The sequence below is a fragment of the Paenibacillus sp. yr247 genome, assembly GCF_900103825.1.
In the GTDB taxonomy this organism is placed as follows: Bacteria; Bacillota; Bacilli; order Paenibacillales; family NBRC-103111; genus Paenibacillus_E.
Genome location: NZ_FNIF01000003.1, coordinates 268,618 through 371,858 on the forward strand (window position 1 = coordinate 268,618; position 103,241 = coordinate 371,858).

Here is a 103,241-nt window from a genome sequence, read left to right on the forward strand (position 1 = left end):
TCATACCAGCTGCAATCCCCTTCGCCCGAACAATGATAAATGCCGTATTCGATCACATTTCCGTCGAGGAACGCTTGAACAGCTTGCGCCACATCCAGCGAGTAGGTTGGCGACATCCTCATATCATTGACAACGGAAACCGGCTTGCCTTGTTTAATCAAACGGATCATGGTTTCAATGAAGTTCCCACCCTTTCCGCTTGATCCCGCAATGCCATACAACGAGGAAATGCGGAAAATAAAATAGTGATCCAGATAGGCGGCCATAACCTTCTCCCCTGCTACCTTGGTGCTGCCGTACACATTCAGAGGGTGCGTTTCATCTTCCTCGGTGTAGGGCGAATTTTTGATCCCGTCAAACACATAATCCGTGCTGAAATGTATCATGGTGGCATTATGCTCTTTGCAATATAACGCCATTCGCAGCACGGCAATGGTGTTAACCATTAGTGCCTTTAAGGGGTCTCTCTCGCATTGCTCCGTATTGTGGAAGGCTGTACAGTTGATCAATACGTGGATATAACCAAGACCCTCCAAGAAGGGAATGATCGATTCGGTATTCTCCACGTTCAATTGTTCACGAGTAATAGGAATGATCTCATAACCGTTGTTCCCAGCAAAGACGCTGCGGATATCCGAACCTAATTGTCCATTGGCGCCTAATAGCGCGATCCTTTTCATCATTCATTCAATCCTTTGAGATCGATGATGCCACCGTATAATTTGACATCCTCAATAATCCGATGCCATTTCACGAGCTCACTATACCAATCTAACGTAATCGATTGATCCATACCGGATACTTCGCCTGCTTCCAGCGCGTTGTAGATTTCAAGTGCACCTTGGGCAGCTGTCCACTTGCCCTTCCATTGCAAAGCCTTCTCAATCTTGTCAAAGCTGACGCGATAAGAACGATGATCGGGGGCTCCGTACCAATCAATGCTCACTTTTTTGGGCATCACTTGGGTAATCTCTTCGGCCAATTTGCCAAGCTGATAGTTATTGCTATCGGTGCCTACATTAAAAATTTGCCCATTGATCACATCAGGGACTGCTTCCAAGAGGAGACACATGACGTCCGTCGTATCCTGCACATGGACGAAGGGCCTCCACTGAGAACCGTCTCTCATCAGCGGAATTACACCATGCTTCCATGCGCCTAACGTCATGCCGTTAATTGCCAGATCGAAACGAATACGAGGAGAATGGCCGTAAACCGTAGCCTGACGAATGACGACAACCGTAAATGTATCGTCTGCCAGAGGCAGAACGCCGTGCTCAGCCATTTCATTCGCTTTGGCATAGGTCGTGAGCGGATTCGTAGGGGAGGTTTCATCAATGATGACCTCCGGCAGCTGAAAACCGTAAAGGCTGCAAGAAGAGGGAAGGATGTAACGTTTCACACCCAGCTTCTTGGCCTTATGGGCCGTACTTACACGGGAGATATGATTGATTTGGTAAGTTGCTTCCTGAAACAATTCGCCGCTAGGGTCGTTGGAGATGGCAACCAAATCAATGACCGCATCAACACCTGCGAACACCTCTTCTTTAAGACGACGAGAATCTTCCTTGATTACTACGAGGTTCGGATGCCCCGGAAGTTTATCTATGCCAAAGAAGAAACGGTCAACCGCTTTTACTTTATAGCCTTTATCCAGCAGCTTCGGTACCAATACACTGCCGATATAACCTCCAGCTCCCGTTACCAGGATTGTTTTCATGACCGTCCCTCCTAATATAGGGATCTTTGAGCGTAGCTCAAAGTCTCTCTGCTCAGGGATCTTTGAGCGTAGCTCAAAGTCTCTCTGCTCAGGGATCTTTGAGCGTAGCTCAAAGTCTCTCCATTTAAATAAAATTAATCTCCGCTTGCTGCAAATGCGGATGCTGACGATCTTTATCCGATAAAATCGGATCGGACACAGGCCAATCGATGCCAAGCTGTGGATCGTTCCATAGAATTCCTCTGTCATGCTGCGGTGAATAGTATTGATCAACTTTGTAAAGAAGCTGTGTATTCGGGACAAGGGTGCATACACCGTGTGCAAATCCTTGCGGCACTAGGATTTGCCGTTTATTCTCGGCGCTCAGTATGACACCTACCCACTCTCCAAACGTCGGCGAGCCTTTGCGAATATCAACGACCACGTCATATACGGCCCCCGACAAGACACGAACGAGCTTGGACTGAGCTTTGGGCGCCAACTGATAGTGGAGACCACGTAGAATGCCCGCTTGAACGGATAAGGAATGGTTATCCTGAATGAATTCTTGGTGAATACCGAGATTAGCCAGTATTTGACGGTTGTAGCTTTCCATGAAGAAGCCACGATGATCACCATGTGCGGTCGGTTCGAACACGCGCACATCCGGCAGCTTAGTAGAAATCTCTTTCATGAAATAGCTCCTCCTCGTAGTTCCATCATTTGATCGACCACATAAACGGCAAAAGGCATCGAACAGGTAAAGGCTGGTGACACTGCGTTCAACACATGCATGGAGTATTGATCACCTTCGATGACGAAGTCCTGCACGAGCTCGAGCGTCTCCTTATGGAGCAGCTGTGCCCGGATGCCTGCCCGTAAAAATGGGCCGAAGCCTTGCGGATCGATATGCTGAACCAAACTCATTCCAAGTCCGATAAAAGAGGATTTGATATATTTGCGCATTTCCTCCAGCGCGAGGCGCCTGAAGTTAAACGAATTGGTGGCGAACAGCTTCGCCTCATAGCCGACGATTTGTATAAATTCTTTTAATCTGAATCCATGCAACCCCGAATAATTTTCGCGCCAAAATGCCGGTATCGCCGTAGGTCCGATCTTAATGCTGCCATCTACTGTCTTCGTATAGTGCACACCAAGGAACGGATTCCCAAGATTCGGAACGGGGTATATGTTCGTTGCGACATCGGTCTTGTTTTTCGTATATTTCAAATACATGCCTTTGAACGGAATGATTGTATATGAAACCCCAAAGCCGAAATCATGCGCAATGCTGTCTGCATAAAGACCAGCCGCATTGATCAAGTATTTAAATTGATATGTGCCTGCGCTTGTGAAAATAAGGTCGTCTCGATGTTTACGGTATCGGGTGTGAAAACGAAAATCCACGCCATTCGCCATATTTTCATGCTTCAGCATCTGACATACCTCGATGGGATCGACGGATGCTGTAGTTGGCGAATAGAGTGCTTTGCGAAACGTCCGGGCATTCGGATCGATGACCTCGATGTCTCCCTCATCCAACCAGATGAGTTCAACACCATTGTTATCTGCTCTGCGTTTCAATTCTTCGAGTCCCGCAAGTTCCGATTCATCCCTGGCCACAACCAGCTTTCCGCATTCATTGATGCGTAAGCCGTGCTGCTGGCAGTAAGCTCGCATCGCTTGGTTGCCCTCTTTGGTAAATTTGGCTTTTAAGCTGTTCGCTGTATAGTAAAAGCCGGCATGCAGCACACCGCTATTGCGCCCGCTCGCGTGAGCAGCGACATCGGCCTCTTTTTCCAGTACACACACTGTACTTCGAGGCTCCCTTTTCTTTAACTCGCGAGCAATCGTAAGACCGATGATTCCCCCTCCGATGATGATGTAATCGAACTTGTTCAATTGCCATCACCCCGTAATTTATTGGTTGCTTCATACCAGGAGGGGAACGTGCCGGCGTCAATCCACCAGCCTGCCAATATGTGATGGGTCAATGCCCCTTTGTCCGCATACAAGTTGTTTACATCGGTAATTTCCAGCTCACCGCGCTTTGATGGTCCAATTACCTTAATCTTGTCAAACACCGAGGAATCGTACATGTAAATGCCCGTTACGCAATAAGAAGATTGCGGATGCTCAGGCTTCTCTTCGATTCGCTTAATTACAGCACCATCCATAACAGGAACTCCATAGCGCCCAGGATCATCGACTTCTTTTAAGAAAACTTTCGCCCCCTCTGGCTGCAGCTCGAACTCCTTCACATTGACAACTAAAGAATCTTCAAACAAATTATCACCCAGCAGCACAAGCAACTTTTCACCCGGATGCACGAAACTTTCCGCAAGCTCCAGCGCTTCGGCAATACCGCCGGCTTCTTCCTGGATCTTGTAGGTAAGCTTTACGCCCCATTCCTTACCGCTGCCCAAAAATCCGGTAAACAGGGAAGCCGATTGCTTACTCATCACCAACAAAATATCGACGATTCCCGCTGCTCGCAGCTTCTCAATGGCATAATAAATCATAGGATATTTGCCGACCGGAAGAAGATGCTTATTGATCAACTTCGTCAAAGGCCAAAGGCGCGTTCCCGTTCCCCCAGCAAGAATGACTCCCTTCATAACAACGCATCCTTTCTCCCTTTCTTCAAGGTCCCTTATATAAATGTTTGGGGATCCACGCCCCATTTATCTATAAATGACTGCCGAGAACGTGCGACAATCTGCTGAAATTGCTCTTTACCCTTTTTATCAAAGCTGGCACTGCCATAATGAAATATAAAGGTGTCTTCCGCTAACATAAGCCGATAGCCCGCTTGTCTTGCGCGATAACAGTAATCGTCATCTTCGTAATGGCCTGGACTGAAGCGCTCGTCGAGCAGTCCGATTCTCTGCATCACTATACGTTTGAACAAGAAACAGAAGCCGACCAGACGTTGAACTTCTTGGTATGCTCCTTTTTTTTCAACATTGTATTTGCGGGTCATCTCTTCCAAGCTCGTATAAGCTTCCTGAATTTTTTGCCTTCCGCTGACATAATTGCTCATGGGTCCAACGATACCGATATCCTCCTGATGATAAAGAGCATCCAGCATATTTCTCAGCCATTTCGGGGTAAGGAGCACGTCATTATTTAATAGGAGAATGGTGCTGCCCTTCGCTAACTTCATACCTGCGTTACAGGCTGCTGGAAACCCCTTATTTTCATAAAAGGATACAAACGGGACCTTTTCCCGAAGCAAAAAATCGATCGTTCCGTCGGTCGACCCGTTATCAATTACAATGATTTCATAAGGTGTATCGCTGTTTTTTGTGTTCTTGCGCAACGAATAAAGACAATCCTGCAGCAGTTTATTTTCGTTATAAGTCGGGATGATAATACTGGTTATATCCATGTTAATCCCTCCGCAAGTGCGGACCGTTTTCGGATAGGATCCTCAAAGCCCAACCGGCTGCTATGGCTTTTTATTAGCATATGCATAGCCTCCAGATGATCGCCTAGGATCAGGTTCGCTACTGGATTAGAAGTCCCCGTGTTCAGCTGAGTGACCTTGTTCACCGTAATAACATCGACGCTAGCTGGGGCGCAAATATTTAAACCTAGCTTAATGGCTAGTGATTGGGCTTTGGGTGGCACAGCCAAATGAGCTACCCCTATTTGCTCGATTGCTTTTCGGGAAAGCATGTGGGGAATGGCCGTCATGGAGTTTGATTTCAAGTCCGGCCTGTCTTGGATGGTATTCAAAAATTCTTTCATCATCGTCACGCCATCTCGACGTGCGAATTGGCCGATGAATGGCGTCATGTCGTTTAGCGCTACATCTACCCCTCGATCCATCGCTCGAATAAACGGAACTAGTTGTTCCGCTTTAATCGGAATATCACCGTCGAGAAACAGCACCATGTCTGCAGTCGTCAGTTTAGCGCCGATCGAGCGCCCCACATCATGCCCGACAGAGCCTGGATAGTGCACGATGGTCGCTAGTGTGTTTTGTCTTGCGATAGCAAAGCTGTTATCGGTAGTGCCATTGACAACAACGATGATTTCCTTCATGGGAAAACGCCGCAGTTCTGCTAGTACGTTTCCAATCGTACCTTCTTCATTGAAAACTGTAATGACAGCTGCCAAACTCTTTAGCGTCGGAATCAGCACCCCTTCCGGCTTCTCCATACCCAATTGCGTGCAGTAACCTTCGAGAAAAGCGTTCGCACAGGCGGCATATCGCTCATTCGGAATTTGTTGCACCTTGCCGATGTAGTAGTAATACCACAGTGACTGGATAAAAGTGAGGGGCTGTTCGTCTCCTGGAATCGGATGATCGACAGCATATCGCCTTCCATCCCGCTGAGTGGCCTGCTTCCAGATTGCGAAAGGTGTAATCCGTTTTCGTCTTTTCATGAACATTCTTTTTCTTCTTAATGGCAATTTCTTGCGTAATTTTCGAACGATAGCTTTTCGTTTCATATCATCACCCCACAAAAGATCGATCCCGGGATAGATCTGTCTGCTGACCTCGCTCGTTCGTATCATTCAGTAACCATTCGATGGCTTCCAAGTGATCTCCGACAATAAGATGCCGCAGCGGATCTACCTTGAATGCCCTCCTTCTTATTGGATTCATTTTACCGACGTTCACGTTATGCACATTGTGAAGATCAAGACCTTTTCGAATCGCAATCGTTTGAGCTAGAGGAGGCACCGATAAGTGTTTGGCTTCGATCAATTCCAGTGCTCTTCTGTTTATCGCATGGGGAATGGTCGTCATGGAAGCTCCTCGCAGATCTGGGCGGGACAGAGCAAGATTCAAAGCATGCTTAGCTAACACCACAGGATGTACTTCGTCTGTCAGAATTTTACCAGAATAACTGTTTAGAGCCACATCAACGCCACTTTCGACCGCCAATATAAAAGGTCTCAGCTCGCGCGCAGAAATCACGATATCGGCATCGATAAAGAGTAGAATGCTTCCTTTCGCATGCATCGCGCCGATTCCACGCCCTACATCATGCCCTAATGCTTCCTTAAATGAAATCACCCGTGCGCCCATTTTGCGAGCTATGCGCTCTGTTCCATCACGGGAACCGTTAACAACAACAATGACTTCTGTCGATGGATGCACCAATCGTGCTTGACGAATGACAGCAGCGATCGTTTTCCTTTCATTCATCGCCGGGATCACGACAGATACTTTAGGAGTTTCATGAGCAGGAATAGGTTTGGAAACAGGGCGAGATCTCCTTCTAGGTTTCAACAGCTTTCGTTTCCTTCGCTGCAACATGACCTCACTCTCCCCTACTAACTTTCATTCGATTTGTCCCATTCTATGTTTATCCATCTCGAAGGGCACGGCATTCGTTTAAGCCCTCTGCATGATTTTGTGAAAATGGGACATCTAGCTAAAACTAACTCTATAGTAACTTCAGCTCCGTAAGCCGTTGCTTCACTTTTTGTCCTACAGCCAGAGGCGAGTACTCGGCGTGTATGGTTTTTTGACCATGATCTGCTATCAACTTTCTCCACTTCGAATCCTGCACCAGTCTGCGCATGTAGTAGGCAGCATGTTCAATATCCGGGTCTGCCCAGATTTGATGTGCTTTGTAAGGTCCAATGTCCCTACCCACGGAAACAAGACTGTAGTTCACTGGACAAGAATTGTCGGTGTTCATAAAATCGGTATTACCTGACCAATTCGTTCCAATGACAGGTTTGCCCAAGTACATCGCTTCAGCCAAGACGAGTCCGAAGCCTTCAGAACGATGAAGGGAAACAAAGCAATCTGTGGAGTTGATTAACGTATCTACCTTGTCACGGCTTAATATATCATCAATCAAATATATGTTGGCATATCCTTCGATTTGCTGCTTAATCTCTTCGAGATCTCTTGGATTGGAATTCGGGTTGTTTACTTTAATGACCAATCCGACAGATAAGTCATTTATCAGGAATGCCTTCTTGAATGCTTTAATCACGGCCTGGGGATTTTTTCTCTCCATTATGCTGTGCGTGTCATACATGGATAAGAATAGGAATTGCCCGCCCGGGAGCCCAAATGCTGCCCGATCAAACGAATCCGCATGTTTGACTTGAATTGCATGAGGAATTCTGATAACCGGCAAAGGGGATTTCTTCTGCACCGCATCTACTATAAATTGCGATGGCACCCAAACTTCATTGACCAACTCAAAGCTGCTGCACCATTCATCCGGAAATTCAGGCAGCTCCCACGCCCAGTAACCGATGTTGAACCTGTTGCGGAATACTTCCTTACCTAATGGATGGAACGGATAGTCGTAAGCAATACGCAAGTTATTTGCATTCATATGGAAAAAGTTAATCTTATAAGGGGCATGATTCATCTCCTTGTGAACCCAAGAACTATCTTCGTTTCTTGCGCTTTTGGCTCCACCGTCGGCGAAATCAATCATTCCGAAAGGCAGCTCTGCTGCTTCGAACGCCTTCGCCATTAAACGGCTTGCTTCCCCCAATCCGATTTCCGTACGAATGTACCCGATCAAATTCACACCTTCCTGTAAGTCTAAAGGGTTCGGGTTCGGGTTCGGGTTCGGGTTCGGGTTCGGCTCGACAAGCACTTCTTCCTTTTGAACAGCTAGCTCTGTGGAGGCTGTTTCGGGTTGCCTCTTTTTCATAGGTTTCGATTCCTTCTTCTTATAGTTTACCTTTAAGATTCCTTTCCGGTTGGCTGCCTTAGATCTACTGGTCTTTGGTGTGGAAGATTTCAGAGGCTGCCCAGGCTTTACGGAGTTTCCCCCTTTCCTCATACCACTTTCACTCCTTTCGTTTTTGGCTAGATGATGGATGTTCAAGCTGCTTCCTACCATACTATGAATGCCCATATGCAGATTCATATGCATTTACCCAGCTTGGCTAGAAATTGGCGAATGACTAGTATGAGTTTGATGAATTCGTTTATGGTAAAAAAGGGGACATGGACAAAGTCACAAGGAATGGGTTTGAGATGGCCTGTCCCAACAAAAAAAACCTCCTCATCTAATCCTTAGAATTAGGAAGGGGGCATGCGAACTGCCTTATAGGCTCCTGTATGTGGATTCAACCACGGATCAGCCGGAGTCCCTTTTTGTTTTTCACGGATTGAAATACCCGTTATCTTCCTCGTAAGAATCTGCTGATAGCGCACAATCGATTCCAGATTCTCGGCCACTTGCTTGGCCAGCGGGGGGGTTTCTTCCACGGATTGAGCCACGCTCTCAATAATTCGGGCCAAAGCACGTTGACTGCGTGCCAAAGAGTTTAATACATCTAACTTGATCCACTGCTCTCTTTCCCCGATCCTCATTTTTCTAACCCGCCGCCTAAACCGAACATATTACCAAGTCCTCCGCCAGCTCCAGCACCTGAAGTGTCTTCTTTCTCTCCAATAAGAATCTCCAAATTTTTGGCAAATGCTTCCTCCATCTTGGTTATTCCGTGAATGACAGCAATGAGCTGCTCATGGATATCGTGCGACTTTTTGACTTGCTCTGCATGATTTTCATAGGCGTCTGTAGATAAATGATGGCAGATCCAATTGCGGGATTTTTCAGCATGGATGGCTTTGGCTTCCAGGATTAACGCCACGTTATACTGAATTTTCGCCGCAGCCTTCAGAATGGACAAGCAACTATCTTCTCTGCTCACGATATTCGCCCCCAGTCTCGCCTTTACTCTTCACTTGATTCCTCATCCTCTTTCAATATCTTCATAATTGGAGCCAGATTATCGGCCAGCGCTTCCGTCAAATCAGCAAGACTAGTTAAATAACCGGTTACCCCTTTCGTTATCCCTAGGGAGTGTTCCATCAACGATTCAATATCTCCTAAAGAATGATCCTTATCCGGAATCTGTTCAACCATCGTAGCCATGTGAACAATCACGAAGCGTTTGGCTTCCAGGAGACGGGCCAGCTCATGCTGTGATCTCGCCATGTGCTTGAGTATCGAATCTATTTTTTCCTCCATGGTTGTTCCTCCTAAGGTCGGAGATCAAAGGCTCTCCTTCCGGAACTTTCTCATTTAGCATATGCGGATTTGCGCAAAGTGGGACTGCGATTTCGTCTTTACGACTCATTTTCATCATAAAGTGTGCCAATAAGATAGACCGGATTGGGGGTTCGAAGACTTATTGTACTTGTACCATCCGCAGCACCATTTTGAATTACAGTTGCAATCAGCGTGTAAGTAATCTTACCCTGATTGCCCGTTTCTGCGAAAACAAAGGAGGTTGTTGTGCCTTTCGGACTAACCAATCCAGCTTCAGCAGGCGTTAAATCAACACTACGGTCTCCTCCATCAACAGTCGAGTAGACCAGTTTCTTTGCTCGGCTCCCTACAGCTCGGTAAAGTTGGAATAGGATTTGGTAATCCCCGCCCCTTGAACCTTTGTTGATTGTCAATTGATGACTGATCGTCGCCATCACAACCTCACGGTCTTTGCTCTTGGCCCCTTTTAGCGTTACTGAACCCAGGTTATACGGTGTATCTACTACCATTGTCGTTGGAAGAGGGGGGAATTAATCCTGTACCATTTTCAAAACCTAAATATTTCACTCTTGCACTTCTCGCCATTTTCTTCCTCCTCAAATCATTATTATTGTAATAGATGCAAATGAAGAGCCCCTGTTGCTTGGACATTCCAGAAATAATATGTAAACCGCCCTCAGCGAAGAATGCGCTGAGGGCGGCTGACAAATTCAATATTAGCTTTCGTTTTCGTCGACGACAAAACCATTAAGTTCAAGAGAACCAACAGAAACAACTGGAGTTGTAATAGCAACCGCAGCGCCAGCAGCATTTAGTGCAGAGAAACCGGTTACTTCAGCTGTTAAAAAGTACGTGTGATTTCCTTTTGGTGCAAGGGTATCCGTAACCTTGAATGATGTTGTTCCTATAGCGGTAAATGTAGTGGCAGCAGCAGCTATTTGAGTTGCAAGGGTGTCACGAAATTGAGCAACCAGGGTTCCTGTATTAACAGCATCACGCCAAATTCGGTACGTAACAGTCAGGGTTGCAACAGTAAGAGCACCAGTTTGTGCTGGAATCGTCCCAGTGAAAGTAAGGTCGATAGATGCGGACAATACCTGTCTGTCGTCAGGTCTAATGTGCTTCAATTTTAGAGTAGCAAGCGTTGTTTGTGTGGCAGCCGTAGTTGCAACCGTTAATGGAGTGAGCGGAGTTACTCCTGGAATCGGCGGGAACTTGGAAAAATCATAATACTTGATCCGTGCTTCATCACTCATTATTTGTTCCTCCTAAAATATGATTATTTTTTGTACTACAGTGTAGTAGATGCAATTTAAGAGCAAATTGCTTGGACAAATGCAGGAAGCAATTGGTCTATTTTATAAAAAATAGGATGTTTCCCGCATTCCTTTACACCCAAGCATTCCCCTTCCACGTTCCATAAACTAGTAGGAAAAGCTTCCATTTATGAAGAAACGACGAATTGCACAGCATTTCATAGAAAAGGAGATGGATGCCATGTTTGATTTTAGAAAGATCATCGGAAGCTTCAATGAAGATAAGAAAGCAGTCATGGAAGATTTCAGAAATATAACCGTAACCGAAGGATCTCCTTTAATCATCCATAATCCAACCACATACAAACTGCTCGGTCAGGGTGCGCAAGGAGCTGTATTTCAACTTTCGTCCGACCGATGCGTGAAAATCTATGCCAGAGAAAAGGACGTATTAAGAGAAAAGAAAGTGCTTGCGGCAGCCAAAGCATCCAACTCCCCCTTTTTCCCTGAGCTGTACGAAACCGGGCGGAATTACGTGGTTATGGAGTTCCTGAAGGGGCCAACCCTTCCTGAATATTTGAAGGAAAAGAAGGCTTTTCCAAAATGGGTCGCGAACCAGCTCATTGAAATGCTGCAGGACATGGAGCGTTTAAAGCTCACTCGGCTCGATGCGAGACCCCGACATATTTATGTAGTGAAAAGCAAACGTCTTAAAGTCATCGATCACGTCTATTCTTACAAAAAAAAACATCCCTATCCCCGTAAACTCCTGGAAGAGCTGGGGCTCTTGGGATATAGAGATGATTTCATGAAACAGGTTTTAGAAGTGGATGCATTCCTTTATAACAAATGGATAGAGCTTCAAAATCAGAAATAAAGTTACCACAAAAGTCCCTTATAATAGCTGGAATCGGGAATCGTATCTGATATACGTACCAGATCAATTACCGGTTTAAATGGCAAGATGTCCGTCACCAAGGAATAGTACTCCTTGGTTTTTTGTGTGACGACAATCAAATCGGCGAATTCCTTGACTTCCTGCAAATCAGACGCAAGCAATCTGGCCAGATGAGGAACTGTAGATTCAATATACTGTTTATTAGTACCCATTAGCTGGGAGGCAAGCACATTTTGATCATAAATCTTGATCTCATAGCCTTTGCCAATGAGTCGTTCCAATAGCTTCACTACCGGACTCTCCCTCAAATCATCCGTTCCTGATTTGAATGCCAGACCGAGCACACCCACCCGAACCTTGCCCTCCGCCAAAATCAGTTCGAGCGCCCGTTCGATCAACAGGGCATTGCTGCGTTCAACCGAGGAAAGCACCGACATTTCCACATTCCGTGACCGGGCCATGGCATTAAGTGCTTTAAGGTCCTTCGGCAAGCAGGAGCCCCCAAAGGCAAAGCCAGGCTTCAGGTACGCCGGCGAGATATTCAAATGTCGGTCTTGACAGAACAAATCCATGAGTGTGTGAGGATCAACCCCCATCGAATGACAAAGCGCGCCAATCTCATTAGCAAATACGACTTTTAAAGCGTGGAACGAGTTATTGACGTATTTGATCATCTCCGCCACTTCTCTATCCGTCTCCAGTATCGGGGCGTTAATAGGGCCGTAGATTCGTCTCAGCATATCTAAGGCTTGCTCGTTATGCGTACCGATTAATGTGTAAGGCGGATGAAAGTAATCCTCAATACTCGTTCCTTCGCGTAAAAACTCCGGATTGCTGACGACGGTAAAATCCTGATCTATTCGCTTGCCGGATCGTGCTATGATGTGCTCGATTTCCCGGCATGTTCCAGGAGGAACGGTAGATCGTATGATGATCGTCTGGAAAGCCTCTCTTCCCTTAATGGCTTCACTGATTTGTTCAGCCACATGCCATATAAATGAAAGATCCGGGTATCCGTTTTTGTCGGAAGGCGTTCCTACACAGATCAGACAAATATCCGCCTGTCTGACTGCTGCCTGAATATCACTCGTTGCCGATAATCTGCCTTGCTTATGCTGCTCTTCAACCAATTCAGCTATGCCTTTCTCGATAATGGTCGGCTTTCCCTGATTGAACAGATCCACCTTATGCAGATTCACATCTACACCGATGACCTGGTTGCCGAGCTCGGCCAGACATGCTGCCGATACGCACCCTACATAGCCAAGACCAAAGACAGAAATTGTATACGAATGAATCGTCATTTGTTTTCATCCCCTGTACTTTTCTATTTCACGAATGACCTTCATGGAGGTTTCTCTCCGATTGTAAGTTTGAAGAAGCTCCTGTTTAGCCGCCATGGCTCTCATTTTTGCTTCTGCCTTTCTTTCCAGTACACGCCTCATTTTGATTTGCAAATCCTCCACGGAAGGTTCAGCCCAATAATGTCCGATAAACAGAGGGTTTTCATATTCTGAAATCTGGGTTAGTCCTTTGATGTCGATAAGGTAGGAATTGCGTTCATGCATAAAATCTGTATGGCCGCTCCAATTCGTCCCGATAACCGGCATTTCCATCAGCATCGCCTCAAAAAAAGGCCTTCCCCAGCCTTCTCCTCTAGTAGGAAGAACAAACGCATCGCACGCCCGGTATAGGCTCACGATGTCTGCAGGTTCTAACATATGATCGATGATATAGACATTCGGTCGTTTCTTTTTCGGTTTTGGATGGGCTTTAATGCACTGTTCAATGATATGGGTTCTACTGCTATCACGTATTTTGATGACCAATGCAGCTTGATCTTCAGGGGTAAATTCATTCAGAAAAGCACGGAGCAAAATATCATAGCCTTTGCGCTCCTTTACATCGAAAACGGATAGAAATTTGAAAGATTCAGGTACAGGCAGTGATAGATCAGGTCCTGCTGGAGAGAATTGACCGAAATCAAAAAAATTGGGAATCAGACGCATTGGAACCTTTACTCCGGATGAGGTAAATGTCGTCATATTGAACTTACTTTGCACCCAGACTTCGTTGAACTTGTTCAATGCGGGCACCCAACTGCTTGGGATCCGGTCTGTCTCGAACGTGGTTCGGGCAATGTTAATTCGAAATTCGGGATTGTATCTTGCATGGGATCCAATCCAGTTATAGATATACATATCGTTAGAAGTTAAACGGTTGTTCTCAAACGAGGAAATATATTTGATCTCTTTCGGATGCAGCGCCATTTGTTTGTCGGATGAGTCCCTTACGTAAATTCGCACACGATATCCTGCCTTATCCAGTATCCTGAGCAGGCTACGGTTCCCTTCCGCGAGCCCGTGTCCGTTATAAAAGATACCGTCGAGCAAAATATTCACCTGCTTCCTCACCTTTCGATTCCATTCGTTTTCATTTGATTGCATGTGTCCTCTTCATTTAAACAAGTATTGATACTTGTCAATTTCCCGAACCACGCTTCTAGCAACTTTGCTCATATTGTATCTGTTTAAAAGATCTCTGCGCGCTTTTTGACCGATCGCTTTCGCCTCTTCAGGATGCTCGTATACGTATCTCATTTTTTTCTGCAGGTCCTTGACCGATGGTTCCGCCCAGAAGTGTCCGTTAAACATGGGATTTTCTTCTTCAATTTGAGTCAAACGTTTTACACGAATTAGGTACGAATTTTCCTCATTCATGAATTCCGTATGGCCGCTCCAATTCGTGCCGATTACAGGCATTTCCATCAGCATGGCTTCAAAAAAGGGCCTTCCCCATCCCTCTCCCCTTGTCGGAAGCACGAAGGCATCGCATAAGCGATATAATTTGAGAATATCCTCCATGGGCAGCATATGATCGATGATATATACGCGAGGCCATTCCTTCTTTGGCTTGGGGTGGCACGCCATAAACTGCTCGATCGCGTCGCTTTTACTGTTGTCCCGTATTTTAATTAACAATGCAACGTTATCGTTTCTTGAAAATTCATTGAGAAAAGCTTGAAGCAGAACATCATAGCCTTTGCGCTTCTTTAAATCAAATACAGACAGAAATAAGAACGATTCAGGAAATGAATAACTTAATTGAGGGCCTTGAGGGGTAAACTCGCTCAAATCGAAAAAGTTAGGAATCAATCGTAATGGAGCGGTCAAACCGGAAGAGGTAAAGGTTTGTTGGTTAAACTTGCTTTGCACCCACACCTCATTAAACTTGTTCAACACAGGCACCCATGAATCGGGAATCCGGTCGGTTTCGAATGTCGTTCGAGCAATGTTGACGCGATAATCTGGATTATAACAAACATTGGAGCCTACCCAGTTGTACATATAAATGTCGTTCGAAGTTAATTTTGTATGCTCGAACTTGGAGATAAATTTCACTTCTTCCGGAGGCAGCAGCTTGTGTTTCTCTGCCTTATCTCTGGCTGAAATGCGTACACGATATCCGGCTTTGTCGAGTATCCGTAACAGAATACGGTTTCCTTCGGCAAGTCCGTGCCCGTTATAGAATTTACCATCCAATAAGATGTTCATTATTTCCACCTTCCTTTAGGTGAAACTTATTGATCTCTTTCATCACCCTCTTAGCAACTTCGTTCATATTGTAGCTAACAAGCAGATCGATTCGCGCCTTTTTACCGATTTCCTTGGCTTCATCAGGATGTTCGAACACAACCCTCATTTTTTTCTGTAAATCATGAATCGAAGGCTGTGCCCAAAGATGTCCATTGAACAGCGGAAACTCATTATTCTCAATCCGAATCAACCTTTCGACCTTAATTAGGAATGAATTCCCTTCGTTCATAAAATCCGTTTGCCCGCTCCAATCCGTACCTATCACAGGCATTTCCATCAGCATGGCTTCAAAAAACGGCCTCCCCCAACCCTCCCCCCGCGTAGGAAGCACAAACGCATGACACGTTTTATAAAGCCCCAGGAGCTCTCGGGTAGATAACATTTGATCGATGATATAAATGATGGGCCTTTCATTTTTCAATTTCGGGTGTTCGTCGATAATGCTTTCCAAATTGTGAATGCCGGCACTATTACGAACTTTGATGACCAGGGCAGTGTTGTCGGTATGCGAAAATTCATTTAGAAATGCTTGAAGCAAAATGTCGTATCCTTTGCGGTGCTGCAAATCAAAGACGGCCAGAAATAAAAAGGACCTGGAAACAGGCAGTGATAAGGGCTTCACATTTAAATCATAGGCATGTAGATCAAAAAAATTGGGAATTAGCCTAAGCGGGACACTTACGCCGGATCTTGTAAACGTGCGCACATTAAAGGAACTCTGCACCCACACCTCATCGAACTTATTTAACTCCGGAACCCAACTGCTGGGGATCCTGTCAGTTTCAAACGTCGTTCGCGCAATATTAATACGAAAATCCGGATTATATTTAATGGAGGATCCTACAAAGTTACAAATGTAAATATCGTTGGAAGTCAATTTTTTTTTCTCAAATGAAGAGATGTAAGCAATTTCTTTAGGATCCAATACAAGGTTCTTTTCATGCGAATCTCTGGCAAGTATTCGGACACGATAACCGGCACGATCCAAGATACGCAGCAAAATGCGATTTCCTTCAGCGAAGCCGTGCCCATTGTAGAATATACCTTCCAACAGAATGTTCATGAACATCCACCTTCCTTATAGAGGATGCTTACATCCGGAATTTCTCAATTTCCTTGGCAACCTTTTTGGCGACTTCCTGCATGCTGTATTTCTGTAAAAGCTCACGCCGTGCCCTTTGACCGGTGGCCTTCGCTTCTTCCCGATGTTCAAAGACAAGCCTCATTTTCCTCTGCGTATCTTTTGTTGAAGGCTCCGCCCAATAATGTCCGCTGTACTTGGCTGGATCCGGATGATCTTTCAAGCGAACAGGCACTAACTTTTTCACGCGAATCAGAAACGAATTCCCCTCATGCATATACTCTGTCTGACCGCTCCAATTCGTTCCAATGACGGGCATATCCATCAGCATCGCTTCAAAAAAAGGCCTTCCCCAGCCCTCGCCACGAGTAGGAAGTACAAAAGCATCGCACGCTCTGTATAAACTAAGCAGCTCTGGTGTCAGCAGCATCTGGTCAATGATATGGATCGCCGGCCGCTCCTGTTTCGGTTTAGGATGGGCTTCAATGAGGCTCTGCAGTTTCTCAACTCCTTCGTGATTGCGAACCTTGATGACAAGAGCCACATCTTCATTCAGCGAAAATTCGTTCAGATACGCACGAAGCAGCACATCATACCCCTTGCGCTCAATCAAATCGAATACTGACAGAAATTTGTACGAGTGAGTCAAAGGTAGAGGTAACTTGTCACCTTGCGGAATATACAAGGAATCATTGAAGAAATAAGGGATGAACCGTAACGGGACCTTCACGCCCGAAAACTCAAACGTTTTTTTATTAAAATCGCATTGGACCCAGACCTCGTTAAATTGATTTAACGTTGGAACCCACGAGACTGGCAATCGATCAGTTTCGAAAGTTGTGTGGGCGATATTGATACGAAAGTCCGGATGTGAATGAAGCGCTGAGCCAGACCCCCGAAATAGAAATATATCGTTGGACGGTAATTTCGTATGTTCAAAAGAGGATAGATACTTAATCTCCTCCGGTGTCAGTGCTATGCTTTTGTCGGATTCCCTGTCCCTGGGCACAATACGAACACGGTATCCACAATGATGTAAGATGCGCAGGAGTGCCCGGTTGCCCTCCGCATATCCGCTGCCGGTATAGAAAAAGCCTTTAAATAAGATATTCAATCACGGGTCACCGTCCTTACATTCAAGTTTAGCTCTAGACCTCTATCTCCAATATATTTGCACCATAGAGTGCCCGTGTTGGGCAAAAACCCTGGTATATATATTCAATTTGTTAATTTTGTAAAATCTATTTTAACGGACTAGTGAATAAGCCCCTCTCTATACAGAAGTAATTGCATAACATACTACTATACACACAGCAGATGCTTATTAAGTAAGTTTTGCTGCGCAAAAACGTAAGCTTACGATGCCAGTTTTTTTGGCAAAAAACTCCAAGCGTAAGCTTACGATGCCAGTTTTTCTGGCGAAAAACTCTAAGCGTAAGCTTACGATGCCAGTTTTTCTGGCGAAAAACTCTAAGGAGGTTTATGCCATGTTCCAAGACGTATCTGTGCTTATACCTTATAAGTCGGACAATGGTCCAAGAGATGCGGCCTTCAAATGGATTAAGAAGTTTTATAAGAGAGCGCTGCCCGAAGCCGAAATATGTATCGGAGAAGATAACAGCGAGCTCTTCAACAGATCTAAAGCGATTAATAATGCCTTCAAAAAATCAACAAGAAACATCATTGTCATAGCCGATAACGATACGATTTTCGATCCGGAATTGATTCTCAAATCTATCAAACTGCTCGATGAGCATGCGTGGGTCGTACCGTTCCATAACGTGCTCAACATCTCCGAGGAAAATTCCAAAAAAATTTACGAAAGCAAAGCAAAATGGCCTTTAAAAGTGAAAGTGAAAGACTATCGCTTCAAAGACTTCTCGCGCTGGGCTGGTAAATTAAATGTGCTGCCTCGCAAGGCGTTCAAAAAGGTAGGCGGATTCGATGAACGATTTGTAGGCTGGGGCTGCGAGGATACTGCATTTTCTTTATCTGTGAATGCCATCTGCGGAAAATTTAAGAGGCTTGATACCGATGTCTATCATCTTTGGCATCCCTATGTAGGAACGAAAGGCAACCCAAATCATGATGCCAATAATGAGATCCTTAAGAAATATCAAAAAGCCAAAAATAAAGAAGATATGAAGAAACTTATTCAAGAGCGAGGAAACTACGTATGACACTATCCGATCGCGATATCCCCCCCAAAAAAGATTATCTAATTATAAAAAAATGGTTCAAGATAAGCGAATCCTCTAAAAACAAATTGATGCAGTTTGATTTTCAACAATCTGTCCCTTTTTTGGAACCGAAAACGATCGAAAAAAAGCTCCATTGGTATTTTCGCAGATGCTCCGAGCGTTGGAAAGAGAACACTTATTACCCTAAAATCAATGTCGCCGTAATTGAGAACGGCCGAATATATGGAGCCAGGGGAGTCGTTTTGACGCCTGAGAATAAAGTAATCAGACACGTTTCTTACCCGGATATTCTCAAAGGAAAGGAACAATTGCCCGAGCCTCACTATACGAAAAAAACAGTCGCCGTCCTGTCTTTCAGATATCCCAACAACTATTTCCATTGGATGTTCGATGTTCTTCCGCGAATCGCATTGCTCCGCAAAAGCAAGATACTCATTGATAAATACGTCATTAGCCCTCCAGGTAATTTCCCTTATATGGAGATGCTGAACGCTCTAGGAATCCCGAAAGAGAAAGTGCTCATATCTAGTGAAAATTTCCATCTAAAAGCAAAAAGGCTGGTTGTTTTCGATAAATTTTCCAAGTGGATGCCTTATGCGCACATATATCCGGAATGGACCAGCCAATTTCTGAGAGAGGCATTGTCCAGCTGCAGCACGAAGAGTGCTTCCAAAAATTTCGAACGCATCTATATTAGCCGTGCTCATGCCGGAGGTCGCAAAATCAGGAACGAAGAAGAAGTGCTGGCACTTCTTAAAGCATATGGGTTTCGATGCATTCATCCGGACGCCATGACGTTTGCTGAACAAGTTTTTATGTTTAAATCGGCCAAAGTAATCATCTCTGCACATGGAGCCTCGCTGGCAAATCTCGTTTTCGTTAACCCTGGAACTAAGCTAATCGAAATCTTTTCCCCGAACTATGTAAGGGATTACTACCTGGGCATCAGCAGTCATATGAAGCTGGACTACTATTATTTGATCGGTGAAGGCAAGCGTCCCCCTAGAGATCATAAGTATACGAAAGCCTTGTATGAGGATATTACAGTAAACCTCGAGTCATTAACGAAGATATTGGAAAAAGCAGACGTTCACAAAAAATAATGAGGTGAGAGCATGGGAGAAATGATCAAAATGACTGCTCCCACCGGCTATTACGAGGTTGTCAAAGATTGGATCTCCGCAACAAAATTAAGCAAAAAAAAGCATATCAAAAAGCTTCACTTTGACAATCCGGTTATACTAACGGAACCTATTGGTCTGGAAGAACCGAACTTCTGGACGGTACGCTTCTCAGAAGCTGCCGCCCCTTTCAGACAGCGCAATGGAATCGTAGACATTATACCGGGAGGAAGAATTTTTGGTGCAAAACCGGACATCCTGACACCCGATCATAAGTTAATTTGGAAACATTCTCGGGAAAAATATAAACTTCCTGAAGAGCATTCCATCTTTCAACTAAACAGCTTGCCTTTAATAAACCAAAACTATGACACCGTTGCCTTGCTGAGCATTATGGACAGCGGTGTGTATTATCACTGGATGTTGGATGTCCTTCCGCGTCTTCATATGCTGAAGTTATGCGGTATTACACCAAGTCGTTATGTCATTAACGGTAAAAAGCTGGCTCCCTTTCAATACGAAACGTTGGAAGCACTTGGCGTTTCCAGAGAAAAGGTAATCGAGAGTCACGATGGACTGCATCTGCAGGCTAAGAAGCTCGTTATTCCTCATTTTACGAGAGGCATCCGGCCAAGATGGGTATGCGACTACCTTAGACAAGAACTAATGATTAACAAAAATATGAAGCCAATCCGCGGTTTCGAAAAATTATTTATCAGCCGTACAAGAGCATCAAAAAGGAAACTGCTGAACGAAGCTGAAGTATATGAATATCTTAGGCAATTCGGGTTTCAAAGGATTGTTCTGGAAGATTTGTCTGTCTCCAGTCAAATACAACTATTCGCCTCAGCCAAAGTTATCGCAGCGCCTCATGGCGCCGGTTTGACAAACGCGCTGTTCAGCAATCCAGGTGCGACAGTCATTGAGTTCTTTGCGCCAAGCCTTGTTCATAATTGCTATCCGATTTTGAGCAGTCTGGTCGGACATAAACACTACTACATCATCGGCGAAGGTGAAAGACCTCCCGAATATGTCGATCCACACGATAGAAGTGCGGATATCACAGTGAACATGAAAGACCTCAAAAAGATTTTGAAACGATCTGGTATTGTGTGATAAAATCACCCTGCTCAGTTTAGGATATGGACTGGCAATGTGCATACATTTACCTTATAATCAGATGCAAGAGACGAAGAACGTCCCGTTCCATTTAGACAAGTGGAAACGGGGCGTTTTCTATTTTTATAAGTATATCCATTATCATCTCAAAAGAAGAACGGGGGAGCGCCGGGGTCGGCTGGAGAGGGGGCATCGTCACGGTGAATCGCTGTTTCTAAGCAACGTCTGGTGGCCGCTCTGGGGAAGTTTCGAAGCTCTCCATCCGGAGTATGAAGTACTTGATTGGCGAGGTAGATTGAACCGCGAAACGTTCCTTCATGCGATGGGATACCACGTCATCTCATTCGCTTACGACGACGTCAATCAGCGACCGATTTAGATGGAGGAATTCCAGTTAGGTTCATGCCTCAAAATGTCTCAGTCAAATTAAGTGGAGGGTTTCCAGATAATGTTCAGCTCGGAGGGGGCAATGGAGTGTTCTTACGCGATATGTACTCGGGGCATACAATCTCACCTTAATTCCCCAATTCATGACAAATATCCGTATGCGAGCACCCGATCTGGGACCACATACGGGATATTTGTTTTTTACAGCTATTTCTTTCCTTTTACATACCATTTGATATAATCATCAATTGTTTCGGGCAAAGCTTTTTTTGCATATTTGATATGTTTGTAAAGAATTTCTTTATCCTCGTCCGTAACGAGCCAATCGCCGGACATGGAATGAATGAGTTCATAAATCTCGTCGTTTTTGATTTCCATGATTCTGTCTACAAACGAACTTAACTGTTTCTTGTTGTCCAGAAGCGTATTGCACCAACGATAAACTTCTTTCTTTCTTACCTTGAGCGGCAAAAATTTTCTCTCCGGATTCGTCGTAGATATATTGAAACAATTGGCATGATCGATCATCCGGAAGTCGTATTGCTTGCTGCCGTCGTCAGCGGGCAGAAAAAGCAGGTTTTTCGGATTTCGGTCAGAATTGCCTACCCAATGGTCAAATACAATGAGTCCGGCAATCTGATCCACATTTCTGATTTGTTCTTTGGTTATGTTGCTGGATAAATCGGTAAACATCATCGTATCCTCAATAAATCTGCTGGCAAACTGGTTGCCTGATTTAAAGCCAACTTTGGCTAACTTCTCATTGTGCTTAATAAAGCTTCCTGAAACACGCACTATTTTGTGATGCGGGATAGGTAATTGGAGACGGTTTGCCAACGTATTCACGATGTATTCATAAGTCACTACCCAGTTCCCTTGAGGATTATTCTTGAACTTAACTACGTACTTATGATTATCGCTAAATAATATCAGATGTGGTGAGGATCTCCCGCCGCTCATAGGTCGTATATAGGAAACAGGCTTTATTCTGCCCATGCTCTACTCCCCTCTTCAACTTACTGTATTCCTAATCCTTCATACATAAATCCCAACTCGGCAAGATTCAGTTTCTTTAAATAGTTTCTCGTATCGAGAATATAACGATTTCTCATCTGCCAGTAGATCGTCTCCCAGTTCAACAGACGGTACTCATCCCAGTGTGTCAACAGCACAAGAGCATCCGCACCAGCTGCCGTATCTGTCGGCCGTTCGCAGTATCGAATGGGCAGGTGACTGTTCATCTGTTGGAACATCTCCATTCCTTTGGGATCATGCACCGCCACATTCGCCCCCAGGTCTACAAGCTTGCCGATAATGTAAGAGGCTTGCGTATGGCGGGCATCGTCTGTATTCGGTTTGAAAGTCAATCCAAGAATGCCGATGTTTTTGCTGTTTAAGGACGTTAAACTCCTTTGTATTTTTTGTATACAATAATCGTGCATACTCACATTCGATTCGATTGCCGCTTTTACAAGGGAAAGTTCAGAGCCATACTTTTGGCTTTCAAACAATATTTCCGCCGTATCCTTGGGGAAGCAGCTGCCGCTCCACCCGCTGGACACCTGCAAAAATTTATTCCCGATCCGCGAGTCAAGCCCCATTCCGTGGGCGACATCCAACACATTGGCGCCAAGCGAATCACAAAGCCTCGCTACCTCGTTAATATAACTGATCTTCACGGAGAGAAAGGCGTTCGATACATATTTAATCATCTCCGCACTCTTAGTATCCGTTTCGAAGTAAACAGCTTTCGGAGAATTAATGTTATACGGAAAAGCGAAATGTTCGAATAGGCCGGAATAATCGGTCCGTTCCACCAAAGGGGCATAAAGTTTCTGCATCACTTTCATAGCTTTGTGAGAAGCAGTGCCGATGACGATCCGATCCGGGAAGAACACGTCTTCAAGCGCATAACCCTCCCTAAGAAATTCAGGATTGCTGACCACCGCAAAATGCCGATTGTTATGCAGTCCCGAAGCTTCCTCGATGATCGATGCAACCAAATCCGACGTGCCGACAGGAACCGTTGATTTATTCACGATAACGGTGAATTTGCCAGCATTAAGATGCTCCCCTATGCTTCGCGCTGCAGACCTGACGTACTTCAGATCAACGGTACCGTCTGATTTCGAGGGTGTGCCGACCGCGATAAATACCACATCGGCATGATACACACAATCATAAGTTTGTGTTGCAGACAGCAGTGAAGTGCTTACCATTTGCGAAACACATGATGCCAGTCCTGGCTCATAAATGGGGCTGTTGCCCCTATTAATCTCCTTTACCTTACGTAAATCCGTATCGATAATGGTTGTAGGATACCCTAGAACGGCAAAAGCTGTTCCCGTCACGCTGCCTACGTAACCAGAACCTACACATACAACCTCCACGACGTTCCCCTCCACCCTGGTGCGACTATTACATGCTCGGTTAAGTGAGTCGTCACCTCGGCGCGACTTCTTACATGCTCGGCTATGTTAGTCGTCAACCTTTACTTTGACTGTTGTTCTCGGTATGCCTCAATCGTACGACGCAATCCTTCCGGAAAATCAATGCTCGGCTCCCAGCCTAATAGGGTTCTCGCTTTGTCGATCACAGGACGTCTTACTTTCGGATCGTCCTTAGGAAGAGGGTTAAACGTAAGGCGGCTGCCCGATTGTGTCATGCTTTTGACCAGGTGCGCCACCTCAAGAATGGAGATCTCAACAGGGCTTCCAATATTGATCACCTGTCCGTTCGCTTGCTCACATGCCATCATAAGCTGTAATCCTTTAACCGTATCGTCCACATAACAGAAGGAACGGGTTTGCGTTCCATCGCCATACACCGTTATCTCTTGATCAGTTAGAGCTTGGGTGACAAAATTGGAAATCACTCGACCGTCATCATTCCGAAGGCCTGCTGAATACGTGTTAAAAATACGGGCAACCTTTACCTTCAATTCATACCGATGCGCATATTCATAACAGAGTACTTCGCCGAGCCGTTTCGCTTCATCATAGCAGGCTCTGGGTCCCCACGTGTTGACATTGCCCCGATACTCTTCATGCTGGGGGTGAACTTCCGGATCTCCGTAGGCTTCACTTGTGCTCGTAAAGACCATTTTGGCCTTGTTGCGCAATGCCAATTCGAGCATATGTTTCGTGCCGAGGGTATTGACTGCGATCGTAGCAAACGGCTCCGCCTGATAAAACTTGGGCGATGCCGGCGACGCCAAATGATAGATTTCTTCAACCCCATTCAGTACAGGCATCAACAGCGTGGCTTCCTCAGAGACGTCACACGCGATGCAAGTAAAAAGACCAGAATCCGATAACTCCTGCACATTTCCCTTTTTCCCTGTGGAGTAATTATCCAGTCCGATGACTTGGACGCCTTGTGAGATTAACTGTTTTGCTAAATGGGATCCCAGAAACCCCGCCGCACCCGTAATCAATACCTTTTTCAATTCCAATCACCCCCTTCTGCTAACAAATGGCGGAGATATTTTTTAAACTCCTCTTGCAATGATTCATTCTTACAAGCCAGCTCCACCGTAGCTTTCAAAAATCCCAATTTATCTCCGACGTCGTAAAGCTTACCCGTAAATTTGTATGCATACAGCGGGCGGAATTGAATCAGCTCTTGCAAAGCATCCGTCAGTTGAATTTCTCCCCCGACTCCCATTGGGATATTTTCTAATATTTGAAATATTTCAGGTTCCAAAATGTATCTTCCAACGATAGCCGCATTGGACGGAGGGTTCGTAAGCGGTTTTTCAACTAGTTTGTGTACCTGATAAAGCCGATCCCCAATGAGCTTCCCATCCACGACACCGTACTTGCTAACCTCCGACCATTCCACCTCATCCACGGCGATAACGGAGGCTTGCTTCTCTTCGTAGATTTGCATGAGCTGCTTGAGACAGGGGATATCACTATCTATGATCATGTCCCCAAGCAGTACGGCGAAAGGCTCGTTACCGATAAATTTACGTGCGCACCAAATGGCATGGCCGAGTCCAAGCGCTTGCTTTTGCCTCACATAATGAATTTCTACAAGATTGGTAATGTCATCAACGATTTTCAGCAGACTCTGTTTGTTTTTTTCACGCAAATTGAATTCGAGCTCAAAATTGATATCAAAATGATCCTCAATCGACCTTTTACTGCGACCGGTTACGATCATAATATCTTCAATCCCTGATTCAACCGCTTCTTCTACAATATATTGAATGGTAGGTTTATCAACAATCGGCAGCATTTCCTTAGGCATCGCTTTCGTTGCGGGAAGAAACCTGGTTCCTAAGCCAGCGGCAGGGATAATCGCTTTTTTAATCTTTTTCATCACATTCCCTCTTTCTTTCCGGCTGTAACGTAATAACTTAAAACTTGCCTCGCACAACCAAGTGAAGTCCAGGTTTCTTTCGCGCTGATATTCTGGGTACGTATACACCATGATTTCTCAGCTGATCCTGCATCCAGGTTTGGGCAAGCTGTGTGCATTCCCAGGTAAAAAGAATGCTTTGGCTTAATTTCGTTTTACTCTCAACCATGTGTTTGAAAATCGGGTATTTACGAACAGGCGGTTTACGTCGTGACACACTTTGACTGGACCACGACGATTTAATTCGGTGAACGCGAAGTACCCTGGTAACAGCCGGGATTTGCATGACGGCGCTTTGAATGACGCAGCCCTTTGGAAGTTCGTTCAGATTAAACGAGAAATAGGATACCGGATTCATCCCTTGTTGAATGCGCCGGTAACGGTTAGGCTGAAGATATATGGTGCGGGTGGTTTCGACAGAAGCATGTGAAGTATTTGTGGCATCTGTAAGCGTGCCGATAGCAGCTGTACGCCATTCTGTCCATCCTTCTTGCCATTCGTCATAAATACCGTTTTCCACGATACGTTTAAACCTTTCCACATACCGTGTAACAGGATGATGATCAGCAACAAAGCTTCTCGACCGTTGTCTCAACTGTTTGCGCAGATTTTTATCTGTGTAAAGCCGATGCATGGTAAGAAATAACTCATCTTCCACATTGTCATCATGATGAATTTTACAAACCACGTCGCCCGGCAGCTCTGAATAAGCATCGATATCCGATACGATAGCCGCTTTGCCATGCGACAAAACGTCAAGCAGCGTCAACGATGATTCTCCATCCGTAGGATTGTGCAATTGGATGCAAACATCCGAATGGCTTAGCATTGTTTGGTATTCAGCTTGCTCCACATACCCCATAAATTGAACAATGTGATCTAGTCCTAGCGCGCTTACAAAAGACTTCAGCTTTTTCAGATAACGAGACGCTCCATTGCTGGCGATGGTATAACGAATATCTGTAAATCCTTCTTCATACAGCCTTTTCACGCAGCGAATGGCGAGCTCAATGTGCTTGTTTTCTTCCATACGGCCAAAGCTGGAAAACACAAAATCACGATCCATCAAGAGCGAGATCATAACAGGAAGTTTTTGCGGCAATCGGCATAATCCTACATTACGATAACCTTTGTTTAATAAAAATCTTTGCGCATATTGATTATGAACAATAATAGATTTGGCCGACTTCAAATAATCATCAATGTCATCATCTGAACATTTATTCAAATAAAGATCGTGTAAAATGACAACTCCCGGGTATTTTTTCACATATGGAACCATGTAGGCGTGATTTTTGCTATTACCTAGTTGAAACATCACCTCATCGTATTGATGGGCTTTCTGCTCGAATACATGGTGTTTAAATATGCGCTTTATTTGATCATCCTCAATCTCGGGAGGCAATAAAGGTTCATACCCTTCATTAATGAACAAGTCGCATTCATAATTTTCTTGAAAAGAAGGTAAGATGACATTCAGATAATGGGCTATTCCGCTTTTGAGCGGTGTGAGTGGCGAGAATATGGCAAGTTTTTTACGCAAAGCATACTGATAAGCTTCCAGAACCTTAGCACCTGCCGAATACCAATCAAATTGATCGGTTCGATCAAAGCCTTTGCTCCGCAAATTGCTCCTTACTTCCTCATCTAATAAGCATGCAGTCAACCCTTGTCTAATAGCTGCTCCATTGCTTGGATGGACCTGGTAGGCTGCATCGCCAGAAATGGTAAGGAAAGGAGAATGTGCGAAAGTAAGCACAGGTGTACCGCATGCCATCGCCTCCAACACAGTTACTCCGGAACCCTCATCTTGTGATGGATACACGAATAGCTGGGCACCGTTATACAGCTTTATGAGCCTGCGATCGGACATCCCATTCAGCCACAGTACATCTTGATTCGTTCCAGTTCGCCCTGCTTCTGCCAATAGCGATTTCTTATCAACATTATTCAAGTCGCCTGTGATCACCAATTGATAGTGTCGGTTCATCTGGTCATTCACCTGTCCAAAAGCTTTGATCAGTTTAGACACATGCTGCCTGTCAGTCACATCTGCCGTACTCATAACAAATGGTTTGAGAATGCCAAACTTACTCAAGGCTTCGTCATCGTTTGGCACCCGTTTAAATCGCCTGCCCGCTCCGCCGTATATCAATTTAATTTTCTCCGGGGCAATCCCAGCAGTACGTATGGCTTCCTGCTTGATCGATTCGCAGTTAGCCAGAATCAAATCACACGATTGGATAAAATCGATTTTGTCCAGTTCTTCGGGTATCATCCTTTCTTGCAGAAGCACAGCCACCTTCGTCTTACCAAACCATGCTTTTCTTAGGGGAGGTAACCTCTTTTCAAACGGACTGAAGATTTGAAAAAGGTCAATCGCACGATTATTCAAAAATCGCTCCAGCTGAGCCTGAATGGGCAGGGCGTTAGAACCCGTATCCGGGTAAAAAGAATGGTAGGTGTGACTTGGATTTTCCTTTCGAATCGAACGGATCAATCTTCTGGCAAATTTACCCACTGATCGATGTTTGGATTCCGTCAGTGTAAATGACATATCAAATGCGATATTCATGTGTTCACCACCTAATATAGGGATCTTTGAGCGCAGCTCAAAGTCTCTCCTTTTTAGGGATCTTTGAGCGCAGCTCAAAGTCTCTCCTTATTTGGACTTGGACTCTTTTATTTTTCATATAGTATGCATACATATGAAAGCCCATATAGACCGTTAACCAGATGCCTTGGAAATTTGGCGTTTGTCCTACATGGATTTAAACATTGATGATTCCATCATGTTTATGGCGATTTTGATATTCTGCTCCTCCGATTTCCGGCAAACGAGCAATCCGTCTTTCGTGGAAACGATGATCAGATCATCCACGCCAATCGCAATCACTTTCTGATTTTCCGCATAGATAATCGAGTTGTTTGCACGAAGTGGATAAACCTCGCCAAACATCAGATTTCCCTGATCATCTTTAGGGAATACCCTTTCCAATGCCACCCAGGAGCCAACGTCGTCCCAAACAAAATGGACCGGTATCATGTACACCGTCTCCGCTTTTTCCAGAATGGCGTAATCAACGGATAGTTTGGGTAGAGTTGCGTAAACCGTTTCTAAGGGCTCACCCGATAACCAAAGCTTATTCCACATGTCTCTTTGATACAGCTTCATATAATAATCAATCGTGGATGGTTTCCAAACAAAAATACCGCTGTTCCAATACGTGTCAGGCTCAAGAATCAATTCGCGAGCTTGCTGCTCACCCGGTTTCTCAACGAAATTCAATACACGTTTGACTTGGCCTACTATAGTCTCAGAAGCTGCGCGTATATACCCGTAGCCTGTCTCGGGACGTGTGGGTACAATACCTAAAGTAATAATCGATTCTTTCTTCTTCGCTAGCCATTCCGCTTCCAACAATGCCTTCATTAAAGCTTTATCATCTGGAATATACTGATCCGAAGGTGCCGTTACTAACACATCATCCATATTTTGCTGTAAAAAAAAACGTGCAGTTAATGCCATGCACGGTCCTGTGTCCCTCTGTTCAGGCTCCACTATCAAACGGCTCGGATCTAAGTGCGGCAACTGCTCACGGATCAAAGGTATATAAGATGATCCTGCAACAACGTATATATCCGCCATGTCTACATGCTTAAGAAATCTATGGTAAGTTTGTTGGAGCATGCTCTCGTGGGAGGTCAGCTCCAAGAATTGCTTAGGTTTCGATTCTACGCTTCGTGGCCAAAACCGCAATCCTTTACCTCCAGCCATAATCACAACTTTCATCAGAGACTCACTCCTTCAAAGCATCAAGGATTCCTGTTTCATACTATGCATATAACTAGCGCGAAACATGGACGAATAGCAGTGAAGGTGAAAAATAGTCTCTTGTCCTCAAATGCGGACCATATACCGAATTTTATTGTTAATTGGAATTGAACTCATCAACCCCTATCTCGAATGAAACGGTAGAAGAGGTAATACCAAGTGCAAGGCAAAAGCCGTGACCGAATATCGGACTGCGCGGGATATTCCAACTTACGGCGACTGAAACCGGACGAACCCAGGCAAATATACGGTCTGTACGAAATCCCCGTTTATCCCCGTCCTCGAAGGGAACGATTGCTTGCCGGCCCTCGCGCAGCAGACGCAAGTAGTCAGGGGAAAGCCCAATATCAAGGCAAAGGGGAAGCTGGGTAAGCGGAATTTGTTCATAACGGATGCCGATACTGCTTCTGCCCTTTGCAAGCGTAAATCGTTTTATCAAGCCGTAGGCCGGGCTGTTTGGCTCTCGATTGACAATGACCAATTCCACCTCACCATCCGGTTTTGTTTGCAGTGAAATCGTCTCGTAACGATCATGTTCGAAGCCATAATCGGCTAAAGCACCGGGGTGATTCCGTGGAACATCCATAAAATCGTTGAGTTGCTCCAACCAGTTCCAGTCGTCCGAAGGATTACCTACGACAAGAACACCGTCATTATCTTTGAAGTGAAATACATAGACGATGCGTCCGCCAAAGCGGGGAGTAATGATTGCTGCGAATACCTCGTTGCGCAGGATAACTTCCTCATTCCCGTCAACGTCCAAATCTTTTATGGAAACGAGAGCTTTCCCTTTCGTATCCGGATCCGCCCCCCATTTTGCCGCTTCCATTAATATATAGCTCGTACGGGCGTGACTTGCAAGGGTACGAGCCCAAGGGGCGGGAGAGCCTATCGAGTCTTCTCGTGTCATATCTTGATTGGGGTCAGTGTGAATACTGTTTGGGGCATCGTGCCAGCCTGTTTCATAAGTGCTGGCCAACAAGTGTTTACGGGCCAAATCAAGTAATGTAGGTGCTATATCGCATTGAGATGAAAGCAGCTTTAGTCTGTCCCAAGCTTGCTTAATCATGTTCTGGTACGGCATCCAAATCGGTGATCCCGCCCATCCCATATAATCTTCACCGGCTCCGAATTGCACGGCCAGTTCCCGGTAAGTACCCGGCTCAAGGGAGCGAGGGGGGCGGATTGTATGGCGGCTCAACCACTGATTTAGCAAGACAGGTTGAATACCCTGACTGCTTACGAGCCATTGAAGAAATCGCCGATAATGGTTGACTGCTTGTGGATTCCATGGGGGCACACCTGCTGCCTTTTCCATGTCGTCACCGTAAATAGCGATGACATCCCTGCCACTGCGTATCTCCTTACCCAATTGGGACATGAGAAAATCAAGCTTATACTGCTGCTGATCCGTCTCCAAAGGGATATTTAGGCGAATTTCTCCTGACAACGGCAGGGCAATAAGGCCGTTTCCGCGTCGGATATAATGGGCCTCAAAAAGCTCAGGCCTAAAACCGCAGCTTTGGTCGAATTGGTGTCGTCTCCATTTTGCAACAAATAATCGGTCGTCTCCCAAAATGTAGTGAAAACCCTTGTTTGCTAGAGTTGTGTCAGTAAGTACGGGACTAAGCCGTTCCGTATTCCAAACACGTTCGGGTACCCAGAAGCCGGTCACCTCAGAAGGATGTACACCCAGCCAATCTTCAATTAGGCTGAGCTCCTCCTGTATTTGGTATCGGTTATGTTCACGGTCAAACAGCGGCATAATGTTTTGCGAATAAGAAGATCCGATTACTTCTAATAGTCCAGACTCCCGCATTTCAGCGATTTCTTCAAGAAAACGGGGCTCGAACCAAGCACAGGCTTCTATCAATGTACCGCTGATGTGGAGGTGAAGAGGGATGTCATTTACGGAGTGAAGCTCAAGCACCGCACGTAAGCCGGCAGAAGCATCTGGGGGACCGACAATCTCGGCAAGTCCCGCCCGGTTGGGGTAACCGTTTGTAATTAAGTACTGATTCGCATGATGGACGATAGCAAAAGGGACTCGGGAATCTTTCAACCGAATCCCTTCCCTTGCAGGGCTTGCTCACATTCGCCCAGAAATACGTCAACGATGTCGAGGGTGCCATCTTTTAATACACATAAATGATAGTGCAGGCTCTCAAACAACGAATTGGCTCGGTACAGGAACAGCCGATCAAGAAACGATTGGCGGTCATAAAAAGGATGAAAGTCAAGATAACTATCTATGAGATGCCTTACTACGGGATCGAAATAATGAAAATCCCTTTGCTTAAAAAAACCGCTTAACTGAATTTGACAAGCGAGATAAGCCACATCCCAAGCGGGATCTCCCGCGAAATGATGGTCGAAGTCAATCGCGTAGACACGATGTCCATCGAGAAATACGTTATTTGGATGAAAATCACCGTGAAGTAATACTGGGTGGCCCGTCCACTTCATTGCAGATTTTGTAAGTAAGCCGTTATAAATGGATTGAATATCTGATAATTTGTTCGGAACCGCGATTTCAAGATCTTTTACAAAACGGTTGATATTGGCGTTCGCCCTCGTTCGTTCGTTTTTTTGAATATTGGCAGGGGGGATCGAATGCAGGCGAGAGAGCCAATTGGCTGCAAGAAAAGCTGCTTGCTTGACATCTGTGCCTGCATGGATACACTCATGCAATGTTCTCCCCGGTGCTTGTGACATCAGGAGCAATTGCCAGGTCTCTAAATAAGCAATGGGTCGAATGATTCTATAATACGGGTCCGTTCCCATTCCGCGATCCCATACATATTGCATCAATTGATAGCTGGCGAGCCCCTTCTCTCCATTTGAATAGAGCTTTCCAACTACGATTTCCAGGGCTTCTTCACCTTGTTGATTAGTATAAGCCATGCTATATTCCAAAATAAACTTACGCATTTTTGCAGTAGATGAAACGAGTGTGGACGTTAATATACGCCTGCAGTCGCCTGTAGGACTTGCTTCATAGGCAGATGTGATCTGTTCTAAAGGGGGAATCGGCAGTTGTTCATCGTTAACCATTCGTATATGCTCCATTCCTCATTTATTTCTCAATACCTCTTGATATAGGGATTGAGTATGAAGAGCGACGCGTTTCCATGTCCAACGGAGCGCTTCCTGGGCTCCGTTTTGTCCAAAAGTTCGTCTAAGGTGATGATTATTGAGCAGGACTAGGATGGTTTGCGCCAGCTCCTTCGGATTGTTCGGTTCAACCTTCAAAGTATTCTTGACTATTTCCCCAGCACCGGTAGCAGTAGAAATGATTGTCGGTAAACCGGCGGCCATGGCTTCTAAAACAGTAATTCCAAACGGTTCAGATACGGCCGGCAAAACAAACATGATGGCATTTCTATAGCAGTTCAGCCATTGATCCCCAAGCACATTTCCCGTAAATTCGATGCGATCGTCAATCCGCCATCTTCGCGCCCGGCGACGCAGAATGCTCAGCAAATCCCCATCGCCTGCAATCATAAATCGGACATTGGTTTCAGCGAGAACCATTCGGGCAGCCTCCAAGAAATTTCCCGGTCCCTTTTGGTCGGTTACCCTGCCGAGAAAAAGGATATGCCCGGCATTTTGCTGATAATCCCGATTGGACATCTGTTTAAAAGGAGCCGCATCAAGACCGTTATAGATTACCGTTGTTTTTGCTGGATCGGCATGATAATAGTCGACGAGATATTGTTTCGTACGCTTGGAAACTGTGATTGTGTGATTTACATTGCGAAATGCTTCTTGTTCGATCGCTAATATTCCGGCATGAGGCAACATACCTGCCGCCCGGTCGGATTCGGTAGAGTGCACCGTCCAGATCAGTGGAATGTTATGGATCCTAGAAATACGTGTTGCTGCGAAAACTCCCATCCAATCATGTGCGTGAATGATATCGATCCCATCCGGTATGAAAGATTCTTCAAGCAGTGAGCGGAATTGTTGTACCGCTTCCCACGTGACGCCAGTGTTATAAGCAGAAGAAGAATGCGGTAATTCCACTCTATACAACGCCATCCGCTCAGGTATATCGAATTTTGTTTGTCCATCTGAGGGAAGATAAAAATCAATATGAATCCCCAAGCCTGTCAACTCACGGACAATCGCCTGGCAGTGAACACCGAGTCCCCCTGAAAACAGCGGAGGATATTCCCAGCCGATCATAGCAACTTTCATATAAATCAACCTGCTTTCTCACTCGTCATCATTTGTTGCGGAAACTGCGGAAAGGCTTTTACATGTTCTCAATAAATTTGACTATGATATAAAATATGAAACTTATATTAGAAGAGAAACGGCGGTCATCTACTAACTAGTTTTATTTTGCCATTATGGTAATAATAGGGAATACACTCATATAAAACCCTCCGATAAACAGTTTTTATTCCATCCTGACGGATGGCCTCTTTTTCACTGTTAACCTAGAGGGCCCAAATGATTTGGTCATATACCCATGCGCTTTCACCGGTCCTGCTCAAGATAGCCTTTTCCCTGTAAATAACATAGGATTTTTCCCACCGCTTCACTTACCGAAAGATTATCGCTTTCGATCATAATTTCCGGACTTAAAGGAGCTTCATAGGGGGCGGTTATGCCTGTAAAGTTTTGAATTTCTCCCGTTTTGGACTTCTTATATAATCCCTTCGGATCTCTTCGCTCACACTCTTCTATCGTGCACTTTACGTAGATCTCGATAAATTCTCCTTCTGTAAAAAGGGAGCGGACGATGGCACGGTCTGCCCGATAAGGAGAAATAGTGGCCACGAGCGTGATCAGGCCCGCTTCTACAAATAACTTGGATACTTCTCCAATCCGTCGGATATTTTCTGTCCGATCCTCCGGACTGAAAGACAAATTTATATTTAATCCATGACGGAGATTGTCTCCATCTAATATAAAGCACCTGATCTGTCGGTTAAACAGTTCCATCTCCATCTGAGCCGCCAGCGTCGATTTGCCCGCCCCGGACAAACCGGTAAACCACAGGACGCAGCTTTTATGTCCATTTATTTTATGACGGTCTTCTTTTTCTACTTTTGTATGCTGCCAAACAATATGTTCCGATTTTGCTTCCACTATGCTTCCTCCTTCCATTCCAAACCGAATTCTCCCAATTGATGATCATCGTTATGAAAATCTGAACCACCTGTCATGATAAGATGAAACTCATGTGCGATATGTTGATAACGGGTATTATCGTCTTTGTTATGTTTCCGGTGCCAAACTTCTATTCCGTCGAAAGGGAACTGCATTAATTCACGTATGATTTCATCGTTGCTGAGTAACAATGGATGAGCTAATACAGCTATGCCGCCCGTCCGGTGAATGAGATCAATCCCCTCCTGAGGGGAAATAATCAGTTTATCCATGGCACAGGGTTTTCCGTCCGCCAGATATTCGTCAAACACGGTTTGGTAATCCGATACATATCCCTTCTTAACGACAGTCATGGCAATATGAGGCCTGGCAATGACACTTCCCTTGCTGAATTCTTTCACATCATCCATAGTGATGGGCATTCCCAATTCCACGAATTTTTGGACAATACGCCATGCCCGCTGCTCTCTGCCCTCTCGCATACGGGCCAAGGTCTCGTTGAATTCGGAACAGGCGATCACATTGTAACCGAGTATATCGACACTCATGCCTTTATATTTCGTACTTAATTCGACTCCAGCGATCACGTTGACTCCGAATTCCAGTCCTGCTTGCTGAGCTTCCTTGATTCCTTCAATCGTATCGTGGTCTGTTATCGCAATGGTCCTTAACTCGGCGGCATGAGCCTTTTGCACGAGCTCTCTAGGAGAGTAAATACCGTCGGACGCAGTAGTATGCATATGAAGATCATAATAACCTGACTCTAAAACTTTGGTTAAATCCACTAACATCACCTGTTTTCTGATCACATAATCCACCTTCATTTTAAATTTCTATTCTACTATTTAATGCGCATAGAAAAGCTATGGTGTTAAACTAGCATCTAGTTTAATAGAAAATCAACGATTGTCACGCTGTATAAGGCCCTAATCTATGAAACATTAAAATTTTGTTATTCTACCATTACACATGTCCGTATCCATTTCATGTTCTTTTGAATTAAATAAATTATCTTTAACGAATGGAGGGAGAAACATGGCTAAAGAAAAAGTATTGAAATTTGAAATGAAAGAACAAAAATTAAATGCAAAAACAGCCAAAAAAGCAGCATTGAAAGAATGGAAACTTCAAAAGCAAACTGCAAAGGCAACTTTTAGGCAGGAAAAAGATGCACTAAGAGCAAGACAGAAAGCTGACATGTTAGCAAGAAAAGCGGAAAAGCCAAAATAACAAGGACGCCTAAATTTAAATACTCCTAGCCAGATAGCCTGAAATCATGTAGATTTCAGGCTATCTAGCGTTTCATCAAAGGGAACGCTTGGACACCTGAGGAGTCCGCATAAAACAAAGGCTCCAGAAAAAAACTCATTGATCCGAGCTTTTTCCTGGAGCTACAATGTTCTTTACACGCCATTTTGCTGAATTCGAATATAATCATGTAGTTCTTGTTTGGATGGATGATCCAGAGCTTGAATTTTCAGCTCCAAAAGATTTTTCGCGTAGTGATATAATTCAATGTCTATTTCGTTATGTTTCACTATTAAATCGATGAAAACTTTGGATATCTGCTCTTTTGCAGGACGACTAGCCGTTACGTTTTTCTTTGCGTAATTTATATGTTCCCAACCAAATTGTTTCTTCATCAAAAATAAAGATTCATCGAACATTTCTGTTATGCCTACAATTGAAAAATGGTTATGGATATTTTCTTTGGCTAGTTGCAAATCAGGTATATTTCCTCCGGATAAATAACGGGTCTGGAAATTAAAAAACTTTGGTTTGGTAATAAATTCTTCAAAACTTGTGTCTGTTTTAAAATGATTTTTTCCAAGAAAATAATAATAATGTGAAATCACTCGATCAATGGGTTCACGAAGCATTGTCATATAGGTATACGGTTTTGACAAATAGCGATGCATACCAAAGTACATGTGACCGTAAATACAATTTATATGTTCGTCTCCCTTGGGAACTTGTTGAAAATAGGTTTCCAGATGTTCCACATAACAACCGATTTTGGTTACTTTCTCATTTGGTATTTCGTTTAATAATGTTTCTACCGTTTGTGGATCTTTCACCTTAATAATTTCACTTATATGATATTGTTCATCAATGATTCTACCTAAGGTTTGTCCACCTGTTTTAGGTACATGTAAAAAAATAAGCAATTCCTTTTCACTCTCATTTTCATTATGATTAACAAAAAAAATTCTCATGTTTATCCCCTTTCCATCTCTTAATGACACTAAAAGTTATTCTTTTTCCCAACCAAAATCTCTCCCCAAATATTTATATAATCTCTGGTTATGCGGTCTAAAAAAATCCGTTAAACGTTTTCTTAGATGATCTTCCATCTTTGAGTAGCTGCCGACATTCCATTGTTTATGATCTGTTAATTCCCAGTTTGGCAAGTTCAGAAAGTCGGTTACCTGTTTGAAGCCTGTTAGCGGGTCAGCAAAGAAATCCTCGCTTTTTACGATCAAAAACTGTTCTTTAGGGAAATAATTCATCCAACGTTTTAATTGATCCGCATAAATCCCCCTAGTCAAATAGGAGGTGCTAAGCGTTTTATAATTTTCAAGCGTTTTCTTCCTCTTTTTGTTAAATTCTTCCTCTTCTTTTGCTATAGCGTCTATAAAAGAAAGAGTTTCCTTCCCTTTCCTCGCCATATGGTGGTAGTGGGAATAAGCCCTGTCTACGGGATTTCTTAATAACGCGATTAGTTTCACCTGAGGCATTGTCTCGAAAACTCTCTTTGGAACATCGGGGTGGATGATATAACGAGGACTCGCCTCACCTGTTACATAATTCTCCTTATAGTCCGATAACAATGGAAAATGATCTCGATACCAATCAGGACCCAGCTCATATTTTTTATCAAAGTAATGTACTTCTTTTTTTATAGCAGGAGTGATATATGGAAGCTCTACTAAATTTCTATACAGTGTAGATGTCCCGCATTTCATAGCTCCAATGATAATAAAATGCGGCATTAGCTTTTCATTCATATTTACAGCCCTCCTAGTAAACCCAATAATTTATATTATTCAAAATAAAGAATGAGGGTACGGTAATGCGACTATAAAAAAAAAAAATAGGTAAGTGTTATCAATGCGTCTGATTTTGTTGATTTTGAATAAAAAAATGAAGTTCTTGTTTGGATTGATCGTCTAAAGTATGAATTTTCTGCTCCAGCATATTTCTGGCATAATCATATAACTCGATATCCAGTTCATTATGTCTCTTAACTAAATCAATGATTTCTTTGGACAGCTGATCTCTTGAAGGACGATTTACCGTTACGTTTTTTTTGGAGTAGTTAATATCTTGCCAGCCAAATTGTTTTTTCATTAAAAATAAAGATTCGTCAAACATTTCCGTTATGCCGACAATGGAAAAATATTTATCTATATTTTCTTTAGCCTTTTGGATATCAGGTGTATCTTTGGGTGTAAATTGTCCAGAGATATATTGAGTCTGCACGTTTCTGTTTAAATTATCGCTAATAAAATCTTCAAAGCTGGTATTTGTTTTAAAATGATTTTTGCCTTGCAAATAATAATAGTGTGAAATCACCCGGTCAATTGGTTCCCGAAGCATTGTTATATAGGTGTACGGTTTATTTAAAAAACGATGAGCCCCAAAGTAGATGTGTCCGTAAATACAATTAATATTTGTATCCCCCTTCGGAACTTGGTTTAAATAGGCTTCCAAATGTTCAAAATAACAACCGATTTTTGATGCTTTTGCTTTTGAAATTTCGTTTAATAATGTTTCTAACGTGAATGGTTTTTTCAGCTTATAAACTTCACTTATATGATATTGATCCTCAATTATTTTAGTTAATGTTTGTCCGGCTGTTTTGTCTATGTGTATAAACAGGATTACTTCTTTTTGCCTTTCATGACCATGAATAAAATAAAGCCTCATACGGATCCCCCTTTTGACATATTTCCACAGGCTCTCTTGGTATATTATTCAGTATAAAAAATAGGGTCGCGGTAAAATGACGATGACAAAAGCCGTTTCTATTACTTGCCGTCTACATATCTTATTAACAAATAAGCATATCAAGGGGGCACTGCAGATGATTCGTCATTTAATCAATGAATGGATAAAAATAAAAGAAGCAAATCTGATCAAAGAAATTAATAAAATTACTGCAATCAGACCTGGAACCGATGAAGACGGACTGGTCGAAGTAGATAATCCAACAGACCTTACCTTATTGTATTGTCATGAGAAATACGCCGTCTTTCGCCTTGATGCGAACCGCAGCATTAAAATCTATGCCAAAAAAGGCGAGGCGGAACAGGAGTATCGCATCATGCAATTGGGAGCAGAGAGAGGAATAAGTCCCAATGTGTACGATTGGGGTCCGAATTTTCTGGTCACAGAACTTATTAAGGCACCTACAATTGCCCAATATTTGGAAGCTAATACTTTGACCAAGGAACTGACTGAACGCCTTATCCAACTTCTGGATGACCTAGAGGAAGCGGGTGTTAGCAGCAATCAAGCTCTGGAAGATATTTTCTTGCTTCCGGACGGCAGTCTTAGGGCAATAAATATCAAAACCAATCTTGATAAAAATCCTCTATTTCCGAAAAAAATGATCAAAGGAATGGGAAATCAATTCGGTACCTTCTTGCAATATGTGAAGGAAATCGACGGTGCTTTATTTAGAATATGGAGCAGTCAACCGGATTTCATCACATATGTGGAGAAAAAAAATGAGGAGTGATCTTTCCAAATGTCACGTTATTTGAAGCCCCTTCTTCATTTGCTTCAGTTGCCGAAAGGACGTTCCAAACCGCAATTAATCCGTTTTAACAACGGTAACGAATATGTCGTGAAATTTAAAAATAATAAATCGGGAACGAGAGTTTTGGTCAACGAATATGTTGCCGGAAAACTGGCGCTGCTGCTTTCCCTGCCGGTGGTTCCTTTTCGTCTTGTATATATAGCAAAAAAATTCATCAATGAGAATCCCACGCTGATCGAACATAACTTTCAATCGGGTTATCAGTTGGCAAGTTTATATATTAAGGACAGTTCGGTTCTGAAAGTATTCCTTCCGTTAGATCAACTATATGAAATCAAAATAAGCAATCGCGACAAATTGGCCGGAGTCATCGCATTTGATTATTGGATCGGAAACTACGACCGTAACAGAAGTAACGTACTTCTTAAACTCCTGCCCAATGGAGAGTATCATTGCTTTATGATCGATCATGGCCATGTCTTTGGAAAATCATCTTGGACAATAGAATCACTCAAAGAGACGATTCCTAACATGGCTACTAGTTGGAGGAAAGTGCACAGTCGGTTCTTCTCTATGCTTCAAGGAGAAGAAGAGATTGCTGCATATATTGATAAGATTATGAAAGTACCTGACCAAACGATACATCAAATCGTACGCTCCATTCCTAGAGATTGGGAAGTGTGTGATCAGGAAAAAGAAGCTCTTGCTGAATATCTGATCCAATCAAAAAAGAGACTGCCCAGTCTGAGTCTCCCCCCAGATGAAACGCTTACCCACTAATAAACCAATTGTTCTTCGCATACGGGCAAATAATAAAAGGTTCTTCAATAAGCTGAAGAACCTTTTTAGTCTCTATCTTTTTTTCTTCATACTTTCCATCAGCGACTCGAAGTTTGGATGGTTAGTCCAGCGTTCGTACCATTTCGGGCTGAGTTCCTTGACAAAATCAAGAAATAGTTCCGCTTCTTCTCCCATGCCTTTGATCAACTTTTTCGGCAGCCAGACGGGCTCTTTCTTAATCACATGGACTACGTCTATTGCCTTCATTCCTTCGCCGGGCAGAACATAAATATGACGCGTTGCGTGGTCGAAACGATTAAATCCCAACTGTTCGAAAGTGTCTAATAAATGAATGATTCTTCTGCACAAGTCTTTTGTCAAAGGGTAATTTTGCAAATAATCCAACAGAGAAGGGACCTTCAAATATTCCATCACAATATAGTTGGTGCCCCAAAAAAATACTTTCGGACAAATGCCGGCCTTGCCGCCCAATTGTAAGGCATTCAATTCCTTTATCGGGCTTTCATTCTCGAAATATATTTTTACGCAGCGCTCATCATCAATCTGGAAAACTACACCTTGCTTGCCTGCTCCCAATAATCTGAAAGTTGTCGGATTGTCAATCTTGATGTTGTAGGGCGGTTTCCATACACGGATTTGTTTCACTTTCTCCATGATCTCCTTTTCCAAAGCCATTGGCTTTTCACCTCCCTCACCTTGTTGCTGATTTCATTCTAACGAATTGATTTGATATTCTATGAAATACTCATATGTTTTGAAACGGTATTTGTCCAAGCGCACAAAAGGATCATGCGCAGTGGCACGATCCTTTTCTAGCAGATTACTATGCTCTTGATCCTACAGAAATCCAGTTAATAATGCCATAAACATCCGGCGAGAACCGTGCTCGCACGACTGACAATTGTGCGGAATCCGTCTGCTTTTGTTTAATAACTGCATAACAGGATGGATGGCTAGCTGTAGCTGTCAGAACATAATTTACATCCGCATATGGTTCGTCAAATACAATGTTTACTTCCACGATTTCGTCGAGCACCTTAAATTCAAAAGGAACCAGACCAAATTGTTGAACAGATGCAGGTTTCACAGCAGAAAGCTGTATCGACTTGAAGCTCAGCTTAGTCTCATCCACACTGCCTGCAGCCAGGTGCTCACTGCTAACCGCTCCAGCAGTCAATTTACTTGCGTCTACACTGCTTGGAGCCAGATGATAGCTGCTGATTGATCCGTATGCCAGTTTACTTCCATCTATACTGCCTGTCGCTAGCTTGCCGCCGGATATTGCCCCTTCCGACAGGTGCTCACTGCTTACGGCACCAATAGCCAACTTACTGCTGTCTACACTACCTGAAGTAAGTTTTGAGCCGTCCACAGCGCCTTCCGCGAGATGATCGCTGCTCACAGCACCAACACTCAGCTTGCTACCGTCCACAGCTCCGTCCGCTAGATGCCAGCTGCTGACTGCGCCTGCTGTCAATTTACTGCTGTCTACACTTCCTATCGTCAATTTACTGCCATCCACACTGCCTGCTGCCAGCTTCGTTGCATCAACGGAACCGACAGCCAGATGCCAGCCACCTACTGTACCACTTGCCAGCTTACTGCCGTCCACACTGCCTGAAGCCAGCTTCGTTCCGCTCACAGCGCCGTCGGCCAGATGCACATCGCTAACAGCACCTGCTTTCAGTTTAGTGCCGTCAATACTATCTATGGATAGCTTCGATCCGTCCACAGCGCCTTCCGCAAGATGAACGCTGCTCACTGCACCAGCTGCCAGCTTACTGCCATCCACGCTGCCTGCAGCCAGCTTCGTTTCATTCACCGCGGCGTCGGCCAAATGCACACCGCTAACGGCACCTGCTTTCAGTTTAGTGCCGTCAACGCTATCTATGGATAGCCTCGATCCGTCCACAGCGCCTTCCGCAAGATGGACGCTGCTCACTGCACCAGCTGCCAGCTTACTGCCATCCACGCTGCTAGCCGATAAGTGATAGCTGCTGATTGCCCCTGATGCCAGCTTACTGCCATCAATACTGCCTGCAGCCAGTTTTGCGCCGAACAATGCACCATCTGCTAAATGGTCGCCCATCACGGCTCCTGGGGATAATTTACTGCTGTCTACACTATTTGCAGCCAATTTACTACTATCGATCGAGCCATCCACGATATGACTGCCGTTAACCGAGCCTGCTGTCAGCTTGTTACCATCCACACTGCCAGCTGCCAGCTTCGAAGCATCCACCGCACCGTCTGCGAGATGATAGCTGCTCACTGCACCAGCCACCAGCTTACTGCCATCTACACTTCCAGTTCCCAGCTTCGCGCTTGTAACTACGCCAATACCCAGATGTTCGTTACTGATTGCACCATCGATTAGTTTGCTGCCATCCACGCTTCCCAGGGCCAGCTTTGTTCCGTTCACCGCTCCTGCTGCGATATGATCACTATTTATAGCACCTGACACCAGCTTGCTGCTGTCTACACTTCCGGGTGCCAGCTTCTTTCCGCTTATCGCTCCATCAACAAGATGATCCGTGTTCACAGCACCAAGTGCTAGCTTGCTGCTTACTACACTGCTATCTGCCAGCTTTGACTCATTCACGATACCTTCGACCAGATGGTTTCGGAATACAGCACCCTCAGCCAACTTGCTGGCATCAACTGCGCTGTCCGCAAGATGTTCACGTTGGATGGCGCTTGAGATCAGCTTACTGCTATCCACACTGCCTGAAGCCAGTTTGGCTCCATCAACAGCTCCATCCGATAAATGCTCGTTATTCACTGCACCAGCAGTCAGCTTGCTGCTATCCACGCTGCCCGTTGCTAGTTTCGCGCCATATACTGCGCTATCCGCAAGATGATAATTGCTTACGGCTCCAAGCACCAGTTTGCTGCCGTCCACTGAATTCGCAGCGAGGTTATCGTTTTCTACAGCACTAGCAGCCAGGTGCTCGTTACTAATAACGCCTAGTCCAAGCTTCGCTCCGCTCACAGAACCGTCAGCCAGATTCACATTCATGACAGCACCTGTTGTCAGCTTCGTGCTATCGACACTTTCCTTCGCTAGCTTAGCATTGCTCACAGCACCATCAGCGAGATGTTCACTGTTTACTGCGCGTACTGCCAGCTTAGCGCTGCTGATCGCACCATCGGCTAAATGCCTCGAGCTAAGCGCGCCGGCAACCAGTTTACTCCCATGGATACTTTCATTCGCAAGCTTTGCTGCTGTTATGGCACCATCCGCGATATGCTCGCTATGAACAGCTCTGCTAGAAATCTTTCGACTCGTTACACTGGAATCAACTAATTTGGATTCTGTAACTGCGTTCTCTTCTAGTTTGCCAGTTGTTACCGCATGATCCTGCAGAATCCAAGCAGAGACAGATCCGGCCTGCAGATGCTGCATGCTAACCGAGCCGTTAGCCAGCTTTTCTTCCGTTACTGCTCCTTGTGCAAGCGTCTCTGTTGTTATGGATTGCTCGGTAAGCTTCGTGCCGTCTAAGCTCCGATCTGCAAAAATGCCAAGTGTAATCGAGCCTTGGGCCAAGTGCTCCGATGAAATCGAACCTGCCTTAATGTGAGTGCCTTCAATAATACTTTCTTGCAGATGACGTGTTTCGATTGACATAGACGCGATTTTGGTACTTGTCACTGCTTCTTCAGCAATTTTGCTCGTAGTAATGGTCTGATCTTGCAGATGTTGTGTTGTAATAGCTTCCTCAGCGATATGCTCACGATGAATAGCCGACTGTTTGATCTGTTCATCGCCAATCGCACGATTCCCAACATGCTTGGAGCGAATAACACCTAAGCCCAGTTTATCACTGGTAATGACTGCATTTTGGAGATGTACCGTACCAATAGTACCCTGTGAAACGTGTATGCCTAGTATGGCTCCGTCTGTCAAATGCTCACTGCCAATGATACCCGGCTGCAAATGATCGGTAGTGATCGTGTTTGCTGCTATCTTATCGGACGTCACACTTTCTTCCTTCAGTTTCGATGCATCTACACTGCCATCCGATAATTTCTCTGTCGTCACGGCTCCCTCTTCGAGTTTAGAGCCAGAGATAACACTATCGGCAAGATGTGTGTTCTTGATGGCATTCTCGCTAATATGTCTTTCTTCTATGATGCTGTCAGCCAACTTGCTTGATGTAATGGACTCAGCTTGAAGCTTCGAACTAGAAATAATGCTATCTGCCAAATGCCAATTCTGAATCACTTGCTGACGGATATGTTTTCCCTCAATCGAACTCTCAACCAGTTTCGATGAGGTGATCGATTCATCTTGTAGCTTTGAATTGGAGATCACATGATCGGAAAGATGTTCGTTCTGGATCGCTTGTTGAGAAATGTGCCATTCTTCAATTGCATTTTCTGCCAGTTTGGCCGATGTAATCGATTCGTCCTGTATCTTCGAATTAGAAATGACATTGTCTGCGAGATGAATGTTTTGTATCGCTTTCGGGCGAATATGCTTTTCTTCTATTGCATTTTCAACTAATTTAACCGATGTAACCGATTCATCCTGCAGCTTCGAGTTGGAGATGACATTGTCTGCGAGATGAATGTTTTGTATCGCTTTCGGGCGAATATGCTTATCTTCTACTGTATGATCAGCTAATTTGGCTGAGGTAATCGATCCATCCAGAATCAGATTCGTATAGATGGCGCTGTCAGCGATATGTTCGGCCTGTATGGCGCTTGATGCAATGTGCGAGGTTCTAATTGAACCATCAGCAATATGCTCTGCTTGGATAGAAGTATTCAACAAATGCTTGGCTTCAATGGATTGAGGGGCGATTTTCTGATTAGTCACGGCTTGATTGGCTAGCTTTTCCTCTGTGATTGCAAATGGTGCTAATTTATCCCATGTAATAGAGTTATTTTCCAGGTGGTAGCCTTCTATCGCTCCATCAGCAATATGTGTTGCTTCAATCTGACTTGGTGCTATGCTTCGGCTCTGTACGCTTCCATCGGCTAAATGCTCGTTGAAAATAACTTTAGGCTGGAAATGAACGGAGCAAATGCTTGCATTGGCAATTTTCTCTTCCGTTACGGCTTGATCTCTTAACTTATCCGTTGTGATGGATGCATCCATCAGTTTGGCGGTGTCGATACTATAATTGGACAAATGCTTAGCGTGTACGGAGCCGCTACGAATTTTTTCTGCTGTAATCGATTGGTTATCAATGAGCTCACTCGTAATCACAAGTTCTGATAAATGCTGCGGGAGAATGGAACCGTCCGCAAGCTTTAAGGAATCAATTGTATGATCGGCTAGCTTTTCCGCCGTAATGCTGTTATCAAGCAGCTTGCTTCCATGAATCGTGTGATCCTGAATTTTGTCGCCTGTGATGCTTAGCGGAGCGATATGCTCATCGTGAATAATATGGTTTGCAATTTTTTCTCTTGTTACACTCCCTGGCGCCAGCTTCGAATGCTCAATAGCAAAATCCTTAATGACCTTGGTGCCTATACTTTGTGGCTTGATTTTACTCTCATCAACGGAACGATTGGCGATTTTCTCCCAAGTTACCGCTTCTTCAACAATATCATCTGTGTAAACAACTGGGTTTACGAATTTACCTGTTTTACGTTCAGAAAGCAATAACAGCGGGGGCGCAGGTGTCGATGTATTAGAGAGACTTATCACTTGTTTATTCGGTTTGCCTGAATCACCTAATGGGACTTTAATAGTTCCTTTGGATTGCGGTTGCGTCTGCGGTTGCGTCTGCGGTTGCGTCTGCGGTTGCGGTTGCGTCTGCGTCTGCGGTTGCGGTTGCGTGTCATTCAGAGCAGCCTTTTGACTCGTTTCCACTTTCTCCTGCTTAACTGAAGCAGGTGATGGTTCACTATCATCGAGCCATTTAAGCTCATTCGTGCTGGAGTTCACTTTTTGCACATAAGGCCTTACTCTGGTGCTCTTACGCTTACTCATAGACTCCTCTCCATTTCTCCAAGAATTAGTCACTTGTAACATATTCAAGCTTGGAAAGAGATGTACGTTAGCCCGAAAAAATGTGCGCATACCTAGGTAAATAGTTATTTCCCCAACATGCTTTTGTATAAGTCGTACCGCACCTCGGCTGCCTTTTCCCATGTAAATAACTGATTAACTCTTTGAATACCCAGCTCCCCCATGGCCCGCCTGAGCTCTTCATTTTCTAACAATCGCAGTAAATATCGAGGAAGATCCGCTTCTAAGCCTTCAAAATCAATTAAATAGCCTACAGTCCCATCAGCAATAACCTCCTGAATGCCTCCTGAGCGTGTTGCCACTACAGGTATACCGGAAGCCATTGCCTCTACGTTAACTAATCCAAAAGCTTCTCCCTCTTCAGATGGGACTGTTACGACATCAGCGATGTGATACCATTTTGGAATGTCTAAATGAGAGACATAAGGTATAAACCGTACATGCTGCGGCATCGTACTGCCTTCTCTGTACAACCTTTTCACATATTCAGTTAATCGGCGAGATCCGTAAAAGGCGCTTCCAACCAGAACTAAAACCGTGTTCGGTTCCGTTTCTATAATGGTCTGCATCGCTTTCAAAAGGTGGTGCACGCCTTTTTTCGGAATTAGGCGACCGACGAATAGAATGATCTTACGATTCTCGTAGCCTAGCTTTTGAAGCAGTTTTCTGCGAGATTCACTCCCCTCTGGAGACCATCTCGATGTGAATCGGGAAACGTCCACTCCCAGATGTTGGGTAACAATTTTATGAGCAACAGACGGGACCTTATCCCGTACGGACTGTTTCAAATAATCACTATTTACGATAATGACATCAGTCGCGGCTAAGCATTCTGTTAATTGTTTACTTGAGATATGAGGCTTGGAAATAAACAAATTAGAATGCAACACCAGACTTATTACGCATCTTGGATAACGCTTTCGCAAGTATCTTACGAAGTGCGGTCGATTTTCAACTTGAATGATAGCAGGCTTAAGATTTGCGATCTGTTGACTAATGGCGGATATATAGGATAGGGGGCTTTCATAACGGACTCTTATATAAGTACTTCCACCTCGAACTTCACGCATCGGTTGATAGGACGTTTTCCTCCCTAGCACATAAACCGGCATTCGCTTCACTAGGTGCTCGGCTGTTTTCTGCACAACTTGTTCAACTGAGCTGCTAATTCCTGAAGGTACGGGAAATGAACCCGGCGTAACGATTACAACACGCATGGATCTCTGACTCACATGTAATTCCCCCTTTCAATGTATCGCCTTCTTCTATACATATGCGGATATAAAGGCAAAGTTTGGGTATTCGTCCCGCTTCTTCGGGAAAGTATCAGCATCCGTACAAACAAGCTGCTTTACTTTTCCATAAGCTGTATTGGAGCCGCTATCTTTCAATGAAAAATAAAGCATAACTTACACTGAAAGCTTTCTGGCGAAAAACTCTAAGCATAATCTTTCGAAGCCAGTTTTTCTGGCGAAAAACTCTAAGGAGTGAAGTAGATGGTAAATCCCTATGTGGGTATTTTAGTCAACAATTCCTTGTACACAGGCATTCCCCTGGGGAATACAAAATATGAAGCCATTCAATATTACAGTGATGCAGGCAAGGAATATGGCATCACTCCCTGCTACTTCCGCATGCAAGATGTACGAATCGATACGATGAAGGTCCATGCATATATTCAAAAAGGGAGTCAATATATCCGAGAATGGATCGAAATGCCCAAAGTCATTCATAACCGAGCAATTTACTTAGATCATGCTTCTTATGAGGAACTGGAAAGCTGGACACAGCATGGCATTCATGTATTCAACCGTTGGAATAGGTACAGCAAACTGCAAATCCACCAATTTCTTCTACAGGATGAGCTCATTAGACCTCATCTGCCTGGTACTTATCCAGCCACCATGAAAAATATGAAAATCATGATGAGTGCCTACGATTCTATCATTATTAAACAGACGAACTCTAGCATCGGACGCGGCGTTATGAAGATGGATCGAGTTCCTAACGGTTGGCAGCTTATTTATCCAGCTACATTAAGAATCAGCAACAAAATATGGCGTCAGCTTAGCTTTAGAAGACAACTTCCCTTGACCCTGCTACGCAAAATTCATAACCGTGGCTATATCTTGCAGCAGCGCTTACCTCTGGCTACTTTTGACGGGCGTCCATTCGATTTGCGTATCTCTGTTCAACGCGGGGCTTTCGGCGAATGGGGAGTGACAGGTATCGTAGCCAAAGTCGCTTCACGCAAGCTCTTCGTGACCAATGTCGCTCAGGGTGGCGAAGTACGAACACTGACCGATATTCTAACAGCCGAGTATCCGTCTCTGGATCAATCTGCCGTGTTTGCGCAAATTACAGATTTTACACTTCGAGTCGCCAAGTTTTTAAGCATGAAACTCCCCCATTTGGCTGATCTTGGACTTGATGTTGGGATTACATGCGACGGATATCCGTTGTTCATTGAATGCAATAGTAAAGATCAACGGTATAGCTTCAGGGAAGCTAATATGATGGAAGAATGGAAAGCCACCTATTATAACCCTATTGCCTATGCCAAATTCTTATTAGACGGAGGCACCCCACCGCTTTAATAGCGAAAAAAATAACACCGTGCCTTGCGCATATACGCGTAGGAACGGTGTTATTTATTTGCTGTTGGCACCAAGTACATCGCGCACTTCAGCGTTTAGTTTATTGATATCAGGAACTTTAATCGGATGATCATCTAGTTGATATTTCTGTTTCACCTTCATGACTTGACGCACACTTTGGTCTATCGTTTCCATCGGAATTCTCCCTGATTTAACGGCTTCTCGCAGCGCTGTAATTACTTTTATGGTCTTTTCGTAGTCGTGTCCGACCATAACGATATTCGCCCCCGCAAGAACTGACTTCACGGCTGACTCACCTAAATCATAGTTCTTGATGATGGCTCCCATCGTCATATCATCGGTCATAATTAGCCCCTGAAAGCCCATTTCCTTTCGCAATAAGTCGGTCATTATTTTTCTCGACATCGAAGCTGGATTATTGGCGTCTATTTTAGGCAGCAGAATATGGGCAACCATGATAGCATCGGCCTGATGCTTGATGGCTTCCGCGAACGGGATTAGCTCCAGCTTACGCAAGCGGGCAAGATCATTCTGAACGATCGGCAGTCCAATATGCGAATCCACCGACGTATCGCCATGACCCGGAAAATGCTTCACCACAGGGACGACCTGCTGATCCTGCAGTCCGTTCATCATTGGAATACCAAAAGAGCTTACAATAGAAGCGTTAGATCCAAATGAACGATCTCCAATGACCGGATTATTGGGATTGCTATTGACATCAAGATCCGGAGCGAAATCCATGTTCAAGCCATAGGCGTTCAATTCTTTCCCAAGCAAATGGCCAATATTATAGGCTAATTTCGTACTCCCCGTTTTCCCGACTTCCTTACTAGTCGGTGTTTTCGTAATCTCATCCGGCAGCCGTGTCACTCTTCCGCCTTCTTCATCAACACCTAACCAAAGTGGAAGCTTATTTACAGCATTTGTCTCTTTCAATTCATTTACCAGACCTACCAGCTGGCTCGTATTTTTCACATTCGGTTTGTATAAAATAATGCCGCCGACGTGATAGGTTTCAATAAGCTCGCGCGCATGTACATTCATACTATACTCATCGATGCCCGTTATAATCATCTGTCCTAACTTTTCTTCCAGCGTCATCGCTCTGTCGTCACTTGTTGGGAGCGGTGTCGGTGCAGCTACCACACTCGAAGGTGTCGGAGCAGTTGATGGTGATGGTGATGGTGTTGGTACTGTGGGTGATGGATTATCTCCTTGATGAGATAAACAACCCGTCATTAATAATGAGAGCGCAGCTGCACACACAGTGCCTCTGATTAACATAGGTATACTTCGGTTCACATCTTCACCTTCCTTCACTTTCAATCCTATCCTCTTAACGTTAGTCCACGTATAATTGTTGTATGACTTAATCATTACTTCTTAGCTCCCTCAGCATCCAAAACAGGATTAAATAAATCCCATAACACCCTAAGTAAGCTCCACTAAACAGGAATAAGTCATTTTTGAAAATGCCGTGAATATTCGTCATAAATACGGTCTCATCCCTTAAAGTCTCATAAACAGCGAGCGCGCTGATGATTCCAAACAGATACGCACATCCCACAGCTAGCGCATGATACACTACTCGGAATGCTGCAAACAGCCAAGCACTGATCAGCATGCAAGGCGGAATCAGAAGGATGAAAATTGTAATTATAATGGACATATCTCATTTCACCTCTTCATCAGCATTGACGGTTTCCTTATTGTAAATACCAATTACATATTGTTCCATTTTATGATATGATTGATATTGAAAATGAAGCGTTTACATTTTCTTTTCCTGCAAGGACCCGACTTATATCCATCACAAGGAAAAGAGGTCCGTCAATGAAAAAGAATATCGCCATACAGTATTCGCAGACCCTGGATGCCGCTTTTGAGCAAATCGCAAGGTGCAAGTCCTGTGCGAGTATTTCTGATCATTCCTCACGAACCCCTGTCCAGTGTATTAAGTTCGCCGGCTCCTCAGTTCCCATCTCTGTTAACCTCGCTGCCTGCCATACCTGCGGGGATTATAAGCTAGCATATTCCACGCCAAACAGCCGTTAGGCTGTTTTTTAGTGCCCCTACCTTTCAGTTCCTTCACAATTCGACAATTGATTCTTTTATCTTTCTGTGGCAAGATTAGCGAAGAACCATTTATAGGGATCTTTGATCTTGATCAAAGTCTCTAAGCATGAAAAGATCTTTGATCAAAGTCTCTACTAACCACGAATGAACAGGAGTTATTCTATGTCAAAACCGTTTTTTCGATTGCTAACGGAACTGTCGTCACGCAAATGGGTATCACAAGTGACAGGTGCTTTTGCCAGATCCAAAGCAAGCCGGATTTTCATTCCACGTTTTGCCCAAACCTACGGTATACGTGTCGAAGATGCTGAAAAGCATGTAAAAGATTATAAGTCCTTAAATGATTTTTTCACACGCAGATTGAAGCCCGGATTACGTCCGATCCACGAAGACTTAACTCGCGTAGTTAGTCCTGTTGACGCCATGATTACAGGCATCGGCGACATTAAAGAAGGCTTAATAGTAAATGTCAAAGGCCAAGACTATACGATCGAAGAGCTGCTTAATCGATCACCTCGTACGGTCAACTATAAAAATGGCTTCTATTTCGTTCTGTACCTCAGTCCTACAGACTATCACCGCATTCATTCGCCAATTAATGGCGAAATTCTTGAAAAAGAACATGTACTTGGAAAAGTATATCCTGTGAATGAATTCGGACTACGGCATATGCCTAGAGTACTTAGTCGTAACGAACGGTTAATCACATTTATTCAGCATCATGCAGGCGAAGTTGCTGTTGTTAAGGTCGGCGCACTGAATGTTAGCTCAATTCAATATGTAAAGCCTCTTCCCAAAACGCTTGAACGTGGTCAAGAACTGGCATACTTTGAATTTGGCTCAACTGTCGTTCTTCTTTTTGAAGATGATATGTTTGAACCTCGTCCAGATCTGCAGCTTGGTTCTAAAGTAAAAATGGGAGAAGACCTCGGCCGTTTCCTAGAGAAATAAAGGAAACTGAGATCATGAGAGGAGAAAATCATGGCAGCCGTTACAACATCTCCAGATCCTAGCTCCAAGAGCTTACATGGCACCGGAGACATCAAGCCTACCGTTTATCGCATTCTATTCGCAATTGGTCTTGTCCACTTGCTCAACGATTCAATTCAATCTGTCATTCCTGCAATCTTTCCCATACTGAAAAGCGAGATGGGCTTAAGCTATACACAGATTGGTTGGGTCCAGTTCGCCATTAATTTTACAGCTTCCATAATGCAGCCCGTTGTCGGCTTGTATACGGATCGCAAGCCATCCCCTTATATGCTGCCGATTGGAATGGCTTCCACCCTTATGGGGATGCTGCTTCTCGCCTTTGCCCATTCCTATTGGGTTGTATTATTGTCTGTATGCTTTGTAGGCCTTGGCTCAGCCGCCTTTCACCCGGAGGGATCTCGTGTATCTCATATGGCCGCCGGAGGACGCAAAGGTCTAGCTCAATCCATCTTCCAGGTTGGCGGTAACGCCGGCCAATCCCTGGCCCCGATAATGACCAAATGGATTTTCATTCCACTTGGATTATTCGGTTCCATTTGGTTCACGGGTGTTGCCGCGATAGCTATCGCCGTACAGCTTTATATCGCGGGTTGGTATAAAACCGTGCTGCGGGCCACACCGGTTATGTCAAAAGCAATCGCACAACGCACCGTCAGTCCGCAGCGACGCAAGCAAGTCATGTTCGCCATTTGCTTACTTATCTTTCTTGTTTTCGTCCGTTCTTGGTATGGCGCTGCGATGAGCGGCTACTTCGCTTTTTTCTTGCAGGATACCTACGGCATGTCGATCGACCGTGCGCAGGACTTTATCTTCTTGTTCCTCGCGGCTGGAGCCGTTGGGACATTTTTTGGCGGCCCGCTTGCAGACCGCTTCGGTAGACGCAATGTCATTTTCTTTTCTATGCTGGGTTCAGCACCGTTTGCTTTGCTCTTACCGCACGTGACGATCACTTGGGCATACATCTTACTTGTACTGATTGGCATAATACTGTTATCCAGCTTCTCAGTTACCGTTGTCTATGCCCAAATGTTGTTCCCTGGGAAGGTGGGGACGGTTTCTGGCCTCATTACAGGTCTAGCTTTTGGAATGGGCGGTATCGGGAGTGTCGTTCTTGGAAATCTCTGCGATGCGATAGGCACAACGCGCGTTATGGAATTATGTGCGTTTCTGCCGCTCCTTGGCATCCTGACTTTCCTCCTCCCTTCGGATCGTAAGTTAAAAGAGTGGACAGAAGAACAACAATAGCAAAAAAACCTTGCCAAGCAAGTTGAGATCTTCAACTGCTTGTGCAAGGTTTTTTTGTACGTCCATTGCTGCGTTACAACGGTTTATTCGTGATTAGCATCGTGAAGATCACGTTGGTTGCGCCGGCGAGCCACACCAGATTCATAGGCGGCTTCCATAACAGCTTCTCGCACCTTCTCAACAACAGCATGGTTGAACACACTTGGAATAATGTAATATTCGTTCAGCTCATCTTCATTCACGACCGATGCGATGGCTTTGGCCGCGGCCAGCTTCATTTCTTGGGTGATTCGCGAAGCTCTGCAATCCAGCACACCGCGGAAAATCCCTGGGAAGCAAAGAACATTATTAATTTGATTCGGATAATCTGACCGGCCTGTTGCCATTACACGAACATAAGGCTCCGCTTCCTCCGGGGTAATCTCCGGGGTTGGATTTGCCATTGCGAATACAATCGGGTCAGCGGCCATTCTCTTCACATCATCAACCTTAAGAACACCTGGACCGGAAAGACCGATGAAAATATCAGCGTCTGCAATTACATCAGACAAAGTGCCGCTTTGTAAAGAAGGATTTGTATTGTCTGCATACCATCCCCAAGCCGAATTCGAATAGCTTTCTCCGCGAACGATTGCGCCTTGTCGATCTACACCTATGACATTGGTGACTCCAGCAGCCAGAAGCATCTTTGTACAAGCAATCCCCGCAGCTCCGATGCCCGTGATGACTACCTTACATTCACTCAACTGCTTGCCTACCAGCTTAACTGCGTTCAACAACCCGGCGAGAATAACAACCGCCGTTCCGTGCTGATCGTCGTGGAAAACTGGAATATCCAGTTCTTTGATTAATCTTTCTTCAATTTCAAAGCAACGAGGCGATGAAATGTCTTCTAAATTTATCCCACCGAATGCCGGTGCGATCGCTTTCACAGTACGAATGATTTCTTCGGTATCCTGTGTGTCCAAACAAATCGGAAACGCATCAACACCCGCCATCTGCTTGAACAGCATGGCCTTCCCTTCCATCACCGGCATCGCCGCTTCCGGACCAATATTGCCTAGGCCCAGAACCGCTGAGCCATCCGACACAACGGCAACCGTATTCCGTTTAATCGTTAACGAATGTGCTTTAGCCGGGTCTTCATGAATTGCCATACAAACCCGGGCAACCCCTGGCGTATATACACGGGACAAATCGTCCCGATTTTTAATCGGTATCTTCGGGGTGACTTCAATCTTGCCGCCCAAATGCATGAGGAACGTTTGGTCCGATACGTTGATTAACCGAACCCCTTGAATACCATTCAATACTTTAACAATCGCTTCGGTATGCTCTGGATCGTTAACTTTAACCGTAATATCACGCGTTGTTGTTGTTTTACTAGCCCGCGTCACATCAATCGCGACGATATCTCCGCCCGCATCTCCAATAGCTGTAGCAATTTTCCCAAAAGTGACCAGTTCTTTATGTATTTCCAAACGCACAATAACACTTGTGCCACCACCATTTAATCCTGCCATTATAAGGATCACTCCTAAGAAAAATATTAATTGACCACATGTTAGATCATAGCACACAATGTCAATCCTGCCAAAAGCCAAATTCAACATTTTGTGACAATTTCATAAACATGTCGCAGAAGAGCAACGCCGCGGCGAATCTCCTCCTCGGTGAGATGCGCAAAACCGAAACATGCCCCAGCTCGCTCTGGGGGAAGGCCATAGGTCGCTGCATCGCTCCACGAGACGCCGGCCTTACGGCATGCGGCTGCATAGACGGCGTAGTCGCGGGGGTCGCCCCGCCACCAGCCAAACAGATGCAGCCCCGCATCGCTCTCCACCCACTCGAAGAGGGTGGACAGCTGCTCCTGCAGATGAGCCTGCAGGAGCAAGAACTTGCTCGCATACACCCGCCGCATTCGGCGCAGATGTCGCTCGTAGCCGCCGCTCGCCATGAAAGCGGCGAGTGAGCGCTGTTCGAGCAGCCCCGAAGGGTGCGGCTCGTAGAGCCGCTTCGCGGCCACAAAGGCGCCGAGCAGCGCCTCCGGCAGCACGACATATCCGATGCGCAGATCCTGCAGCATCGTTTTCGAGAAGGTGCCGATGTATACCACTCGGCCCTCTTGGTCTAGCACCTTGAGCGGCTCAATCGGCCGCCCGCGGTGCCTGAATTCGCTGTCATAGTCGTCTTCGACGATGACAGCGCTCTGCTCCGCCGCCCAGCGCAGCAGCTGCTGGCGGCGCTCCAGGCCCAGCACCGCCCCCGTAGGGAACTGGCGGCTTGGCGTCACGAACAGCAGCCGTGCGTTCCACGGCTGCGGGACAAGCCCTTGCCCGTCCACCGCAGCGTGGACGGGCACCCCGCCAGCGGCCAGCACAGCGCGGCTGGTGCCATGATAGCCCGGGCGCTCCAGTATGACCGGATCGCCTTCATTCACGAGCACCTGGGTCAGCAGCGCTATCGCTTGCATCGACCCATTGACGATCACGATGCGCTCAGGAGGCGCATCGATTCCCCGCATGCGCCTCAGGTGCTGAGCGATCGCTTCGCGAAGCGCATAATGACCCTCGGCGAAGTGAGCCTCCTCCTGCGGCGACTCCGTCATCCGCCGCACCTGCTCATACATCCCGCGATTCCAGAGCTCTCGCGGAAACTCATCCATTTGCGGATGACCCACCGCAAACGAAATCGCTTCTACTTGCCCTTGCTCCTGGCCCTGCTCACGCTTGTGCCTTTGCCCTTGACCCTGACCCTGCTCTCGCTTATGCCTTTGCCCTTGCCCCTGGCCCTGCTCTCGCTTTTGCTTTTGCCCTTGCTCCTGACCACGCTCACGCTTGTGTCTTTCTCCTTGCTCCTGACCCTGCTCTCGCATGTGCCTTTGCCCTTGCTCTAATCCTTCTCTTTGCTTCTGTCCTTCTCCTTCTCCTTCTCCTTCTCCTTCTCTTTCTCTTTCTCCTTCTCCTTCTCCTTCTCCTTCTCTCCGCGCTATCCGATCACCCTCACTAACCCGCGCCCCCCAATCCGAAAGTCGAATTTCCTTCCCCTTATTCTTCCGCTGTTTCTCCTGCTCACCGGCAAACACAACATAAGTCCCTCTACCTACATCAGCCTGCAAGTAGCCTTCAGCGATCAGCATATCGTAAACCTGGTTAACGGTCCCCCGGGACAGTCCGAACATAGCCGCCAATTCGCGGCTCGATGGGAGCTTCGTATTTAACTTCAGCTTATTCCCCAGGATCTCATCATGAAGAGCATGATACAAAGCCGCATATTTACTCGCATATCTAATTCGATAAGAATGATACGGCAAATGAAACTCCATGCTTAATCCTCCGATCTTCACAGTATTCAGTTCAGTATTCCGCATATCAAGTGTCAATGAACTCTGAGGACTATTTCCCGCTTAAAATGAAATAGCCTATTTGTTAGTTGCCTCAGCCATGATTTCGGGAACCTGAGTGCGGTATTTCTTGCAAAATGCTTATTTTCGTTCCCCAAAGGGAACTACAATTCGTTTTTCAGCCCCAACCGAGGGAATATACTCCGATTTTCAATGAATAAAGAACGAGGATCGCTTAGGAACCTGCAAACAAGTAAACGAAACAAATAACGCATTGACGTTCCCTCTTTAGACAAGCATTGCGGAAATATTGGTACATAAGAATATAACTAAATTGGATCTTTTTATAATTCCACTTTTCCATTAATCTCATAAATATGACATTATGACAAGGAGAACATTCCAATGAATCTAAAACCCCCTATTTTAGAAGGAACGCGTGTCGCTCTGCTACCTATGCAAGAATCCCATATACTCGGTCTCACGGAAGCTGCCGCCGACCCGAAAATTTGGGCCTACATGACCCCGCTTCTTCGTTCCGCAGATGTCGAGAAGTTTGTACGCGAAGCACTGGAAGAGCAGAAGGCAGGCCTTGGCATTCCTTACAGCGTCTATGACAAGCATACAGACACTTTCGTCGGCAGCACGCGTTTATTCGATATTTCCGCCCCACATCGGAATTTGGAGATTGGCTATACCTGGTACAATCCTCTTGTCTGGCGTACACGCGTTAATACCGAATGCAAATATTTACTGCTGCGACACTGTTTCGAATCGTTACACCTGCTCCGCGTACAACTTAAAACAGACCTACGGAACGACCGCTCTCAAGCAGCGATTACACGGTTAGGCGCCCAAAGGGAAGGGATTCTCCGTCAACATCGTGTGCTCCACGACGGCTATATACGGGACACCGTCATGTTTAGTATCATCGATTCCGAATGGCCTGAAGTTAAGCGCCGATTGGAAGGATTTTTGAATAAAGTAAGCGTTTAATTCCATTTAGAAAACGTTTCCGATAAAATTTGTTTCGCGCCGTGACGTACTCTGATGAAAGTGGTATAATAACTGCAAAAAATGAATAGCTCATTGGAAGGAATGACCCACTCTTATGAATCCTCTGGCAAGACAGTTAAACGAGACCCTCGAACGTGAAAATTCTCACGTGCATGACATGCTTTCTGCATTAGGTAGATCGATTTACTTCCCGAAAGAAGGTATTCTCAGCCAATCTGCTGAAGCAAAGTCCAAGGCCAAGAAATTCAATGCTACAATCGGTATTGCTATCGAAAATGGTCAGCCTATGCATTTGAAGGTCATTCAAGATACTCTCTCCACCTACGCACCAAAAGATATATATGAATACGCACCACCTGCCGGTAAACCTGAGCTTCGTACAGCATGGCGCAAAAAAATGCTCGAAGAGAATCCCGAGATTGGCAGCAAACTTATCGGTAATCCGATCGTTACGAATGCGTTGACACACGGTCTCAGCATTGCCGCTGACCTTTTCGCAGATGTTGGCGATGCTGTTCTTATCCCAGATAAAAACTGGGAGAACTACGAGCTAACGTTCGAAATTCGCCGTGGTGCACAGATCGTGAATTACCCGCTTTATAACGACGAAATGAAGTTTAATTCAGCAGGACTTCGCGAAGCTCTTTTTGCCCAAAAGTCCAAAGGCAAAGCAATCGTTGTCTTGAACTTTCCAAATAACCCTACAGGCTACACGCCTGGTGCTGAAGAGGGCAAAGAAATTACTGCAGCCATCAAAGATGCGGCTGAAGCAGGAATCAACGTAATCGTCCTTACAGACGATGCTTACTTTGGTCTTTTCTTTGAAGGTTCAATGCATGAGTCCTTGTTCGGGCAATTGGCTGATATTCACCCGCGCGTGCTTGCTGTCAAAATTGACGGAGCGACGAAGGAAGAGTACGTTTGGGGCTTCCGTGTAGGCTTCATTACGTATGCAGGCCAAAGCGAAGCGCTTCTTAGCGCTCTGGAGCAAAAAACAATGGGTATCATCCGTGCAACCATTTCCAGCGGCCCGCACCCGTCCCAAACGTTCGTGCTTCACGCGCTTAACTCTCCTGAGTTCGGCCAACAGAAGCAAGAGAAATATGAGATCATGAAAGGCCGCGCCAACCGTACCAAGTCCATTCTGGACAGCGGAAAGTTTGACGATGCATGGGGCTACTACCCCTTCAACTCCGGCTACTTCATGTGTTTGAAGCTCAAAACCGTTGATGCCGAATCCTTGCGCGTACACTTACTCAACCAGCATGGTGTAGGCACGATCGCACTAGGAACTACCGACCTTCGCGTGGCTTTCTCCTGTATTGAAGAAGGCAACCTCGAGGAGCTTTTCAACCTTATTTATCAAAGCGTTAAAGAAATAGAGACTGTCTCAGCAAGCAAATAACAGTAACAAACAAAGAGCACTTTCTAACCTCAAGTTAGAGAGTGCTCTTTGCTCATCGCTTTTCCTTCAACAAAAAAAGAGACCCACAGCAACGGGCTGTGGACCTAAGAGTATATATTTTAAAGGGGGGTCGACTTTTATTATAAGCTTGTTTCATTAACGTCAGATGAAAAACAGATTTCATTCTGATTACAAATAAAGTTATTAGATATCTCTTGCCATTTTACATGCCATCTGCTAGGACGTGCACGTTTACTTTTACAAGATTCGTGCTGTAAACATAGCTCTAGCTACTCTAGTACCGTTCGTCATGATTTCCATATCAATCTTGCAAAATCTGCGGCTCATCTCCACGATGGAAGGCACGATTTCGATGACGTCATCGATTTGCAGCGGGATCAGAAAATAACTGGAAGAGCTATCCAGAATGAGATCGCCTTTCTTGTGCTCCTGAACCGTACGGTAAGCCGCACGAATCATAATCGTTGTCAGCACACCCTCGGAGACCAAACCTTCAAAATTCGTCATTTGCGGTGTAACCGTTCCTTTGAAAAAAAGTTTGCCTTCCACATCTCGAAGTTCATCGATCCCTGAATAGATTTGCACCTCAAACGTTTCGGCGTTCTGAGGCTGTCTTTGCATATGCTGCATCGCTTTCATGACATCCTTGCGGCTAATGACGCCAATCATCTTGCGATCGGTATCTATGACGGGCAGCAGTTCAATGCCTTCCCACACCATCGTATGTCCAGCTGACGCTACCGATGTTTTCAAGTTTATCATCAGCGGATTCGGTGTCATTAGGGTGCTAACGAGCTGGTTCGGTTTTGCGCCCATGATATCCTTGGTCGTGATCATGCCAATCGGCATCTGATTCTCATCGATGACAGGGTACCGTGTGTGCGTCGTCTCCTCCACCAGCTTTTGCATGTCCTTGACCGTGTTTGCAGCTATGAGCGAGTAAATCGGGCTATCTTTGCGTACGATGTCATCGACGATCATAATTTTCTTCTTAATGAGACGGTCTTCCATCGCACGGTTAATCATCGTGGCAACCGTGAATGTATCGAATGAACTGCCGATAATAGGCAATTGCAATTCATCTGCTAGCTCCTTCACTTCAGGCGTGGTATCAAATCCACCGGTAATCAACACGCCAGCGCCCTGACTAAGTGCGCACATATGGGCTTGTACACGATTGCCGACAATGAGCAAATTGCCTGGCTCAATATACTTCAACATAGCTTCCAGCTGCATAGCGCCAATAACGAATTTGTTCAGTGACTTATGAATACCTGAAGAGCCGCCCAGCACAACGCCCTCCACCACATTCACGATTTCCGCGAATGTTAATTTATCAATGACGGGTTCTTCTTTCTTCTCCATGCGAATCGTACCGATCCGCCGTTTCGTGCTCACCAAACCGATATTTTCCGCTTCCTTGATCGCACGATAAGCCGTTCCCTCACTCACTTCCAGATCTTGGGCGATTTGTCGAACGGACAGCTTTGTGCCCACAGGCAAAGATTCAATATATTTCGTAATTTGTTCATGCTTCGTATGAAGCTCCGAATGGCCCGTGCTCATGGTTCACACCTCGCTGAACTGTTCTATAACATTGAAATAATTATATTATATTCAAATAAAAAAAGACAGAAGCCCTTTTTAAAGGCCCTGTCTCAAACTTGCTTATACTCATTACAAATACCGATACCCTTGTTCAGTTAAGAAAGATTCAAAGTCAGGTGAAACCGTCATCTGGGTAAAAAGCACATTCGCTAGATCAAACTTTCTTTGCTGGAGTGCTTCTTCCCCAAGTTTCGCTTTGATCTTTTCTAACTCCTCATATTGGATCTGTAGAAATAGCTCAGCCGTTACTTTGCGCCCGTCATCCAAGATCCCTAAGGGATGGTGAATCCACTGCCACAGCTGAGCGCGTGATATTTCCGCAGTTGCCACGTCTTCCATCAGGTTGTTGATCGGTACAGCACCCAAACCACGCAACCAGGCTTCCAAATACTGAATGCCAACGCTGACGTTCGTCCGAATCCCATTCTCCGTAATCAGTCCTTGCGGCACCTCCAACAATTGTTCAGCGGTAATCTCGACCTCAGATAGCTGCCTGCCTATTTGATTAGCTGATGGCATATGCTCATCGAATATCGCTTTCGCCACAGGGACTAATCCGGGATGCGCAACCCATGTGCCGTCGTGACCATTCCTCACCTCTCGCAGCTTATCAGTTCTCACTTTCGCCATTGCTTCTTCATTCGCCCTCGGATCATTCCTCACCGGAATTTGAGCAGCCATGCCTCCGATGCAAGGAGCATTCCGCTTATGACATGTCTGGATAGCAAGCAGCGAGTAAGCTTTCATGAAAGGCGATTCCATCGTGACCTGCGCACGGTCAGGAACAATGACGTGAGGCTGCTTGTGCAGCTTTTTAATAAAACTGAATATATAATCCCACCGTCCGCAGTTAAGTCCTGCGCTGTGCTCTCGAAGTTCATACAAAATTTCGTCCATTTCGAAGGCCGCTACGATCGTCTCAATAAGCACCGTAGCTTTAATCGTGCCCTGTGGGATTCCCAATTCTTGCTGAGCAAACTTGAATACCTCGTTCCAAAGACGTGCCTCCAGATGGCTCTCCAGCTTAGGTAAGTAAAAATAAGGTCCGCTTCCTTGCTGGGTCAATGCTTTTGCATTCAGGAAAAAGTATACGCCAAAATCAAATAACGATCCTGATACAGGGTGTCCATCAACTTTCATATGTTTCTCTTCCAGATGCCAACCGCGAGGCCGAACTTTAAGGACGGCTGTCTGATCCTGAAGGTGATAGCTCTTCCCTTCTGGACTGTTGAAGGCGATCTTTCCACGAACGGCATCGTGCAGATTCACTTGACCATCGATCGTATTGTTCCACGTCGGCGAGTTGGCGTCCTCGAAGTCAGCCATGTAAACGTATGCCCCAGAATTGAATGCATTAATGACCATCTTACGGTCGCCAGCTGGACCTGTTATTTCGACGCGTCGGTCTTGCAAATCCGCAGGGATCGGTGCTATTGTCCATTCGCTGCTGCGTACTCCCGCTGTCTCCAGAAGGAAGTTCGGCAGCTCTCCTGAATCAATACGATTCTGTCTTAGGTTACGCTGCTGCAATAGCTCAAGCCGTTTTGCTCCAAATGTTCGTTCAAGTAACGCCACGAATGCCAATACTTCCGGAGTAAAAATTCGCCTCTGCTCCACTCCCAAAGATATGTCTTGGAGTTCAATTCCACTAGGCAAGATTTGATCGATCAATACCCTCATCTCCTTCAACCTTCTGGCATTGATATTAATGGGCAAATTGCTCCTCTTCTGTCGAACCAGAAAGCGCAGTTGTGGAAGAAGTGCCGCTCGTAATTACTTGCGATACTTCATCGAAATAGCCCGTTCCTACTTCACGCTGATGGCGTGTCGCTTCGTAGCCGCGAGATTCGCTGGCGAATTCCGTTTGTTGGAACTGAGAGTAGGCTGCCATACCGCGATCTTTGTATTCGTGAGCGAGTTCAAACATGCTGTGATTCAGCGCATGGAAGCCTGCTAAGGTTACGAATTGGAACTTATAGCCCAGCTTGCCGAGTTCTTGTTGAAATTTCGCAATCGTTGGTTCATCTAATTTTTTCTTCCAGTTAAACGAGGGTGAGCAATTATAAGCGAGCAGCTTGCCTGGAAATTTCTCATGAATCGCTTCGGCAAAACGTCTTGCCTCCTCCAGGTTTGGCTCTGATGTTTCACACCAAACCATATCCGCGTAAGGCGCATAAGCCAGACCACGTGAGATCGCTTGATCCAAACCTGCGTTCACATAGTAGAATCCTTCGGGTGAACGTTCGCCAGTTACAAACGGTCGATCGTTATCGTCTATATCACTTGTAAGAAGACTTGCTGCATTCGCATCTGTTCGGGCGATTAACACTGTCTCCACACCCATCACATCAGCGGCCAACCTTGCTGCGATTAGGTTTTTCACTGCCTGCTGCGTTGGCAGCAGCACCTTGCCACCCAAATGGCCGCATTTCTTTTCGGAGGAGAGCTGATCCTCGAAATGGACTGCAGCGGCTCCCGCTTCGATCATGCCCTTCATCAACTCAAAGACGTTAAGTGGTCCTCCGAAGCCTGCTTCAGCGTCTGCCACGATGGGGAGGTAGAAATCAATACTTCCTCTTCCTTCCGCATGCTGGATCTGATCGGCCCGCTGCAGCGCTTGATTAATTCTTTTCACAACGCTAGGTACGCTGTTAGCTGGGTAAAGACTTTGATCGGGATACATATGACCGGATAAGTTCGCATCGGCGGCAACTTGCCAACCGCTCAAATAAATCGCTTTAAGTCCTGCTTTTGCTTGCTGCACAGCTTGATTTCCCGTTAGAGCTCCTAGTGCAGGAACAAAGTCTTCAGCGTTAACCCGCTCCCAGAATTTGCGAGCTCCCTGCTTAGCCAGTGTCTGTTCAATCATTACGGAGCCACGGAGGCGAAGCACATCCTCTACAGAATAAGGTCGAGACACCCCTTCGAATCGCTTGGAATTCCAGCTCGCTTGCAGCTGTTCACGTTGACTTTGTCTACTCATGATCATATGCACTCCTTTATTGGGTTTTGGTTTTTAAAAGGATACGTCTAGAAATCCGCTGCCGCCGCAAACCGGGCAAGTGTTTGGCCACAACACGCGATCCTGACCAAAATTGATGGACGACCCCTCTTTGTGAAAGTGCTCATCGGTGCTTCTGATTTCATCTAAATCTCCATTACCTTGGCATGTTGGACAATCCATTGTTGTATCCTCCTTTAATGTATTAATACAGTTTGTTTTATTAATATAATTTATAACACATAAAACAGTTGAATTCAATACTGTTTTATAAAATATTTATTTAACTTTTAATGTACTATAACAATAAAAAGCCTACCGAAAATTCGGCAGGCTTTCGTTTAATCTTATGAGATGTTTTACCCCGTTTATCCCACTTCCGTTTCATCATCAAAGGCATAGTACAGTGTCAAAGACAATGGTGATAATGGATAGAAAGCAGTTTCACCGCATTCATCGTGTTCCGTACGTTCTTCTCGATTCGCCACAGCTCTCTGAAAGTCATAGGCATGTTGGTGTATGAATTTCCTTCTCTCGAACAACTCCATCGACGATGCCAAACTACTCATAACCATCTCTCCCTTCAACATGTGCACCATTGTATTATTACAGAACTTGATTATATTTTATATTGTATAACTAAACAAAACATTTATGCAATAATAATTTGAAATTATTTTTATTGTTATATAACAAAGAAACCAGAGAGGTTAAATCCTCTCCGGTTTCAATAAGAAGTTTACAAGATACTGCAGCCACAATCAGTACTCTCGTTTGTTAAACAATTTCCACCTCAATTAGCTTGAACTGCGTTACATCGACGATACCTAGGTTTGAAATCCGAATTTCAGGAATGACAGGCAACGCAATTAACGAGAATGTCATAAACGGGGCGTTCAACGGACAGCCAATTTGTTTCCATGCTTTTTCGAGCTGTGCAACCTCATTAACGACTTCAAGCAATGATTTATCTGACATGAGGCCTGCGATGGTCATGGGTACTTGAGCCAGCACTTTACCGTTCTCAACAACGATCATACCGCCCCCCATTTTGACAAGCTCATTAGCTGCGAAAGCCATATCCTGCTCATTGATCCCCATAACAATTAGATTGTGACTGTCATGCGCCACCGTTGACGCTACCGCACCTGCCTTGATTTGAAAGCCATGCGTAAAACCAAGTGAAATTTGACCTGTTCCATGGTGTCGTTCGATACATGCGAGACGGATAATATCCTGCTCTACATCCGGTTGGATGATCCCTTGTTGAACATCGAGCATCGCTGTCATTTTCTCAGTTCTTGCGCTATTTTCAATAATGTTGATGACATTGACCTGCGTCTTATCCTGCTTGCTGCGACTTGCAAGCTTGAAGTCCACGGCAGTAAGCTCTCGCTTAACGTTCATGGAATTGCGTATGTGCTCTGGATACACGAAATCCGGGAAATCAACAGTGAGATTGCCTTTTTCAAAAACAACTTGACCATCGGTAATGACAGTCGAAGGCTCGACCTTCCGAAGATCGTCGATCAATAAAATGTCAGCACATTTACCAGGAGTAATGCTGCCCAAATCTTGCTCCATCTTAAAGTAGCGCGCCACATTAATCGTTACCATTTGAATTGCTGTTACTGGATCGACACCCTCTTCAATTGCGCGGCGCACCACATGATTGAGATGGCCTTTCTCCACTAAAGTTTGCGAATTTACGTCATCAGTGACGAGGGAGATATTGTCCGTGTTGACCTTATCTTCGGTTACTACCTTAATAACCTCTTTGACATCATGCCAAGCCGAACCTTCACGAATCATAAGGTGCATGCCCATGCGAACTTTGTGAAGGCCTTGTTCCCGTGTTACGGTTTCATGATCGGATGTCACGCCGGATGCTATATAAGCTTGCAGCATACGATCATCTTCACTTGGAAAATGTCCTGTGACCGTTTTACCGTGCTTGATCGTTTCTTCAATCTCCCCGCACATTTTCGGATCACCATAAACAACACCAGGGAAATTCATGACTTCACCAAGTCCAACCACATTGTCCCACTGCAGCCCCTCTTTTATATCGTTTACTTCTAAGCTTGCACCTGCATCTTCCAAGTCGGAAGCCGCTGGTACGCAGGAAGGGAAGGTCGTAAATACTTTGAGAGGCAGCTGCTGTCCCTCTTCGTGCATCAGCCTTACACCTTCTGTACCAAACACATTTGCAATTTCATGCGGGTCCATAAATATTCCAGTTGTTCCTTTAGCTAATGCCGCTTTGGCAAACTCGGTAACGGAAAGCATAGTACTTTCAACATGCATATGACCGTCTAATAATCCTGGAGAAATATACTTCTCTGTGGCATCGATAACAACCGTTTGAGCCCCAATGGTATGGTCTGCGTTCCCTACATACGCAATTCTACCAGCGGCAACAGCAACATCCATATGCTCAAGTAATTCACCTGAATACACATTGACTAATGTTCCATTCTTAATAACTACATCGGCAAAAGCTTCCCCTATTGCAACCTTAGCTAGCGTTCTACTCACTTCAACTAGTTTGTTTCTTTTATTCAAAGTCATGGGTCTTGAACTCCTTTATGTATTTCAATTAATTGGCTTACTACGAACGCGATAAAAACAGGAAAAGCGCTACGGGAGCTCGATTGTTCCGTTCGCGCTTTGCATTTTTGGCGTATTGACTAGCTAATTGAATGATTTCACTTCATCTTTGGTAGCACCAGTAATTAATGTCCTTTTTTGCTGGCTTTGGTTCTGGTTTAGCGATTACATTGAATTCCGGAATTATTTCGTGCTGCGCCCTTTACCAGTTATCATCTTTTTCACAAACCATATTGGACCTACAAGTAAATAAATCGGATTCGAGAAAAAAGAAGGCTTTTTGCCTTCGAACGCATGCCCGATAAACTGTAAAATCCACCCCACAACAAATAATAGGACGGCAAACTTCCAGCTAAAGAACAAGCAAGGGACCGAAATGACAATCATTGGAATCCCTACTGTATGTGTAAGCTTGTTTATCGGATGCTGGTGGTCTTCTTTATATTTTTCAAGAAAAGATTTATCAGCCATTGACTCTACCTACTTTCCTTTTTATCCAAACGATTTACCAGCATTAGAAAAAACATTTGAAAATCAGCTCGAAGCGACCAGAGTGGATGTCCAAACGAAGCCGGTTTATTGCCCTCCACAAAAAAGTGACTGTACCAAGCAAGCCCGTAAGCGATTACAGGAGCCATTAATAAGAACCAGAAATTGGACAAAAAAATAGCCAACACCACACATAAGAATACACACAATGTTCCAAAAAAATGCCACCTTCGAGTGGTCTTTTTACTATGCTGGTTCAAGTAAAACGACCAAAACTCCTTATAATTATTTATTTTCATGGTTTCCATCCTTTATTAAGAAATATTCAGATCTGAAATGTATATTCTCCAAAATACTCTACTTTCCTTTTAAGCTCTACAAGATATATTGAGATTTATTTCATCTCTATTTGGAGGCTTATAGCGCGGCAACACTTTTGATTCTTATCACTGACATAATTGGCTAAGCCAACATCATGGGTAATGAAGATAAAATTGTAGACCGTGAGCTGGCATAAACCATGGATGTTGGTTCAACGTCAATGAGAACTATAATATACGCAAATCACCTCCTTCAAATCACGTTTACAGCAAAAGGTATTAAGTAATATATTGTATTGATCATAAGTGAATTGTAATAAGTGACAAAAGGGAGGTGAATATTATGCGTGCAATTTCCTCTGGTCCGTTTGTGGTCCCTAGAACAACAGAAGGTACAGAACCTGAACCAACTTTTTTGTTTGTTTCTTTAAATAACCCGACTGATAAGGAACGAACTGTAACTGTGATTTTGTTTCGAGCCCCTATTTCTTTTGTTTGTGTTCCTCCAACGACAACAGTTCCTCCTCCACAACCATCAACTGAGGCAGAATTAGGCAGAGCGACAGTTACATTAGTGGATCATGAATCCTTTGTTGTGGCATTTGCCAGTTCAACACCTACGCCACTTTTTGATCAGAACGATATCCTTCGTCTGGTGGTCCAAGGAGGGGTAGCCAATCCTAATAAAAGCGATGGAATTCAAGTAAGTGTAGTTGGTAGACAAGCAGGCACCGTAACTCAAGAACCCACTATGTTCTTCCGCCACAAAGATTTTATTGAAACAAAAGCTTAATGATTATGTTACAAACTGACGCCGGTTCAGTACCTACGCCAGTTTGTTTAATTTCCTCTGTGATCGGCTTGTCATGACAATTGCCTCGACGAGTCATGCTGATTCGCGCGCCAACCTATGACAGCTTGTCTTGGTAATTGTAGGACGTGTACTGGAACCCTTGATCTTCTGCCCGTTTTTTACTGGCATAAAAAATGCGTCAACTGTGCCAGAGAACCCATCGCCTGTACATATCACCATTGTATCATTTGTATAATTCTATGATCCAAGAACGATATCTTATTCATCTGTTATAAAACAAAAAAACCCTTATATATCAAGGGTTTCATGCTTGTAACATTGGGATGCGGTCGGAGGGATTTGAACCCTCACGCCTTGTGAGCGCCACCCCCTCAAGATGGACTTTACTTTAGGTTTAAGACCGATAAAACCCGTTGAACCCTTGATATATAAGGGCTTCCAGAGTTCAAGTTTCTTTGACTTCTGAGGGTTTATGATGTCTTATGATGAATTTCGTCCCCAATTCGTCCCCATGTCCCCCATAAAATAAGTCTGCACCTCTCTCCCCCTCCAATTAACTTAAACCCACATCCCACAAGGTTTCTCAGCCATTTTTCTGTTTACTCCCACATTCCCTAAGCAAAATAAGTTTGCTGCTGAAACCGAAGATCTAGTGGATAAAAACGAACAACCGAAAAAAAGCAAAATAAGTTTGAGCCGAAAGGCAGGGTAAATAAGAGAGGAACATTAGGATTTAAAGGGTGGTTTGATTGAGTAAAGCGATTGAGAAAGGCTTTGAGGCGTTGAAAAGAGTAATTGAGGGACGGATCGGTAACACCAATTGGAAAGGTTCGAGAGGGGCAAAATGCAGACGTGGCAAGTGATTTCGATTGGGTATAGATTTAGACTTGCCAACATCGACATGAGACATGAGACAAAAGAGGATAAATTGAGGGCTTGTGATCCAGCGGCGGATGATTGGGATGCGACCGATCAATGGATTGGATTGAAAAAAATAGGCCAAGCAAAAATCAGGGCGAATGCTTGATTCCAGTCGGCTCTGCGGTAAACTTACCTGTTGAACATGCACCGTATGCGGGTCAAAATGCGAGTTTTATAGAGACTGTTATAGTCGGCTGGAGCCTTGATTTTACTGGGTTTTGACGTTCGCATTACGTTCGCTTAAGCTCCTTTTAGTTGGTTTAGGAGAGGTTTTTTCACCAATTTAACACCAGTTTTACACCAATAGTCTACTAGTTTTAACACCACTTTTTCACACCAATATTTACATCGATATTTACACCATATTTACACCAATAGTGCCAAAAAAGGATCATTACTGGACACATGTTCCCAGAGGAATATGTATGGGTTCATGTGAAGAGGACATGAATATCATTTTGGGTGCATGTAGATTTACACCGATATTATACATGCACAAAAGAGATCCAAGTAGTTAAAAACCGCGAAAATACGTACATCTCAGGGTAATACATGTTAGTTTCGGGTGAAATACTAAATATATTAACACCAATCATTACCTCTTATCCACAATAATTCCTTATGCCCAGAGCTACCGAATGTAGATATAGCAAGGGCTTGAACGTTGTTCGTTACCACTTTCCACGCCAATTTAAACTGGTGACAAATGGGTGCATGTAGGGTGCGAACGTTTATTCCCAGTAAATATGATCCTCCTTGGCATTTGTTCTGTACTATAACTATCTTCAATGCATTTCCAAAAACCATATACATCATTTAGTCTCAGCCCTACATTGATTTCAAAATTTCATAATCCGTCTCGCTCCTCGAATAATATTGGTTTATAACAAAATATCATTCCAGCACAATACCCTTGTATGTGCTTCTCCAACTATTTACGTGAACCTTTCCAATTGCCTTAAGGAATAAAAAAAGAATACCATTTTTGATCAACGGCATTCTTTTCGTAGGCTTAATTTATTCTATTTTTTCTTTTTACGCAATGTATTCAGTACTTCCTTCTCAAAAATCAAATAGACTCTAGCATCAGCAGTTGCAAAACGATGTTGTTTAATTACACTCTCATATTTATTTTTTGTGTAGACCGAAATATGATAAGAAATCAATTTTTCGATGGCTCCGTAAAGGTTTTTATGTAAATTAAAGATTTGATTAATTTGGATAACTGAAACTCTTTCTCCATTGTGCCTTTTGCAAAAATAACTTGCCTTGGGAGGTCTAATACTTTGGTGTGATAATTCACCGAAATAGTCATCGTCAATTAAAAAGCGCATAATTAATTCTTTTATTGTTGAATCTTCAGCATTCTCTAAATGTTTTTGGTTCAAAGTTGTCTCTCCTAACGTTAGTACACTGGGTGATTGCTATCCTCCGTAGCGGCACTTACATTCACATTATGAATAATGACATTTTATAAAATCTCGTTTAAGCTTTCATTTCCTTTTAGTTCTGAAACTGACAATCCCTTAAGTAACGGCGAGATTGTGCCGTGATAATACACATGAAGATCATGATGGGCGCGAGTGATGCAAATATACATCAATTTGGTATCAAGTACTCGACTTTTTAAAAATCGTTGGTCATTGGCATTAGGGATGATTACAGCATCGAATTCCATACCTTTAACCAAATATGAAGGAATTAGAATGATCGATCCTTTTAATGTTATGTCGTCAGAATCGACTAGTTGTACGCCCTCAACCCCGATTTCAACTAATTGACGATAAATACCATCTGTCTGCCTCAAATCTTTACCTATGATTGCTACTTTTGAGTGCCCCTTCTTGATGAAATGATCTAAAGATTCCTTAATACGCATTAAGAGATCTTGACCGTCTGCAACTCGTTGAATAACTGGTTTCCCTCCCTTACGATTAACAGGAATAATCCGTGGTAGGGAGAGTTGGCTATTCTCAATTACTTGATTAGCCATACTCATGATTTCATAAGTGGAGCGGTAACTTGTTTCCATCTGCATCATTCGGATGGTTTTTGTTCCAATCACTTGTTCGTCTATCTCAGACCATGCTTGTATACCTGTAGGGTATATACTTTGAGTAATATCGCCTAAAATAGTAACAGAATTTGAAAATTGTTTAAGCATAAAAAGTTGAAATGGACTTAGATCCTGGGCTTCATCAATTACCATGTATCCAAAGGAGGCTTTAATCCCATTCAGGCGGTTTTCAATATAAAGCAAAGCAGCTAAGTCTTCATATCCAGTTTCCTGCTTACTTTTCGCACAAAGGAGATCAGCCAGCTCAGAATTAATATCAGGGACTAATCCCATTAACAAACCTTTATCAAAAAGTTGATTGTATAGTTCCAAAGTACTTACACTTTCCCAATTATTGGAAAATTTATCGTAAGCCATTTTACCTGCGACCGCTATCTGATCCTTTTTGAAAGCTTTCGCATGCTCTAGTGATACAAACAATGTTTTTCGATTCGTACTACCTTCCGGTAATGCCTGTACCCAATCTTGAACAATTAGTTCAAATTGCTCTTCGATCGACTTTTGTTGGCCCTTTACTTCATTTTGAATTAAATTCTTTATTGAACGCAGCACTTGTTCTCGACAATGGTTTATAGGTAAATGTTGATATCCCTTATAAATTTCATGGATTTTCTCTTGACTTAAAGAAAATGAAGCGTTTAAATACAATGATTGTTTCGGCCAATTGTGTTCTATTTGGTGGTCCATATAACGTTGAAGAGCCCTTTGAAACGCCATACTGTTCTTGAATCTTGAGATCAAGACAACACTTTCATCAGAATTCTCCTTATTCATAACTTCAGCCAATTCTAAATGTGGAGGCTGGATAGTCTTTAGAGATAAGTGTTTCAGCGCAAAACCTATAAATGTGTCTTGTTGGATCCCCTGAATATCTAGCTCTGGAATAATGCTCTGCATGTAGGAGATGAACATTCTATTGGGTGCAACGACTAAAATATGTTCCGGTTTCAAAACCTTCTCATATTGAAAAAGTAAATAAGAAATTCGATGCAACGCTACAGACGATTTCCCACTACCGGCGACTCCTTGAACGACCACGGGTTGATCTATGGGAAGACGAATAATTTCATCTTGCTCTTCTTGCAGAGATGAGATGATTTCCTGTAACTGAAAACCTTCAGCCGTGTGGCTTAGGATCTCATTTAGGAATTGCTCATTAGTAACGTTTTCAACAGGAATAAGTATGGATTCATTTTTTGTATCCGGTAGGGGCTTTGGAATCTCCATCTGCCCCACATCAACTACTCGATTAACTCTATGTTGGTCCATTGTAATTTGTCGTTTACCGATCAAATTACCAATACCCGGCCAGTGCTTTTTACCACCAGAGTATGTAGTGTACAATTTGCCGAAGTCCGATCTCCAATCTATAACAATCTCATTTTCACCATATTCATCACCAATACTCGTTTTCCCTACATAATAGGGGACCCTTTTGCCATCCTGTTGCATTACGTCCATACGGCCTAGGTATGGATGAGAACGAGCTTGCAGTATACTTTCTATCCGTTCTTTACGCCGCTTAATGATAGTTTGGTCTGCTCTATTAGTAACTACAGTTTTATGCCCTGTCAAGTTCTCTAGAATTTGATTTATTATTTTTAGATTCGTATTCAACGTTCCTTGTTCATACTGTATCCTCGTATCCATATTACACCTCTGTATCTCAGTGATTAGAGTTTATTCTGTAGGGGCATTTTTTCACATCTAAAAATTCGACACTATTCCAAATTCCCCTTCTTTTGTATGGTTAAATGGAGAGTTAAGTTGTTGGCTTTGTAAGTAAAGTAAAATATTCGTGGGATACACAGCCGTTTGCCCACGTAGAATCTCTTCCCAACACTATTCTGGAGACTCAATATACTCTTGATTTTTATTGACTACTACTACTATAAAGGTTAAAACGTTATCAACGACCTTATCATTACAAGTGATGCGAATTAAAGTGACGGATAAGCTTTGCCCAACACCCCTTCACGGACAGTTCTCATCTCGCCTTGTTTTAACCGTTCAGATAAGACTATTTTTACTAAACAGATTTTGCAGGGATTGTTCTGAATAGCCTCTAAAGGTTCCTTGAGCATCCCTCGATTATTGTTCTTATAAACCATAATACAGACATCTTTTGACTACTAATGGTCACCGAATGCGCGTTCCCTATAATAAATTTAAAACATTCTAAGCAATCTCCTTGCTCCCACCTATATCGTGAAAGAAACCTAATAAAAGACAACCAGAGCAGGAATTTGAAATTCCTGCTCCGGCTGTTAATCTTATTTATATAGGTTACGTGACACAAATCACTTTACTGCACCTATATCCTTTTGCAAACTATCCTCAACACATTCGGTAATTAATTGCATAAATGGTTTTAGATCCTTTCCCATACTTGCTAATTCTAAAGATTCATAATATTTTATACGAGCGGCATTTTCAGCTTTTACAATTGCTGGTGGAAATCCGTATTTCATTAAATCAATTTGGTATCCAAGTATTCAAAAAAGGAGGAATTGATTTCAAGGTGTGAAGAATATCGCGAGGATGGGCTTGAGAATTGGAAGAGCATCGGGGTGCAACCTAGCACGGATCGGGTTTGTGAAATCATTTTTGGAGACAAAGTTTTCAGGTCACCCATTATGTGAGTCTATCTGTGAAATACAACGAAGATCGTGATCAAATTTGGAGAAATGTCGATGTCGGAAGTTACGCAAGTAAAGGGAGAGAATTTCATTTCTCACTTCTGTATTGGTCGAAAGAGCAAACGCCAAAGGGAACACTCGTATACTTTGCTTCGATGTACCAGACATGACCAGGCCACTCAACGATTACATCAATTTCGCTCCAGCCTTCCCTCCACGTAATTCCAGATGGAGGAGCTATGGATTTCCCCAATGTTACTTGCACATCCTTGCGATCTTCTATCCTGATGGGTTCACCAAATGATCTACGAAATAAGTCACTAATCCATATTACAGGATCCACCTGAATAAGAGTCCGAAAGCAGTTCCACGTAATGACGTCCTCACTGTTCTTGCTCCTCATCTGGTCTTGCTTCCGACCAATAAAACTTTCTAAAACTGAACTGTACCGGTCTATAATAATCTGATCGCGAAAGTCATCAAAAATAAACACCCCTGCCTTGCTGACCTTGCCTTTACACTCCATAATTCAGCCATCCTTCCAACTAGTATAAAAGGAGGGAACTCTTAGATCGCGTGTGCACGTTGGCCGAAACCTAGTATTTGTGAGTTGAGAATCCAAGTAAACACGAGAACACAATCTAAACATACCTTTTAAACAGCGCTCTAGCTCTCATTCCAACTTCATGTTTCCTTTTATCACTAAGACTGCCGAAGGGCAGACTAATCGTCCTACCTTGTACCGATATGAACTCTTTTCCGCTTTTCAGTCTCATTCGAGAATAAACAACTACACGTTCAGAATTTGTCTGGGGCGAATCCATTAACGGCTGCGGCTTTTCAATAATATCAAATTCAATTTTACATGTGGAATTGAGACACGAAAAAATGATGTCTGGTTGCAGCAGTTCAATTAGGTTGTGCCAGATACGAGACCCTTCTCTTTGCAAATCACGCTTTATTCGGGCATTAACTGCATAATTTGGGTCCTCCCCCCTCCTACCTAGGTTCCCCCATGTTGGATCCGTCGCGATCGGGGTACAGAAATCCGTTTGTAGCGGAACATTCTCAATACCACCATAATAACTAGCACCAAAGCCTGCTAGTACCTTCTCAAACCCGTTTTGGAACCACGACGAATATGGGTCAACCCTAAAATAGTCGTTCAGTGCTTGTCGGTAATCTGCCTCTGACAGATGACTTGACTGCTCCAGGATATATCCAAATCGTTGCGTCGGATTACTTTTTGGAAACTCATTGAGTGAGGGATTTAGTGCCGCGGTCACAACTTTGATTGGCGAACGAAGATACCTGTCATGGTCCCCAAAGTACAGCACAGGAATGCTGTGCTGTACCACACATTTTTCTTTGCTAAATCTCCAAAAATGGTTCATACATTCCTCCATTATGGAGGTCAAACTCGGTGCCGCTTTTTCCAAAAGACTACCTCCTAGTTGTTCGGTTTATCGCCCATCAGTTTTAACTTCCTACCATTACATGTTACCTAAATGTATCTCGAGAAACCCTAGACTAAGATCTACAATCTCCCAATCCATTTATCGACCTTTAGATGTATTTCCTCGGACTTTCCGTGAATCACTAGATTGAATTTTTCATCCATCATAGTCGGCTCTAGATTTATAACGACAGTTCTCCCTTCGGTCATCGACGGGAGCCTATTGGCTGGATACACATTGAGACTTGTGCCTATGGCAATCACTAAATCCGACTGGACGATTGCTTTTAAAGCTCCTTCCCATGCCTGAGAAGGTAAGGACTCATCAAAAAGGGTGACGTTCGGTCTGAGCTTTCCGTCGCACTGCTGGCACTTAGATTGATCTAAAAAACGTTCTGTGGACGCCGGATGATCACATTCTGAGCAACACACAGACCGAATTGACCCATGCAGTTCATGCACGTTATGTGAACCGGCCAACTGATGGAACCCGTCCACGTTTTGAGTCGCTACGGCTTTTACTAAACCGTGCCTCTCCCATTTTGCTAGAATTTGGTGACTTTGATTGGGTAACAGTCCCTCTAGTGCGTGAATTCGAAAGCTGTAAAAGGCGTGAAATGTCTCATAGTTGTGCTTCATAGCATCCGCTGTAGCAACGGTGGTCGGATCGATGTTGTTCCACCAACCGCTGCCAGATCGGAAGTCGGGAATGCCGCTGGCTGTGCTGAGTCCCGCACCTGAAAGGATTACTGTAAATTTCGAGTTCTGTATCCAATCAGCTAGGGTTACCATGCCCTTATCGATTTCAACCTCGCATGCTTCGACCCACCGAAATAGATTTCTCGACGGCGGTCTTTTAGCGATGACCTGATTCCACACCAATTCCCGAAAATCAGGGTGGACGTGAGACGGATACGCACGTCGCCACGAGTATTTTTCAAGAAGGCCGATCGCTTCATCGAACGAATCAACCCACTGAACTGGCTCCCTCACCAGGACTGGTAACAAATCCGCATCCTCGTCGAATAGCAAATCCGCCAGTGCCGACTCATTTCTGCCTGTGGCGTATTTCCACGACCCAAGTGAATTCCGGCGGCCCCATAATGTGACTTCCCCACCTTCAAACCCCAGACTGACGATGATTTTCTTTTCCTCGTTCAATGGTCTACCTCCCCCAATCTATTTCCTATCTAACCTTGGTCGGTATTTTTATGTGAGGTGATACACTTCCGGTGCCTTCATACTGGATTGCTGCTATCAAACGTTTATTCTCTTTTGTTGCATTAAAGATCTTTAAGAGATCATTTTCATTTATATACCTGTTTTGTCTGACTAGTACCGGACCAATCTATAAGTTGAGGATTAAAACGTGCGTCGATATTCTTACGTAGAATTAAGTACAGCTGATCAATCCTTCTGGATCAAATTGCGATAAACACCGAGAAGTCACAGAATACAACATCCAAGGTAATTTAATATTTTTTTCTAGGAGAGTATACTATTCGCCCATTTTAACAACTCCCTATTTCATCAATTACAAAATCATACCGAGTATAATTTTCCCGAATCTCAACCTCGTCGTTTCCTCCCCAATGCTTCCTTTAAGTGAAACAAGCAGCAGAACCATCAAGGTGGTTCATCTTACACCATTTGAATCTACTCGGTAAACTTCCCGGTCGAGATTCAAGGGGTTCGAACTCATTGCTCCCAGAGCTGTTAAATGTATATATAGCAAGGCTCGATCGATTAATAAGTTCTTTTATTCCAATCAATATCTTGAATCAGATAAACACTCACTATAATAGCCTGCCTAACATTTATACAGAATCGCTTTTTCCTAAATTACATCTTGAACAAAGTGATTGTAGGTTATTAATTTCGGTTTCTCCGCCTTTTGACCACGGTATAATATGGTCCAGATGCAATTCTATCGAGGCGTCTTTTGCAGGAGATGCACCGCAAATGCAACATTTAAACATGTCTCGTTTCAAAACATCAAACCTAAGTTTTATGCTTGGTGTACGACTAGTCTTGTGAGTGCTTGATTTTTCGATCTTCTTTACTCCTAACGCACTTGTTGAGTCCATAACATCGAGATTACTATTTGGGGCTATGATACGCTCTCCGTTAACACATTTACCTACTGGAAATTCCGCTTTTGCTCCCTTGGGTCTATGCCATATTACACCATTGTATGGATAATTTAGCCCAACACATTCATATTGACCTTTACCATTATATATAAATAATGTGGGTTTATTGGGTTTAATTCCATTATTAATAATGTTATAGCAGTAGTCAGAAGGAATAATACTCCCTACCGTTCGCCCATACTTCAAATTAACTTCTCTAACAATTTCACTCCTCTCGACAACCTTGCCAATGCCGAACATCTTAACTACATCAATAGCATACTCAACGATTTCTTCATCAGTTGTCATTAAATATTCCTACCTCTCTAAATAAAAAAATTAAAATTACCATAAAAAAATATGTTATTTCTGGTTTTTTTATATTTGATAGTAAGTGCTTTGTCTTTTAACATTTAAGTACATAATAGGATTCTGCGAGTTCTTAGGGAAATAGTGCTCAACAGATTTCCCTATATATTTATTAATAATATCCGCATCAGCAATCTTCCCTACAAATTCAAATCTACCAGGGTCATTTAGTGCTCCTCTAGTAGAGAAAGTTGTCCCCGCAGGAAACCATTTTTCTATCTTATAAACTTGTTGAATAATTCCATCGAATATCGAAAATGCATAATCAACCTTTTCTCGATCTTGTCCCACTTTCCAAATCCCTCTTGTTGCATCATAAAGTTCTATATCAGACATACCAAACCGAAAAAGTTGATTTATTCGAATAAGAATAGCCTTTTCTGGAATTTCTATACTTTCTCTTTCATAATAAGAAACTAATTTGCTTATTTCTATGCGACCATACAGAGCACTTTGCCAGCCTCTAACTTTATTTGTTAATCGGTCTTTCCCCAATAAATCTATAACAGAAGCTTCTACCTTAAGAGCTGTGATTTCATCATCAATCCCATGAAGGAGTATTTCTATTTTGGGTTCTTTACCATTCCCCCTAATTGCGTTTATCTTTTTTATCTTTTCGGATTCAGTCTGTTCATTAAGATGGGAGAAGACTCTGTTACCTTTTCCCTTACCAACATAAAAAATTTCCTCAGTATCTGGGTCAGAATAGATGTATACATAATATTTTAATTCGTCGATTACTTGTTTTGAAAATTGTGTAACCATCATAAGTACATCTATCTCCCATTCGCTCTAATATTAAATTGACCTTTTAATACTTACATGCAAAAAGCCTATTCTTACAACTCCTGGATCCGACGACTTCTATATTCCATTTCCGATTAACTGCAAGACTGGATGTACGCAAAATTACAAATATCGAAGCATTCCCCTGTAACTCATTTATTTTGTCAAGGATGCATGTTTATTCCGATTTCAAGAAATCGCACGAGACATTACCAGCATAATTGTAGAATTACTTCATAAGGGTAACTTATGAAAAAGGTCAAAAAAGCATATGGTTTATATAAACACTTTAACAAAGGAGTATGATTTCGATGAAATTACCCAATCTTTACTTGCGATTTTCATCCTCAGAAATGCGAACTTTTTATGTATACCGACTGCTCCGCATTGACCCTAGTATTCATGAAAGCGCTAAACATGCACAGGAGTTAGTGGATCGAATGGAAGTCGGCGTAACATCGAGTCCATACTACCGAGCATACCGCTATGCAAAATTGGAGACACCCTTGATGGCAGGGGAGTGGTGGCTACCATCGAAGGTTCACCTCTTAGGAATTCGCAGGATATATTTCAAGCGTGTTGTGAATCAACAATATGGCTACTGGCTTGTTCTGCAGGTGCTACCTTCCTCTGGAGGGAAACAGTTGTTTTCTCATATAATTAGTTCGATTCATAAAGAATATCTTGTGGTTGTGAACGGACGGATACCTTACCGTTTGTTGGCCGAGATGCAACTTTCTCGGGCCAAAAGACTGTTAGACAAGGAGCCTCTGACCAATATGCGGATTTTGGAGTCGATTCAAGAACTTTTAGATGAGGCGTTTACGTTAGATCCAGGTGCTTTTACGGGCGATCGGGTATACTTCTGGGAACAATTAGGACTTTATTGGAGTGAATTTCATCAACTGGGAAGGATGGAGCACTGTTTCAGACAACAAGCCAAATTACAGAGAGGCAGTGGAGATGCCTTTTTAAACATGGGCTTCCACTATTCCGCGGTAGGAGAATTCAAGCGAGCCGAACAAGCATACTTGGAGGGGTTACGCACCAACCCCAATGATGAATATATATATCATAATTTAACTCAGCTATACTTGAATATAGGCTCTCGGAAAAACGCGTTTAAGGCAATCAACGAAGCTATCTTGCACAACCCGGAACTAGCTAGTATTTTTAAACTAAAAGGGGATTTACACACTTATTGGGATGAATTAGACGCTGCTTTACAATAGGCAAGCCCTTTTATTATGTTCTTCAGGCTGGGAATCCCTTCGGGAAGAACTCACCGGGCAAATCCAAAAGTTGGAGGTATCACTATGAGCAAAGATCAAAGTCCTATAAGACCTCATAACGATCCAATCTGTCCAAGTTACATTCCCCTTATACAGAATCTTAAAGCGCTAGGTCCTTAGTATCTGGTTTCAGTGGTCATAATCTATTTGGACGACATTCCTATGGTTGATTGCAGTAGAGAGATTTTTTTGATATGGGCTTATTTCACATTACTTGGTTCTAAATACAGTATCTATTTCTTGCTGTAGGATATCTAATAGTTTAAACCTGCCGGAATGCCCCAGGCTTACTAATACGTTACGGTAATACCATGCTTGCTGTTCCTTACCGCGGTTGAATCTGCTCCAAACAGCTTCTCCGATCTTTTCCATGTCTCGTCTTATGGAAACTATATTATGAAGCTTATCCGCGCAAGACACCAAACGGATTTCTAGAGGAGCGGTTTTCAAAAATTCTAAGGTGTGCTTTTTACGTTCTTCCCATGTGAGTGACTTATCGGGTTCTGAGACACCGGAGACAATTTGAGCTACTCGACGACCAAAACGCTGCTCAATTTCTAATAGTGTTATTTCCGTATCCTCTACAACATCGTGCAAGATCCCAGCGGCAACCACTTCCACATCGCACTCAGCCTGGGCTAAAATCATTCCGACCGCAAAAGGATGGGAAATGTAAGGTATATCAGTTCCCTTGCGATACTGATGACGATGAGCGTATGTTGCAACTTCAATTGCTACGTTAATAATTTCCAAATTGTTGATCACCAAATCTCCTCCTAATAAAACTGCTCCTACTTATTTCAATAAAATATATATTTTTCCTTATGCTAAAGCCGCCACTAAATCACTTACTGACTGAACAAACACCTTATGATGATCGGCATAAACCAATATATGAATTTGTTTAGCCTGTTTAGTCTTTCCTTTGCCTAGGTTTTTTAGGCAAGCTCATTTACCACTTCATTAAAAATTCATCGAGTACTGATAAATTTTTCTTAGAAAGTTGCACCCCCCATTCTGGTCTGCTTTTTGGACCAACATAGTCATAATTAACTAAAACTGAATTAGGCTCGTGCCATTTTAGCGAGGGAAAGATAAACCTTTGGAGGATAATTATCTATTAACAAAGCCAATGCAACGATAAGCATTTAATGATACTATTTGTATCATATCACGGACACGGTGACTTTTCCATTCATTCAACTCATTCAACTGCAACTAGGGCTGGCAATTTAAAATATTAATAAGGGAGTGAAGTCACGCCGGCATTTCCTGTTATATTCATGCCAATCAATAAAAAAGACTTCTCGTTCATAGCGTTTCAAATATACTAGCTGAACCCCAGTGACCTACAGGGCATGATAGGGATCGTGTTCTTCATACCCTTATACTAGAGCAGCAAAGCTGAGATAAAATAAATACCGAAAGCTCCTCTCATATAAATCACGTCCTTGGTCAAAAACGATTATCACAATCCTATCGAAGACAATATAACCGTGATGCGATTTCATCCAAACGACTTCTGATCAAAATCGCCTTTGCATACTTTGATGGTATCTGCTCGTATCCATAATAAATACCAGCTAGCCCTCCGGCTATTGCTCCAATCGTGTCGGAGTCTCCGCCCAAATTGGCCGCTCGTTGTACCACTTCGCTAAACCCGGAGGAATCCAGCAAGATGTGGAGAACCCATCGAAAAGTATGAACTATAAATCCGCTAGATTCGCAATTCGGCGAGGATGTAAGAATACTTTCATAATCCGTCCCTATCACTTCGTGCTGGATTGAACTTTTTATTTCCTCTCCTCGAAGCAACCGAAAAGCAATTCGATTATAGATCACACAAGCTTCGTTGCACCTTTCGTCGTAGTGGGTCATTTTGGATTGCATATGGGATATTCGTTCTATCTCATCCAATTCCGTATACGCAAGAGCTACCGGCAAACATCGCATTAATGAGCCATTTCCCCCGCTTTGGCCAATATCTAGATCCGTCAGTAATGCCGCCTCGAACCAGTTCCCTTCATAACTTTCAAACGTATGCCGAATAATATTGCCGATATCTTTGGGCCTGGATTGATACCACTTCATAAACCGATCACCGATTGAATCTAGTGGATTCTTTGGATTCTCTAGTATGCCCTCTGCAACACATAACGTCATCATAGTATCGTCTGTCACTTCTCCGGGCTCTAATCTCCAAACACCGCCACCTATCATTTCTGTCAAATAACCATACCTGGCTTTTATTTCCCGGACGCTCATAAATTCTGTTGTTCCTCCCAGAGCATCCCCTACAGCAACTCCGTACATCCCGCCTTTGATTTTGTCGAAAAGATCGTTCTGGTTTAATAACAAATCAATCACTCCCCTCCATTGTCTTGAGTCAATAAGTCACCAATTTTATGGTACTCACGAAACTGCTTGAGAATCTTATCCACCCGTTCAGCCCGCTCTTCAAGCGTCCCATTTAGTAAAAAATAAGGGATTTTCCACATTTTAAGATCAGCAATAATTTGTTTCTGGAACACAAGCCGCTGAACATCTCCGGAACGATCCCAAGTGTCTGCATAAGGAATGTCTGTATCGCAAACAAAAACAAGATCATACCGTGACGCCGCATCCACTGCCATTTGTGACAGTCGGAGGGTTGCTGATCCATGATAATAGTGAGAAAACATATAAGTTGTAATGGCATTTGTATCGACAAAGAGAACGTCACGCGCGTTCTGCACAAGGTTATCTTCCCTCTCCAAATGTCCCTCAGCAATTTCTTCTAATTGCCCTAACGATAATCTTCTCTCTACTTGGTGCTTCTCCCAATACTCCCTGCCATACTCCGGCATCCATACAGTATTATTGTGGTTAGCCAAATAGGATGATAAAGTTGTTTTACCTGTTGATGGTGCTCCAAGAAATACGACTTTAGTAATCATATCCTTATAAACGATCGGGCTAAGATAATGTCTGTTCTCGTATGGTGCATTCCGCACTTGGGTGCCGGAGACTGGGACACGCTGCCGCTGAGGATCGATCTGACGGTTCTCTGCCCCCAAAGCTACACTCATATGATCACCGTAAAATTCACTGGAATAAAAGTGGGTGATCTTTTTCCCTTCCAGCTTCTTTAGCATATATTCCTCATGCATTCGTTTAATCTCAGGAGTATCGCCAATTTCCAAAGGACCATCCCACGCTTCGACGACCTGTACCTGAGGATAGAGGACTCGGATCCAATTCGCTCGGACATTCAAAGGGATATCGGTCGTTTCCGGACAATCATAAATGACAACAACCACTTCATCCATTTCCTGAATGGCAGTCTCAATCATGAATTGATGGCCGCGATGAAGGGGTGCAAACTTCCCGAGTGTCAGGCCTGCTTTACGTTGGGACATACGGGATTCCTCCGATCTGCAAGATGTAACTCCCGTTTCCATGAAATATATCCGGCTATAGCAATAAAGAAGAAGATGAGGTATAGAAAGGCTACGGCATACAGATCTTTGTATGCATACATAGCTATGGACATGATATCTACAGCGATCCAGCAAAGCCAATTCTCCAACACTTTGGATGAAAGCAAAAACTGGGCGATGATGCTAAGGGTAGCTATCAAGGCATCAGCGTAAGGAATGGATGCATCCGTATATGCCTTTAGAACAAATCCCCAAAGGAGCGTTACTGCTACAAGTAGAAAACTTAGGATCAGTACTAGTCGCAACGTAATTTTTCGGGTGGGGCGAACCTGGGAGCCTTCCCTTTTAGTCAGCCAAATTATCCAACCGTAAATACTCAAGACGAAAAAGAACACCTGTAGCGTCATATCCGCATAAAGTTTGGCTTCCCCGAACATATAGAAAAAACACGCGACATTGATCAGCCCTACCGGCCATGCCCATATATTTTCTCTGGCTGTGAGCCAGACGCTCAACAATCCTGTTGTAGTTGCAACGATTTCAAGTGTCGTGGATGAAGTGTAAACTGCGATTGCCACCATAAAGATGAATAATACCAGTAAAATCCAAGCCTTTTTCATAGTAGCTTCCTCCTTAAATCCGATGTTTTTCAATTAGGCTCATCTTTAATTCCCACACGGCGACGCTCAGATCGACGGGGTATGATTCCGGATTCAGCTTTCTTAAGTATTCCGGCCAAAACAATTCCAATTGCTTGCGATGGTATGGAGCGTAAGATTATCCCACGTCATTTTATTCCCTCTTATTTTAGATTCTGACTGGCTGATTTTCCTTAAAAAGTGTCGCTCCTAGCGTGTTCTGAAAATGTCCTAACGCCCAATCATGGCCAAGCGGGTTAAAACTCGCTACCGCATCGGTATGAACCACCAACGAAAATCCTTTGTTATAGGCATCAACGGCGGTATGCAGTATACAAATGTCTGTACATACTCCGACGAGATGCAGTTCCTGTATGCCTCTGGCTCGTAGCTGAAGTTCGAGATTAGTTCCGCAAAATGCGCTGTAACGAGTTTTGTCCATCCAGTACATCCGATCTTGATGCTGCTTATAAACTCCGTCCAGTTTGCCATAGAGTGATCGGCCTTCCGTCCCCCGAATGTTATGCAGTGGGAATAAGCGATACTCGGGATGAAAGCGGTCCTCCTGATCATGAAGATCCACCGCCATGACTACCCAATCTCCTGCTGCTTCAAAAGATTCGGCAAGCTCCGTGATTCGTTCTTCAATATCAAGTGCCTGTTGTCCGCACGGGAGCTTCCCCACAACAAAATCAACGGTATAATCGATCACAATCAAGGCCCTCATAAGTACCATCTCCTTAAAAAAGGTTTATTGATAATGTTATAATGACAATATCAATCGATAAAAGATAAGCGCCTAGCTGTAAATGGACAGCTGCGGCGTTAGATCGGTAAAACAGTATAACTGAGCTGCTCTTTGTGAGTAGCGGTTAGAAAGCTTCGGCTCTCCGTTACGGTCTTTTACTTCCTCAATAATTCCTTTGCGGCTTTGGGTGGAAGTGATTTTGCGAATAAAGTTCCTCTCCTCAAAATCCGGTACAACGGTTTGGATCACCTGATACAGCTCGCTAATCGTAAATTCCTCAGGAAGAAATTCCTTGGCTATCGTCGTCGTGAGCATTTTATCGCGGATTTCCTTCAGAGCGTCCATCAATATCTCCTTATGATCGAAGGCCAACTCCATTCGAAGAGCTTCCTCTAAAGGAAATAAGCGCACATCCGCTGCATCATCGTCAGCACGCCGTTTAGCCAACCACTTCTCATTAACTAACGCGAAGAAAGCGTGAGAGAGGATCCATCCTCTTGGATCACGTCCCGGTTTACTGTATACGTTAAAATACTCCATATGAACATCCGTCACGCCAGTCTCCTCTTGAAGCTCCCGTAGCGCACATTCGTACATACTTTCTGACTCTTTGCAGAACCCCCCGGGTAAGGCCCACTGTCCTTCATACGGCCATTTTTTCCTCTGAATCAGCAGGACCTGCAGTTCCCGTATAGGAAGAGCCTTTTTAGCTGTATTCTTTTCAGTAGAGGTAATGGTGAAGATGACAATGTCGCTTGGGGCACCGTCTGGAGTCCGGTACTTATTAGATGTGTAGTTTGATTCGTTTTCGATGATATCCATTGTTGCACCTGCTAATGTGTAATTCGTATTGTCGTTTTGATAATTTCATTATGACATTATAAAAAGAAATGTCAAGTGCACAAATTTTGATGTGGTATAACCAACTCAAATTCTTGAGCTGGCCCAAATCGTCTACTCTATCAAGTACCAAGGACGGTGCGACAAAACAAATCAACCCCGCCTTTCGAATACTGTTACCTTTATATTTCAATGTCAACAACATCAGCTTGCTCCCAATATCTTCGTACAATAAATTCTTGCAGATATTGAAACCACTGGCGTTTTTGGCCTGTCAACCGAATCCAGCGGGGTCTTTTCATTTTTTTTAAATATGGTTATACTCGTCAATCGATTGATGAACTGTTACGTCTGATTCGGAGTTCTCCAATTCCGAGGACAACTGCACTAACAATTGTTGCTCTTTATTGTTTTCCGCATTAGTATTTGCAGCATTTAGTGCCTGCTTAATCAATTCTTTTTCGTTTGCCATATCAAATTTCACCTCCTTATCCATGGAATTATGCCCAAAAAACCCAAAAAAAGCCCTCATCCACCGAAGTGAGTCAGGACAGTTGTTATGAATCAAACTGGGGAGGGTCATTCCTGGACGGTACGAATATAAGGACTCTGCCCCCGATCCCGTCAATCGCGATCATTTCATTTTTCCGGTTCCTTGAAGACAACAAATTATTCCAAAAATAAGACTTGCTTCTCATCCATTTCCAACGTGAATCGGACAATAACCTCACTTCCCGCAGGGATGTCAATATTGTAAGAGACCGTATTCGATCCTTTCTTAGTATATGGATGTGACGTATCCGACACCCTCCAAAAGCGCTGATATATATAGTGTGATAGCTTGATATGAGCGGTTTCACTCTTATGATTTCGAATGATAACCTCGTGCGTTTCAGCTGTATGGCCGCGGTCGACACGCTGCAGCTCCTTACGTTGATGTTCGAATACAAGATCGAATGCTTCCCCGATATTTAAAGAGATAGATTCATTTCGGGGCGTATGTTCAATTGCATCCTCCCCAATAAATTCATTCTGGCCGTCTGCCTGATCCTCCTGATATACCTTAATCAATCCTTTTGGCAGCGGGAAGCCCATGTGGCTTTTCTCGTTATTTTCGAAGGCAACTATTATGTTCGCTCGTTTCCAACCCGTTCGGCATTCATAATATACATGGCAAGGAACATTATCTGCTTGGAACAGCCTAATTTGCTTGGACTGCTCATTCTTCAGTGTCGTTGGTTCATACAGAGAGTAGAGGTGGTAATCGGCAAATTCCCGTTCCTCGAAAGGCTCTCTAGACTCCTCGTGGTGTTCATGAAGTTTTTTTCCTCTAATAGTTAGTCCTTCTTCTAAGATGGGTGGTACAAGGACAATATATTGTTTTTTAATAAAACATAATAAAGTTTCTAAGTTTGTTGCTAGAATTGAATCAGCAGGCTAATGGCTTTTTTATTCCCCGGTTAGACAGATTCCCCGAAGTTCTGAAACAGATGATATTGCTGTAAATAATTCTTTTTTTGTTGCTTGTGATTCATCCTAAAAAATTTAGTATCATTATCTCAGTATCGTAATGAGTACGTAAGTCTTTATTCCATTAGAATCCGCATGCAGCAGCGGTACGATTCAGTTTACTTGCTGATTCTTCGAATGCTGCAAGTTGATTGCTTCCATTTTTAATAGACTAATAACCGTTTTAGCTAGAGTTAAATCATGACTCTCTATGTCCCTAGAGTCCAAAATGAAAAAACAACCTCTTCTATCCTCGGCGCTTGTTTTTCATTTGACAATGATTTTTGCTAATGTCATGGCTTTCATTTGATTACTACATTTGTATATATTACTTGTACTTTATTTTTTCAAAATATCTTGAATCAAATGACGCAATAGTTTTTCCTGGTATCCAACCTTCTCATTATATAAGATTCTCTCTTTGACCCCACCTAATATAGGATGTTGAATGTTTTTCAGCATCGATAGTCTGCGCGGCGAAAGCGGAACATGCGTTTTGCAAAATTCGTAATCCTCCTTGCTCATACGCCATGGTACGAGTCGATCCCCAAACCTCTTCCAAAGACGCTCGCAGATAAGGAGCCCCTCCGGATCAAAGTCTCCTGAGTAGAACAGCGTTGAACCGCCTTTGACTAGTTTATCCAGCAGCAAAAGCGAACTGAGTTTAGGCTGCCCGTGCAGGCATACCAAAGGTGGCAGCACATCTGTAAATTGATCGAGCAACGCCGAAAATACACCAGAATTTTCAACTACAAACACACAACTTCCTATAATAGGAGATACTGAATCCAGTTTTATTACCTCGCGCAGTGGCACATTCAGAATCGCCCCTTCAGTATGCGCCTGCTCCCAATACGAAAAATTCGATGCATTTAAACCCGAAGCGCTTACGAAATTATGAACGTCGTCTTTCAGCAGTCCGGCAGCTGCGTAGAGCTCCACTTCTTCTTCTAGCGTCACCGAGTCCAGTGCCTCAAATAGAACTTTCAGCCCATCTGTTAGTAACCTCCCGTATCGATCCCCGTCGAACGCGTGAGGATCGCCGGCTACCCGTTCGGAAAAAACCGGCAACCTCTCGTATCCCTCAACTGGAAGCTGGGAAAAGGCAATAAATATTGGCTCAAAATCCTGCAGCGCCTCTTCCCCTCTTTCTTCGTACATCCGTAGGAAAGATCCCGGCAAACTCTCCAGAATAGCCTTGGAGTTAGCGTCATCAAAGCGCATTGAAAGCTTTTGGAAAAAATCAACGCGATCGTTACGTTTGTTCTCTCTTGCACTTTTATTTGAAATGATCTCTTCGCCTGCATATTCATCTAACAACTCTTTCAAAGATACGCTGCCGAAAGCGGATCTCAGAAGCATCGCTTCGAACTTTAGAAGAGATACGGAATAGGAATCAGTTGGCACATCGCAGCGAAAGAATGAACTGATGGATGCTACTTCTTCATTAGAGAGTTCCTTTAGTATGACTTCGCCGCCGATTCTACCGTGTCTTTTCACTTTCCGAATCATTTCTTTAAAAAGTCGGCTATATCCGGGATCCCGTTGAAAATAAGCTGCCGCTTCTTTTTTCAATCTAACCGCTCCTTATATACTGAGTTCGAGCTGCTCATCAAAACTAACTTCTACCTCTTTAGACATTAACGGAACCCGCTCGACTCCGTTCCAATAAAACTGCGCGACACTAGCATAGTTGGCATGCTGCGGTCTTAAAATATGGGAAATGGATAAGCTTTTTACGGTCGGATAATCTCCCCAGAGCGCCTGAGAAGTAAGTACATAGGAGATGTCCATTTCCTCAATCAAATCGAACATTTCCGTAATGTTCCGGTCATCAACACCGGCAAAAGCTTCATCCAATGTAACAAGCCTTGCCGCGTCATCATTGGCTCCTTCGTAACATGCATGAAGTGCAGAGAACAGCGGCACATATACGGACAGAGCCCGTTGACCCCCGGAGGCCGTATTTAAGAACGTTTTGTTCACTTCTGCCCACTTGTTATCTTTATAGCACTCCAGTTTGAAATCATACCATTCGCGATAATCCAAAAGAATACGAAGTGCGTCTTGAATGGTTATGCTTGCGGTTTCGTCGCTCGCCCATTCCCGTGCGCGATCAATTTGTGCCCTGAAGTGTTTAGCAATCTTCTCATGATCACTTTCATTTAGAAGCTCGGGTTTTGCCATCAACAGTTCAACGAGTTCAGTTGTATGCAGTTCTTCCAAGCTTTCTGCCCTTTTCCCCTTCCACTCCAGCCGGAATGAAATAGAAGCGTTGCGCTTTTGCATAACGCGGTTCAAATTAGCAATCCAGCGCTTGGTTTTTGTTATTTTTTCACGAATTGTCTGACCCAACGTATTTAAAATGATATCCTCAAACAATCGCTGGTGCTCTTCGCTAAGTGACATCTTTAACTGCTCAAGCTTCTCAGATACCTCTTTAACCGCTTCATTCGGATTCAATCTTCCGACTCCCGTTGCCACATCAAGCCCCCGCCGTTGGGCAATCAAACCGCCTCGGTTTTCAAACATCAATTTTAATTCAAATGGATAGTCAAGCAAACGTTCCTGCAGTAGCACGTTGTTGAGTTCAACCCCTGCATTTTCACTGCTTGTACCAGGACGGTTCCCAACAGATTTCGCAAACGAAAGGAGATCCGTTTGGATGTCTTCGTGAATCGGGAGTGTAAGTTCTTCTTTAAGAATTTGCTCTGCAGTAACCGTATTTTGAACGCACCGAGCATGTTCATTTTGAGCATCAATGACTTCAATCGCTATCTTCTCTTCGCTCGACTGCAATATACCCGATTGTTTTAAAGCATTTCGGAGAATGATTGTTATTTCGTTTAACCTAAAAACGATGGCCCTGATACGCTCTTGAATTAGATCGGCGCCGACTTCATTCAGCCGCTGTTCAAGTGCTTGAAGGTTACCCGTAATCGCTGCGATGTCAGCGTCGATTTCAATCTGTTCACCGCGTACTTCAATGATGCGATCTTCAATTTCATCGATGCGCTCCTGTTCAGCGATCAGATTGGAATGGAAATTCGCTTGGCGAATCGTTTTGTTTTGGATATCATGCACGGCATTTACATATGCCTGAGTCGCCAGGATAGCATTTTTGCACCCAGGCACAGTTAGTTCGATAGTAAGCTTTAAGTTCTGAAGATCTTTTCGAATGACCCTACATTCATCATATACGCGGCTGTGCTGCCGGTGGGTGTTATCGAGTGATTCTTGTAGACTGTCCAATTTACTGCGAAGCTTTGCGATTGCTTGCAGCGCTTTTAGAATGTCTGATGGGACAGGCAATTGTTTTTCGTCCTCGGCAATTTGAAATAGTTCCCGCTGTAGCCGATCCTGCTCGCTGCGCAATAACGTATAGCTTTCATCTTGCTCCTGAAGTAACTTCTGCTGCATTTCAATCATTTTACTTCTCAGTTTATCGCGAGCTGCTTTTCCCACATAACACTGATCGACCGTTTGAGCATGTCCAACTAAGGCACCGATGCGGTACTGTTTATCAGGAAGGATGATCGTGTGTCCCTCTCCACCTTCACTGACGGATATAGAAGACACATATCTGGATATTTGTTCCTCGCTAATCCCTGACTTACCTGTCGTGATCACGACATAATCGAGCAGTGACCCTTGAGGTATAATTTCATCTGTACTTTGCAGAACGCAGTCTTCAAGAACTTCTTTCCCTTGCAGGGATGGCGCGATGAGCGCATCAAGCAGCCCGGAGGCGAAAAGGGCAGACTCCAAATCTAGACGCGTTTTAGAACATACGTTCTCTTTCCAATCAATCAGGGCAAAAAGCGGTGCATGTGGTACACCTGCATGGCGAAGCGACTTGCGAAATGCATCAGCGCCTGCGCTTCTAGCCGGTTCTGGATCGATCATTTGCTGCCACCGGGTGAGTTCTGCTTTAACCTCGATGCGCTTCTTATCGCAATCGTTCAGCGCTTGCTTATTCTCGGACTTCTTTTGTACGAGTGCCTTCTCTTGTTTACGGGCGACGATTGTGATGAGCGATTTGACGGAATCAAAGCCACGTTCCTCCGCAATCATCGAAGCCAAAGTAAATAGCTCCTTCTTTTGGTCATCGTCTAGAGAAAGTGAACGTACGCTCGCTCTCCACGATGAAAGTTCTTGCATGTATCTCTCTTGCAGTCCAATCAATTCTTCTTTTAACTTGCGTGAATCATCGGTGACAGTATCAAAATCTTTTTGATATTCCGCACGTTCATCCAAAATCTCTTTAAGTCGCAGCTCCTTTGCTTTCAGAGAACTTAATTTCTCAAGTGCGGCGTTTAGCTCACCCTGGTAGTTTTGAACGCTCTGGATCCAAGCCTTGTAATCCGGTGACTGTTGCTGGACGTAATAGTTATGCTCCAAGTAGTCGCCTTCTTCAGCCAACTCCGCCGCTTCTTCTTGGGTCTCCTCTAAATCTCTCAGAACCGCATCCAACTCGGTTTGGGTTTGATCCCGAGCATCGATTCCGTTTTTTTTCTTTTTAAGTTCAGCATGATATTGGTTCGTTTTATCCTGCGCCTGTTGGCTTTTTAGCTTCAGTTCTTTCTCAAGCCTTTCTTGTTTCTCGAGGAGTCCGAGCGCTTCATGATCGTCATAGATTTCTTTTTCGGCTAAGATGACCGTTTCCTCATTGCTTAACTCGATGATTCTTTGATCCATCTCTTGTTTTTCGCGAATGATGTTAATCTGGTCTGCTTTTATTTTCTCGAGTTTCTTCTTGCTTTCGATCTCACGGCTATAGACTTCCGTGTATTGCTTTGCTTTCTCTCTGATCACCGCTGAGTTGTATTTATTGTAGGCTTCTGCAATGATTTGCAGTGATTTCAAGATCACGGTGCTAGCCTGGACATCGTCATGAATGTTATCAATGTGCTGAATGGAATCAATCAACACGCGTAGCTCGTCATCGGTGAGTCCTGGCATGGATTTCTTTAATATCTCATATACGGCTTTAAAGTTCATGTCCTTGGCGTTCGATAATTTCGGTGTTCGTAGCTGAACCAGAAGTTCGATCCAGTTTTGAAATACATCCATGGACGGAAAGCCGAACAACAACTTATTGACAGTCGTCGCATATTGCTCCTTGTCCTTTTCGTCAAAGTGCATGACCCCGTCGCCGAGATTTTTCCGGAGCTCCGCTTTTTGATAAGTGACCATCTCCGGCTCGCCTTCCAGATTCGTCCGGGTACGGATCACATCAAAATCTTGACGGTACCGGGTATTATTGTTGACGATGAAATACCAGACATCGAGTTTGTTTTTACCCTTTCTTCCGTTTATCCCCATCCCGAGCGTTATGTACCGATCTTCACCTGGTTTCTCAAACTCGAGCAGGATATAGCTTGTGCGCTCCGTCCTGTCTTCCATTTTATTTTCAAAAAGTACGTAGTAGTCCATTTTACGGTCTCTACTACCAAACGGATCCAGTCGCTTTGGCGAGATATTCCCATCAAGCATGACAGGAAACAGGCTCTGCATCGTTACTGATTTCCCCGAACCGTTCTCGCCTCGAAGCAGCATTTTGCCATCACTGAAATGAAATTCTTGGTAGTCAAATACCCAAAAATCAATTAACGCCGCTCTACTCGGTCTCCACTTCATTCACTTGTTCTCCTTTAAGATAAATTTTTCCGGTGACGCGAACGACATGCGGGGCAATAATCACGGTATGCGCATCAGGTCGTTCAATCATTCCCCAACTCATCAAGTACCTCGTAATTTCCTTATCTAAGGATTCGAGCTTCAAATCGGCGTAGTCCGTTTTCCAATAAGAGCTGTTTTCATTTTTCAATTGGAGCAGCATTTCTTCCCAATCGAAACGGTTCATGGTGATACTGCCTGCATCGTCCGGCATAATGTCACTGTTCAAATACTTTAACTTAAGACACTCTGCAAGTTGCAGCGCCAGATCAGAGATGGAGGAGTCTGCTGGAAAATCACGCATAGTACTTCCCTCCGGATCGCGTCGCACACATATGACGCCCTCGGTATAAAACTCTGCTTGGAAGTGCGTGTGTATGAATAGATCTTTTTTAAGCACCGGGAACTGCTTTTTGATGTACTGGACATCTTCAGGCTCTTGACGCGAGAACAACAGCGCAGGTTCAAGTAGCAGCGTGCGGTAGATACGCTGCCTTCTCTCTTTCGGAGGAAGCCCGGTGAAAAGATCTGGGTTCTGAAGACCATCCCTGACCGCGCAAGGAAATTGCCGGATGAAGAATCGGGCGATCGGCGGAATTTTAAACAACACTTCTTTTTCGAATGCATCAATATCCCCGTCACGATGAATTAAAATTCCCATTCGCATCGTATATTTAAACACGCGGATCAAGCTTAGCCGATTCCGGTGCTTTTCTAAAAATTTCTCATCCTGCTCCCCTAAATTGGCTCGGAGCTCTTCGCAAAAATCGCTGATCAAGAACGTTTCATCATAGCGCCCTTCAAAAAAGGCAAAGAGTGAAAAGAGAATCGTATAGTCCATTGAGCTTTTGAAAACATCTGGTTCCAACACCATATGTTCACTTGCCACAGCTGGAATTTTCTCGAGGCGCGCAAACATTTTACGGTGCACCACTAATTCAAATCCTAGTTTTTCTCGAAACCAGATTTTCAACTGCGGCTCAAACTTTTTCACCAGATCAAACTCTTCCTGTTGTTCTTCCCTGACAATCCAATACTGTTCTAGCAATAGTCTAGATGCCTTCTTTAATCCATCCTCAGTCTTCATACGGCACTAGCTCCCTTGCTTAGGTTTTGTAAAAGGAGTGATCCGTTCGGCATGACTAGCTCCCCATCAAGGCACTGCACTTTTACGCTACCGTCACCAGGAGCCCATTTAAACGTATGCCCCCATTCGGTACGTCCAATGTGTTCTGAAGCATGCAGGCACCGGTTTACAAGTTCTAAAATTTTCTGACGCTGGGGTCTTGTTAAAACCGGTAACTTTTCCAGCTCGATCTTGTTGTTTTGAATGAGCATCAAGAAGTTTTGCTTAATTTCTTCCTGTTGCCGCATGTATTCTTCTAGCATTTCATTTTGCTGCGCTCTGTTGTTCGCGATACCGCTAATTTTTCCCTTGGAGCGAAAACCTGGTTTTCGAGAGCCGAGTTCGATTGGCTCTTGATCAATGTCCCAGAAACTCTCAATTCTTCCCGAGTTATCATTTTCATCACAAGCAAAATGCTTGGTGTGGGAGACGCCGATCACAAGCGATGCCAGCTCATGTGCTTTTTCATCGTTACCGAGCTCATAAAAATGCCGAGCTAAATCCCAGAATTCCTGTTTACGGCTGCGTAAATATTGCTTACTTTCCATAAGACGGCTTGCAAACCGTAACATTTTCCGGATAATTTCTCCGGTCTGCGTCATAACGCTTTTGGCATCACTTTCTTCACCACAAAACCACATAAACATCGATGTCCATTCATCGCGCAGCCTTTTTTTCACTGCTTCCGGAGATACTTTTTCGCCAAAACGGAAAATCGTTAACTGGTATGTTGCCACCATTTCAATGATTTCGCCGATCCATTCTTCATGAAATTTTTCTTCTATCATGTGCTGGAGCTGGGGTATTTTTTTCTGCAGAACCAGCACGAAATCTCGCAAATAATTCAATAGATCCTGCCGGCGGACCAAGAAGGCTTCGCTGAGCATTTCATCCTCCGCCTGAAACGAAGAAATGTGAGCGAGATAGTCGCTTGTTTTTCGGTCGAGTCTTCGGAAATATTCCATTAGGTCTTCCCATCTGCGGTAAACCTCTTCTGGTTCTATGGAGACTTCGATCGCGTGTAGTTGCTTTAGTGCCTCCATAATCCGATCGAACAACGTTTTATCGAGGGAACCGCCGCCAAAGTCTGCTTTACTTGTCTCCAGGGTTTCTAAAAATCGTTCGATTTGGATGGTGTAATGCGTTGCTTGATATTTAAACCGTTTAGATTTAAATTCCTCAATTGTGTAATAGTCATTTGCTTCTTGTCGCGTGGTGATATTTTTCCAACTTTCAAGCACATCTAAATCTTTCTTTAATTCATCAATCGTGTAGGAATCAAAGTCATCAAACTGTTTTAAATGCTGGAGAATGTCCTCGACTTTTAACTGTGTCCTGTAGCCATGCTGCTCATAAAAATAACGCAGGATGGGACGGTATCTCAAGGTATTTCCCGTATTCAAATAATTCATTTCGGCAATTTTGGACGTGTACATGTTTTCCATCGTGGGACCTTCCTTTGCAAGAATCTCAGTCTATAATATAATTCATAGACTACTTCCGTTCCAGCTCCTGCCAAAAGTGCCTTGAATAACTCCTGTAATGAATACAAACATAGAAGGGAGACGCGAATAGCGTCTCCTTTTATCAAGCGCCAATTAGAGCTCGATTTGCACACCGCTCCAAGGGTTTTTATCAGGCACTATATGAGGAAGGAATTTTGGCAATTACAGAGAATTAATTTTTTTAAAAGAAATATTATATGGAGGAATGTTTATGACATTAGAAAATGAAGATTTACAAGAATGTCTTGGTTGTGGTCAAAAAAAGGAAATTTACCAATTTGACCTTTGCGAAGAATGCTTTGAGAAAATAAAAGAAGAAGATAACCCTTTAAACGAAAGAAATCATTGTTAAAAATTAAAATTGAATGTAAAGAGGAGGCTTCGGTAGCCTCCTCTTTATTTAACTAAAATACACTGGTTCGGCAGCGGGCGCCAGCGCCTTCCACGGATTTCTTTACTCGCTAGGGGCCAGTTTCTCTATGAGAAGTCGTTTAATTTCAGATGTATCGAAAGGAACAATTACATTCTCAGCTAGCTCCCTTTTACTTTCCAGAAGTTCATGCATGAGTTCTTCTACAGTTCCGTTCGGAAAATTAGTTGGATCTTTTGTAATAATATGATAGACATATACATCTTTTTGTTGACCTATTCGATAAGCGCGATCGGTGGCTTGGTTCTCAACCGCAGGGTTCCACCATCTCGTGTAGTGTAAAACATGATTAGCGCTTGTTATTGTTAGACCAACACCGGCTGCTTTTTGGGATAACAGCATGACCCCAAAGCCCGGATTTTGATTAAACATTTGAACCACCGATTGTCTATTAGTAGTATCTCCATCAATGATAGGTACAGATATCCCATAGCGCTGCATTAATATTCTTTTCAGTATACTGTGAATTTTACGAAATTCCGTAAAGATAATGGCTTTCTCACCAAGTTTCTTTACCCTGTCCAGGATGGATAAAACTTCATTCAGTTTTGGTAGATCTTCTAGAGCCTCATAACTCGAGATGATTGCCCCGGGATGACCATATAATTGACGAAGCTTAGTAAGCATATTCAGGATAGCAACTTGCCCTGTTTCTTTAGTCTGAAGCATGCTGTTAGAAATCGATTTTTGCAAGGGGGAAGCTTCCACATAAATAGGCCGTTGTTCCAGCTTTTTGGGTAATCGATCCGAGAGTACTTGCTTCTTAGTTCTACGCATATAGTAGGGCTTAATGGCTCGCAACAGCCCCTCATAATTTTGAGTCATTTCATATTTATTCTTGAACTCCTTCAAGGATCCTAAGCACCCAGGCTGGACAAAATCCATAATAGACCATAATTCATCCAATCCGTTTTCTACAGGAGTTCCCGTCATGGCTAATCGGAAATCACTTTGCATCGCACGTAAGGCTCTGGAACGTTGGCTGGAGTAAGACTTAATATTTTGCGCTTCATCGCAGATCACAGCTTGAAAAGGAATTTTCCCAAAAATCAGCTGGTCTGTTTTCAATGTATCATAGCTTGTTAATATCAAATTATGTTTCGCAATGAGATCGGAAGATCGTAGACGATTGCTTCCATGATGCACATAATTATTATCCGACAGCTCAGGCGCAAATTTATTAATCTCTACTTGCCAATTTTCAATTAGTGCAATCGGTAAGACCAACAACGTTGGAGACAATTTGCCTTTTTCCTTTTGCTTGAGAAGAAAACTTATGACTTGTATAGTCTTTCCAAGCCCCATATCGTCCGCCAGCAGCCCGCCTCTTCCTTGTTCTTCTAGTTGACACAACCATTGGTACCCTTCATATTGATGGTCGAAAAGATCAGCCTTGACTCCTCCGGGCAAAGGGTACAGTGTTGGATTATTAGCTTTTTTGGCTTCAAGGGAATAATCAAGAACTTCTTCATTGTCAATAATATCCAGATAGTATCCTGTTTTGGCCAATGGCTGTTCTTGATCTTTACTTTCTAAAAGTAGCTTCCTTAGCGTCGGGTCCAGATAAATCCAGTTTCCTTGATAATTAACATACTGTTGATTCGGATTTTGTTCCATTAAGTCTTTTAATAATGCTTCATCCAGAGGAAGAATATCTCCTGTTTCTTGGTCAAACCAATCAAACTTTCCTCCCTCCGTATATCGCTGACGAACTTTTTGAATAGGAAGGATGCCTCTTACCCTATCCGAAAATGCATCCAGATCAAACAAATAGTTATGTTCAGGCAATACAGCCGCGGGGTTCTCTAAAAAAAGAGGAACATCCTCGCCTGTAATATGACGTTTGGTAAATAGTTTGGAAAGATCCTCACTGATCCTACCGGTACGAACAAAACGTTCTCGTTCATCCCCATCTGCAAAACTCTTTAGAGGCTTTTTCTCTAGTAAAGTGTCATTTTCCCGTTCCGACGTTCCAATTGGAATCAATTCAATGTGTTCGTTGCTATGAACCTTAATGTTCAAATTATATTCATCTATGACGTGATATTTTTCTTTAACTAAGAAAGAGTCAAGGTTCAGCCCGGCTTCTTTAGCAAGTCGTTGACACACAGCAATCTTCTGATAGGCTTCTTCGTAAGATTCATACGCCAAGGCCTTTTTCAATTCATAAACGGAACGTGGGAGCAAATGTAGTTGTCCTTCCACTTCGTAAATAGCCCCGTAGTTTCTTCCAATACGATCGAGGTTCTTACCGCTTTGTTCCATAAGATGCATAGACAGCTTTGCCTCAGCAGGTAAGGAATCAAGCTTTAATTCACCTGTGAGCTGCATCTCTTGTGTAGGTAAGCTAACAGTAGACAATACCTCTGTACCTTCCGGATCATTCAACATCTCATAGTAAGTATCATAAGGTAGCACCCCTTCAATGAGGGCACCAGAGTCATATAACTCTTCCCATGCAATATATTTGTTAAATCCTTGGGATCGATAATGCTGCTCTATTTGATCTTTAGTAAGCGGCGGTATCAAGTCCTCCCTTTGTTTACCATCACTAACATGAAATGCAATGCGAATACCTGATTCTATCGGAATTACTGAGGTATGCAGTTCATTTTGTTTCTTTTTGAAGAAGAACATATCTGTTCACTTCCCAACCTAATTGACTGCGGAGCCAATTGTCAAATTTGTTTTGCCAACCACCATTATGCGTGAGCCAGCCTTCATGAACAATTCTATTTTTATCCATGAGCTCACTGCGTCTTACTTCACGTACATGCGTCCAAGGGTTGGTCTTTGCTTTCTCTTTCTGTGAATTCATTTCATCAATTTTGGGTTGAAAGTACTGATCAAACGTCGCAATACTATACACATAAACCGCACCGCTTCCCAGTACTTCCATGACCACGACATCTGAAAAATACATCAAGATCGTCCTATCTCCGTTTAATACCACAACATGTTTTAACTTACCAATAAACTTTTCCCAATATTGGTATCGTTCGTGCTCTTGGTTCACGCCAGCAAAAAAGTTTTTCAATTCTCTACGCAAGATCCATTGTGCGAACTTATCCTTTTCATTTTGCCCAACAAACTGCCATAGAAGCGGCTTTTGTCGATAGGTATTTAGTTGGTCGTACAACAATGTAGCTAAGGAGCTTACAAGATCCAAGTCACAATTTCGAATGAAGTGGTTCGCTAAATGCTGATGTTCTTGATTCGTTGCTTGAAAAAATACACTCCGAAATACGGCCTCTTCCTTATGATAAAATGGCTCTTTCGCTTCCTTAACTGCTTCATAAAAAACTGCCTTATAAAACGGAGTATACTCACTCAAATAAAAGTTCTGGAGATATGTTGTAAACCCTGTACCCTCTTGAAGCACAGCTGAACTTAAGTATCCAATGGGATTCTGATTCAGCAAGTACTCTCTCCAACGAACCCTCCCCGCCTCATCCATACGCCTCTCTTGTTTTTTAATATGCTTTACATAAGAAAGCCTGGCTAGCTCCCATAAAGGATCAAGCTGGCAGATTTGATAAAAAGCATCAATAATGAACCTGAACGTACGATGTTCACGAGCAATCTGCTCTTTAATTTGGTGAACGAGTTCTTCCTGCCATTCCGGATGTAATTCGTCTTCTAAGAGAAAGGGTAGTAAAAGCCTTTTTCTTCGATCCAACTGCTTTACCCAACGTTGAAATAATTCCTTCTCGTCACGATGAGCTAGCTCTTTGAAAGCTTTATGCAGTTGCTCAAGATTGCCAAGGTATTTGGACAGGTCTAAATTACGACTTTTCAGACCCGTCCCTATTTCTTTCTCAAAATGAATGTTCCATTCCTGTAGCTGACTAGGGACAAATTCATATTTCATTTATCCTGCACCAACTTTTCAATAGCTTGAAAAGCCTCTTCATCCTTTAGTCGGAATAGAAATTCTACCCGCCGCGAACGTTCCTGGTCAATGTTACCCTGACTATCATATAAAGGCTGGCTATAGCTCCTGCCATTACAGGTTACTAGATTTTGGGATGAATCTCGCTGTGGGAAATTCGGAAACTCACCACTGTAAATATATTTTAATACGGAAAAGGCCCTATTCTGCGAAAGCTCCATGTTATACATATAGGTTCCACTGTTATCTGTATGACCTTCAATCATAATACTAGCAACCTTATCTTTGAAACGGTCCTGTAGCAGGATACCCATATATTTAGGAATAAAGCTTTTAAGAAATGCCTTCCCTTGATCCGAGACGACATAAGAGCCGGAGTCATACAATACACTTCCCGGAAATCGAATAGCACCCGTTTGCTGATCAATCTCAATCTGCATATTGGACTGTCGGAAGTAATCCGTTAACTCTTTAATGATTTCTGTTTTCAATCCAATAGCTTGCTCAATCTCTTTAGCTTTCGTTTTAGCCTGCTCTTGAATCTGCTGTGCCTTCTGCTCGACAACTGCCTTCTGCTCTTGAATCTGCTGTGCTTTCTGCTCGGCAACTTCCTTCTGCTCCGTTGACTCTTGAATATCGAGGACAACTACAGTCAATATGAGAGCAAAAACCATCAGCATGACACTCATCAGATCCGCATAAGACATCCACCAATTTACTTGCTCCCGCTTAGCGTTTCTCATACTACACTCACTTCTTTAATTTTTGAGATAATATCGACTAAGTCTTCGAAGGTATCCATTAGTTCCTCCTGAATCTCTTGAATGCGGTTTACGCTGCCCGACAAATTCTGCATAGCCTTGGCTAGGGTATTATCAAAATGACTATATGTTTTGCTTAAGCCACTATCGATATTCTCAGCAAAATCTTTCACAGATACATGAAGTACTTCTCTTGTCGCTTTCATCTGTTCGTTCGTATCCTGCCAGTGGTTTTGCATTTGAGTAATTTGATGCTCCACACTATTCAAATAATATTCTGATTTCTCTAGAGTACCAATGACAACATCATTCGTTTGTGAGCGAAGTTCCATAAGTTCAGGCAGCAGCTTCTGCTGAATACCCTGCATTTCGGCAAGCTGATCTTGTAAGGTCGCGATATTATCTACTACATGACTAAAGTTGCTGTGCATTTGCTCAGAGCCCGATACAACCTTCTCGAATTGATCCGTCATCTGACCAAATTGATTTAACGCCACTGCATGTCTTTGTTCAGTTTTCTTGAACGATTCTACAATTTGTTCAACTGTTTTTAGCATGTGGGACTGCATACTCTGCGTTTCCTGAATCAATTGACTGAATTGCTGAATCGTTTGTTCCGTACCGCCGGTTATTTGATCAACAAGATTTTTAGTAATATCAGAGCTCTGATTTTGAACATGCTGTACTTGTATCTCTAACAATTTTGTTTGGTCTTGTATACCGTTTCTAAAACCGTGAAACTGCTCGTGTAGTTGATCAAATGCAGATGCTACTTGAGCTTGGGAGCTTTGTATTTGATTGGCGATGGGCTGTATCGCTTTCTCCAGTGCATCCGTAAGCAGCGTTTTTAGATGATCCGCCTGATTTCTAGAAACCTTTTCAAGGCGATTCAAGAAAAGCTCTTCGTCGTCAGCATTCAAAAGAAAATCAAACCGTTCAGCATGCATGTCAATCATAGACTCGACTCGACCACTTACTACACGATCCATTACCGTCCAAATAACGGAGAGAGCAATACCAACAATTGAAGTGTAGAATGCTGATTCCATGCCTGATAATAAGCTATGTATACTGGTTTTTAAAGAATCAGTTGAATTTAAATCTAAATGGGATAATCCACTGACAAGACCTATGAACGTTCCAAGGACACCTAAACTAACGCAAAGGCCGCCAATAACGTCTGTCCAAGCACGATAACCTATGTGATAAACTAATACATCTGAACTCAGGTATGGCTCAATACGTATCCGTTCGTCAACATTCTTCTGAGTTACCCTCTCATAATATCTACGCCATTGGATAGAGTATTTAGATTTGGGATTCGCTTTATGAAGAATACTGTTGACTTCTTGATCAAGGTCAGAAGAGGATTGACTCTTATTCAAAGATTGTAAATCGGGTAAAATATTTTTCATGATCTTATATTCTCTCTTTATTAATAAACCCAACGAAATAGCAGCACCCAGAAACACTATAACTTGAATCGCAATCCATACTACCTTAAAAGAATGCACATTAGTCCCTCCACAATCTATGTTATAAAAAATGAGAATTAATTTAATATAATTAAAATTTTACATCATTAGACTTTCTCCTAGCACTTTAATTCTTATTAATGGAGTAAAATGAAGCTCCACCCATTCAAGTGAATAAGTGGAGGTTCTAAACAATCCTCTATAAATTGTATGTAATAAAATAGGTTAAACGTATTATAAATTCGACAGAAACTCACATATCCCTGCCGCTACCTGTGCTCTCCCCAACCTTTTCTATACTTCCATTTTAATAGGTTTAGGAGTTTACACAATCTATTTTACAGACTCACTCTAGCCAATCAAACGTACTATCCATACGTAGAAGAGACAATCTATGATATTGCCATAGCGATTTATATTCAGTTAAGCTTTTCATAAGTATCTGAGAGTGTATCTGAGAGTTTTTTGTATTATTCGGTACTCATCATTTCTTGTTTCTTTTCAACTGTCACTGAAGCAGATACGATAAAATCAGTATTTGCTTTATCGTCTGTAATCATGAAAACCATCTCTTGAATCAATTCCTCACACTAGCAACCTCAAACAAGAAATTCGCTAAAACTCCCATATACCTGCCACCGCCCTTTGCTCAATCATACATAATTGCATTATGTATGATTCGATGGAGAAAATGCATCTTCCCAAGTTTTTATATTTATTTAAAATCCCACTGAGAAAAAGTGGTAAAGTAATCTAGTAAACATTCTTTTAGGAGGAAAATATGAGCGATATTAAAACAACCATTTCGACCAAAAAGTTAATTCATTCCTTGGGTCTTTTTATCAAACCGTTAATTATGAGATTTGATGATGCTTCACCTACAGACCAGGACAACATCAATAACATTAAAATTGTAATTAGTCAATACACTCGCATTCTACTTCAAGCTACGAACATGACTGACGATGAATTCACGGAACTTTTGGTGCATTATGCAGATCATGATTCGGAGGAATATGCGTTTGCTGTTTTCTGGCAAAAATTTAAAGTAATAAATGAAAACATTTTATTACAAACGGTCGTTACTGTTTACTCTGCAGTTGCGTGTGTACTCCAAGAAATTTCCAAAGAAGATCCAATTAACAATAATGCATACAAATTATTAATTCATGAAATGTACTATGACATTGGGTTAACCGATATCAACTTCAACAATAAGTATTTGAGCTTGTCAACAATCATGGAAATTTGCGCTACTAAGGATCCCAGAATTACAATGGCTATCATAAAAACGTTGACCGAGAAGAATCTACAAGGTCGTGATTTGGTTAATCAAATACAAGCAAATATTTCTATACTAAGTCAATAAAAAAGAGCGGCGCAACGTTGAAATTGAATAAAGCATCGAAAAGCTAGCATTAATGATTGATCTGGACCCTTTGTCAAGGACACTTGAAAAAAGCCTTGTGTCTAGGCGGCTAACAATAGATGATTCCTGTATTGCACAGGTGTCATCTTTTTTAATCCCCACTGATATCGATTATTGTTGTAGTAGCGAATATAACGGTCAATCTCTCGTTGTAGTTCTCCTAATGAGGAACAATTACGATGATCAACATGGTCCTTCATGTGGCCAAAAAAAGACTCTTGAGGCGCATTGTCCCAGCAATTTCCTCGTCTAGACATGGATTGACCTAACCCTTTTTGCTTCAAAAGTTCTTGGTACTTAGGGCTCGTATAATGACTCCCTTGATCTGAATGG

Annotated in this window: 90 protein-coding genes and 2 pseudogenes (1 of these 92 running past the window's edge); 18 read left to right on the forward strand and 74 right to left on the reverse strand. The window is 43.6% G+C overall.

Annotated features, from left to right (window positions below; genetic code table 11):
- The 14 genes from rfbD to BLT91_RS10340 form a co-directional block, all read right to left on the reverse strand.
- Positions 1-683, reverse strand: the 5' portion of a protein-coding gene (gene rfbD, locus BLT91_RS10275) for a dTDP-4-dehydrorhamnose reductase (protein ID WP_090820383.1). The gene continues 214 nt to the left of window position 1, outside the view; 683 of the gene's 897 nt are visible here — the first part of the coding sequence; its start codon is at positions 681-683; its stop codon lies beyond the left edge, outside the window.
- Complete coding sequence (locus BLT91_RS10280; RefSeq protein ID WP_090820386.1) at positions 680-1,720, reverse strand: NAD-dependent epimerase/dehydratase family protein; 1,041 nt, start codon at positions 1,718-1,720, stop codon at positions 680-682. Before BLT91_RS10280 ends, rfbD begins: the two co-directional genes overlap by 4 nt.
- 124 nt (positions 1,721-1,844) lie before the next feature.
- Complete coding sequence (gene rfbC / locus BLT91_RS10285) at positions 1,845-2,393, reverse strand: dTDP-4-dehydrorhamnose 3,5-epimerase (protein ID WP_090820388.1); 549 nt, start codon at positions 2,391-2,393, stop codon at positions 1,845-1,847.
- Positions 2,390-3,601, reverse strand: coding sequence for an L-2-hydroxyglutarate oxidase (lhgO, locus tag BLT91_RS10290; protein ID WP_090820390.1), 1,212 nt, complete (start codon positions 3,599-3,601; stop codon positions 2,390-2,392). The genes rfbC and lhgO overlap by 4 nt, the downstream gene beginning before the upstream one ends.
- Positions 3,598-4,317 carry a sugar phosphate nucleotidyltransferase gene (locus tag BLT91_RS10295; protein ID WP_090820392.1) on the reverse strand — a complete coding sequence of 240 codons (720 nt, stop codon included), beginning with the start codon at positions 4,315-4,317 and terminating at the stop codon, positions 3,598-3,600. Before BLT91_RS10295 ends, lhgO begins: the two co-directional genes overlap by 4 nt.
- Before the next feature lie 35 nt (positions 4,318-4,352).
- Positions 4,353-5,090 carry a glycosyltransferase family 2 protein gene (locus tag BLT91_RS10300; protein WP_090820394.1) on the reverse strand — a complete coding sequence of 246 codons (738 nt, stop codon included), beginning with the start codon at positions 5,088-5,090 and terminating at the stop codon, positions 4,353-4,355.
- Complete coding sequence (locus tag BLT91_RS10305) at positions 5,081-6,094, reverse strand: glycosyltransferase family 2 protein (protein ID WP_175532211.1); 1,014 nt, start codon at positions 6,092-6,094, stop codon at positions 5,081-5,083. Before BLT91_RS10305 ends, BLT91_RS10300 begins: the two co-directional genes overlap by 10 nt.
- A gap of 70 nt (positions 6,095-6,164) precedes the next feature.
- Positions 6,165-6,974, reverse strand: coding sequence for a glycosyltransferase family 2 protein (locus tag BLT91_RS10310; protein WP_090820399.1), 810 nt, complete (start codon positions 6,972-6,974; stop codon positions 6,165-6,167).
- Positions 6,975-7,104: 130 nt separating this feature from the next.
- Positions 7,105-8,343: a glycosyltransferase family 4 protein gene (locus BLT91_RS10315; RefSeq protein ID WP_090820591.1), complete on the reverse strand. Its 1,239-nt coding sequence runs from the start codon at positions 8,341-8,343 to the stop codon at positions 7,105-7,107.
- 374 nt (positions 8,344-8,717) lie between these two features.
- Positions 8,718-9,011 carry a hypothetical protein gene (locus BLT91_RS10320; RefSeq protein ID WP_090820401.1) on the reverse strand — a complete coding sequence of 98 codons (294 nt, stop codon included), beginning with the start codon at positions 9,009-9,011 and terminating at the stop codon, positions 8,718-8,720.
- The gene (locus tag BLT91_RS10325) at positions 9,008-9,352 is read right to left on the reverse strand and encodes an alpha-helical endospore appendage domain-containing protein (RefSeq protein WP_090820404.1); all 345 of its coding nucleotides are present in this window, start codon (positions 9,350-9,352) and stop codon (positions 9,008-9,010) included. Before BLT91_RS10325 ends, BLT91_RS10320 begins: the two co-directional genes overlap by 4 nt.
- A gap of 23 nt (positions 9,353-9,375) precedes the next feature.
- Positions 9,376-9,672 (reverse strand): hypothetical protein, encoded by a 297-nt coding sequence (locus BLT91_RS10330; protein WP_090820406.1) that lies wholly within the window; start codon positions 9,670-9,672, stop codon positions 9,376-9,378.
- Between the two features lie 98 nt (positions 9,673-9,770).
- On the reverse strand, positions 9,771-10,202 hold the full coding sequence (locus tag BLT91_RS10335) for a hypothetical protein (RefSeq protein WP_090820408.1): 432 nt from the start codon (positions 10,200-10,202) through the stop codon (positions 9,771-9,773).
- Between the two features lie 207 nt (positions 10,203-10,409).
- Positions 10,410-10,949, reverse strand: coding sequence for a hypothetical protein (locus BLT91_RS10340; protein WP_090820410.1), 540 nt, complete (start codon positions 10,947-10,949; stop codon positions 10,410-10,412).
- Positions 10,950-11,139: 190 nt separating this feature from the next.
- Between BLT91_RS10340 and BLT91_RS10345 the strand changes: the two genes are divergently transcribed.
- The gene (locus tag BLT91_RS10345) at positions 11,140-11,826 is read left to right on the forward strand and encodes a serine/threonine-protein kinase (protein WP_090820412.1); all 687 of its coding nucleotides are present in this window, start codon (positions 11,140-11,142) and stop codon (positions 11,824-11,826) included.
- Positions 11,827-11,828: 2 nt separating this feature from the next.
- Here the strand turns inward: BLT91_RS10345 and BLT91_RS10350 are convergent, their stop codons facing one another.
- From BLT91_RS10350 to BLT91_RS10370, 5 genes are read right to left on the reverse strand one after another with little or no spacing between them, the layout of a single operon-like run.
- On the reverse strand, positions 11,829-13,151 hold the full coding sequence (locus BLT91_RS10350) for a UDP-glucose dehydrogenase family protein (RefSeq protein WP_090820414.1): 1,323 nt from the start codon (positions 13,149-13,151) through the stop codon (positions 11,829-11,831).
- Between the two features lie 6 nt (positions 13,152-13,157).
- On the reverse strand, positions 13,158-14,294 hold the full coding sequence (locus tag BLT91_RS10355) for a glycosyltransferase (protein ID WP_090820416.1): 1,137 nt from the start codon (positions 14,292-14,294) through the stop codon (positions 13,158-13,160).
- Positions 14,295-14,303: 9 nt separating this feature from the next.
- Positions 14,304-15,401 carry a glycosyltransferase family 4 protein gene (locus BLT91_RS10360; RefSeq protein ID WP_090820419.1) on the reverse strand — a complete coding sequence of 366 codons (1,098 nt, stop codon included), beginning with the start codon at positions 15,399-15,401 and terminating at the stop codon, positions 14,304-14,306.
- Positions 15,379-16,506, reverse strand: coding sequence for a glycosyltransferase (locus BLT91_RS10365; protein ID WP_175532212.1), 1,128 nt, complete (start codon positions 16,504-16,506; stop codon positions 15,379-15,381). The genes BLT91_RS10360 and BLT91_RS10365 overlap by 23 nt, the downstream gene beginning before the upstream one ends.
- Before the next feature lie 28 nt (positions 16,507-16,534).
- On the reverse strand, positions 16,535-17,638 hold the full coding sequence (locus BLT91_RS10370) for a glycosyltransferase family 4 protein (protein ID WP_090820423.1): 1,104 nt from the start codon (positions 17,636-17,638) through the stop codon (positions 16,535-16,537).
- 373 nt (positions 17,639-18,011) lie between these two features.
- Here BLT91_RS10370 and BLT91_RS10375 point away from each other — a divergent pair, with 373 nt between their 5' ends.
- From BLT91_RS10375 to BLT91_RS10390, 4 genes and pseudogenes are all read left to right on the forward strand, one after another.
- Complete coding sequence (locus tag BLT91_RS10375) at positions 18,012-18,704, forward strand: glycosyltransferase family 2 protein (protein ID WP_175532213.1); 693 nt, start codon at positions 18,012-18,014, stop codon at positions 18,702-18,704.
- 89 nt (positions 18,705-18,793) lie between these two features.
- Complete coding sequence (locus tag BLT91_RS10380; RefSeq protein WP_217635202.1) at positions 18,794-19,828, forward strand: glycosyltransferase family 61 protein; 1,035 nt, start codon at positions 18,794-18,796, stop codon at positions 19,826-19,828.
- Positions 19,829-19,840: 12 nt separating this feature from the next.
- Positions 19,841-20,962: a glycosyltransferase family 61 protein gene (locus BLT91_RS10385; RefSeq protein ID WP_090820428.1), complete on the forward strand. Its 1,122-nt coding sequence runs from the start codon at positions 19,841-19,843 to the stop codon at positions 20,960-20,962.
- Positions 20,963-21,026: 64 nt separating this feature from the next.
- Positions 21,027-21,338 (forward strand): annotated as a pseudogene (locus BLT91_RS10390) (hypothetical protein); the annotation flags it as partial.
- Between the two features lie 221 nt (positions 21,339-21,559).
- On the opposite strand, the gene BLT91_RS10395 reads toward BLT91_RS10390, so the two are convergent.
- From BLT91_RS10395 to BLT91_RS10445, 11 genes are all read right to left on the reverse strand, one after another.
- Positions 21,560-22,348 (reverse strand): HipA family kinase, encoded by a 789-nt coding sequence (locus BLT91_RS10395; protein WP_090820430.1) that lies wholly within the window; start codon positions 22,346-22,348, stop codon positions 21,560-21,562.
- A 20-nt stretch (positions 22,349-22,368) separates the two neighbouring features.
- A complete protein-coding gene (locus tag BLT91_RS10400) occupies positions 22,369-23,742 on the reverse strand; it encodes a UDP-glucose dehydrogenase family protein (protein ID WP_090820432.1) in 1,374 nt (457 codons plus the stop codon).
- 101 nt (positions 23,743-23,843) lie between these two features.
- Positions 23,844-24,800: a GDP-mannose 4,6-dehydratase gene (locus BLT91_RS10405; protein WP_090820434.1), complete on the reverse strand. Its 957-nt coding sequence runs from the start codon at positions 24,798-24,800 to the stop codon at positions 23,844-23,846.
- Positions 24,797-25,678 carry a UTP--glucose-1-phosphate uridylyltransferase GalU gene (gene galU, locus BLT91_RS10410; RefSeq protein ID WP_090820436.1) on the reverse strand — a complete coding sequence of 294 codons (882 nt, stop codon included), beginning with the start codon at positions 25,676-25,678 and terminating at the stop codon, positions 24,797-24,799. Before galU ends, BLT91_RS10405 begins: the two co-directional genes overlap by 4 nt.
- Before the next feature lie 37 nt (positions 25,679-25,715).
- The gene (locus tag BLT91_RS10415; protein WP_090820438.1) at positions 25,716-28,292 is read right to left on the reverse strand and encodes a glycosyltransferase; all 2,577 of its coding nucleotides are present in this window, start codon (positions 28,290-28,292) and stop codon (positions 25,716-25,718) included.
- Between the two features lie 186 nt (positions 28,293-28,478).
- Complete coding sequence (locus BLT91_RS10420; protein ID WP_090820441.1) at positions 28,479-29,510, reverse strand: mannose-1-phosphate guanylyltransferase; 1,032 nt, start codon at positions 29,508-29,510, stop codon at positions 28,479-28,481.
- Positions 29,511-29,649: 139 nt separating this feature from the next.
- On the reverse strand, positions 29,650-31,614 hold the full coding sequence (locus BLT91_RS10425; RefSeq protein ID WP_175532215.1) for a hypothetical protein: 1,965 nt from the start codon (positions 31,612-31,614) through the stop codon (positions 29,650-29,652).
- On the reverse strand, positions 31,611-32,606 hold the full coding sequence (locus BLT91_RS10430; protein WP_175532216.1) for a phosphotransferase family protein: 996 nt from the start codon (positions 32,604-32,606) through the stop codon (positions 31,611-31,613). Before BLT91_RS10430 ends, BLT91_RS10425 begins: the two co-directional genes overlap by 4 nt.
- A gap of 18 nt (positions 32,607-32,624) precedes the next feature.
- A complete protein-coding gene (locus tag BLT91_RS10435; protein ID WP_090820447.1) occupies positions 32,625-33,752 on the reverse strand; it encodes a glycosyltransferase family 4 protein in 1,128 nt (375 codons plus the stop codon).
- Between the two features lie 285 nt (positions 33,753-34,037).
- Positions 34,038-34,652, reverse strand: coding sequence for an adenylyl-sulfate kinase (cysC, locus tag BLT91_RS10440; protein ID WP_254776873.1), 615 nt, complete (start codon positions 34,650-34,652; stop codon positions 34,038-34,040).
- On the reverse strand, positions 34,652-35,482 hold the full coding sequence (locus BLT91_RS10445) for a PHP domain-containing protein (RefSeq protein ID WP_254776874.1): 831 nt from the start codon (positions 35,480-35,482) through the stop codon (positions 34,652-34,654). The genes cysC and BLT91_RS10445 overlap by 1 nt, the downstream gene beginning before the upstream one ends.
- Before the next feature lie 226 nt (positions 35,483-35,708).
- Between BLT91_RS10445 and BLT91_RS10450 the strand changes: the two genes are divergently transcribed.
- Positions 35,709-35,903, forward strand: coding sequence for a hypothetical protein (locus tag BLT91_RS10450; protein WP_090820451.1), 195 nt, complete (start codon positions 35,709-35,711; stop codon positions 35,901-35,903).
- Between the two features lie 173 nt (positions 35,904-36,076).
- On the opposite strand, the gene BLT91_RS10455 is transcribed toward BLT91_RS10450, so the two are convergent.
- The 3 genes from BLT91_RS10455 to BLT91_RS10465 all read right to left on the reverse strand — a co-directional run bounded on the left by BLT91_RS10455 (position 36,077) and on the right by BLT91_RS10465 (position 38,603).
- Positions 36,077-36,919 (reverse strand): sulfotransferase family 2 domain-containing protein, encoded by an 843-nt coding sequence (locus BLT91_RS10455; protein ID WP_217635203.1) that lies wholly within the window; start codon positions 36,917-36,919, stop codon positions 36,077-36,079.
- Positions 36,920-36,925: 6 nt separating this feature from the next.
- A complete protein-coding gene (locus BLT91_RS10460; protein WP_217635204.1) occupies positions 36,926-37,681 on the reverse strand; it encodes a sulfotransferase domain-containing protein in 756 nt (251 codons plus the stop codon).
- 100 nt (positions 37,682-37,781) lie between these two features.
- On the reverse strand, positions 37,782-38,603 hold the full coding sequence (locus BLT91_RS10465) for a sulfotransferase family 2 domain-containing protein (RefSeq protein WP_090820455.1): 822 nt from the start codon (positions 38,601-38,603) through the stop codon (positions 37,782-37,784).
- Positions 38,604-38,760: 157 nt separating this feature from the next.
- Here BLT91_RS10465 and BLT91_RS10470 point away from each other — a divergent pair, with 157 nt between their 5' ends.
- A complete protein-coding gene (locus BLT91_RS10470; RefSeq protein ID WP_090820457.1) occupies positions 38,761-39,417 on the forward strand; it encodes a hypothetical protein in 657 nt (218 codons plus the stop codon).
- 9 nt (positions 39,418-39,426) lie between these two features.
- On the forward strand, positions 39,427-40,218 hold the full coding sequence (locus tag BLT91_RS10475) for a HipA family kinase (protein ID WP_090820459.1): 792 nt from the start codon (positions 39,427-39,429) through the stop codon (positions 40,216-40,218).
- Between the two features lie 72 nt (positions 40,219-40,290).
- Here the strand turns inward: BLT91_RS10475 and BLT91_RS10480 are convergent, their stop codons facing one another.
- The 3 genes from BLT91_RS10480 to BLT91_RS10490 all read right to left on the reverse strand — a co-directional run bounded on the left by BLT91_RS10480 (position 40,291) and on the right by BLT91_RS10490 (position 47,454).
- The gene (locus BLT91_RS10480; protein ID WP_090820461.1) at positions 40,291-40,914 is read right to left on the reverse strand and encodes a hypothetical protein; all 624 of its coding nucleotides are present in this window, start codon (positions 40,912-40,914) and stop codon (positions 40,291-40,293) included.
- Positions 40,915-41,062: 148 nt separating this feature from the next.
- On the reverse strand, positions 41,063-46,183 hold the full coding sequence (locus tag BLT91_RS10485) for a WIAG-tail domain (protein ID WP_175532217.1): 5,121 nt from the start codon (positions 46,181-46,183) through the stop codon (positions 41,063-41,065).
- Between the two features lie 104 nt (positions 46,184-46,287).
- Positions 46,288-47,454 carry a glycosyltransferase family 4 protein gene (locus BLT91_RS10490; RefSeq protein ID WP_254776875.1) on the reverse strand — a complete coding sequence of 389 codons (1,167 nt, stop codon included), beginning with the start codon at positions 47,452-47,454 and terminating at the stop codon, positions 46,288-46,290.
- Positions 47,455-47,718: 264 nt separating this feature from the next.
- Between BLT91_RS10490 and BLT91_RS10495 the strand changes: the two genes are divergently transcribed.
- Positions 47,719-48,819, forward strand: a complete 1,101-nt coding sequence (locus tag BLT91_RS10495; protein WP_090820465.1) for a YheC/YheD family endospore coat-associated protein — start codon at positions 47,719-47,721, stop codon at positions 48,817-48,819.
- 54 nt (positions 48,820-48,873) lie between these two features.
- Here BLT91_RS10495 and nagZ read toward each other — a convergent pair whose 3' ends face one another.
- Both nagZ and BLT91_RS10505 read right to left on the reverse strand, forming a co-directional pair.
- A complete protein-coding gene (nagZ, locus tag BLT91_RS10500) occupies positions 48,874-50,220 on the reverse strand; it encodes a beta-N-acetylhexosaminidase (protein WP_090820467.1) in 1,347 nt (448 codons plus the stop codon).
- A complete protein-coding gene (locus BLT91_RS10505) occupies positions 50,213-50,512 on the reverse strand; it encodes a hypothetical protein (RefSeq protein WP_090820469.1) in 300 nt (99 codons plus the stop codon). Before BLT91_RS10505 ends, nagZ begins: the two co-directional genes overlap by 8 nt.
- A gap of 569 nt (positions 50,513-51,081) precedes the next feature.
- Between BLT91_RS10505 and asd the strand changes: the two genes are divergently transcribed.
- Positions 51,082-51,870, forward strand: a complete 789-nt coding sequence (asd, locus tag BLT91_RS10510; protein WP_090820470.1) for an archaetidylserine decarboxylase — start codon at positions 51,082-51,084, stop codon at positions 51,868-51,870.
- Between the two features lie 30 nt (positions 51,871-51,900).
- Entirely contained in the window at positions 51,901-53,157 is a 1,257-nt protein-coding gene (locus BLT91_RS10515; RefSeq protein WP_090820472.1) for an MFS transporter, read from the forward strand.
- Positions 53,158-53,240: 83 nt separating this feature from the next.
- Here the strand turns inward: BLT91_RS10515 and BLT91_RS10520 are convergent, their stop codons facing one another.
- Both BLT91_RS10520 and BLT91_RS10525 read right to left on the reverse strand, forming a co-directional pair.
- Entirely contained in the window at positions 53,241-54,680 is a 1,440-nt protein-coding gene (locus tag BLT91_RS10520; protein ID WP_090820474.1) for an NAD-dependent malic enzyme, read from the reverse strand.
- Positions 54,681-54,763: 83 nt separating this feature from the next.
- Positions 54,764-56,482 (reverse strand): MocR-like pyridoxine biosynthesis transcription factor PdxR, encoded by a 1,719-nt coding sequence (locus BLT91_RS10525; RefSeq protein ID WP_175532218.1) that lies wholly within the window; start codon positions 56,480-56,482, stop codon positions 54,764-54,766.
- A gap of 423 nt (positions 56,483-56,905) precedes the next feature.
- On the opposite strand from BLT91_RS10525, the gene BLT91_RS10530 reads away from it, so the two are divergent.
- The gene (locus BLT91_RS10530) at positions 56,906-57,496 is read left to right on the forward strand and encodes a GNAT family N-acetyltransferase (protein ID WP_090820476.1); all 591 of its coding nucleotides are present in this window, start codon (positions 56,906-56,908) and stop codon (positions 57,494-57,496) included.
- Positions 57,497-57,611: 115 nt separating this feature from the next.
- Positions 57,612-58,922, forward strand: coding sequence for an aminotransferase class I/II-fold pyridoxal phosphate-dependent enzyme (locus BLT91_RS10535; RefSeq protein ID WP_090820478.1), 1,311 nt, complete (start codon positions 57,612-57,614; stop codon positions 58,920-58,922).
- 258 nt (positions 58,923-59,180) lie between these two features.
- Here the strand turns inward: BLT91_RS10535 and BLT91_RS10540 are convergent, their stop codons facing one another.
- From BLT91_RS10540 to BLT91_RS10570, 8 genes are all read right to left on the reverse strand, one after another.
- Positions 59,181-60,509, reverse strand: a complete 1,329-nt coding sequence (locus tag BLT91_RS10540; RefSeq protein WP_090820480.1) for a DRTGG domain-containing protein — start codon at positions 60,507-60,509, stop codon at positions 59,181-59,183.
- Between the two features lie 111 nt (positions 60,510-60,620).
- Positions 60,621-62,231 (reverse strand): malate synthase A, encoded by a 1,611-nt coding sequence (gene aceB, locus BLT91_RS10545; RefSeq protein WP_090820599.1) that lies wholly within the window; start codon positions 62,229-62,231, stop codon positions 60,621-60,623.
- Positions 62,232-62,256: 25 nt separating this feature from the next.
- Complete coding sequence (aceA, locus tag BLT91_RS10550) at positions 62,257-63,534, reverse strand: isocitrate lyase (protein ID WP_090820482.1); 1,278 nt, start codon at positions 63,532-63,534, stop codon at positions 62,257-62,259.
- Positions 63,535-63,567: 33 nt separating this feature from the next.
- Positions 63,568-63,735, reverse strand: a complete 168-nt coding sequence (locus tag BLT91_RS31450) for a hypothetical protein (RefSeq protein ID WP_175532219.1) — start codon at positions 63,733-63,735, stop codon at positions 63,568-63,570.
- Between the two features lie 185 nt (positions 63,736-63,920).
- Entirely contained in the window at positions 63,921-64,121 is a 201-nt protein-coding gene (locus BLT91_RS10555) for a hypothetical protein (protein WP_090820484.1), read from the reverse strand.
- Positions 64,122-64,329: 208 nt separating this feature from the next.
- Positions 64,330-66,123 (reverse strand): adenine deaminase, encoded by a 1,794-nt coding sequence (gene ade / locus BLT91_RS10560; RefSeq protein ID WP_090820486.1) that lies wholly within the window; start codon positions 66,121-66,123, stop codon positions 64,330-64,332.
- Between the two features lie 222 nt (positions 66,124-66,345).
- A complete protein-coding gene (locus tag BLT91_RS10565; RefSeq protein ID WP_090820488.1) occupies positions 66,346-66,633 on the reverse strand; it encodes an Mpo1-like protein in 288 nt (95 codons plus the stop codon).
- Positions 66,634-66,638: 5 nt separating this feature from the next.
- On the reverse strand, positions 66,639-66,950 hold the full coding sequence (locus BLT91_RS10570; RefSeq protein WP_090820490.1) for an Mpo1-like protein: 312 nt from the start codon (positions 66,948-66,950) through the stop codon (positions 66,639-66,641).
- A gap of 364 nt (positions 66,951-67,314) precedes the next feature.
- Here BLT91_RS10570 and BLT91_RS10575 point away from each other — a divergent pair, with 364 nt between their 5' ends.
- Both BLT91_RS10575 and BLT91_RS10580 read left to right on the forward strand, forming a co-directional pair.
- A complete protein-coding gene (locus BLT91_RS10575) occupies positions 67,315-67,764 on the forward strand; it encodes a hypothetical protein (RefSeq protein ID WP_090820492.1) in 450 nt (149 codons plus the stop codon).
- 865 nt (positions 67,765-68,629) lie between these two features.
- On the forward strand, positions 68,630-68,812 hold the full coding sequence (locus BLT91_RS10580) for a hypothetical protein (RefSeq protein WP_090820494.1): 183 nt from the start codon (positions 68,630-68,632) through the stop codon (positions 68,810-68,812).
- Between the two features lie 916 nt (positions 68,813-69,728).
- Here BLT91_RS10580 and BLT91_RS10585 read toward each other — a convergent pair.
- From BLT91_RS10585 to BLT91_RS10615, 8 genes are all read right to left on the reverse strand, one after another.
- A complete protein-coding gene (locus BLT91_RS10585) occupies positions 69,729-70,094 on the reverse strand; it encodes a hypothetical protein (RefSeq protein WP_090820496.1) in 366 nt (121 codons plus the stop codon).
- Between the two features lie 83 nt (positions 70,095-70,177).
- Positions 70,178-72,400 (reverse strand): HelD family protein, encoded by a 2,223-nt coding sequence (locus BLT91_RS10590; RefSeq protein WP_175532220.1) that lies wholly within the window; start codon positions 72,398-72,400, stop codon positions 70,178-70,180.
- A gap of 683 nt (positions 72,401-73,083) precedes the next feature.
- Positions 73,084-73,254, reverse strand: coding sequence for a hypothetical protein (locus tag BLT91_RS31455; protein WP_175532221.1), 171 nt, complete (start codon positions 73,252-73,254; stop codon positions 73,084-73,086).
- Positions 73,255-73,510: 256 nt separating this feature from the next.
- Positions 73,511-73,948 (reverse strand): hypothetical protein, encoded by a 438-nt coding sequence (locus BLT91_RS10595; protein ID WP_090820500.1) that lies wholly within the window; start codon positions 73,946-73,948, stop codon positions 73,511-73,513.
- Positions 73,949-74,063: 115 nt separating this feature from the next.
- Positions 74,064-74,861: a hypothetical protein gene (locus BLT91_RS10600; protein WP_090820502.1), complete on the reverse strand. Its 798-nt coding sequence runs from the start codon at positions 74,859-74,861 to the stop codon at positions 74,064-74,066.
- Between the two features lie 98 nt (positions 74,862-74,959).
- Positions 74,960-76,039, reverse strand: a complete 1,080-nt coding sequence (locus tag BLT91_RS10605; protein WP_254776876.1) for an SIR2 family NAD-dependent protein deacylase — start codon at positions 76,037-76,039, stop codon at positions 74,960-74,962.
- Between the two features lie 656 nt (positions 76,040-76,695).
- Complete coding sequence (locus tag BLT91_RS10610; RefSeq protein ID WP_090820505.1) at positions 76,696-77,319, reverse strand: DUF7225 domain-containing protein; 624 nt, start codon at positions 77,317-77,319, stop codon at positions 76,696-76,698.
- A 69-nt stretch (positions 77,320-77,388) separates the two neighbouring features.
- Entirely contained in the window at positions 77,389-78,147 is a 759-nt protein-coding gene (locus tag BLT91_RS10615; protein WP_090820507.1) for an LEM-3-like GIY-YIG domain-containing protein, read from the reverse strand.
- A 329-nt stretch (positions 78,148-78,476) separates the two neighbouring features.
- Here BLT91_RS10615 and BLT91_RS10620 point away from each other — a divergent pair, with 329 nt between their 5' ends.
- The gene (locus tag BLT91_RS10620; protein ID WP_090820509.1) at positions 78,477-79,397 is read left to right on the forward strand and encodes a tetratricopeptide repeat protein; all 921 of its coding nucleotides are present in this window, start codon (positions 78,477-78,479) and stop codon (positions 79,395-79,397) included.
- Between the two features lie 270 nt (positions 79,398-79,667).
- Here the strand turns inward: BLT91_RS10620 and BLT91_RS10625 are convergent, their stop codons facing one another.
- The 13 genes and pseudogenes from BLT91_RS10625 to BLT91_RS10675 form a co-directional block, all read right to left on the reverse strand.
- Entirely contained in the window at positions 79,668-80,222 is a 555-nt protein-coding gene (locus tag BLT91_RS10625; protein WP_368086790.1) for an HD domain-containing protein, read from the reverse strand.
- A 711-nt stretch (positions 80,223-80,933) separates the two neighbouring features.
- Positions 80,934-81,770 carry an ADP-ribosylglycohydrolase family protein gene (locus BLT91_RS10630; protein ID WP_090820605.1) on the reverse strand — a complete coding sequence of 279 codons (837 nt, stop codon included), beginning with the start codon at positions 81,768-81,770 and terminating at the stop codon, positions 80,934-80,936.
- 50 nt (positions 81,771-81,820) lie between these two features.
- Positions 81,821-82,855 carry an AAA family ATPase gene (locus BLT91_RS10635; RefSeq protein ID WP_090820511.1) on the reverse strand — a complete coding sequence of 345 codons (1,035 nt, stop codon included), beginning with the start codon at positions 82,853-82,855 and terminating at the stop codon, positions 81,821-81,823.
- A complete protein-coding gene (gene pnuC / locus BLT91_RS10640) occupies positions 82,831-83,496 on the reverse strand; it encodes a nicotinamide riboside transporter PnuC (protein WP_090820513.1) in 666 nt (221 codons plus the stop codon). The genes BLT91_RS10635 and pnuC overlap by 25 nt, the downstream gene beginning before the upstream one ends.
- Positions 83,497-83,509: 13 nt before the next feature.
- Positions 83,510-83,641 (reverse strand): annotated as a pseudogene (locus BLT91_RS31460) (hypothetical protein); the annotation flags it as partial.
- 42 nt (positions 83,642-83,683) lie between these two features.
- The gene (locus BLT91_RS10645) at positions 83,684-84,241 is read right to left on the reverse strand and encodes a cysteine hydrolase family protein (protein WP_090820515.1); all 558 of its coding nucleotides are present in this window, start codon (positions 84,239-84,241) and stop codon (positions 83,684-83,686) included.
- A gap of 72 nt (positions 84,242-84,313) precedes the next feature.
- Positions 84,314-85,084 carry an NUDIX domain-containing protein gene (locus BLT91_RS10650; protein WP_090820517.1) on the reverse strand — a complete coding sequence of 257 codons (771 nt, stop codon included), beginning with the start codon at positions 85,082-85,084 and terminating at the stop codon, positions 84,314-84,316.
- 325 nt (positions 85,085-85,409) lie between these two features.
- Positions 85,410-85,574, reverse strand: a complete 165-nt coding sequence (locus BLT91_RS31465; protein WP_175532223.1) for a hypothetical protein — start codon at positions 85,572-85,574, stop codon at positions 85,410-85,412.
- Positions 85,575-85,771: 197 nt separating this feature from the next.
- Positions 85,772-86,197 (reverse strand): hypothetical protein, encoded by a 426-nt coding sequence (locus tag BLT91_RS10655; RefSeq protein ID WP_090820519.1) that lies wholly within the window; start codon positions 86,195-86,197, stop codon positions 85,772-85,774.
- Between the two features lie 753 nt (positions 86,198-86,950).
- A complete protein-coding gene (locus BLT91_RS10660; RefSeq protein WP_090820520.1) occupies positions 86,951-88,186 on the reverse strand; it encodes a TIGR02679 family protein in 1,236 nt (411 codons plus the stop codon).
- A 12-nt stretch (positions 88,187-88,198) separates the two neighbouring features.
- A complete protein-coding gene (locus BLT91_RS10665; protein ID WP_090820522.1) occupies positions 88,199-92,251 on the reverse strand; it encodes an SbcC/MukB-like Walker B domain-containing protein in 4,053 nt (1,350 codons plus the stop codon).
- A complete protein-coding gene (locus BLT91_RS10670) occupies positions 92,232-93,377 on the reverse strand; it encodes a TIGR02678 family protein (protein WP_090820524.1) in 1,146 nt (381 codons plus the stop codon). The genes BLT91_RS10665 and BLT91_RS10670 overlap by 20 nt, the downstream gene beginning before the upstream one ends.
- Positions 93,374-94,828, reverse strand: a complete 1,455-nt coding sequence (locus BLT91_RS10675) for a TIGR02677 family protein (protein ID WP_175532225.1) — start codon at positions 94,826-94,828, stop codon at positions 93,374-93,376. Before BLT91_RS10675 ends, BLT91_RS10670 begins: the two co-directional genes overlap by 4 nt.
- Before the next feature lie 304 nt (positions 94,829-95,132).
- Here BLT91_RS10675 and BLT91_RS31470 point away from each other — a divergent pair, with 304 nt between their 5' ends.
- A complete protein-coding gene (locus tag BLT91_RS31470; RefSeq protein WP_175532226.1) occupies positions 95,133-95,273 on the forward strand; it encodes a hypothetical protein in 141 nt (46 codons plus the stop codon).
- 102 nt (positions 95,274-95,375) lie between these two features.
- On the opposite strand, the gene BLT91_RS10680 is transcribed toward BLT91_RS31470, so the two are convergent.
- Genes BLT91_RS10680 through BLT91_RS10695 form a run of 4 tightly spaced genes read right to left on the reverse strand, consistent with a single transcriptional unit; the run spans position 95,376 to position 101,518 of the window.
- On the reverse strand, positions 95,376-97,988 hold the full coding sequence (locus tag BLT91_RS10680; protein ID WP_090820529.1) for a DEAD/DEAH box helicase: 2,613 nt from the start codon (positions 97,986-97,988) through the stop codon (positions 95,376-95,378).
- Entirely contained in the window at positions 97,960-99,222 is a 1,263-nt protein-coding gene (locus tag BLT91_RS10685; RefSeq protein WP_090820531.1) for a hypothetical protein, read from the reverse strand. Before BLT91_RS10685 ends, BLT91_RS10680 begins: the two co-directional genes overlap by 29 nt.
- A complete protein-coding gene (locus tag BLT91_RS10690; RefSeq protein WP_090820533.1) occupies positions 99,219-99,986 on the reverse strand; it encodes an OmpA family protein in 768 nt (255 codons plus the stop codon). The genes BLT91_RS10685 and BLT91_RS10690 overlap by 4 nt, the downstream gene beginning before the upstream one ends.
- Positions 99,983-101,518, reverse strand: a complete 1,536-nt coding sequence (locus BLT91_RS10695; protein ID WP_090820535.1) for a MotA/TolQ/ExbB proton channel family protein — start codon at positions 101,516-101,518, stop codon at positions 99,983-99,985. The genes BLT91_RS10690 and BLT91_RS10695 overlap by 4 nt, the downstream gene beginning before the upstream one ends.
- Before the next feature lie 742 nt (positions 101,519-102,260).
- Between BLT91_RS10695 and BLT91_RS10700 the strand changes: the two genes are divergently transcribed.
- The gene (locus tag BLT91_RS10700; protein ID WP_090820537.1) at positions 102,261-102,848 is read left to right on the forward strand and encodes a hypothetical protein; all 588 of its coding nucleotides are present in this window, start codon (positions 102,261-102,263) and stop codon (positions 102,846-102,848) included.
- Positions 102,849-102,949: 101 nt separating this feature from the next.
- Here BLT91_RS10700 and BLT91_RS10705 read toward each other — a convergent pair.
- On the reverse strand, positions 102,950-103,241 hold a 292-nt coding region (locus BLT91_RS10705), incomplete at its 5' end, for an IS3 family transposase (protein ID WP_141224969.1).

Bases quoted from the DNA above. Each gene is read 5' to 3' on its own strand.
- BLT91_RS10670 (WP_090820524.1), bottom strand. From the start codon at position 93,377: ATGAAGACTGAGGATGGATTAAAGAAGGCATCTAGACTATTGCTAGAA.
- BLT91_RS10335 (WP_090820408.1), bottom strand. From the start codon at position 10,202: ATGGTAGTAGATACACCGTATAACCTGGGTTCAGTAACGCTAAAAGGG.
- aceA (WP_090820482.1), bottom strand. From the start codon at position 63,534: ATGAGTAGACAAAGTCAACGTGAACAGCTGCAAGCGAGCTGGAATTCC.
- BLT91_RS10565 (WP_090820488.1), bottom strand. From the start codon at position 66,633: ATGGCTGATAAATCTTTTCTTGAAAAATATAAAGAAGACCACCAGCAT.
- BLT91_RS10555 (WP_090820484.1), bottom strand. From the start codon at position 64,121: ATGAGTAGTTTGGCATCGTCGATGGAGTTGTTCGAGAGAAGGAAATTC.
- BLT91_RS10650 (WP_090820517.1), bottom strand. From the start codon at position 85,084: ATGGATATCATCGAAAACGAATCAAACTACACATCTAATAAGTACCGG.
- BLT91_RS10395 (WP_090820430.1), bottom strand. From the start codon at position 22,348: ATGGGCAGAATAAAGCCTGTTTCCTATATACGACCTATGAGCGGCGGG.
- BLT91_RS10430 (WP_175532216.1), bottom strand. From the start codon at position 32,606: ATGGTTAACGATGAACAACTGCCGATTCCCCCTTTAGAACAGATCACA.
- BLT91_RS10305 (WP_175532211.1), bottom strand. From the start codon at position 6,094: ATGAAAAGACGAAAACGGATTACACCTTTCGCAATCTGGAAGCAGGCC.
- BLT91_RS10435 (WP_090820447.1), bottom strand. From the start codon at position 33,752: ATGAAAGTTGCTATGATCGGCTGGGAATATCCTCCGCTGTTTTCAGGG.
- nagZ (WP_090820467.1), bottom strand. From the start codon at position 50,220: ATGATTAAGTCATACAACAATTATACGTGGACTAACGTTAAGAGGATA.
- ade (WP_090820486.1), bottom strand. From the start codon at position 66,123: ATGACTTTGAATAAAAGAAACAAACTAGTTGAAGTGAGTAGAACGCTA.
- BLT91_RS10610 (WP_090820505.1), bottom strand. From the start codon at position 77,319: ATGACAACTGATGAAGAAATCGTTGAGTATGCTATTGATGTAGTTAAG.
- BLT91_RS10615 (WP_090820507.1), bottom strand. From the start codon at position 78,147: ATGATGGTTACACAATTTTCAAAACAAGTAATCGACGAATTAAAATAT.
- pnuC (WP_090820513.1), bottom strand. From the start codon at position 83,496: ATGAAAAAGGCTTGGATTTTACTGGTATTATTCATCTTTATGGTGGCA.
- BLT91_RS10365 (WP_175532212.1), bottom strand. From the start codon at position 16,506: ATGAACATTCTGTTGGAAGGTATATTCTACAATGGGCACGGCTTCGCT.
- BLT91_RS10645 (WP_090820515.1), bottom strand. From the start codon at position 84,241: ATGAGGGCCTTGATTGTGATCGATTATACCGTTGATTTTGTTGTGGGG.
- BLT91_RS10480 (WP_090820461.1), bottom strand. From the start codon at position 40,914: ATGGCTTTGGAAAAGGAGATCATGGAGAAAGTGAAACAAATCCGTGTA.
- galU (WP_090820436.1), bottom strand. From the start codon at position 25,678: ATGAAAAAGATTAAAAAAGCGATTATCCCTGCCGCTGGCTTAGGAACC.
- BLT91_RS10320 (WP_090820401.1), bottom strand. From the start codon at position 9,011: ATGAGGATCGGGGAAAGAGAGCAGTGGATCAAGTTAGATGTATTAAAC.
- aceB (WP_090820599.1), bottom strand. From the start codon at position 62,231: ATGAGGGTATTGATCGATCAAATCTTGCCTAGTGGAATTGAACTCCAA.
- BLT91_RS10675 (WP_175532225.1), bottom strand. From the start codon at position 94,828: ATGAATTATTTGAATACGGGAAATACCTTGAGATACCGTCCCATCCTG.
- BLT91_RS10520 (WP_090820474.1), bottom strand. From the start codon at position 54,680: ATGGCAGGATTAAATGGTGGTGGCACAAGTGTTATTGTGCGTTTGGAA.
- BLT91_RS10595 (WP_090820500.1), bottom strand. From the start codon at position 73,948: ATGGAGTGTAAAGGCAAGGTCAGCAAGGCAGGGGTGTTTATTTTTGAT.
- BLT91_RS10535 (WP_090820478.1), top strand. From the start codon at position 57,612: ATGAATCCTCTGGCAAGACAGTTAAACGAGACCCTCGAACGTGAAAAT.
- BLT91_RS10355 (WP_090820416.1), bottom strand. From the start codon at position 14,294: ATGCAATCAAATGAAAACGAATGGAATCGAAAGGTGAGGAAGCAGGTG.
- BLT91_RS10300 (WP_090820394.1), bottom strand. From the start codon at position 5,090: ATGGATATAACCAGTATTATCATCCCGACTTATAACGAAAATAAACTG.
- asd (WP_090820470.1), top strand. From the start codon at position 51,082: ATGTCAAAACCGTTTTTTCGATTGCTAACGGAACTGTCGTCACGCAAA.
- BLT91_RS10655 (WP_090820519.1), bottom strand. From the start codon at position 86,197: ATGGGCTTCCCGCTGCCAAAAGGATTGATTAAGGTATATCAGGAGGAT.
- BLT91_RS10460 (WP_217635204.1), bottom strand. From the start codon at position 37,681: ATGAATGAAAAGCTAATGCCGCATTTTATTATCATTGGAGCTATGAAA.
- BLT91_RS10310 (WP_090820399.1), bottom strand. From the start codon at position 6,974: ATGTTGCAGCGAAGGAAACGAAAGCTGTTGAAACCTAGAAGGAGATCT.
- BLT91_RS10380 (WP_217635202.1), top strand. From the start codon at position 18,794: ATGCAGTTTGATTTTCAACAATCTGTCCCTTTTTTGGAACCGAAAACG.
- BLT91_RS10515 (WP_090820472.1), top strand. From the start codon at position 51,901: ATGGCAGCCGTTACAACATCTCCAGATCCTAGCTCCAAGAGCTTACAT.
- BLT91_RS10385 (WP_090820428.1), top strand. From the start codon at position 19,841: ATGGGAGAAATGATCAAAATGACTGCTCCCACCGGCTATTACGAGGTT.
- BLT91_RS10485 (WP_175532217.1), bottom strand. From the start codon at position 46,183: ATGAGTAAGCGTAAGAGCACCAGAGTAAGGCCTTATGTGCAAAAAGTG.
- BLT91_RS10465 (WP_090820455.1), bottom strand. From the start codon at position 38,603: ATGAGGCTTTATTTTATTCATGGTCATGAAAGGCAAAAAGAAGTAATC.
- BLT91_RS10665 (WP_090820522.1), bottom strand. From the start codon at position 92,251: ATGAAGTGGAGACCGAGTAGAGCGGCGTTAATTGATTTTTGGGTATTT.
- BLT91_RS10700 (WP_090820537.1), top strand. From the start codon at position 102,261: ATGAGCGATATTAAAACAACCATTTCGACCAAAAAGTTAATTCATTCC.
- BLT91_RS10420 (WP_090820441.1), bottom strand. From the start codon at position 29,510: ATGAAAGTTGTGATTATGGCTGGAGGTAAAGGATTGCGGTTTTGGCCA.
- BLT91_RS10315 (WP_090820591.1), bottom strand. From the start codon at position 8,343: ATGAAAAAGAGGCAACCCGAAACAGCCTCCACAGAGCTAGCTGTTCAA.
- BLT91_RS10630 (WP_090820605.1), bottom strand. From the start codon at position 81,770: ATGTACGGAGTTGCTGTAGGGGATGCTCTGGGAGGAACAACAGAATTT.
- BLT91_RS10330 (WP_090820406.1), bottom strand. From the start codon at position 9,672: ATGGAGGAAAAAATAGATTCGATACTCAAGCACATGGCGAGATCACAG.
- BLT91_RS10530 (WP_090820476.1), top strand. From the start codon at position 56,906: ATGAATCTAAAACCCCCTATTTTAGAAGGAACGCGTGTCGCTCTGCTA.
- BLT91_RS10680 (WP_090820529.1), bottom strand. From the start codon at position 97,988: ATGTTCTTCTTCAAAAAGAAACAAAATGAACTGCATACCTCAGTAATT.
- BLT91_RS10375 (WP_175532213.1), top strand. From the start codon at position 18,012: ATGTTCCAAGACGTATCTGTGCTTATACCTTATAAGTCGGACAATGGT.
- BLT91_RS10495 (WP_090820465.1), top strand. From the start codon at position 47,719: ATGGTAAATCCCTATGTGGGTATTTTAGTCAACAATTCCTTGTACACA.
- BLT91_RS10340 (WP_090820410.1), bottom strand. From the start codon at position 10,949: ATGAGTGATGAAGCACGGATCAAGTATTATGATTTTTCCAAGTTCCCG.
- BLT91_RS10280 (WP_090820386.1), bottom strand. From the start codon at position 1,720: ATGAAAACAATCCTGGTAACGGGAGCTGGAGGTTATATCGGCAGTGTA.
- BLT91_RS31465 (WP_175532223.1), bottom strand. From the start codon at position 85,574: ATGGCAAACGAAAAAGAATTGATTAAGCAGGCACTAAATGCTGCAAAT.
- BLT91_RS10525 (WP_175532218.1), bottom strand. From the start codon at position 56,482: ATGGAGTTTCATTTGCCGTATCATTCTTATCGAATTAGATATGCGAGT.
- BLT91_RS10415 (WP_090820438.1), bottom strand. From the start codon at position 28,292: ATGAATATCGCATTTGATATGTCATTTACACTGACGGAATCCAAACAT.
- BLT91_RS10345 (WP_090820412.1), top strand. From the start codon at position 11,140: ATGAAGAAACGACGAATTGCACAGCATTTCATAGAAAAGGAGATGGAT.
- BLT91_RS10295 (WP_090820392.1), bottom strand. From the start codon at position 4,317: ATGAAGGGAGTCATTCTTGCTGGGGGAACGGGAACGCGCCTTTGGCCT.
- BLT91_RS10580 (WP_090820494.1), top strand. From the start codon at position 68,630: ATGCAGACGTGGCAAGTGATTTCGATTGGGTATAGATTTAGACTTGCC.
- BLT91_RS10475 (WP_090820459.1), top strand. From the start codon at position 39,427: ATGTCACGTTATTTGAAGCCCCTTCTTCATTTGCTTCAGTTGCCGAAA.
- BLT91_RS10690 (WP_090820533.1), bottom strand. From the start codon at position 99,986: ATGAGAAACGCTAAGCGGGAGCAAGTAAATTGGTGGATGTCTTATGCG.
- BLT91_RS10505 (WP_090820469.1), bottom strand. From the start codon at position 50,512: ATGTCCATTATAATTACAATTTTCATCCTTCTGATTCCGCCTTGCATG.
- BLT91_RS10470 (WP_090820457.1), top strand. From the start codon at position 38,761: ATGATTCGTCATTTAATCAATGAATGGATAAAAATAAAAGAAGCAAAT.
- BLT91_RS10620 (WP_090820509.1), top strand. From the start codon at position 78,477: ATGAAATTACCCAATCTTTACTTGCGATTTTCATCCTCAGAAATGCGA.
- BLT91_RS10575 (WP_090820492.1), top strand. From the start codon at position 67,315: ATGCGTGCAATTTCCTCTGGTCCGTTTGTGGTCCCTAGAACAACAGAA.
- rfbC (WP_090820388.1), bottom strand. From the start codon at position 2,393: ATGAAAGAGATTTCTACTAAGCTGCCGGATGTGCGCGTGTTCGAACCG.
- BLT91_RS10570 (WP_090820490.1), bottom strand. From the start codon at position 66,950: ATGAAAATAAATAATTATAAGGAGTTTTGGTCGTTTTACTTGAACCAG.
- BLT91_RS10540 (WP_090820480.1), bottom strand. From the start codon at position 60,509: ATGAGCACGGGCCATTCGGAGCTTCATACGAAGCATGAACAAATTACG.
- BLT91_RS10350 (WP_090820414.1), bottom strand. From the start codon at position 13,151: ATGACGATTCATTCGTATACAATTTCTGTCTTTGGTCTTGGCTATGTA.
- BLT91_RS31470 (WP_175532226.1), top strand. From the start codon at position 95,133: ATGACATTAGAAAATGAAGATTTACAAGAATGTCTTGGTTGTGGTCAA.
- BLT91_RS31455 (WP_175532221.1), bottom strand. From the start codon at position 73,254: ATGAAATACGGATTTCCACCAGCAATTGTAAAAGCTGAAAATGCCGCT.
- BLT91_RS10450 (WP_090820451.1), top strand. From the start codon at position 35,709: ATGGCTAAAGAAAAAGTATTGAAATTTGAAATGAAAGAACAAAAATTA.
- BLT91_RS10685 (WP_090820531.1), bottom strand. From the start codon at position 99,222: ATGAAATATGAATTTGTCCCTAGTCAGCTACAGGAATGGAACATTCAT.
- BLT91_RS31450 (WP_175532219.1), bottom strand. From the start codon at position 63,735: ATGGATTGTCCAACATGCCAAGGTAATGGAGATTTAGATGAAATCAGA.
- BLT91_RS10360 (WP_090820419.1), bottom strand. From the start codon at position 15,401: ATGAACATCTTATTGGATGGTAAATTCTATAACGGGCACGGACTTGCC.
- BLT91_RS10635 (WP_090820511.1), bottom strand. From the start codon at position 82,855: ATGTCCCAACGTAAAGCAGGCCTGACACTCGGGAAGTTTGCACCCCTT.